Annotated in this window: 107 protein-coding genes and 2 riboswitches (2 of these 109 cut by a window edge); of the genes, 80 read left to right on the top strand and 27 right to left on the bottom strand. The window is 65.8% G+C overall.

Features of this window, described 5'->3' with window-relative positions:
• Nucleotides 1-1,140, bottom strand: partial view of a DEDD exonuclease domain-containing protein gene (locus tag BH683_RS15220; RefSeq protein ID WP_281492319.1) — the 5' portion only. It extends 729 nt beyond the left edge of the window; the window shows 1,140 of its 1,869 coding nt (coding positions 1-1,140); it begins with the start codon at nucleotides 1,138-1,140; the stop codon falls past the left edge of the window.
• A 274-nt stretch (nucleotides 1,141-1,414) separates the two neighbouring features.
• On the opposite strand from BH683_RS15220, the gene BH683_RS15215 reads away from it, so the two are divergent.
• From BH683_RS15215 to BH683_RS15155, 13 genes are all read left to right on the top strand, one after another.
• Nucleotides 1,415-1,642 (top strand): hypothetical protein, encoded by a 228-nt coding sequence (locus tag BH683_RS15215; RefSeq protein ID WP_168187054.1) that lies wholly within the window; start codon nucleotides 1,415-1,417, stop codon nucleotides 1,640-1,642.
• Between the two features lie 109 nt (nucleotides 1,643-1,751).
• A riboswitch (cyclic di-AMP (ydaO/yuaA leader) is annotated at nucleotides 1,752-1,933 on the top strand.
• 15 nt (nucleotides 1,934-1,948) lie between these two features.
• On the top strand, nucleotides 1,949-2,527 hold the full coding sequence (locus tag BH683_RS15210; protein WP_084837094.1) for a C40 family peptidase: 579 nt from the start codon (nucleotides 1,949-1,951) through the stop codon (nucleotides 2,525-2,527).
• Between the two features lie 257 nt (nucleotides 2,528-2,784).
• On the top strand, nucleotides 2,785-3,774 hold the full coding sequence (locus BH683_RS15205; RefSeq protein ID WP_246833400.1) for a C40 family peptidase: 990 nt from the start codon (nucleotides 2,785-2,787) through the stop codon (nucleotides 3,772-3,774).
• Nucleotides 3,775-3,782: 8 nt separating this feature from the next.
• The gene (locus tag BH683_RS15200; protein WP_084837093.1) at nucleotides 3,783-5,186 is read left to right on the top strand and encodes a hypothetical protein; all 1,404 of its coding nucleotides are present in this window, start codon (nucleotides 3,783-3,785) and stop codon (nucleotides 5,184-5,186) included.
• An 18-nt stretch (nucleotides 5,187-5,204) separates the two neighbouring features.
• A complete protein-coding gene (locus tag BH683_RS15195) occupies nucleotides 5,205-6,329 on the top strand; it encodes a glycosyltransferase family 4 protein (protein ID WP_084837092.1) in 1,125 nt (374 codons plus the stop codon).
• 67 nt (nucleotides 6,330-6,396) lie between these two features.
• The gene (locus tag BH683_RS15190; protein WP_084837091.1) at nucleotides 6,397-6,825 is read left to right on the top strand and encodes an SRPBCC family protein; all 429 of its coding nucleotides are present in this window, start codon (nucleotides 6,397-6,399) and stop codon (nucleotides 6,823-6,825) included.
• A complete protein-coding gene (locus tag BH683_RS15185; RefSeq protein WP_084837090.1) occupies nucleotides 6,822-7,259 on the top strand; it encodes an SRPBCC family protein in 438 nt (145 codons plus the stop codon). The genes BH683_RS15190 and BH683_RS15185 overlap by 4 nt, the downstream gene beginning before the upstream one ends.
• Nucleotides 7,256-8,509, top strand: a complete 1,254-nt coding sequence (locus tag BH683_RS15180) for an ArsA-related P-loop ATPase (RefSeq protein WP_084837089.1) — start codon at nucleotides 7,256-7,258, stop codon at nucleotides 8,507-8,509. The genes BH683_RS15185 and BH683_RS15180 overlap by 4 nt, the downstream gene beginning before the upstream one ends.
• A gap of 74 nt (nucleotides 8,510-8,583) precedes the next feature.
• Nucleotides 8,584-9,024, top strand: coding sequence for a hypothetical protein (locus BH683_RS15175; protein WP_084837088.1), 441 nt, complete (start codon nucleotides 8,584-8,586; stop codon nucleotides 9,022-9,024).
• A gap of 35 nt (nucleotides 9,025-9,059) precedes the next feature.
• Nucleotides 9,060-10,028 (top strand): ROK family protein, encoded by a 969-nt coding sequence (locus tag BH683_RS15170; RefSeq protein WP_084837087.1) that lies wholly within the window; start codon nucleotides 9,060-9,062, stop codon nucleotides 10,026-10,028.
• A 68-nt stretch (nucleotides 10,029-10,096) separates the two neighbouring features.
• A complete protein-coding gene (locus BH683_RS15165; RefSeq protein WP_084837086.1) occupies nucleotides 10,097-10,807 on the top strand; it encodes a lysophospholipid acyltransferase family protein in 711 nt (236 codons plus the stop codon).
• 7 nt (nucleotides 10,808-10,814) lie between these two features.
• Nucleotides 10,815-11,306: a polyadenylate-specific 3'-exoribonuclease AS gene (locus BH683_RS15160; protein WP_084837085.1), complete on the top strand. Its 492-nt coding sequence runs from the start codon at nucleotides 10,815-10,817 to the stop codon at nucleotides 11,304-11,306.
• Nucleotides 11,307-11,355: 49 nt separating this feature from the next.
• Entirely contained in the window at nucleotides 11,356-12,759 is a 1,404-nt protein-coding gene (locus BH683_RS15155; RefSeq protein WP_084837084.1) for a 3-deoxy-7-phosphoheptulonate synthase class II, read from the top strand.
• Between the two features lie 188 nt (nucleotides 12,760-12,947).
• On the opposite strand, the gene BH683_RS15150 is transcribed toward BH683_RS15155, so the two are convergent.
• Nucleotides 12,948-13,730 carry a 3-oxoacyl-ACP reductase gene (locus BH683_RS15150; RefSeq protein ID WP_084837146.1) on the bottom strand — a complete coding sequence of 261 codons (783 nt, stop codon included), beginning with the start codon at nucleotides 13,728-13,730 and terminating at the stop codon, nucleotides 12,948-12,950.
• A riboswitch (TPP riboswitch) is annotated at nucleotides 13,722-13,816 on the bottom strand. It overlaps the preceding gene by 9 nt.
• A 77-nt stretch (nucleotides 13,817-13,893) precedes the next feature.
• Entirely contained in the window at nucleotides 13,894-16,122 is a 2,229-nt protein-coding gene (gene pknB / locus BH683_RS15145) for a Stk1 family PASTA domain-containing Ser/Thr kinase (protein WP_246833393.1), read from the bottom strand.
• A 187-nt stretch (nucleotides 16,123-16,309) separates the two neighbouring features.
• Between pknB and BH683_RS15140 the strand changes: the two genes are divergently transcribed.
• A complete protein-coding gene (locus BH683_RS15140; protein ID WP_084837082.1) occupies nucleotides 16,310-16,675 on the top strand; it encodes an Rv2175c family DNA-binding protein in 366 nt (121 codons plus the stop codon).
• On the opposite strand, the gene BH683_RS15135 is transcribed toward BH683_RS15140, so the two are convergent.
• The 4 genes from BH683_RS15135 to BH683_RS15120 are packed head-to-tail and all read right to left on the bottom strand — an operon-like array spanning nucleotide 16,672 to nucleotide 21,782.
• Entirely contained in the window at nucleotides 16,672-17,574 is a 903-nt protein-coding gene (locus BH683_RS15135) for a phytoene/squalene synthase family protein (RefSeq protein ID WP_084837081.1), read from the bottom strand. The two genes, BH683_RS15140 and BH683_RS15135, sit on opposite strands and share 4 nt — an antisense overlap.
• Nucleotides 17,571-19,166 (bottom strand): alpha-(1->6)-mannopyranosyltransferase A, encoded by a 1,596-nt coding sequence (locus BH683_RS15130; RefSeq protein ID WP_246833392.1) that lies wholly within the window; start codon nucleotides 19,164-19,166, stop codon nucleotides 17,571-17,573. Before BH683_RS15130 ends, BH683_RS15135 begins: the two co-directional genes overlap by 4 nt.
• Nucleotides 19,167-19,179: 13 nt before the next feature.
• The gene (gene crtI / locus BH683_RS15125; protein WP_094647515.1) at nucleotides 19,180-20,706 is read right to left on the bottom strand and encodes a phytoene desaturase family protein; all 1,527 of its coding nucleotides are present in this window, start codon (nucleotides 20,704-20,706) and stop codon (nucleotides 19,180-19,182) included.
• Nucleotides 20,706-21,782, bottom strand: a complete 1,077-nt coding sequence (locus tag BH683_RS15120) for a polyprenyl synthetase family protein (RefSeq protein ID WP_246833391.1) — start codon at nucleotides 21,780-21,782, stop codon at nucleotides 20,706-20,708. The genes crtI and BH683_RS15120 overlap by 1 nt, the downstream gene beginning before the upstream one ends.
• Before the next feature lie 86 nt (nucleotides 21,783-21,868).
• Here BH683_RS15120 and BH683_RS15115 point away from each other — a divergent pair, with 86 nt between their 5' ends.
• The gene (locus tag BH683_RS15115; RefSeq protein WP_094647513.1) at nucleotides 21,869-22,804 is read left to right on the top strand and encodes a methylenetetrahydrofolate reductase; all 936 of its coding nucleotides are present in this window, start codon (nucleotides 21,869-21,871) and stop codon (nucleotides 22,802-22,804) included.
• A 10-nt stretch (nucleotides 22,805-22,814) separates the two neighbouring features.
• Here the strand turns inward: BH683_RS15115 and BH683_RS15110 are convergent, their stop codons facing one another.
• The 5 genes from BH683_RS15110 to BH683_RS15095 form a co-directional block, all read right to left on the bottom strand.
• The gene (locus BH683_RS15110) at nucleotides 22,815-23,810 is read right to left on the bottom strand and encodes a glycosyltransferase family A protein (protein WP_246833390.1); all 996 of its coding nucleotides are present in this window, start codon (nucleotides 23,808-23,810) and stop codon (nucleotides 22,815-22,817) included.
• 113 nt (nucleotides 23,811-23,923) lie between these two features.
• Nucleotides 23,924-24,694: a DUF3153 domain-containing protein gene (locus BH683_RS28995; protein WP_246833389.1), complete on the bottom strand. Its 771-nt coding sequence runs from the start codon at nucleotides 24,692-24,694 to the stop codon at nucleotides 23,924-23,926.
• A gap of 56 nt (nucleotides 24,695-24,750) precedes the next feature.
• Nucleotides 24,751-25,554, bottom strand: coding sequence for a carotenoid biosynthesis protein (locus BH683_RS15105; RefSeq protein ID WP_084837077.1), 804 nt, complete (start codon nucleotides 25,552-25,554; stop codon nucleotides 24,751-24,753).
• Nucleotides 25,551-27,146 carry an NAD(P)/FAD-dependent oxidoreductase gene (locus BH683_RS15100; RefSeq protein WP_084837076.1) on the bottom strand — a complete coding sequence of 532 codons (1,596 nt, stop codon included), beginning with the start codon at nucleotides 27,144-27,146 and terminating at the stop codon, nucleotides 25,551-25,553. Before BH683_RS15100 ends, BH683_RS15105 begins: the two co-directional genes overlap by 4 nt.
• Nucleotides 27,147-27,154: 8 nt before the next feature.
• The gene (locus BH683_RS15095; protein WP_084837075.1) at nucleotides 27,155-27,733 is read right to left on the bottom strand and encodes an N-acetyltransferase; all 579 of its coding nucleotides are present in this window, start codon (nucleotides 27,731-27,733) and stop codon (nucleotides 27,155-27,157) included.
• Between the two features lie 205 nt (nucleotides 27,734-27,938).
• On the opposite strand from BH683_RS15095, the gene BH683_RS15090 reads away from it, so the two are divergent.
• The 22 genes from BH683_RS15090 (at nucleotide 27,939) to ileS (ending at nucleotide 53,240) form a co-directional block, all read left to right on the top strand.
• On the top strand, nucleotides 27,939-28,421 hold the full coding sequence (locus BH683_RS15090; protein ID WP_084837074.1) for an SAV_6107 family HEPN domain-containing protein: 483 nt from the start codon (nucleotides 27,939-27,941) through the stop codon (nucleotides 28,419-28,421).
• A 171-nt stretch (nucleotides 28,422-28,592) separates the two neighbouring features.
• Nucleotides 28,593-29,000, top strand: a complete 408-nt coding sequence (locus tag BH683_RS15085; RefSeq protein WP_084837073.1) for a DUF3040 domain-containing protein — start codon at nucleotides 28,593-28,595, stop codon at nucleotides 28,998-29,000.
• 377 nt (nucleotides 29,001-29,377) lie between these two features.
• Complete coding sequence (gene mraZ, locus BH683_RS15080) at nucleotides 29,378-29,815, top strand: division/cell wall cluster transcriptional repressor MraZ (RefSeq protein WP_084837072.1); 438 nt, start codon at nucleotides 29,378-29,380, stop codon at nucleotides 29,813-29,815.
• A 181-nt stretch (nucleotides 29,816-29,996) separates the two neighbouring features.
• Nucleotides 29,997-30,980, top strand: a complete 984-nt coding sequence (gene rsmH / locus BH683_RS15075) for a 16S rRNA (cytosine(1402)-N(4))-methyltransferase RsmH (RefSeq protein ID WP_281492318.1) — start codon at nucleotides 29,997-29,999, stop codon at nucleotides 30,978-30,980.
• Nucleotides 30,977-31,804, top strand: a complete 828-nt coding sequence (locus tag BH683_RS15070) for a hypothetical protein (RefSeq protein ID WP_084837071.1) — start codon at nucleotides 30,977-30,979, stop codon at nucleotides 31,802-31,804. Before rsmH ends, BH683_RS15070 begins: the two co-directional genes overlap by 4 nt.
• An 83-nt stretch (nucleotides 31,805-31,887) precedes the next feature.
• Complete coding sequence (locus BH683_RS15065; RefSeq protein ID WP_246833388.1) at nucleotides 31,888-33,900, top strand: penicillin-binding protein 2; 2,013 nt, start codon at nucleotides 31,888-31,890, stop codon at nucleotides 33,898-33,900.
• A gap of 23 nt (nucleotides 33,901-33,923) precedes the next feature.
• On the top strand, nucleotides 33,924-35,549 hold the full coding sequence (locus tag BH683_RS15060; RefSeq protein WP_084837070.1) for a UDP-N-acetylmuramoyl-L-alanyl-D-glutamate--2,6-diaminopimelate ligase: 1,626 nt from the start codon (nucleotides 33,924-33,926) through the stop codon (nucleotides 35,547-35,549).
• Nucleotides 35,546-36,049, top strand: a complete 504-nt coding sequence (locus BH683_RS15055) for a UDP-N-acetylmuramoyl-tripeptide--D-alanyl-D-alanine ligase (protein ID WP_143696062.1) — start codon at nucleotides 35,546-35,548, stop codon at nucleotides 36,047-36,049. The genes BH683_RS15060 and BH683_RS15055 overlap by 4 nt, the downstream gene beginning before the upstream one ends.
• Nucleotides 36,050-37,138: a phospho-N-acetylmuramoyl-pentapeptide-transferase gene (gene mraY / locus BH683_RS15050; RefSeq protein ID WP_084837069.1), complete on the top strand. Its 1,089-nt coding sequence runs from the start codon at nucleotides 36,050-36,052 to the stop codon at nucleotides 37,136-37,138.
• 2 nt (nucleotides 37,139-37,140) lie between these two features.
• The gene (gene murD, locus BH683_RS15045; RefSeq protein WP_084837068.1) at nucleotides 37,141-38,640 is read left to right on the top strand and encodes a UDP-N-acetylmuramoyl-L-alanine--D-glutamate ligase; all 1,500 of its coding nucleotides are present in this window, start codon (nucleotides 37,141-37,143) and stop codon (nucleotides 38,638-38,640) included.
• Nucleotides 38,640-40,415 (top strand): putative lipid II flippase FtsW, encoded by a 1,776-nt coding sequence (gene ftsW / locus BH683_RS15040; RefSeq protein WP_084837067.1) that lies wholly within the window; start codon nucleotides 38,640-38,642, stop codon nucleotides 40,413-40,415. The genes murD and ftsW overlap by 1 nt, the downstream gene beginning before the upstream one ends.
• A 39-nt stretch (nucleotides 40,416-40,454) precedes the next feature.
• Entirely contained in the window at nucleotides 40,455-41,582 is a 1,128-nt protein-coding gene (gene murG / locus BH683_RS15035) for an undecaprenyldiphospho-muramoylpentapeptide beta-N-acetylglucosaminyltransferase (RefSeq protein ID WP_084837066.1), read from the top strand.
• A complete protein-coding gene (gene murC / locus BH683_RS15030; protein ID WP_084837065.1) occupies nucleotides 41,582-43,117 on the top strand; it encodes a UDP-N-acetylmuramate--L-alanine ligase in 1,536 nt (511 codons plus the stop codon). The genes murG and murC overlap by 1 nt, the downstream gene beginning before the upstream one ends.
• Nucleotides 43,114-44,067: an FtsQ-type POTRA domain-containing protein gene (locus tag BH683_RS15025; protein WP_084837064.1), complete on the top strand. Its 954-nt coding sequence runs from the start codon at nucleotides 43,114-43,116 to the stop codon at nucleotides 44,065-44,067. Before murC ends, BH683_RS15025 begins: the two co-directional genes overlap by 4 nt.
• A gap of 203 nt (nucleotides 44,068-44,270) precedes the next feature.
• Nucleotides 44,271-45,470, top strand: coding sequence for a cell division protein FtsZ (gene ftsZ / locus BH683_RS15020; protein WP_084837063.1), 1,200 nt, complete (start codon nucleotides 44,271-44,273; stop codon nucleotides 45,468-45,470).
• A gap of 8 nt (nucleotides 45,471-45,478) precedes the next feature.
• Nucleotides 45,479-46,216, top strand: coding sequence for a peptidoglycan editing factor PgeF (gene pgeF, locus BH683_RS15015; RefSeq protein WP_084837062.1), 738 nt, complete (start codon nucleotides 45,479-45,481; stop codon nucleotides 46,214-46,216).
• Nucleotides 46,209-46,967, top strand: coding sequence for a YggS family pyridoxal phosphate-dependent enzyme (locus tag BH683_RS15010; protein ID WP_246833387.1), 759 nt, complete (start codon nucleotides 46,209-46,211; stop codon nucleotides 46,965-46,967). The genes pgeF and BH683_RS15010 overlap by 8 nt, the downstream gene beginning before the upstream one ends.
• An 80-nt stretch (nucleotides 46,968-47,047) precedes the next feature.
• On the top strand, nucleotides 47,048-47,800 hold the full coding sequence (sepF, locus tag BH683_RS15005) for a cell division protein SepF (RefSeq protein WP_084837060.1): 753 nt from the start codon (nucleotides 47,048-47,050) through the stop codon (nucleotides 47,798-47,800).
• Between the two features lie 66 nt (nucleotides 47,801-47,866).
• A complete protein-coding gene (locus BH683_RS15000; RefSeq protein WP_084837059.1) occupies nucleotides 47,867-48,148 on the top strand; it encodes a YggT family protein in 282 nt (93 codons plus the stop codon).
• Nucleotides 48,149-48,537: 389 nt separating this feature from the next.
• The gene (locus BH683_RS14995) at nucleotides 48,538-49,356 is read left to right on the top strand and encodes a DivIVA domain-containing protein (RefSeq protein WP_084837058.1); all 819 of its coding nucleotides are present in this window, start codon (nucleotides 48,538-48,540) and stop codon (nucleotides 49,354-49,356) included.
• Nucleotides 49,357-49,402: 46 nt separating this feature from the next.
• The gene (locus BH683_RS14990; RefSeq protein ID WP_084837057.1) at nucleotides 49,403-49,768 is read left to right on the top strand and encodes a hypothetical protein; all 366 of its coding nucleotides are present in this window, start codon (nucleotides 49,403-49,405) and stop codon (nucleotides 49,766-49,768) included.
• Nucleotides 49,769-50,003: 235 nt separating this feature from the next.
• Nucleotides 50,004-53,240, top strand: a complete 3,237-nt coding sequence (ileS, locus tag BH683_RS14985; protein WP_281492316.1) for an isoleucine--tRNA ligase — start codon at nucleotides 50,004-50,006, stop codon at nucleotides 53,238-53,240.
• 60 nt (nucleotides 53,241-53,300) lie between these two features.
• Here the strand turns inward: ileS and BH683_RS14980 are convergent, their stop codons facing one another.
• A complete protein-coding gene (locus tag BH683_RS14980) occupies nucleotides 53,301-54,008 on the bottom strand; it encodes a TetR/AcrR family transcriptional regulator (protein WP_084837056.1) in 708 nt (235 codons plus the stop codon).
• Nucleotides 54,009-54,124: 116 nt separating this feature from the next.
• Here BH683_RS14980 and BH683_RS14975 point away from each other — a divergent pair, with 116 nt between their 5' ends.
• Both BH683_RS14975 and BH683_RS14970 read left to right on the top strand, forming a co-directional pair.
• Nucleotides 54,125-54,586: a nitroreductase/quinone reductase family protein gene (locus BH683_RS14975; RefSeq protein WP_084837055.1), complete on the top strand. Its 462-nt coding sequence runs from the start codon at nucleotides 54,125-54,127 to the stop codon at nucleotides 54,584-54,586.
• Nucleotides 54,587-54,615: 29 nt separating this feature from the next.
• Entirely contained in the window at nucleotides 54,616-56,019 is a 1,404-nt protein-coding gene (locus BH683_RS14970; RefSeq protein WP_281492315.1) for a DNA polymerase IV, read from the top strand.
• A 17-nt stretch (nucleotides 56,020-56,036) separates the two neighbouring features.
• Here the strand turns inward: BH683_RS14970 and BH683_RS14965 are convergent, their stop codons facing one another.
• Nucleotides 56,037-56,969, bottom strand: coding sequence for an asparaginase (locus tag BH683_RS14965; protein ID WP_084837054.1), 933 nt, complete (start codon nucleotides 56,967-56,969; stop codon nucleotides 56,037-56,039).
• A 147-nt stretch (nucleotides 56,970-57,116) separates the two neighbouring features.
• On the opposite strand from BH683_RS14965, the gene BH683_RS14960 reads away from it, so the two are divergent.
• Complete coding sequence (locus tag BH683_RS14960; protein ID WP_168187052.1) at nucleotides 57,117-57,641, top strand: hypothetical protein; 525 nt, start codon at nucleotides 57,117-57,119, stop codon at nucleotides 57,639-57,641.
• A 79-nt stretch (nucleotides 57,642-57,720) separates the two neighbouring features.
• Here the strand turns inward: BH683_RS14960 and BH683_RS14955 are convergent, their stop codons facing one another.
• Nucleotides 57,721-58,707, bottom strand: coding sequence for a hypothetical protein (locus BH683_RS14955; protein WP_246833386.1), 987 nt, complete (start codon nucleotides 58,705-58,707; stop codon nucleotides 57,721-57,723).
• A gap of 111 nt (nucleotides 58,708-58,818) precedes the next feature.
• Here BH683_RS14955 and lspA point away from each other — a divergent pair, with 111 nt between their 5' ends.
• The 7 genes from lspA (at nucleotide 58,819) to ilvA (ending at nucleotide 68,152) form a co-directional block, all read left to right on the top strand.
• The gene (gene lspA, locus BH683_RS14950; RefSeq protein ID WP_246833396.1) at nucleotides 58,819-59,412 is read left to right on the top strand and encodes a signal peptidase II; all 594 of its coding nucleotides are present in this window, start codon (nucleotides 58,819-58,821) and stop codon (nucleotides 59,410-59,412) included.
• Nucleotides 59,412-60,338: an RluA family pseudouridine synthase gene (locus BH683_RS14945; RefSeq protein WP_084837052.1), complete on the top strand. Its 927-nt coding sequence runs from the start codon at nucleotides 59,412-59,414 to the stop codon at nucleotides 60,336-60,338. Before lspA ends, BH683_RS14945 begins: the two co-directional genes overlap by 1 nt.
• Before the next feature lie 5 nt (nucleotides 60,339-60,343).
• Nucleotides 60,344-61,027 carry a hypothetical protein gene (locus BH683_RS14940; RefSeq protein ID WP_084837051.1) on the top strand — a complete coding sequence of 228 codons (684 nt, stop codon included), beginning with the start codon at nucleotides 60,344-60,346 and terminating at the stop codon, nucleotides 61,025-61,027.
• 99 nt (nucleotides 61,028-61,126) lie between these two features.
• Nucleotides 61,127-62,413, top strand: a complete 1,287-nt coding sequence (locus BH683_RS14935; protein WP_094647501.1) for a serine/threonine-protein kinase — start codon at nucleotides 61,127-61,129, stop codon at nucleotides 62,411-62,413.
• A 206-nt stretch (nucleotides 62,414-62,619) separates the two neighbouring features.
• Nucleotides 62,620-66,165: a DNA polymerase III subunit alpha gene (gene dnaE, locus BH683_RS14930; protein ID WP_084837050.1), complete on the top strand. Its 3,546-nt coding sequence runs from the start codon at nucleotides 62,620-62,622 to the stop codon at nucleotides 66,163-66,165.
• Nucleotides 66,166-66,276: 111 nt separating this feature from the next.
• On the top strand, nucleotides 66,277-66,714 hold the full coding sequence (locus BH683_RS14925; protein WP_084837049.1) for a nitroreductase family deazaflavin-dependent oxidoreductase: 438 nt from the start codon (nucleotides 66,277-66,279) through the stop codon (nucleotides 66,712-66,714).
• A 112-nt stretch (nucleotides 66,715-66,826) separates the two neighbouring features.
• A complete protein-coding gene (gene ilvA, locus BH683_RS14920) occupies nucleotides 66,827-68,152 on the top strand; it encodes a threonine ammonia-lyase IlvA (RefSeq protein ID WP_210405223.1) in 1,326 nt (441 codons plus the stop codon).
• A gap of 71 nt (nucleotides 68,153-68,223) precedes the next feature.
• On the opposite strand, the gene treZ is transcribed toward ilvA, so the two are convergent.
• Nucleotides 68,224-69,939 (bottom strand): malto-oligosyltrehalose trehalohydrolase, encoded by a 1,716-nt coding sequence (treZ, locus tag BH683_RS14915; RefSeq protein WP_084837047.1) that lies wholly within the window; start codon nucleotides 69,937-69,939, stop codon nucleotides 68,224-68,226.
• A 431-nt stretch (nucleotides 69,940-70,370) separates the two neighbouring features.
• On the opposite strand from treZ, the gene BH683_RS14910 reads away from it, so the two are divergent.
• The 9 genes from BH683_RS14910 to BH683_RS14870 are packed head-to-tail and all read left to right on the top strand — an operon-like array spanning nucleotide 70,371 to nucleotide 79,497.
• Nucleotides 70,371-71,111: an ABC transporter permease gene (locus tag BH683_RS14910; protein WP_246833395.1), complete on the top strand. Its 741-nt coding sequence runs from the start codon at nucleotides 70,371-70,373 to the stop codon at nucleotides 71,109-71,111.
• The gene (locus BH683_RS14905) at nucleotides 71,112-71,978 is read left to right on the top strand and encodes an ABC transporter permease (protein WP_084837046.1); all 867 of its coding nucleotides are present in this window, start codon (nucleotides 71,112-71,114) and stop codon (nucleotides 71,976-71,978) included. It abuts the gene before it with no gap.
• Between the two features lie 4 nt (nucleotides 71,979-71,982).
• A complete protein-coding gene (locus BH683_RS14900) occupies nucleotides 71,983-73,278 on the top strand; it encodes an MCE family protein (RefSeq protein WP_084837045.1) in 1,296 nt (431 codons plus the stop codon).
• Nucleotides 73,278-74,297, top strand: coding sequence for an MCE family protein (locus tag BH683_RS14895; protein WP_084837044.1), 1,020 nt, complete (start codon nucleotides 73,278-73,280; stop codon nucleotides 74,295-74,297). The genes BH683_RS14900 and BH683_RS14895 overlap by 1 nt, the downstream gene beginning before the upstream one ends.
• The gene (locus tag BH683_RS14890; RefSeq protein WP_210405218.1) at nucleotides 74,294-75,292 is read left to right on the top strand and encodes an MCE family protein; all 999 of its coding nucleotides are present in this window, start codon (nucleotides 74,294-74,296) and stop codon (nucleotides 75,290-75,292) included. The genes BH683_RS14895 and BH683_RS14890 overlap by 4 nt, the downstream gene beginning before the upstream one ends.
• Nucleotides 75,286-76,395, top strand: coding sequence for an MCE family protein (locus BH683_RS14885; protein ID WP_084837043.1), 1,110 nt, complete (start codon nucleotides 75,286-75,288; stop codon nucleotides 76,393-76,395). Before BH683_RS14890 ends, BH683_RS14885 begins: the two co-directional genes overlap by 7 nt.
• On the top strand, nucleotides 76,392-77,510 hold the full coding sequence (locus BH683_RS14880) for an MlaD family protein (protein ID WP_084837042.1): 1,119 nt from the start codon (nucleotides 76,392-76,394) through the stop codon (nucleotides 77,508-77,510). The genes BH683_RS14885 and BH683_RS14880 overlap by 4 nt, the downstream gene beginning before the upstream one ends.
• Before the next feature lie 7 nt (nucleotides 77,511-77,517).
• Nucleotides 77,518-78,675 carry an MCE family protein gene (locus BH683_RS14875; protein ID WP_084837041.1) on the top strand — a complete coding sequence of 386 codons (1,158 nt, stop codon included), beginning with the start codon at nucleotides 77,518-77,520 and terminating at the stop codon, nucleotides 78,673-78,675.
• A 54-nt stretch (nucleotides 78,676-78,729) separates the two neighbouring features.
• A complete protein-coding gene (locus BH683_RS14870) occupies nucleotides 78,730-79,497 on the top strand; it encodes a hypothetical protein (RefSeq protein ID WP_084837040.1) in 768 nt (255 codons plus the stop codon).
• An 82-nt stretch (nucleotides 79,498-79,579) separates the two neighbouring features.
• Here the strand turns inward: BH683_RS14870 and ugpC are convergent, their stop codons facing one another.
• Genes ugpC through BH683_RS14845 form a run of 5 tightly spaced genes read right to left on the bottom strand, consistent with a single transcriptional unit; the run spans nucleotide 79,580 to nucleotide 84,947 of the window.
• On the bottom strand, nucleotides 79,580-80,689 hold the full coding sequence (gene ugpC / locus BH683_RS14865) for a sn-glycerol-3-phosphate ABC transporter ATP-binding protein UgpC (protein WP_084837039.1): 1,110 nt from the start codon (nucleotides 80,687-80,689) through the stop codon (nucleotides 79,580-79,582).
• A 17-nt stretch (nucleotides 80,690-80,706) separates the two neighbouring features.
• On the bottom strand, nucleotides 80,707-81,582 hold the full coding sequence (locus BH683_RS14860; protein WP_084837038.1) for a carbohydrate ABC transporter permease: 876 nt from the start codon (nucleotides 81,580-81,582) through the stop codon (nucleotides 80,707-80,709).
• Nucleotides 81,582-82,544: a sugar ABC transporter permease gene (locus BH683_RS14855; RefSeq protein WP_084837037.1), complete on the bottom strand. Its 963-nt coding sequence runs from the start codon at nucleotides 82,542-82,544 to the stop codon at nucleotides 81,582-81,584. Before BH683_RS14855 ends, BH683_RS14860 begins: the two co-directional genes overlap by 1 nt.
• A 4-nt stretch (nucleotides 82,545-82,548) precedes the next feature.
• The gene (locus BH683_RS14850; protein WP_084837036.1) at nucleotides 82,549-83,955 is read right to left on the bottom strand and encodes a sugar ABC transporter substrate-binding protein; all 1,407 of its coding nucleotides are present in this window, start codon (nucleotides 83,953-83,955) and stop codon (nucleotides 82,549-82,551) included.
• Complete coding sequence (locus tag BH683_RS14845) at nucleotides 83,952-84,947, bottom strand: sugar-binding domain-containing protein (protein ID WP_246833385.1); 996 nt, start codon at nucleotides 84,945-84,947, stop codon at nucleotides 83,952-83,954. The genes BH683_RS14850 and BH683_RS14845 overlap by 4 nt, the downstream gene beginning before the upstream one ends.
• A gap of 120 nt (nucleotides 84,948-85,067) precedes the next feature.
• Here BH683_RS14845 and BH683_RS14840 point away from each other — a divergent pair, with 120 nt between their 5' ends.
• Together BH683_RS14840 and BH683_RS14835 are read left to right on the top strand one after the other, a co-directional pair.
• Complete coding sequence (locus BH683_RS14840) at nucleotides 85,068-86,087, top strand: NAD(P)-dependent alcohol dehydrogenase (protein ID WP_084837134.1); 1,020 nt, start codon at nucleotides 85,068-85,070, stop codon at nucleotides 86,085-86,087.
• Nucleotides 86,088-86,101: 14 nt separating this feature from the next.
• Nucleotides 86,102-87,592: a mannitol dehydrogenase family protein gene (locus BH683_RS14835; protein ID WP_084837034.1), complete on the top strand. Its 1,491-nt coding sequence runs from the start codon at nucleotides 86,102-86,104 to the stop codon at nucleotides 87,590-87,592.
• A 3-nt stretch (nucleotides 87,593-87,595) separates the two neighbouring features.
• Here the strand turns inward: BH683_RS14835 and xylB are convergent, their stop codons facing one another.
• From xylB to BH683_RS14815, 4 genes are all read right to left on the bottom strand, one after another.
• Nucleotides 87,596-88,993, bottom strand: a complete 1,398-nt coding sequence (xylB, locus tag BH683_RS14830) for a xylulokinase (protein ID WP_084837133.1) — start codon at nucleotides 88,991-88,993, stop codon at nucleotides 87,596-87,598.
• A 2-nt stretch (nucleotides 88,994-88,995) separates the two neighbouring features.
• Entirely contained in the window at nucleotides 88,996-91,323 is a 2,328-nt protein-coding gene (treY, locus tag BH683_RS14825; RefSeq protein WP_084837033.1) for a malto-oligosyltrehalose synthase, read from the bottom strand.
• Nucleotides 91,324-91,355: 32 nt separating this feature from the next.
• Nucleotides 91,356-93,650, bottom strand: coding sequence for a glycogen debranching protein GlgX (gene glgX, locus BH683_RS14820; RefSeq protein WP_094647509.1), 2,295 nt, complete (start codon nucleotides 93,648-93,650; stop codon nucleotides 91,356-91,358).
• A 252-nt stretch (nucleotides 93,651-93,902) separates the two neighbouring features.
• Nucleotides 93,903-96,179 (bottom strand): acyltransferase family protein, encoded by a 2,277-nt coding sequence (locus tag BH683_RS14815; RefSeq protein ID WP_084837031.1) that lies wholly within the window; start codon nucleotides 96,177-96,179, stop codon nucleotides 93,903-93,905.
• Between the two features lie 127 nt (nucleotides 96,180-96,306).
• On the opposite strand from BH683_RS14815, the gene BH683_RS14810 reads away from it, so the two are divergent.
• The 8 genes from BH683_RS14810 to BH683_RS14775 all read left to right on the top strand — a co-directional run bounded on the left by BH683_RS14810 (nucleotide 96,307) and on the right by BH683_RS14775 (nucleotide 103,446).
• A complete protein-coding gene (locus tag BH683_RS14810; RefSeq protein WP_084837030.1) occupies nucleotides 96,307-97,596 on the top strand; it encodes an adenosylmethionine--8-amino-7-oxononanoate transaminase in 1,290 nt (429 codons plus the stop codon).
• A 69-nt stretch (nucleotides 97,597-97,665) separates the two neighbouring features.
• Nucleotides 97,666-98,808: an 8-amino-7-oxononanoate synthase gene (locus BH683_RS14805; RefSeq protein WP_084837132.1), complete on the top strand. Its 1,143-nt coding sequence runs from the start codon at nucleotides 97,666-97,668 to the stop codon at nucleotides 98,806-98,808.
• A gap of 69 nt (nucleotides 98,809-98,877) precedes the next feature.
• A complete protein-coding gene (gene bioD / locus BH683_RS14800; protein ID WP_084837029.1) occupies nucleotides 98,878-99,594 on the top strand; it encodes a dethiobiotin synthase in 717 nt (238 codons plus the stop codon).
• Between the two features lie 35 nt (nucleotides 99,595-99,629).
• Nucleotides 99,630-100,643, top strand: a complete 1,014-nt coding sequence (gene bioB, locus BH683_RS14795; RefSeq protein WP_084837028.1) for a biotin synthase BioB — start codon at nucleotides 99,630-99,632, stop codon at nucleotides 100,641-100,643.
• Between the two features lie 14 nt (nucleotides 100,644-100,657).
• Nucleotides 100,658-100,894 (top strand): hypothetical protein, encoded by a 237-nt coding sequence (locus BH683_RS14790; protein ID WP_210405217.1) that lies wholly within the window; start codon nucleotides 100,658-100,660, stop codon nucleotides 100,892-100,894.
• Nucleotides 100,894-101,481 (top strand): DUF2567 domain-containing protein, encoded by a 588-nt coding sequence (locus tag BH683_RS14785; RefSeq protein WP_168187051.1) that lies wholly within the window; start codon nucleotides 100,894-100,896, stop codon nucleotides 101,479-101,481. The genes BH683_RS14790 and BH683_RS14785 overlap by 1 nt, the downstream gene beginning before the upstream one ends.
• A gap of 41 nt (nucleotides 101,482-101,522) precedes the next feature.
• Nucleotides 101,523-103,016 (top strand): MFS transporter, encoded by a 1,494-nt coding sequence (locus BH683_RS14780; protein ID WP_084837025.1) that lies wholly within the window; start codon nucleotides 101,523-101,525, stop codon nucleotides 103,014-103,016.
• Nucleotides 103,009-103,446, top strand: a complete 438-nt coding sequence (locus BH683_RS14775) for a MarR family winged helix-turn-helix transcriptional regulator (protein ID WP_084837024.1) — start codon at nucleotides 103,009-103,011, stop codon at nucleotides 103,444-103,446. The genes BH683_RS14780 and BH683_RS14775 overlap by 8 nt, the downstream gene beginning before the upstream one ends.
• Before the next feature lie 239 nt (nucleotides 103,447-103,685).
• Here the strand turns inward: BH683_RS14775 and BH683_RS14770 are convergent, their stop codons facing one another.
• Entirely contained in the window at nucleotides 103,686-104,381 is a 696-nt protein-coding gene (locus BH683_RS14770) for an NUDIX domain-containing protein (RefSeq protein WP_084837131.1), read from the bottom strand.
• 189 nt (nucleotides 104,382-104,570) lie between these two features.
• On the opposite strand from BH683_RS14770, the gene nadA reads away from it, so the two are divergent.
• The 3 genes from nadA to BH683_RS14755 all read left to right on the top strand — a co-directional run bounded on the left by nadA (nucleotide 104,571) and on the right by BH683_RS14755 (nucleotide 107,616).
• Complete coding sequence (gene nadA / locus BH683_RS14765) at nucleotides 104,571-105,590, top strand: quinolinate synthase NadA (RefSeq protein WP_084837023.1); 1,020 nt, start codon at nucleotides 104,571-104,573, stop codon at nucleotides 105,588-105,590.
• Entirely contained in the window at nucleotides 105,587-106,453 is an 867-nt protein-coding gene (gene nadC, locus BH683_RS14760; RefSeq protein ID WP_084837022.1) for a carboxylating nicotinate-nucleotide diphosphorylase, read from the top strand. Before nadA ends, nadC begins: the two co-directional genes overlap by 4 nt.
• Nucleotides 106,454-106,575: 122 nt before the next feature.
• A complete protein-coding gene (locus BH683_RS14755; RefSeq protein ID WP_084837021.1) occupies nucleotides 106,576-107,616 on the top strand; it encodes an NAD(P)-dependent alcohol dehydrogenase in 1,041 nt (346 codons plus the stop codon).
• 60 nt (nucleotides 107,617-107,676) lie between these two features.
• Here BH683_RS14755 and BH683_RS14750 read toward each other — a convergent pair whose 3' ends face one another.
• Nucleotides 107,677-108,078, bottom strand: coding sequence for a phage holin family protein (locus BH683_RS14750; RefSeq protein ID WP_084837020.1), 402 nt, complete (start codon nucleotides 108,076-108,078; stop codon nucleotides 107,677-107,679).
• A gap of 116 nt (nucleotides 108,079-108,194) precedes the next feature.
• Between BH683_RS14750 and hisD the strand changes: the two genes are divergently transcribed.
• The 11 genes in view from hisD to BH683_RS14695 are tightly spaced (at most 43 nt apart) and all read left to right on the top strand, a layout consistent with a single transcriptional unit that may run on beyond the window.
• The gene (gene hisD / locus BH683_RS14745; protein WP_084837019.1) at nucleotides 108,195-109,520 is read left to right on the top strand and encodes a histidinol dehydrogenase; all 1,326 of its coding nucleotides are present in this window, start codon (nucleotides 108,195-108,197) and stop codon (nucleotides 109,518-109,520) included.
• Nucleotides 109,517-110,641, top strand: a complete 1,125-nt coding sequence (locus BH683_RS14740; protein ID WP_084837018.1) for a histidinol-phosphate transaminase — start codon at nucleotides 109,517-109,519, stop codon at nucleotides 110,639-110,641. The genes hisD and BH683_RS14740 overlap by 4 nt, the downstream gene beginning before the upstream one ends.
• Nucleotides 110,638-111,258 (top strand): imidazoleglycerol-phosphate dehydratase HisB, encoded by a 621-nt coding sequence (gene hisB, locus BH683_RS14735; RefSeq protein WP_084837017.1) that lies wholly within the window; start codon nucleotides 110,638-110,640, stop codon nucleotides 111,256-111,258. The genes BH683_RS14740 and hisB overlap by 4 nt, the downstream gene beginning before the upstream one ends.
• Nucleotides 111,255-111,899 carry an imidazole glycerol phosphate synthase subunit HisH gene (gene hisH, locus BH683_RS14730; protein WP_084837016.1) on the top strand — a complete coding sequence of 215 codons (645 nt, stop codon included), beginning with the start codon at nucleotides 111,255-111,257 and terminating at the stop codon, nucleotides 111,897-111,899. The genes hisB and hisH overlap by 4 nt, the downstream gene beginning before the upstream one ends.
• Before the next feature lie 31 nt (nucleotides 111,900-111,930).
• Nucleotides 111,931-112,188 (top strand): hypothetical protein, encoded by a 258-nt coding sequence (locus BH683_RS14725; RefSeq protein WP_084837015.1) that lies wholly within the window; start codon nucleotides 111,931-111,933, stop codon nucleotides 112,186-112,188.
• Nucleotides 112,189-112,194: 6 nt separating this feature from the next.
• Nucleotides 112,195-112,935: a bifunctional 1-(5-phosphoribosyl)-5-((5-phosphoribosylamino)methylideneamino)imidazole-4-carboxamide isomerase/phosphoribosylanthranilate isomerase PriA gene (gene priA / locus BH683_RS14720; RefSeq protein ID WP_084837014.1), complete on the top strand. Its 741-nt coding sequence runs from the start codon at nucleotides 112,195-112,197 to the stop codon at nucleotides 112,933-112,935.
• A 13-nt stretch (nucleotides 112,936-112,948) separates the two neighbouring features.
• Nucleotides 112,949-113,803, top strand: coding sequence for an inositol monophosphatase (locus BH683_RS14715; protein WP_246833384.1), 855 nt, complete (start codon nucleotides 112,949-112,951; stop codon nucleotides 113,801-113,803).
• On the top strand, nucleotides 113,800-114,573 hold the full coding sequence (gene hisF, locus BH683_RS14710; protein ID WP_084837013.1) for an imidazole glycerol phosphate synthase subunit HisF: 774 nt from the start codon (nucleotides 113,800-113,802) through the stop codon (nucleotides 114,571-114,573). Before BH683_RS14715 ends, hisF begins: the two co-directional genes overlap by 4 nt.
• A 43-nt stretch (nucleotides 114,574-114,616) precedes the next feature.
• Nucleotides 114,617-114,964 (top strand): phosphoribosyl-AMP cyclohydrolase, encoded by a 348-nt coding sequence (hisI, locus tag BH683_RS14705; protein WP_084837129.1) that lies wholly within the window; start codon nucleotides 114,617-114,619, stop codon nucleotides 114,962-114,964.
• Nucleotides 114,965-115,005: 41 nt separating this feature from the next.
• Nucleotides 115,006-115,188: a 4-oxalocrotonate tautomerase family protein gene (locus tag BH683_RS14700; protein WP_028462844.1), complete on the top strand. Its 183-nt coding sequence runs from the start codon at nucleotides 115,006-115,008 to the stop codon at nucleotides 115,186-115,188.
• Between the two features lie 25 nt (nucleotides 115,189-115,213).
• A protein-coding gene (locus tag BH683_RS14695) for an anthranilate synthase component I (protein ID WP_094647499.1) crosses the window boundary here: on the top strand, nucleotides 115,214-115,343 show its 5' portion. 1,430 nt of this gene lie beyond the right edge of the window; 130 of the gene's 1,560 nt are visible here — the first part of the coding sequence; the start codon lies at nucleotides 115,214-115,216; its stop codon lies beyond the right edge, outside the window.

Raw genomic sequence — 115,343 nt, 5'->3', positions numbered from 1 at the left:
CACCTCACACGTGTGACGACCCGTGGCCTTCAGGGCTGTACGGCAGGTCCGGAGGCCACAGGTCTCGGCGATGAGGTCGGCAACGTCGTAGGCGACGGCCCGTGAACGGAAAGGGCCCAGGGCGATTGCAGAGGCGCTACGGCTGACCTTGAGCCGGGGGAAGGCCTCCTCGGTGAGGCAGATCCACCACCCGCGGTGAGGAAACTTGGAGCGCCGGTTGTAGGGCGGCGCGTGAGCACCGAGCAGTCGCAGTTCGCGAACGCCGGCCTCGAGCCGGTGTGCACATTCGACGTGATCGACCCGGGTGGCCAGCGCGACCATCTCCTTGATGCGCGTGCGGCTCTCCGACCCGGTGAAGTAGCTACGCACGCGACGGCGCAGATCCACGGCCGTGCCCACATACAGCACCTCGTCCGAGGGGCCTCTGAACATGTAGATGCCGGGGCTGGAGGGCAGGTGCTCCGCCAGCACTCGTTTGTCACGGGTCGCCTTGGGTACCCCGGGCAGATATTCGAGGAGATCGCGAAACGATTCGACGCCGAGGTTCCCCACGCGTTCGAACAGGCGGTGCATCACTTCCACGGTGGCGCGGGCGTCATCGAGGGCGCGATGGGTCGGCCGGGTCTGGACCCGGAAGAGATAGGCCAGCGCAGACAACTTCACAGTGGGTGCTTCGTCCCTGGTCAGCACGCGGCGAGCCAGCTTCACGGTGCACAGCACCCTGCGAGATGGCCAGGGGTGGCCCATGGAGGTGGCGGCGGCCCTCAAGAATCCCGTGTCGAAGCCGGCGTTGTGAGCAACGATCACCGCATCCCTGGCGAACTCGAGGAACGCCGGGAGGACCTCGTCGATAGTGGGCGCCTGATACACCATGGCCTCGGTGATCCCGGTCAGCCGGACGATGTGCGGAGGTATCCCGCGCTGCGGGTCCACCAGGGTGGCGAACTCTCCGATCACCTCGCCGCCGCGCACCTTCACCGCTCCGATCTCCGTGATGCGGTCGTGGACCGAACTCCCGCCCGTGGTCTCCAGATCGACGACCACGAACGTGATCGAGCGCAGCGGCGCGTCATCCGGGTGGCCCAGAGCGGGGTCTTCGAACGAGAGCTGAGTCCCATTGGCCTCATCGGTAACACTCACCCCACGAACACTAGTTCGATGCTCTGACACGTTCGCGTGCACCGCGCCCCGCGCGGTGATCTGGGCCACTGTGGACGCCGCGGTGATCGTGACCGAAAAGGGTTGTCGGACGGTGTCGCTAGCGTCCGGGGCAATGGATCGAAAGTCGGCGATCCGGCCTCAGGGAAAACCCTGAGGGCCCCCTAAGAGGGGTCGACGACCGAATGAGACGGAGATCACAATGCTAGTGGACTGCAACACCTGCCCTGGGCGCAACATCGCCTGCGATGACTGCATGATGACCGTTTTTCTGGGGCCGGTGGGGGTCCCGAGCAGCAAGAACTCCGAAGTTCGCTGTGATGAATTCGTTATTGACGACGCGGCCAACATCGAGGCGGCCATCGCGCTGTTCAGCGCGGCCGGCATGTTGTCGAAGTCTGACACACACGATCACGTTCGTCGGGTCAACGCAGGTAAGGCCCCATTAGTTCCCGAAGAAGGGGTCCATTTGTGGGCCATGTGAGGCGACACGCCGCAGTCGCCTGTGTCGTCCTCCTAGTGGACACGGACCACCACCGTTTCGTAACCTTCCTGAGACCTTACGAAAGCGTCCGCTCCAACCGGAGAGGATCGTGAGGTCGCCGCTCAATCACCTACCAAGGTGAACCGGGGAACCACTGATGCCGACCACGAGTCGCATCCGGGGTGAATCCCACCGGACCCTGAGGCCGAGAGGTTTTCGGGGTTCAACGGGTAGGGCCATCTTCCGGCCCGAATCCGACAGCTAACCCGGTCGGCGGACAGGGAAGAAACAAGGAGACCTCGCTTCGTGGCGAAACATCGTTTGCAACAGCCGAACCGCGGCATGAAGAGTGCCCGTGGCGCCTTGATCGCCGGTTCCATCACACTCGGCGCAATGGGTATGGCAGCTGCACCGGCCATGGCCGCACCGATCACGGTCCCAGGCGTCGGAACATTCGACATCCCGGGCGTGACCGAGGGTCAGATCCCGAATGAACTCAAGCCCCAGAACTTCCTGCCGCAGGCCGCCGCTCCGCAGGCGAAGCCCGTCGGCCAGATCGCTGCCGACGCCGCCGTGAGCAAGATCGGCTCGCCGTACGTCTACGGCGCCGCAGGCCCGGACGCCTTCGACTGCTCCGGACTCGTCTACTGGTCGCACCAGCAGGCCGGCCAGAACATTCCGCGTGACAGCTACGGCCAGCTCGGTGGTGGCACCAGCGTGAGCGCTGCCGACGCCCAGCCCGGCGACGTCGTCATCTACAACGGTGGCGGACACGCCGGCATCTACATCGGCGGCGGCCAGGTCGTGCATTCCTCGACCGAGGGCGTGCCGGTGGCCAAGATGGGTCTGAACGACCAGTCGGTCCTCGACATTCGTCGCTACTGAGCGACAACAACTGAATACGGCCACTTGGGCGGGATCGCTGATCACAGCGGACCCGCCCAAGTGGCTTCCCGGCCGGATCTTTGCACCGTTGGCGGCGTCGCCGCCGTGGAGAGATGTGTAGCCTGGCCAGGTTGGGGTGGGAGTTCGAAGTGTCACGGGCCGCGAAAGCCGGCCCGCTGCCGGTATTGAGGAGTTACATCGTCGTGGTGCGTGAGCGATATGTCGCCGTGATGCGGACAATGATCGCCGCAGTCGTGATGGCGCTGGCCGTTGCCCTGGGAGCCGGCGTTCCGGCGGGAGCCGAGCCCGGTCCGCGGAGTCCGGACGACATGCTCACCGAGTACAAGTCGCTCGGTCGCGAGGCCGAGCAGGCCACCGAGGCCATCCACAGCACCACGATCGAACTGACCAAGCAGCGTGAGGCGGTCGCCGCGGCCACGACCGAGGCCACCGCCGCAGACCAGACCCTCGCGGATCTGAAGAAGCAGGCAGAGGGTTTGCAGGGCGCGGTCGACGCCCTGGTCAGCGCCAGTTACAAAGGCGCCCGGGTCAACCGGTTGTACGCCGTACTCGTCAGTGATTCACCACAATCTCTCCTCGATCAGATGTCCGGCCTGGAGATGGTGTCACGGCAGACCGTCGATGACGTCCGCAAGTTCACCGTCGCCAACGAGAAGGCGGAGGCCGCCAAGAAACTGGCCGACGACACCAAGGCGAAGGCGGAAGCGGCTGTCGCCACCGCAGAAAAGACCAGCGCCGACCTGCAGGCCAAACAGAGCGAGCGGGTGTTCAAGGCCACCGAGATCAGAGCGATGTACGAGGCTCTCACCGGTAAGCAACTCGCCGAGCTCGCAGGCCCCAAGATCGAGTTCAACGCCGCGATGCTTCCCAAGGGCACTGCGCCCGAGGTCATCGCAGTGCGGGCCGCTCTGACCCGGATCGGTGATCCGTACGTGTGGGGCGCCACCGGACCGGACCAGTTCGACTGCTCAGGTCTGATGGTGTGGGCGTACAAGCAGGCGGGCAAGACCCTGCCGCGGTCGAGTCAGGCCCAGCTGGCAGGCGGCACCGCCGTCGACAAGAACGACATGCGCCCCGGTGACCTGATCATCTACTACCCGGACGCGACCCATGTCGGAATGTACGTCGGCAACGGGTACGTCATCCACGCATCCACCTTCGGTGTCCCGGTGAAGGTCGAGTCGGTCGATGGTGCCGGTCCGTTCAACTCGGCCCGCCGGTACTGAAACCCACGGTGAGCGAACCTTCCACGCCAGAGGACGAGCAGGGCGGTGCCCGCCGTGGTCGCCGGGTGGCATGGGTCGTCGTGGTGATCGCCGCCATCGTGGCCTGCGCGGTCACGCTCACGGTGACGCTCACGGATTCCGGGACAGACGGCGATACGCAGACCCAAGAGAGCACGCAGCGTCCACAGAATCCATTTGAAGAGGCCCGAACTCTGGGGGTTTCGCAGGTTCTCGCGGACTACAGCGCCGCTCTTCGCAACGGTGATGCGGCCACAGCGGCGACAGCGCTGGACCAGTCTGCGACGGAGATCGTGCGGGATCGCACCCGGCGATCCGCCGAGGGGATCGGTCTTCTGCCGATCCCCACCTTCGAGTATCGCTTGTCCAGCACGCGTGGCCCCGAGCGGCTGGTGCCCGCCGAGTTGCAAGATCGACTCGACGCCCAGGGCAGCAGCGACTCCTGGGTGGCTCCCGTGCAGTTGCGATACGCATACGAGGGCATCGACAGCACTCCGGTGGTGCTCGAGGTGCCGATGGTGATGGCGAGATATCCCGACGGCTGGAAGATCGTTGCCGATGCCGGGCCGGTGTTCGGTGAGGCAGGTCCGGCAGGCCAGGTCTGGCAGTACGAGCGACCTGCGGCCAGTCCGGTGAGCACTCCACCGGGGGACTCGCTGGTCCTGACCAACGGCACCTCGCCCTTGACCGACGTGCTGGGGAGACTGCTGCCCGCAGCCACCGAGTCGGTGACCGGCTTCTGGGGTACGAGGTGGGCCCAGGGCGCCGGCGTCATCGTCGCGGGCTCCGACGACGAGTTCGCATCCATCACGGGATCGAGTCCGGCGGATGCCGATGCTGCTGCCGCCGTGACCGTCTTCAGCTCCGTCGATCCCGCGGGCCCGACCGCACTGGGTCAACGTGTGGTGTTCACTCCGCAATCGGCCGGGCTCGATCCGAACACCCTTGCCGTCGTACTGCGGCACGAACTGTTCCACGTCGCCGCACGAACCGCCACCGCAGAAGCAGCGCCGGTGTGGGTCACCGAGGGCGTCGCAGAGTACGTGGGCAGGAGGGGGACCTACACCCGACTCGAGCAGGCTGCCCCCGCGCTGGCCGCGGAGATCGCCGCGAACGGACCGCCCGCCGATCTCCCGGCCGATGCGAACTTCGCGCCGAGCAATCCCGATGCGGCGCTCGCGTACCAGTCCGCCTGGTCGGTCGCGGCGTTTATCGCCGACACCTACGGCGACGACAAACTGAAGCGTTTCTACGTCGCACTGGCCGGCGCCGACCAGCCGACCGACCCGGCTCTCGTGGTCACCGCGCAGAACACCGCGGCCCAGATCGTGCTCGGCATCTCCCGCGATGATCTGGTCAACCGGTGGCGCGCCTGGCTCGGTCAGCAGGTCTGACGCAGCTACGGTGGGCCAATGCATCGGACGCTGTTGGTCACCAACGACTTTCCGCCCCGGCAGGGCGGCATCCAGTCGTACCTGCAGAATTTGGTCGACCGTCTGCCTGCCGGCGAGATCATCGTCTACGCGCCGAGATGGCGGGGTGACAGCCATGTGCGTTTCGACAAAGAACAGCCCTACGAGGTCGTCCGGCACCCCACCACGCTGATGCTGCCGACACCGATCGTCGCCCACCGGGCAGCGGAACTCGTTCGCGCACACCAGGTCGACACTGTCTGGTTCGGTGCTGCAGCTCCGCTCGCGACCCTGGCCGGGACCGTGCGCCGGGCGGGTGCGAGCCGGGTCGTCGCGAGTACCCACGGACACGAGGTGGGCTGGTCGATGCTCCCGCTGGCCCGGCAGACACTGGGCACGATCGGCCGTGGCACCGACGTCCTCACGTACGTCAGCGCCTACACCCGTGGCCGGTTCGCTGCCGCTTTCGGCCCGCAGGCGGCATTGGAACACCTGCCGCCCGGCGTCGACGTCGACCGGTTCAGGCCTGATCCGGTTGCGCGCCAGCACTTTCGGGAGCGCCACGGACTGGGCTCGGCTCCGACTGTCCTGTGTTTGTCACGATTGGTTCCGCGCAAGGGCCAGGACATGCTGATCCGGGCACTGCCCGAGGTGCGTGCGCAGATCGACGGGGCAGTCCTGGTGATCGTCGGGGGCGGGCCCGACCAGCGTCGACTGCGTGAGCTCGCGGCCGCGGTCGGGGTGGCCGATCACGTGGTCTTCACCGGATCTGTACCCGCCGACGAACTCGCCGGGTACCACAACATCGCCGACGTGTTCGCCATGCCGGCCAGGACCCGCGGTCATGGACTCGACGTCGAGGGGCTCGGGATCGTGTACCTGGAGGCGTCATCGACGGGGATACCGGTGGTCGCGGGCGACTCGGGAGGGGCACCGGAGACCGTTCGACCGGGCGAGACCGGACTGGTGGTCGACGGTCGGTCGCTTCCCGAACTGGTCGAGGCGCTCACGACCATCCTCGGCGATCGTGAGCTGGCCGAATCGATGGGGCGGGCAGGACGCGAGTGGGTGCAGTCGCGGTGGCGGTGGGAGCACATGTCGTCGCGGCTCGCGCAGCTGCTGTGATCTCGGGATACCGGAACAAGTAAGGGTTTGTGATGGCCATGCCTGGTCGATATGTGAAGCTAATGCGGTGACCAGAATTCAGGTTGCCGACCAGACGTTCATCGCGGCGCCCGCAGAATCGGCGACGGAGCTGATCTCCGACCGCGCGAATTGGCGTCGCTGGTGGCCGGACCTGCAGTTGACCGTCGTCGAGGATCGAGCCGAGCAGGGGGTGCGCTGGAAGGTGAGTGGCCCGCTGAACGGAACCACCGAACTCTGGCTGGAACCGGCGCTCGATGGATTCGTGCTGCACTATTTCTTGCACGCCGATCCGACGTCCCGGTTGCCCACCGAGCCCCGCGCGCTGATGACCGAGGTCGGCAAGATCAATCATCGTCGCCGGGTTGCCGGGCGTGCGATGTCGTTCGAGGTGAAGGACCGACTGGAGGCCAGTCGTCACGTCGGGGGCCCGGCGGCAGGAGAGCGCGGAGTCGCGGCGTCCGGGGGTGGGAGATGACCGATCGTACCGAGCAGTCCATCGTCATCAACGCCGATGCCCAGGCCATCATGGCGGTCATCGCCGATTTCGAGCAGTATCCGAAGTGGGTGTCGGCCGCCCGCGAGGTCCAGGTGACGGTTCCCGGTACGTCAGGGCGGGCCAAGCAGGTCCGGTTCGTCCTCGATGCCGGTGTGCTCAAGGACAACTACGAGTTGAGCTATGAGTGGTCGCCCGACGGTAATTCGGTGACGTGGGATCTGGTCAGCAGTGATCTGCAGACAGCCCAGCACGGGCGCTACCTGCTGGTGCAGCAGGCGCCCGGATCGACGAAGGTCACCTATGAGCTCAGCGTCGGTCTTTCCATCCCGATGATCGGCCAGCTCAAGCGTCGCGCCGAGAAGGCGATCACCGACGCAGCGCTCAAAGAACTCAAGAAGAGGGTCGAAGGCTGATCGATCTAGCGCCCATCCACCTCGTACTCGGTGCGGGCGGGGCGGGAACCACGACCGTCGCGGCGGCCGGCGCCGCCGGTAACCGGGCAGACCGTCGCACCGGCCGCCGGGGCAAGACCTTGCTCGTCACGCTGGACAGGTTCCATTCGGCGGCGACCGTATTCGGTGTCTTTTCTGTTCCAGGAGAACCGATCCCGGCATCGCAGCAGGTCGACCTGCTCGAAATCGACACGATGGCCATGCTGGAGGAGACCTGGGGGACGGTGCGCTCGGCTCTGGCTGCCGGCGAATTGACGGGTACCGGCGTCCCAGGGGTGGGTGCTGTTCTCGCAGGACTCGATCCCGAGGAGGTGCTGGGGATGCCCGGGGTCGAATCGCTGCTGGCCCTGCGCCGGATCCGCGACGAGGCGGCGTCGGGGTCCTGGTCACGGGTCGTGGTGGACCTGTCAGGCGGAACGGACCCGTTCGAGTTGCTGCGCGTTCCGCAGATGGTCTCCGACACCATCGAGAGGTTGTGGCCGAGGCACCGGCGCCTGGCGGCGGCGGCGGACAATGCCCGTATCGCCAGGGTCGTCGCGATACTCGACACACTCGTCCGTGACTGCGCAGACGTCGATGAACTGCTCTTCGACACCAGCGCAGTCGACGTCCATCTCGTGGTCGGCGCCGATCGCCACGGAGTGGCGACAGCGGAGAGGGCACTCTCGGTGTTGCAGGTGATGGGACTCCCGCTCAGCACCGTGCTGGCCAATCGTGTTCTTCCTGAGGATGGTTCACCTCCGACGACGGGCGCCGGTGCGGCAGGGCCTGCGACGTGGTGGGATGAGCAGCTCGTTGTCCAGGCCGCTGCCGTCGAACGGCTCCGGGACATCACTGCGGGCGCTGAATTGATCAGCGTGCCATGGCTTTCGGAGCCGATCGACTCGGTGTTGACCTTGCGGCGACTCGGAGTGCGTCTCGACTCGCGGTCGATGGACACAGTGGGGCCCCAGGCGGCCAAGGTGGAGCGCGAATCGGGTTCAGGAGTCGATTCGATCTACCGGATGAGATGGAGACAAGCGCTCCCGGACCCCTCGGGGCTGCAGCTGGGTCGCAGCGGTGACGATCTGATGATCACCGTGAGTGGAGTGCGCAGACGGGTGCGACTACCGTCGGTTCTGCGACGATGTCTGGTCCTGGGGGCACAGTGGGACGGCGGGGTGCTGACAGTCCGCTTCCGCCCTGACCCAGGTCTCTGGCCCCAGCCATAGCAGATAGGTAACAATGGCGGACATCGCACAACCCACCCGAGCAGTGAAGGCAGCGTGAACGAGAGAAGGCCGGCTTGACCCATCAGCATGGCGGTGACGCAGACGGTGCTCGGTCAGGCTCGGACGCGGAAGCCTGGCGGGCACTCATCCTGGGCGTCCTCGACCGTTTCGACACGCTGGCGGCAGGTCTCCTCGGCGAGGGTGGCGCGCGAACCGGCGAGCCAGGTGGCCAGGCAGGCGCACGGGGTGGACCCGGGCGACCGACGGACTTCGCCGGACAGGCGCGGATCGCCTTGGACGGGATCATCGAAGAGGCGGGCGAACTGCTGTGGCAGATGCTGGGGCAACTCATCGCGATCCTGGAGGCGATCCAGGCTGCGCTGGAACAGGTGATCGGTGCCGGTGCGGCGGCACCCGCGCCCCGCTCGACGGGTGAGACCGGGCGCGATGCGGCGTACCAACCCATCACCGTTCGCTTCGAACCCGTAGGTGACGACAGCGTGGACAGAACGTGAGCGCCGTACCCCGGCACGGCGCGGGTAGAGGTGACATGGCCGTCGGTATCGACATCGGCGGGACGAGCATCCGCGCCGCCGTCGTCGACGAGAAGGGCCAGGTGCTCGACACCGTTCGGTCGCAGACCCCCACGACGGCGACCGCACTCGAGAGCTGTCTCGATTGGACCGTGGCCGAATTGGCAGAACGCTGGACGGTGACCGCGGTCGGGCTCGCAGTGGCCGGATTCCTCACCACCGACCGGCAGGTGATCCGGTTCTCTCCGCACCTGCCGTGGCGCGAGGCGAGGGTCGCCGAGGAGATGACGGCCCGGATCGGCCTGCCCGTGTTCTGCGAGCACGACGCGAACGCCGCCGCAGTGGCCGAATATCATTTCGGTGCCGCCGCCCGCGGTCACAACACCCTGGTCATCGCGATCGGCACCGGTATCGGTGCCGGGCTCCTCCTCGACGGTGAGATCTACCGCGGGAGCTTTGGGGTCGCCCCTGAACTCGGACACCTGCGCGTGATGCCCGACGGCAGGCCGTGCTCGTGCGGGAAGTTCGGGTGCTGGGAAAGGTATTGCAGCGGCACGGCATTGGTGGACACCGTTGTCGAGTTGATCGCGGACGGCGGTCTGTGGAACAGCCAGCTCGCCCGTGAGATCACCGACGATCCGGGTTCGTTGACCGGTCGCCGGATCGCGGCGGCCGCCCATGACGGCGATGCGCTCGCGCTGGCGGCATTTGCCGAGTTCGCCCGCTGGCTCGGGTTGGGGCTGGCGATGGTGTGCGACGTCTTCGATCCCGATCTGGTCGTCTTGGCCGGGGGCGTGGGTTCGTCGTCGGGGCTCTACCTCGATGAGGCCCGGGAGCACTACTCGGCGTTGCTGACCGGCGCAGGACACCGGCGGATGGCGCGAATCCGTGGGACCCAGCTCGGAGAGGCTGCAGGAATGATCGGCGCCGCTCAGATCGCCAGGATGGGGGCCAGGGCTGTGACGGACCAGCGCCCGGGTGGGTAAAGTTCTCGGCGTATGTGGTGTCGGCAACAGCGGCGGGGCGTTCGTGGCTCGTCAGAGAGTGAGAAGACATGTGGTACTGGGTCTTCAAATACATCCTGATGGGACCTGCGCTGCGGGCCCTGGGGCGGCCGAAAGTCGAAGGGCTGGAGAATATCCCGGCCAAGGGACCGGCAATTCTCGCCAGTAATCACCTTGCAGTCGTCGACAGTTTCTACCTTCCGCTGATGGTGCCGCGCCGGATGTACTTCCTCGCCAAGAGCGAGTACTTCACCGGCACCGGGGCCAAGGGCGCGTTTCAGCGGTGGTTCTTCAACGCCTCGAGTCAGATCCCGATCGACCGCACCGGCGCCGACGCCGCGGCCGGTGCGCTCGTGTCGGCTCGTCGCAAACTCGACGTCGGAGACCTGATGGCGATGTATCCCGAGGGCACCCGGTCTCCTGACGGCCGGCTGTACAAGGGCAAGACCGGACTGGCGCGGATCGCGATGGAATGCGGTGTCCCGGTGATCCCCGTCGCGATGATCGGGACCAGCGAACTGAATCCGCCCGGCACCACGATCCCGCGCCCCGGCCGCATCACCGTCAAGATCGGGAAGCCCCTGGACTTCAGCCGCTATGAGGGCATGGAAGGCAACAGGTTCATCGAACGCGCGGTCACCGACGAGATCATGTACGAGCTCATGAAGCTGAGCGGCCAGCAGTACGTCGACGTCTACGCCGCGACCCTCAAAGATCAGCCGGCCGCCGAGTCGGTCACCGAGACGCCCCCGGCGGCCTGATCCGCCGGTGCGCTACTTCTACGACTGCGAGTTCATCGAGGACGGCCTCACGATCGAGTTGGTCTCGATCGGGATGGTTGCCGAGGACGGTCGCGAGTTCTACGCCGTGTCAACCGAATTCAACCCTGACCGGGCCGGCCAGTGGGTTCGGGCGAACGTCCTGCCCAAGCTTCCGTCGCCGGCCTCGAAAGCCTGGCGTTCCCGCGCCCGGATCAAGGAAGACCTGCTCGAATTCGTGAACGCCGGACCCGGGACCATCGAGTTGTGGGCCTGGGTCGGTGCGTACGACCACGTGGTCCTGTGCCAACTGTGGGGACCGATGACGGCGTTGCCGAGAGAGCTGCCGCGCTACACCCGTGAGCTGCGCCAGCACTGGGAGTGCAGCGGGCGCCCCGAGCTGCCCGCCGCGCCCAAGGACGCGCACGACGCGCTGGCGGACGCGCGGCACAACCTCAACAAGTGGCTCGCCATCGAGAGTTCGGTGAACCGGCCGCAGTGATCCGGCCACGAATTGGTTTCGGATGTCGGCGGGGCATTAGGCTGGTCTGGTGGTGAACTGGACCGTAGACGTTCCGCTTGACGAACTCCCTGAGCTGCCGCCCCTGCCCGGCGACCTCGCAGCCCGATTTGCGGCGGCGCTGACGAAGCCCGCGTTGCAGCAGCCGAGCTGGCCGGAAGACAAGGCGCGGGCGATGCGCACCGTGCTCGAGAGTGTGCCGCCGATCTGCCTTCCCAACGAGGTGGAGCAGCTCAAGGCCCAACTCGCCGAGGTCGCGCTCGGTCGGGCTTTCCTGCTGCAGGGAGGTGACTGCGCAGAGACGTTCGCAGACAACACCGAACCCCACATCAAGGGCAACATCCGGACGCTGCTGCAAATGGCGGTGACGCTCACCTACGGTGCCAGCCTGCCCGTGGTGAAGGTGGCGCGCATCGCAGGTCAGTACGCCAAGCCGAGGTCGTCGGACACCGATGCGCTGGGCCTGCCGTCGTACCGTGGCGACATGGTCAACGGCTTCTTGCCCGAGTCGACCGTCCGCGAACACGATCCGTCCCGACTGGTGCGCGCCTACGCCAACGCCAGCGCTGCGATGAACCTGGTCCGCGCGCTCACCGGGGCGGGCCACGCCGATCTGCACCGGGTGCACGACTGGAACCGGGAGTTCGTCCGTACCTCGCCCGCCGGTGCCCGATACGAGGCATTGGCCTCCGAGATCGATCGCGGCCTCAAGTTCATGGACGCCTGCGGTGTACGGGACTCCAACCTCGAGTCGGCCGACATCTACGCCTCACACGAAGCCCTGGTCCTCGACTACGAGCGCGCGATGCTGCGACTGGCAGATGATCCGGCGGACCCGGACAGCGGCAAGAAGGTCCTCTACGACCTGTCGGCGCACTTCCTCTGGATCGGCGATCGCACCCGCCAGCTCGACGGCGCCCACATCGCGTTCGCGGAACTGATCGCCAACCCCATCGGACTCAAGATCGGGCCCAGCACCACCCCCGAACTCGCCGTCGAATACGTCGAACGGCTCGACCCGAACAACGAGCCCGGCCGGCTCACACTCGTCGCGCGAATGGGTAACGGCAAGGTCCGTGAGTTGCTGCCCCCGATCGTCGCGGCTGTCGAGGCCACCGGCCACAAGGTCATCTGGCAGTGCGACCCGATGCACGGCAACACCCACGAGGCCAGCACCGGATTCAAGACCCGCCACTTCGATCGCATCGTCGACGAGGTGCAGGGCTTCTTCGAGGTGCATCACGCTCTCGGTAGCCACCCAGGTGGCGTCCACATCGAACTGACCGGTGAAGACGTGACCGAATGCCTCGGTGGCGCACAAGACATCTCGGATCTCGATCTCGCAGGACGCTACGAGACCGCATGCGATCCGCGACTCAACACCCAGCAGTCGTTGGAGCTGTCGTTCTTGGTTGCGGAGATGTTGCGGGGTTGACCTGAGTTGGCCGTGCGAGTACGGCGAACTGACACCGCCCGGCGGGCGGCCGCGTGTTCTGGACGAGGGAGCGAGGGAGCGCAGCGACCGAGTCGACTGAGGAAGAACACGCGATAAAGGCCGCACGCCCCGCGAGCGCCAGCGAGCCAAAGACACAGCTGGTGAGCCGACGACGCGACTCTCTCCCGTCAGTCCTTCACGAGGCCACCGTCTACGACCAGGTTCTGGCCGGTGACGGCGCGCGACCACGGTGACGCGAAGAACAGGACAGCATCTGCGAACTCCTGCGGGGTGGTGACACGTCGTAGCGGGGTGCTCTCGGCGATCAGATCGAACACCGCTTCCGGAGTCGCGGAACTGGCATCGGTGGTGCGGAGCAACCCGCCGGACACCATGTTGACGGTGATGCCCTCCGGCCCGAGATCGGCGGACATGGTGCGCGTCAACGCCAACAGCGCAGCTTTCGCTGCGGTGTAGTCGTGGTACGGGACCACCGGGTTCTGGACCAGGTTGGTGCCGATGGTGACGATGCGACCGAAACCCGCTTCGCGCATCCCCGGCAACGCTGCCTGGGTGGTGTGCAATGCGGCGGCGACGCTGCCCTTCAGTTGCGCATCGAAGTCCGGCCACGTGATCGTGTCGGCTTTCGGGCGACCGTCGCCGTTGAACGAGAAATCGACGAGGGCGTTGTTGACGACGGTGGTGATCGGTGAGCCGAAATGCTCTCGCGCGGTGTCGAACAGGGCGGCCACCGCCGCGGGGTCGGTGACGTCTGCGCGGACGGCCAGTGCGCGATCGGGACCGAGCTCCTCGGCGAGTGCGTCCGCGGCGTCCTTGCTTCGCAGATAGTTGATGATCACCCTCGCGCCCTGGGTGGCAAACGCCCTGGTGATCGACTGACCGAGCCCACGGGCCCCGCCTGTGATCAGCACGATCTGCTGCTCGATGGATTGCGCGTTGTTCGACGGCATGATGGACATCCCTCCGCCAGTACTAACTGGTCAGGTTCAGCGGGTCTGATCTCAGCCGAGAGGATTCGGCACCCCGTGTCGCCCACAATCAGATCACAGGAGCGAGCGTTCATCGGCGCCGGGCACCACATGACGGACAATTCACCGCCTGGACGCCGAGAACCTACGGGATCGAGGTGATGTCGACTGTCGTGCCCTGTTTGATGCGGGTTCCGCCAGAAGGGTTCTGACTGACGACGATCGAGATGGCGGACCCTGTCAGGCCCCGACTGTTGACCTTCAGCCCGGCGTCGCCGAGCTTGCGTTTGGCAGTGCCGACGGTGTCCCCGGTGACGTCGGGGACGCTGACGGCATCAGAGACGAAGATGCGTACCACAGGATTCCGCGGGTCCACCCGGGCGCCGAAAGCCGGGCTCGCGGAGGTGATCTCGCCTGCCTTGGCAGTGCCATCCGTGGACGTACCGCCATCCTGGGCGATCAGTCCGGCGTCCTGCAAGGTCCGTCGTGCCTCATCGGGTGTCTTGCCCGACAGGTCGGGAACCGAAATGGCGTCCGAGACGATGAGGTCGACAGTGCTTCCGGGTTCGGCCATGGCTCCGGCACCGGGACTGGTGCCGATCACCTTGCCGCCGTCGATGTCCGGGCTGAACTCCTTGCGGACGTTTCCGGTCTTGAGTTTCGCGGCCCCCAGCAGCTTGGTGGCGTCGTCCTGGTCACGACCCGACACATCGGGGACCGAGATGGGTTCGGGGCCGCGACTGGTGGTGATCTGCACCTCACTGCCCACGGGTACCGTGCTCCCGGAGTTGGGCGTCAGCGAGACCACGGAGCCCTTGGGTGCGGTGTTGCTGTACTGCTGCCGGGCCACCTTGGGTACCAGAGTGCGGTCGCGCAGACGCTGCTCGACTTCGGGCAGGGGGTCGCCGGCGCTGAGGTCGGGGACCTTCGGTTGCCCCACCGAGTACGCCAGGGTCACGTCGGAGAACCGGCTGACGCGGGTTCCCGGCGCCGGTTGCGCCGACATCACCTGATCGACGGGAAGGTCGTTGTCGAAGGTGGGGTCGTCCACGACGTCGAGCCCGGCGTCTTCGATGGCTTCGGTCGCGGTGACGCGGTCCATCCCGGTCAGTTCCGGGACGGTGGTGAAGCGGCCCGACCCGAGCCACCAGCCGCCGACCCCGAGCAGCGTTGCCACGAGCATCACGACCAGCACCCAGATGAGCGCTGTGCGACGAGACTTGCGGCGTTGTTCGGCGTACGCCGAGGCCTGCGACATCATCGCCGCGGACGGGGGAGGAGGGCCAGGTGGGCCCTGCGGGCGGGAAGGGCCGGGCGGCGGCTGTTGATGGCGGGTGTCGGGCGGAAGGGTCTGGATCCGCGTCGGATTCCGGCCGCCCTGCTGCGGTGGCGCCGGCGAGGCGGCGATCGGGTCGGTGCCGTCCGGATCCCCGGGTGGGCCCGCCGGTGGCCGCAACTGGCGGTCGCGGAAGGCGACCATGGTCTCTCGTTCCGCCGAGCGGGTAGGGGCGGGCACCGTGAACGCGGGCAGATCGAGGTCGACTGCGATCTCGGTGAGCACTTCACGCATGTGGTATCCGTCGCGATACCGGTTCTCGGGGTTGCGGGCAGTCGATGTCAGGACGAACTCGTCGAACTCCGGCGGCACGCCCGGGATGAGTGAACTCGGTGCGGGTACGTCGTTGTTCAACCGTTGGTATGCCAGACCGAGGGCGGTGTCGCCGCTGAACGGGGTTCTGCCGGTGAGCATCTCGAAGACCAGGATGCCGGTGGAGTAGACATCCGAGCGAGCATCGGCCGACGCGGACTCCACCTGCTCGGGTGACAGATATGCGGCGGTGCCCAGGATCACGCTGTTCGATGTGATGCCGGCGGCCGCGATGGCTCGTACGAGCCCGAAGTCGACCACCTTGACTTCGCCCTCGTCCGAGATCAGGACGTTCTCGGGTTTGACGTCGCGGTGCACCAGCCCGGCGCGGTGGGCGGACCCGAGCGCTCCGAGGACCGGGGCCGTCACGGCGGTCACGGCGTGAGGTGGCATCGGGCCGCGTTCGCGCAGCAATTCGCGGAGGGTGCCGCCCTGCACCAACTCCATGACGAGGAACGCGTAGTCGCCGTCCGCGCCCTGGTCGTACACGGCCACGAGCCCGGGGTCCTTCAGCCTGGCGACCGACCGGGCCTCGAACTCGAGGCGGGCCAGGAACTGCGGGTCTGCCGAGAATCGCGGATCCATCACCTTGACGGCAACAGGCCGGTCGAGCCGCAGATCCATTCCGAGGTAGACGCTGGACATGCCGCCGCGGGCGATGAGCGCATCGATCCGGTAGCGGCGCTCCAGCAGCATGCCGATCAGCATGTCGGAGGGAGCGTTCACAGGCGTCAGATCCTTTCGCGGCCGGACAGGTGGGCAGATTTACGAGTCCACAGTAGCGACGCCGGGTCTAGAAACGATCACGAGCGCGGGTGTGTGCGGGCGAAGGGCAACGGAGTCCGACCTTTCACCGGGTCGGACAGGGGGAGCGACTCGACTACGCGCCTGCTCGCTCGGTAGTGTCACCCGCGTGGGTTCCGTACCGCTTTCAGAAGACACGCTGCCTGCTGACACAGAGGTGTTGTCCGTGTCCCAGGTTTCTTCCCGAATGGGCTATTCCAACAGCAAGGTCCTCAATCTGATCACCGACGAGCGCCTGCTCGCGGTGCGCCGTGACGGACAGGTCGCGATCCCGGCGCTGTTCTTCGACGGCCCAGAGATCACCAAGCACCTCGTCGGCCTGATCAAGGTGCTGTTCGACGGCGGATTCAGTCGCGACGAGGCCATGAAGTGGCTTTTCGAGATCCAGGACGATCTGGGCATCTGCCCGGCGGAGGCGCTGCACGGGCATCAGGCACGCGAGATGGTGCGCCGCGCCCAGGCCGAGGCCTTCTAAAGGCGTCCGCGGCGCGCCAGAGCCGCGGCGACGTGACCCATCCGGGCCGGTGTCGACACTTGGGCCCGCTGCGTCAGGACGCGGTAACCGTCCTGTTCGACCTGATCCAGGATGGCTCGGTACATCGTCAGGGCAGCCCTGATCCCGGGTCTGCTGGCGGGAGTCAACAGTGCGATCCCGGGCTCGGCAAGCCGATATTCGGCGCGGGTGATGGCGATCAGATGCGCCAGCGCGCGACGAAGCTGCGCAGGCACCTGGCCGTTGCGGCGGCACCGTCGGAGCATGGCTTCATCGACCCCGAACGTGGCGAGTTCGTCGGTGGGCAGATAAATGCGGCCACGGTCGAGGTCTTCGCCGGCATCGCGGATGAAGTTCGTGAGCTGAAAGGCGTCGCCCAGCGCCCGGGCTGCGGTGGTCGCATCCGCGACGTCCCCGACTGTTCCCAGGATGGGGAGCATCTGCAATCCGATGACGCTCGCCGACCCGTACATGTAATCGCGCAGCTGTGCGATCGAGCGGTACGTGGCCACGTGCAGATCGCTGTCGGGGAGATCCATCCGCATCGACCGCAGGAAGGCGTCGAAGTACTCGTGAGGGATCTCGAACGTGGCCGCGGTGTCGGCCACTGCGAGCACCTCGAGATGTCGGGGTCGGTGATCGGGATTCTCCAGCGCGGCGTGCAGGTCTGCCTCGATGTCGTCGAGTTGACCCAGCCGACCCGGCCCGGTCGTGGTGTCGACGATGTCGTCGACCATCCGCGCGAACCCGTAAAGCGCGTAGACGCCGCCGCGCCGAGCCGGAGAGAGCAACTGGGTTCCGCGATAGTAGGTCCGTCCGTGGGTCGCGGTGAGCTGTTCACAGTGCGCGTAGGCCGTCTCGAGTCGTGAACTATCCGTCATGAGTCGGGGCCTGCGCCGTCGGTACCCCTGCCGCGGGTCAACCAACGAATCCGCAGGGGATCGCGTCGCACCAGGGACCAGCCGGCCAGAGCCGAGAGAGCGATCGCGACGATCACATCGGTGATCTCGTACATGAAGATGTCGTCGCTGGGGCCGAACACCTGGAGCAGGAACACACTGAACGCCACGATGGCGACCAGACCCCGGCGATCGATGGTGAAGACCGCTGCGATCACCAGCGCCCAGGTGTAGTACCAGGGGAGCGTCGACGGCTCGAGTAACAGAACCGCCAGCATCGCCCAGGCCATCCCCTTGACCGCGTCGCGCTCAGTGCGCCGGAACCACACCCAGAGTCCGATCAGTGTCAGGGACAACACGATCGAACCGATGGACCGGGCGACCTCGAGAACGGGAAGCAGTGGCAGGCTCACGAACGGCGATGAGACGAGGGTCGTCAGATGTGCCATCGCGGTGGGAATCGTGAGCCAGTTGATGATCTTGGCGGCCCAGGTCAGTCCGAGCAGCCATCCGAATCCGTGGCCGACGAGCAGGGTCAGCGCACCGAAGATGAGGCCGCTGAGTCCGATGATCCACGCCAGCACACCTGCGACGTCGGCGGGTCGGATGCCGGTGGCACTCTCGTCGGACCGGGCTCGTGCGCGGCGGTCCTCCCGGATGTGCGCCAGCCAGATCCACAGGACGAAGGGGATCGCGACGCCGGCGGTGATCTTGATCGAGGCGGCCAGTGCCAGCACGCTCACCCCCGCAACGTGTCGGCGCTGGACCACCAACGTGATCCCCGCTATGAGCACGCCCATCATCAGCAGCTCGACGTGGGGGCCGCCGACGAGGTGGATCAACACCAGTGGATTGAGGGCGACCACCCAGATGGCCATCGCTGGATCGGTCCCGAAGTGGCGGGCGAGGCGCGGCAGCGCCCACAGGGTCAGCAGCAATCCGGGTATGAGGACGAGTCGCATCACCAATACCCCGACGATCGCCTGATCGCCGGTGACCGTGGTGACCGCACGGGTCAGCGACATGAACGCCGGGCCGTAGGGCGCGGTGGTGGTCGCCCACACCTGTGCCATCGAGTCCAGGAGCGGTCCGGGCCGGACCACCGGGCCGTCGGAGTACGGATTGAAGCCGTCTCGGAGCAGGGCGCCCTGGGCGAGGTAGGCGTACACGTCGCGGCTGTAGAGCGGCACCGCGATCATCAGCGGGGCGGACTGGGCCAGGGAGGCCCAGCCGAGAGCGCGAGTGGGTCGATCGGCGGATGGGTCGGCACGCAGGGTGCGCCCCACCTGGACCCACGAGATGACCATGAGCGCCACCCCCAGCCAGAATGCGAGGCCGCTCAGCGTTTTACCGTGCCCGAAGTACAGCCACGTCAGGTGCATCGTCTGCAACGTCGTCTCGTTGCGGGGGACGTCTCCGACGCCGAAGCTGCCCGCGGTGACGAGCAGAGAACCAGCACACCCGAGCAGCAGCTGACGCCCGAGGTCGGTGCGGCAGAAATCACCCACCGACACCCGGGCACGCGTCAGTCGGGCCCGGACACCGCGGGTCGCCATCGGAGTGGTCGTGGACATCGTCGTGGAGTGCCTATTCGCCCGTGATGCGCTGGGCGGCGAGTCGTCCGGACACCAGCACGGGCGGAATTCCCACACCCGGCACCGTGGAACTGCCCGCCAGGACGACATTGGCAGTGCCCGGTACTCGATTGCGCGTGCGCAGTGGACCGGTCTGCCGGACGGTGTGGGCTGCGGCGAACGGTGTCCCCGCCGCCATGCCCGCCGCCGCCCAGGTGGCCGGATCGTCGACGCGGGCGATCGTGAAGGTGTCCCGGATGCCCGTGTAGCCGCGGGTCTCCAGGAGGGCCAGGACTTCCTGTACGTAGGGTCCGGCGAGCTGCTGCCACGGCAGCGGTGCCGAATCGAGGTTCGGGCACGGTGCGAGCACCGTGACCGATTCGCCGGCGGCGCTGATCCCGTGCTCGGGGTCGGAGAGGCCGGGCCTGTTGATCAGCAGGGAGGGATCGCTCATCAGCCGGCCCCGGCCGTTGCGGGCGGTCAGCTCATGAAAGGTCTGGCACCAGGCGGCACCGAAGTCGAGGGTGTGGTGCCCGCCCGGCCACCCGGCGGTGACCTCGGTGGGTACCACGCCATGGGCCACGACGGCGCTCGGTGAGTAGACGATCCGGCGCGAGCGCCTGGCGCGCCGGTGCCCCAGGAGGCGCTCGGTGACGGGTGTGTCGGTGGTGAACACTGCTGCGTCGCAATCCCAGACGCGCCCGTCGGCACTCGTGACCGAAGTCACGCGGTCGCCGTTCCACTGCACGCTCGACGCGGGGGTGCCGAGTTCGACGCACCCTCCTGCGTCGCGCAGCGCCCCGGCCATCACCTCGGCGACGCGCCCCATCCCGCCGCGCGGGTAGTACACACCCATGCTGATGTCCATATGGGCGATCACTGCGTACACGGCCCGTGCGCGCTCAGGTGGTACGCCGGCGTACAGGGCCTGAAAGGTGAAGGCACGCAACAGGCGTTCGTCGGTGACGAACTTCCCCACGCGTGCGGACAACCGGCCCAGCGCGCCGAGCCGCAGCAATGCGGCAGCGCCGGTGCGCGTGGCCGGATCCCGGGCCAGTGAGAGCGCCGAGTCGAAGTTCCGGTTGATGAAGGTGTCCATCTCCACGTCGTAGAGCTGCCTGAGCCACTCGGTCAGTTCTCGGTAGCCACGGGCCTGCTGTGGCCCGAACACGTCGGTGATGGCCGCGGCGAACCGGTCCTGGTCGCGGTGGACGGCGAGTTGGGCGCCGTCTGCGTAGCGCATGTTGTACGTCGGATCGACGTCGATGAGATCGAGCCGGCGCGCGGCGTCCTCCCGCTCGACGCCTACCGCGGCGAGGGGGGCGTGCACCAGCTCGGGCATGGTGAGAATGGTTGCGCCGGTGTCGAAATGGTTGTCACCGATGGTTTCTGTGGCAACCCGGCCGCCAGAGTGAGCGGCGGCTTCGAGAACGGTGACCTCTCGCCCCGCGCCGCGCAGGTGGAGAGCCGCGGTCAGACCCGAGAGCCCGGCGCCGACCACCACGATCCGATCGGTGGGGCCGGAGACTGATGCGACCATCATGCCCGCCGCTGAGTCATGGAGGTCGCCAGCTCTGCGAGGTCCGCCTTCGCGTCGGCAGGGGCGCTGCTCGCGGACAGGGTGATCAGCGCCGATTCGACGAGCTCGCCGATCTGCGATTCGACCCTGGCAACCGCGCCGCTGTCGTGGATGATCTGGGTGGTCTCGGCCAGCTCCGCCGGGTCGAGGTCTTTACCGATGCGTCGGCGCAATACCTGTGCGGCGGCAGGGTTGTCGATATCGCTCAGATTCAATGCGGCAGCGAGCAGCGCCGTCCGTTTGCCTGCGATGATGTCGTCGCCCGCGGGTTTGCCGGTCACCTCGGGATCACCGAAGACGCCCAGCAGGTCGTCGCGGAGCTGAAACGCGACACCGACATCGGTTCCGAACGAGCGAAGGGCCTCGATCAGGTCTGCATCGGCGCCGCCGATCGCGGCGCCGAGCTGCAGCGGCCGCTCCACCGTGTAGGCGGCGGTCTTGAAGCGCATCACCCGATGGGCCGCCACGGGCGACTCGTCACCGGCGGCCTCCGCCGTGATGTCGAGGTATTGACCGGCGAGGACCTCGGTACGCATCCCAGCCCAGATGCTCGCGACCGCGGCGACCACATCCGGCGTCAGACCCGCTCCGAAGAAGAGGTCGTCGGCCCAGGCCAGAGCCAGGTCACCGAGCAGGATCGCGACACCCTCGCCGTACGACGCCGGGGAGCCGTGCCACCCCGCGTCGCGATGAAGTCCTTCGAACTCCCTGTGCAAGGTCGGATACCCGCGACGGGTGTCGGATCGATCGATGATGTCATCGTGGATCAACGCGCAGGCCTGCACGAACTCGAGGGCCGCGCACACGGTCAGCATCTCGTCGTCGAGAGGCCGGGCGGGGCCCGCGGCCTGGTATCCGGCCCAGGCAAAGGTGGGGCGCACCCGCTTGCCACCCCGCAACACGAACCCGCCCATCGACTCCACCGCCTCGGCGAACCCGGGGGCGATGTCTGAAGCTGCAGGTCGGCGCTCTGCAAAGATCTCTCGCAGTAGCTCGGAGGTCGCCGCTGGGACGTCGCGCAGGGACTCGATGGGCACCTGGTCACCTTAGCTGCGAGGTGTCGATCGGCTCTGCCGACCGGGCGACGTGGCCGGGCCCGCCTGGCCAATCGTATGATTGCCGGGTGAGTTCGCAGCTACCCCAGACATCGATCGTGCAGCGGCTGGCCGAGCCACATCCGGGGCCGGTTCCATTTTCCGTCGAGTTCTACCCGCCCCGCGATGAGCAGGCCGAGGCGCGGCTGTGGCGTGCGGTGCGCATCTTCGAGCGCATGGGTCCGGCATTCGTCTCCATGACCTACGGCGCCGGCGGATCAACCCGCGACCGCACCCTGCGGATCGTCGGGCAGCTGGCCCGCGAGACCACGTTGCTGCCGGTTGCTCATCTGACCGCGGTCGGGCACAGCGTGGAGGAGTTGCGGGCGATGGTCGGCGGCTTCGCCGATCAGGGGATCACCAACATCCTCGCGTTGCGCGGCGATCCGCCCGGTGACCCGCTGGGCGAGTGGGTCAAGCACCCCGAGGGGCTGGAGTACGCAGAGCAACTCGTCCGACTGGTGCAAGAGCTCGGCGATTTCAACGTCGGCGTCGCATCGTTCCCCGAAGGCCACCACAGAGCTCCCGATCTCGACCACGACACGAAGTATCTGGTCTCGAAACTCCGTGCCGGAGCCCAGTATTCGATCACCCAGATGTTCTTCGACGTCGATGACTTCCTGCGTTTGCGTGACCGGGTGGTAGCAGCCGATCCCGAGCAGGGCGCCAAACCGCTCATTCCGGGGATCATGCCGATCACGTCGCTGGCATCGGTCCGTCGCATGGTGGAACTGTCGGGCTCGGTGCTGCCCGCCGACATCGATCGGCGCCTGGCCGCGGCGGCCGGTGGCGGACCGGAAGAAGACCGGGAAGCCGTCCGGGCCGTCGGCATCGACCTCGCCACGCAGATGGCGCAGCGACTGATCGCCGAAGGCGTTCCGTGCCTGCACTTTTGCAGTCTGAACTTCGCCAAGGCAACCAGCGAGGTGCTCGAACGCCTCGGCATGAACGTGATGGCTGCCTGAACCACCGGCGTCAGGGCGTCAGCGCCCGGCCCTTCCAGATCAGCTTCCCGGTGAGGCGGGCCCGCAGTGAGTCTGCGACGGCCACCGCGCTGATGACCATCGACAGTGGATGTGCGATCGCGGAGAGCACATCGGGGCCACCCAGGGCTCCGGTCTCTGCACGACGGGCGATCAGGCGTGAGGCGATCCCACAGGCGAGTGCTGCCGCGGCCCGCCGGCGCCGGCGCCCGGTAGCCACGTCGACAAGTGGGATCAGGTTCGCGCAGCCGAACACCACCGCGACGGCCACGGCTCCGGCAGGACCACCGAATTCCGTTCCCAGCCAGCGGCGATAGCCCTGCCAGGTCTCGCTGGGACCGTCGTACATCCGGCACGACGCCACGTCTTTGCCACTGCGGACGGTCGAGCCGAGCCCGATGTCGCGGTACTCCCGTGCAAGCGCGAGGTCGTCCGTGATCTTTCCGCGCACCGAGGCATGGCCCCCGGACCGCCGGTAATCAGCACTCGAGGTGATCAGGAATTGCCCGTTCGCCACCGCCATCGATCGCCATTGCAGTCGCTCGGAGACGCCCAGGGGCACCGAGCCCAACCATGACCAACACAGCAAGGGCTGGACGAGGTGCTCGAAGACGGATCCGGCGCGCTGCGCGGGCCAGACCGACAGCAGGCCGCCTGCATTGCCGCAGGTGCGCACGCCCCGGACAAGGGCGGTCGGCGCCAGGCGTACGTCGGCGTCGACGAACGCGATCATCCCCTCGCCGACGCGATCGGCGAGCAGGGTCATGGCGTGGATCTTCCCGGTCCAGCCCGGTGGCGGGGGAATGTCGTTGCGGTACAACTCGAAGCGGGGATCGTCGGCGATCGCTGCGGTTACGACGTCGCCGGTGCCGTCGGACGAATCGTCGTCGCAGATCAGCACCCGCAGATCCGAGATCCCGGTCTGGGCCCTGAGGTCAGAGATCAGCGACGGGATCCGAGCTGCCTCGTCGCGAGCTGGGATGCACACCCAGACGGGTTCAGTGATCGGCCCGCCTGGCTCGGCCAACGATTCGACCCGCCGGACATTGGCAAGTGCGACAGCCAGATTGACTGCCGACAGTCCCAGCGGTAACCAGCCGATCAGCGGGTCGACCGGTCGTCGTCGCGAGGTCCGCCCGGCGTCGTGGCGTTCTGCCGGGTGTCCACAGGTCGTCGGGCCGGCGCGCCGGGCCGAGGTGACTGGTCGCGATTGACCCACGCCAGCGCGACGACGATCACCGTGACGGCCAGCGCGATTCCCGCCATCAGCCCGGTCCATCCGGTGAACGCAGCGGTTCCGGGTTCTTCGTAGTTCGCCTCGGCGGTCATGGGTGAGGCCTTGCCGATCTCAGGCTTCCACGAGACCGCGTCCTCGCCGTCCTGCTGCCCGTTGGTGGCGCTGACAGGGCCGGCGAACTGGACGGAGAACTCGACGTAGTCCCTGCCGGCCGCGAGGCCCTGCAGATCGGCGGTACCACGGAAAGCGACGACGTCGCCCCGACGCTGTGCGTTGAGGTCCATCGTCACCGACGTGTCCGGATAGGCGTCGTCGACCAGTTCTCCGAGTTGGGTGAACTGTCCGAGGGTCGCCTCGGTGAAGGTCGCGCGGGTGCCGATCAACCCGTCGCGTTTGAACTCGGTCGCGCTGACCACCGACTCCAACGACTGCGGGACGACGATTTGCGGCCCTTTCTCCTGGCCGACGTCCTTCTCGGCCAGCACCATGGCTCCCCAGAGGCGGTCGCCGAATTCGGTGGGCGAGTTCGAGCAGGCAGCGAGCGCGGGACCGCACACCAGGACCAGGAGGGCAAGAACCAGGCTCATGGTGCCGCGGCGCTGCCGGCCGCGGGGCTGTCGGGTGATCTGAGGCACGCAGCTATCGTGCCACTAGTGCTGGGCCCGCGCGGCAAGGGCGCGCCCTCGTGCGGTCAACGTGAGGTCGGGTGCCTGCTGCCGACCGTGCCGAACAGGCAGATCGCGGCCGGAACACCGATGATGCCCATTCCGATCAGGCCGTAGGGGACCGCGGCGGGCAACTCCGGATCGTCGAGGAATACGAGGAACGCCAACGCGGATCCGAGCCAGGTCCAGGTGAACCAGCCGATGGGGGTGATCGCCGAGCGCCAGGTGACGACGATCGGCTGCCGGTCGATGAGCGAGAGCAGCGTGAACATCACCGCGGCGACCCCGGCCCAGCCGAGGAAGTTCGTGAGGGGGATCTGTTCGATGCCCGGAAGGCCGGCGTCCCGGGTCTCCCAGGTCCACAATCCCGCGCTGACCATCTGCGGATCGAGATACAGGTCCCAGCCGACCATTCCTGCGGTTGCGAGCGGGATCCGGAACCACGGTGTCGTCGTGATGAACGAGCTGATCCACCAGATGCAATAGCCACCGGCCGTCCAGGCCAGGCCGATCACGATCGGTACGTCGGCGATCGAGGGGCCGATCCGGCCCATGGTGTACTCGTAGGCGCCGAACGGGAAAGACGTTGCGGTACCTATGATCTCAGCGCTCCAGCCGACACCGGCCGTTGCCGCGACCATCGCAACCGTCCGAAGCGTGCCGAGGCGAGCAGCCGAATGGAGCACCATCGCCGCCGCAGAGGCGAGCACCACGGTGACAGTCACCCGATCGCGGGTGGTGCCTTCCACCAGCGGGTAGGTGATCTGGGCTGCGATGGATACGGCGAGCAGTGCGGCCGACAGTGTGAATCGGGTGTCCGTGGACGTCATCCCCATCGACCGCGGGTGATCTTCGACAGTGTCGAACGCCGGCCTGCCAGCACGGCGGTGGCGGCGATCCGCCCACTCGCCCCGCAGACCCCGCCACCGGGGTGGGTGGAGGCCCCCGCCAGCACGAGACCGGGGGCGCCGGGGATGCTGTGTTGGGCCATTTCCGGATGGGGCCGCCAGATCATCATCTGATCGAGCGACATCTCGACGTGCATGATGTTGCCGCCGGTGAGCCCGAGTTCGGTCTCGAGATCGGCCGGCGTCTGGATCCGGGTGTGCTCGATGGACTCGGAGAACCCCGGGGCGTGCCGGTCGAGTTCGGCGACGATACCGGCCGCCGCCTCGGCGGCGAGGTCGCTCCAGCTGCGACCGCCGGACAAGCGGTACGGGTGCCACTGCGCCCACAGGCTCGTCGAGTGATGCCCGTCAGGTGTCAGTGTCGGGTCGATCGCGGAATAGCTCATCGCCACGAGGGCGGGTCGGCGCGGCAGATCGCCCGCGGAGGCGTCGGCGTACGCCCGGGCGAGCTGACCCCGGTCCGTCACGAGGAGCCCGAGGGCGGAGTGGACGCCGGCGTCGTCGCCGATACCGCGATAGCTGGGCAGGGCGGTCCCGCCGAGGCGTACCGCCATCCCGATCCCGTTCCCGACCCGGATCTGTGCTGCCCAGCGATCGGCGGTGGCGGAGTCGAAACCGCCGGCCCGCAGGAGTTTCAGGGTGGTGAGGATGTGGCAGGCACTGACGACCGAGCGGGCCCGCTGTTCGCTGCCGTCCTCACACCGCACCAGCCAGTCGTCGCCGCGCTTTTCCAGAGCCGTGGCGGCGGCGGACAGGCGTACCTCGCCGCCGTCCGACTCGAGCTTGCGGACGAGGGCTTCGGTCAGGGCGCCGCTCCCACCGATCGCCCGGCCGGGCGGGATGGTGTGCATCGCGGCGGCGAAACCGACCATCGGGGCAGTCCCCGGCTCGTTCATCGGCGGCCCGGACTGGGCGCCGAACCACGCGAGTGCGGCCTTGAGTTGTTCGGACTCGAACCAGTAGTCCAGCAGGGAGTCGCCCGACATCAGGAACTCCTGGGACAGTCCGAGGCCTGAGGACGCACCCTTGCCGGGTATGCGCCCCTGCAGGCCCCAGAAGGCTTTTCCGAGCGCGATGGGGGAGGGCGAGGAGGTGAATGCCGACATCATCGCGGCCGACCGTTCGGCCCAGACGACCACGAAAGCGCGGTAGGCCTCGGCGTCAGCTGCGCCGCAGGCGTTCTCGATGGACGCGCAGGTCCGATCGAGGTCTTTGTAGAAGATGATGGGTTCGTGGGTGTCGTCCGCAGGGCTGAATGCCCAGGGATCGCAATCGATGTAGCGGAGCCCGTGATCGGCGAGTGCCAGTTCTTCGAGGATCGGCGTGTGCCGGATCATCAGGTGCGCCGACGATCCACGATCAACCCGGTATCCGGGGAACCGCTCGACGGTCGATACTGCGCCACCGGGGATGCTGTCGCGCTCGACCACCACGACCCGTTGTCCTGCGGCGGCCAGATATGCGGCGGCGACAAGACCGTTGTGGCCCGCTCCGATGACGACGGTGTCGATCATTGATGCTCCTACTCCAGTGGCAGAGTTCGACCAAGTACAGCAAATGGCCGCGGGTCCCCCGAGAAAGTGAAGCGACGCAGCACGTCGGCGAACCCCAACCGACGATAGAGCCGCCACGCGCGGTTGTTCTCCTCGCTGACCTCTGGGGTCGAGAGGAGGACCTGCGGTTCGGTTCTGTCGGCGAGCAGGCGCACCAGCAGTGCCTCGCCGATCTGCCGGCCCTGGGCGGCGGGGTGAACGTGCAGTTCGGTCAGCTCGAAATACTCGTCGGTGATCGACCGGATCCGCTCGGGATCGGCCCCGGCGCGGGTCAGCCCGGAGCGAACCTGCTGGTTCCACCATTGGTCACCGGCACCGCGGTACCCGTACGCGATCCCGACGAGGGTTTGCTGCGAGGAGGCGGCGCCCGGTGACTCCACGGCTGCGACAGCCTGCCAGCCGGGACGGTGGACGTGCTCCTGCCACAGGGGAGCGCGTTGCACCTCGGTGCCCTCCGGATAGTTCATCGCGGTCACATAAACCGTCAAGGCATCGGGTAACCACGTCCGTGCGTCTTGGGCCGAAAGGTCCACGAGCCGGATCGGCACAGAAGTTTCCGCCTTCTTCGCTTGAGGGTTGTAGACGTCGTAGGTATATTGAATATGTCGAACGGGTGTTCGAGGCTTCAACCTCCGCAAAGGCCGAGCCGCATCGTTGCCCGCACGACGTGAGGGCGGTCCGGTGGTCGACGAGGGAAGCGTGGGCCACCGGATCGGACCCACACGGACAAGATCGACGGAAGGATCACAACAGATGTCGACGACAATCTCGCATCCGTCACGAGGGACCGCGGCTGCGCGCAGTCTGAAATCGGACCCGACTCCGGAGCCGGCCCAGATCATCTCGGCGCGGGACCTCCTGGTCCGAGCCGAGTCCCGGCTCCGCGAATCCGATGTTGTGACCGATCCCACCGAAGAGTTCAGTGCGCTCTATCAGTCCGCGCTCAGGGCGGCCGGTGCAGTGCTCGCCGTGGCCGAGCGGCCGACGCGTCGGCGCGGCTCCCGCAGCGCCTGGTCCCGGTTGCCGCAGGCGGTTCCGGAGATGACCGGCTGGGCCACCTACTTCGCAGGTCTGTCGCGCCTTCGTGCGGACGCCGAAGTCGGTCTCCGCGAGGTCTCGGAGGAGCAGATCGCATCATTACGCCCCCGCGTCGACGAGTTTCTGCATGCCGTCGAAACCGAAATCGTTCGACGCGAGCAGGGTAAGTCGTCGAAAATGCCCGCCGGAGCGGCTTGAACGCGGGAATTTCGCTCAGATGGACCAATCTTGACGAACTTGTGGCGGGGAATGGTGGTCGGGACTTCCAACACCTCGTATCATTTCAAGTGGGCCCACCACAGTGGGCCCGGGCAACCGGAATCGTCCCCCGCGAGCTCTACGGAAACCACGTGCTGAAGGAGGGGGCGGGTGCCACTCTCAGAGCACGAGCAGCGCATGCTCGAACAGATCGAAAACGCTCTGTACGCAGAAGACCCCAAGTTTGCGTCCAACGTCCGATCGCGTCGCTTCGGCGGCTCCACTGCTCGTCGCCGCCTGCAAGCGGCGGTTTTGTTCATTGTTGGTCTGGTCCTTCTCATCGGAGGATTGGTCGTAGACGTGATGATCGGCGGTTTCCCGATCATCAGTCTCGTCGGCTTCCTGGTGATGTTCGGAGCAGGTCTGATGGCGTTGTGGGGTTCACGGAGCGGTCCGACGAACGGTGCCGCCGCGGCGGGGTCGACCTCACGGAGATCCTCGGGTCGTGAGCCGCGTCAGGGCCGCAAGTTCTCCGAACGCATGGAAGAGCGGTTCAACCGCAGGTTCGAAGAGGAGTAACCCAGGCCTCCGAAAAGTTCTCAAAAACCGCGTATCGCCAGTGCGATACGCGGTTTTTTTGTGTTGAGACTTCGTAGCTTCCGCTCGCCCCCCGGATTCCCCACTCTCGCCCACATGTGGGCGGGAGTGCCCGTTCTGTGGTTGCAGTGACCCCTGATGCACCCTTCCTGACTACGGATCGGCCGAAAACGCGCTGACGCAGGATTGGCGCCCCACCAGGCAATGACCCGACTGCCTGCATAAATGCGGGGACTCGCCGAAAATCCGCGCCTACAGGGGTGGAAAGTGGAGAGTTGTGGGGTATGGTGGTGCTTGTTGGTGGGAGAGCCCGGAATCTTCCAATCAACTGGGTTGGAGGTGTCGACATGGCTGACGCTATGTTTTTCGGCACCTACACGCCCAAGCTCGATGACAAGGGGCGGCTGACGCTGCCCGCCAAGTTCCGAGATGCATTAGCGGGAGGCGTGATGATCACAAAAGGTCAAGACCGCAGCCTCGCGGTGTATCTGCGGGACGACTTCTACGAGTTGGCGCGAAAAGTGCTCAGTTCGCCGAAGAACGATCCGGCGGCCCGAGCGTTCCAGCGTCAGTTGAGTTCGGGCACGGACGAGCAGAGGCCCGATGGACAAGGCCGGATAAGTCTGGCGTTGGATCATCGACGCTATGCGGGTCTGGCCAAAGAGTGTGTGGTGATTGGCAACATGAGCCACCTGGAGATCTGGGACGCGCAGACCTGGCGCGACTACCAGGACGAGCACGAGGAGAACTTCTCGAGCGTGGGCTTCGACGCGCTGGATGCGGTCGAAGGACCGTAACGCCGGGCGGACTCACGTGGGTGAATCGAGGCCTCTGCCCGATCCGACCCTGACGCACTTCCCCAGCGCCAGGTTCGGTCGGGCAGGGACCAGGATTCATCCGCGGGTCACTGCGCCGGCGGTGTGAATGATGTTGCCGACCTCTTTTTGTACCCAGACACACGCGAAGGGGCTCAGCATCGTGGAACCCGCCGAGAACGTATTCGGACACGTCCCGGTGATGGCAGAGCGCATGACAGAGCTCCTGGCCCCCGCGATCACCCGACATGACGAGCACGGCAGTGGTGCGGTGTATGTGGACGGAACGCTCGGCGCCGGTGGCCACACAGAATTGGTGGCCCGGACCTTTCCCGAAGTGTCGATCATCGGGATCGATCGCGACGAGAACGCGCTCGCGCTAGCCCGAGAACGGCTTGCACCTTTCGGCACACGGATCACGTTCGTACACCTGCGATACGACGACATCGTCGAAGCGCTTCGGCTGGCGGGTGTCGCCGCCTATGACGCAGGGCTCTTCGACCTCGGCGTCTCGTCGATGCAACTCGATCAAGCCGACCGTGGATTCGCATACTCAGTCGATGCCCCGCTCGACATGAGGATGAACGCTGACGACCCGCTGACCGCCGCCGACGTGCTCAACACCTACTCGCACGGTGAACTGGCCCGTGTCCTCTCGGAATACGGCGATGAACGGTTCGCAGGGAAGATTGCGTCCGCCGTACTGCGCGAGCGTGAGGTCGAACCGTTCACGACCAGCGCCAGGCTGGTCGAACTGCTGTACCGGTCGATACCGGCCGCGACGCGGCGAACGGGGGGACACCCGGCCAAGCGCACGTTCCAGGCGTTGCGAATCGAGGTCAACGGCGAGCTGACGTCACTGCGTGCGGCGTTGCCCGCCGCGCTCGATTCACTGGCCGTCGGTGGCCGGCTCGCGATCATGTCGTACCAGTCGCTCGAAGACCGAATCGTCAAGCGCGAGTTCACAGCGCGTACGACATCGACCACACCACCGGGCCTGCCTGTCGATTTACCCGGTACCGCACCGGAGTTCACGCTCCTGACCCGTGGCGCCGAACGCGCACCCGAGACAGAAATCGAGCTCAACCCACGATCGGCGTCCGTCCGGGTGCGGGCTGTCGAACGGATCGCCAGGAGGAATCAGTGACCATCACCGACGATCAGGCGAGTACTCGGGAGCGCAGGGCGGCCCCGGCGCGACGACAGGCCGACGGCACCAGGGTGCGCTCTGCGGCGGCCCAGCGCGCTCTCGACAGGCGGCGCAAACGTCTTGGGGCAGAGACGATCTCCGAACGCTCGACACGTGGCACCCGGGTCCGTCCGGTCCCGGTCGAGAAGGACAAGACACATCGGCGCTCCCTCGCCGGTCTCACGTCTGCTCCGTTGCGCGCCGCACGACGGGTACCGTTCGCGGTCGTGGTCGTGGCGATGCTCCTCGCCGGTCTGGCGCTCACCCTGTGGCTTTCGACGAAGTCCGCCCAGGACTCCTATCAACTCGGTGTCGTGCGTGAGCAGAACGAGCAGTTGTCCGATCGTCGAGACGCACTGAAAAAGGCCTACGAATCCGGGGATTCGGCCCCAGAACTCTCCGACAAGGCGGGGGCGCTGGGGATGATCCCGGGAAATGACAAGGCCCGCCTGGTGGTGGGTCCCGATGGGAAATCGTTCGTGGTCGGCGAGATCAAGCCGGCCGACGGACCGAAGGCGCCGTCGATGAATGATGCACCTGCTGCGTCGCCGCGTACTCCGGCAACCCAGGCACGCCCGAGCACCACGCCTACGCCGGGTGGTCAGGGCACACCGATCGGAGCCGGCACCGCGCCGGAGGCCACGACGCCGAACCCCGCGACCCCGGTGCCGTCCGCTCCTGACGGACAGACTCCGGCAAATCCGGCAGCGCCACCGACCTTTTCGAATGTTCTGCCATCAACTGGCGGCGCGCCGGGCTCAAATTCGGGCCAAACACGTTAGCGCACCGGAGAATTGACAACCATGAAGTCCGAATGTGCGAGGAGCGCAGGTAGCCGGTGCGCCGAGCGCAAAGGGTGTGGCCGATGACCCGGCCGACCCGCGGCGAACGACGTACCGTCCGCCGGGCCGCCGGGCGCGAACGGATGGGACCATCGCGCAGGCCTCGAGGCAGGCAGGGAAATGGTGGCGCCTCGGCCCGCCCCACCGAAAATCCAGGTGGTGCACCGCGATCGAATGGTGTTCGCAGCGGCTTTCCGGTGGGCGGTTCGGTGCATGGCCGGGGAGAAGCGGTCAGGGCGGGGCGGCAGTTCCTGGTGCGGCACCGCTTCGCCACGGCACTGATCCTGCTCGTCGTGGCAGTGGTCGCCATCAAGATGGTGATGCTGCAGATCGTGGATGCGCCGGGTCTGTCGGCGGAGGCCGCGAGCCAACGGGCGGTGACCGAGGTCTTACCCGCCAAACGCGGCGCGATCGAAGATCGCAACGGTAAGGCGATCGCGTATACCGACGATGCGCGTGCGCTGACCTTCCAGCCGGTGAAGGTGCGCAAGGAGATCGAGGACGCCCACACAAAGAACTCTGCCCTACCGGACGTGTCCACCAGGATCAGTCAGATCGCGGCGGGGATCAGTGCCGAGCTCGGGGGTGAGTTCGAGGAGTCGTCCCTGCGGGAATTACTGCAGAGCAACGAGACCTTCGTGTATCTGGCTCGTGCCGTCAGTCCCGAGGCCGCGAACAAGATCATCGACGAGTTCCCGGAGGTCGGGTCCGAACGGCAGGACATCCGCCTCTATCCCGGTGGTCCGTTGGCCGCCAACATCGTCGGCGACGTCGACTTCGACGGCAACGGCCTGATCGGACTCGAATCGTCCATGGATTCGGTGCTTTCGGGTACCGATGGCTCGCGGACCTACGATCGCGGTTCGGACGGGGCGGTGATTCCGGGCAGTTCACGGAACCTGCATCCATCGGTCGACGGCGGCACGGTGGAACTCACCATCGATTCCGATGTCCAGTGGTACGTGCAGAACCAGGTGCAGCGTGCCAAGGAATTGTCCAAGGCGGAAAACGCCTCTGCGGTGGTGCTCGACGTGAAAACCGGCGAGGTTCTCGCCATGGCCAACGACGGCACCTTCAACCCCGCCAAACCCCTTGACGAGCAGGGTGATGCGCAACTGGGTGACCTGCCCGTCACGTCGCCGTTCGAGCCGGGCTCGGTGAACAAGATCATCACCGCGGCGGCCGCGATCGAGTACGGGGTCACCACAGCCGATCAGGTTCATCAGGTGCCGGGCAGCATCGACATGTCGGACGTCACGGTGAAAGATGCCTGGGCGCATGGTGTGGAGCCGTACACGACCACCGGCATCTTCGGTAAGTCGTCGAACGTTGGCACCCTGATGCTGGCGGACAAGGTCGGTGAAGACCGGTTCGCCGACATGGTCAAACGATTCGGACTCGGCCAGCGCGCCAACGTCGGACTACCGGCGGAGAGCGCCGGAGTGGTACCGGCCCGAAGTCAGTGGTCCGGCGGTACGTTCGCCAACCTGCCGATCGGGCAGGGCCTGACGATGACGTTGCTGCAGATGACCGCGATGTATCAGGCCATCGCCAACGACGGCGTTCGCATCGAACCGCGAATCATCAAGTCCATCAACGGCGACGGGCAAGAGGGCGAACTCGCACCGCCCGACGGGGTGCGCGTGGTCAGCCCGCAGACCGCCAAGACGGTGCGCGACATGTTCCGCGCGGTGATCCAGAACGACCCGATGGGTGTGCAGATGGGCACGGGGTCGAAGGCCGGGGTACCCGGGTACCAGATCAGCGGCAAGACCGGAACCGCACAGCAGGTCGATCCCGACTGCGGCTGCTACTCGCAATCGGCGTACAACATCACCTTCGCCGGCATCGCGCCCTCCGACAACCCGCGTTACGTCATCGGCATCATGCTCGACAATCCCTCGCGCAGCAGCGATGGCAGCGGTGGACAGAGCGCGGCGCCGCTGTTCCAGACCATCGCGTCGTGGATGCTGCAGCGCGAGCAGGTACCACTGTCGGCCGAGCCCACCCCACCACTGGTGTTGCAGGCGAACTGATCCGTCGGCGGTATGTTGTGGAAATGTCTGCTCCCGATAATTCGGTGCTGCGCCCAGCCGTGGTGACACCGACCGAAGTCGCGGTGCTGTCGGCGGCAAGTGGTGCGCGGATCGATCTGATCGGCGAAGTCACCGAGAAGACCGAGGTCACCGGCGTCAGCTTGCGCGCGCAGCACGTACGTACCGGCGATCTCTTCGCCGCGCTGCCCGGAAGCAAGGTGCACGGTGCTCAGTTCGCCGCCGATGCCCTGGCCGCCGGGGCCACCGCCGTTCTCACCGATCGGGCCGGCCGCGACATCGTGGAGGCGATCGCGGGGCCGATCGACTGCGCCGTCCTTGTGCATCCCCGGCCGCGGCAGGTGCTCGGGGAGCTGAGTTCGCGAATATACGGCCAACCGTCGCGCCGCATGGCGCTGGTCGGCATCACCGGAACCTCGGGTAAGACCACGACCAGCTACCTCACCGAGGCCGCCCTGATGGCGGCCGGTCACTCGGTCGGGCTGATCGGCACGGTCGAGACCCGGATCGCGGGTATCCGTCAGCCGAGCGCACTGACCACACCGGAGGCCCCGGAACTGCAGGGACTCCTCGCTGCGATGCTCGAGCAGGGCGTGGACGCGGTCGTCATGGAGGTCTCGAGCCATGCCCTCGAGCTCGGCCGGGTGGACGGCAGCGTCTTCGGGATCGGGGCATTCACCAATCTCTCTCAGGATCATCTCGACTTCCATCCCACGATGCGTGACTATTTCAACGCGAAATCGTTGCTTTTCCACCCTGATTCGACGGTGCACGCGCTACGCACCGTCATCTGCGTCGACGACGAATGGGGCCGGGAGATGGCCCGTATCGCGGGGGAGAATGCGGTCACCCTCTCGACGGGCGACACCGCGGCACACTGGCACGCCGGCCCATCGGACGTCGCGGTCGACGGGAGTCAGACGGTGACGCTGACCGATCCCGCCGGGGACACGTTCACGATGACCGTCCCCATGCCCGGACGATTCAACGTCGCCAACGCCTTGACCGCCGTCGCGATCGCCTCGGTGGCGGGTGTGGCGACCGCGGTCGCGATCGATTCGATCAGCGAGGTCGCGGTGCCCGGCCGGGTCGAACGGGTGAGCCGAGGGCAGGACTTCCTCGCTGTGGTCGACTACGCGCACAAGCCTGCCGCGCTGGAGGCGGTCATCGAGACGCTACGTGGTCAGACGAGCGGGCGGATCGCGGTCGTGGTGGGAGCCGGTGGCAACCGGGACACGGGTAAGCGGCCACTCATGGGTGAGGCTGCGGCGCGGGGAGCGGAGCTGGTGGTGATCACCGACGACAACCCGCGAACGGAGACGCCTTCCGAGATCCGGGCGCAGGTACTGTCCGGCGCGCACGCTGTGGCTGCCTCGGAGCGGCCCGACGGCGCAGAAGCCGTGCGGGAAATCGGTGACCGTGCCGAGGCCATCCGGAGCGCGGTGGCGTGGGCACAGCCCGGCGACGTGGTCTTGATCGCAGGTAAGGGCCATGAGGCCGGACAGGAGATCCACGGCGTCAAACATCCGTTCGACGACAGGATCGTCCTCGCCGAGGCGATCGAGGAGATTCTGACCGAACGCAGCGTTCCCTCCACGGATGGGCCCGCGCGATCACGGAGGCACGATTGACCCCGCAGACACGATTGACGTTGTCGGACGGACGCACGGCAGGTGATCTGCTGCCCCAGCCGCCCGGGCCCGTGACGGCGCGATCCGTGCGATCGGCGCTGCGTGAGCTCGCCGATGTGGTGCATGCCCAGCCGGAACGGCGCAGCTGGGCCATACTCGGTGAGCTCGACCCACCCGATGACCTCGACGTCCACGATGCGCTGGAGATGACGCGATGGGTGGTCTCACACGACGAACTCGGGCGGCTTGCGGTACGACTCGACATCGCTCAGGTGATCTGTGTCGGGACGTCGCGGGCGATGCACGGTCTCCATCAGGGGGCGGTCATGGAAGGGTCGTGGGGTTCGGAGGCGGTGCTGGTGTCGGGCCCGAAGGAGGCGCTGGACATACTGGACGCGCAACTCGGCCAGGATGACGTGGTGCTGGTCATGGGTGGACGTGAACTGAGACTGGCCGAATCGATCGTGGCCGGCGGGGTATCGAAAGGTGAGGACTTCTAGGTGAGACAGATCCTGATTGCGGGGGTGATCTCGCTGGCTGTCGCGATCCTGCTGACCCCGGTGCTGATCAAGGTCTTTTCACGACAGGGCTTCGGGCAAGAGATCCGGGTCGAAGGCCCCAAGAGTCATCAGACCAAGCGCGGCACCCCCTCGATGGGTGGCGTCGCCATCGTCGCGGCGTTGTGGGCCGGGTACTGGGGCGCGCATCTGGTCGGCCTCGCGACCGACGGAGGCGGCCCGACCGCATCCGGCATCCTGGTGCTCTCGCTGGCCACGACGCTGGCAGTGGTCGGTTTCCTCGACGACTTCATCAAGATCCGCAAGCAGCGCAACCTCGGTCTGAACAAGACCGCGAAGTCGGTGGGCCAGCTGATCGCCGCCCTCCTGTTCGGCGTCCTGGCCCTGCAGTTCCGGAACGACGCCGGGTACACACCGGCGAGCACGAACCTGTCGTACGTACGCGAGATCGACGCCATCACCATGGGCTCGGTCGCGTTCGTCGTGTTCGTCTGGCTGGTGGTCTCGGCCTGGTCCAACGCCGTCAACTTCACCGATGGACTCGACGGCCTCGCCGCCGGATCGATGGCGATGGTGCTGGGCTCCTACGTCCTGATCACGTTCTGGCAGTACCGGAATGCCTGCGTCGGTGGACCGAAGACCGCCGAACCCGGCTGTTACACCGTGCGCGATCCACTCGACCTCGCGCTCATCGCGGTGGCCGGCGGCGGCGCGTGTCTGGGATTCCTCTGGTGGAATGCCGCACCTGCCAAGATATTCATGGGCGACACCGGCTCACTCGCACTCGGCGGCATGCTGGCCGGCCTGTCCATCACGACCAGCACCGAACTGCTGATGGTGGTCGTGGGCGCACTGTTCGTCGCAGAGATCATCTCGGTGGTCATCCAGATCGCGGTGTTCCGGACCACGGGCCGCAGGGTCTTCCGAATGGCGCCGTTCCATCACCACTTCGAACTGTCCGGGTGGGCAGAGACCACGGTGATCATCAGGTTCTGGTTGCTCACGGCCATCGCCTGCGCGCTGGGACTGTCGCTGTTCTACAGCGAATTCCTCACCGCCAGCGGGGGATAGGGATGAGCGTAGCCCCCAGGAACTCCGAACCCGTCTCGGCAACTCCGGAACTGTGGTCGGGTCGGGTCCTGGTCGCCGGGGCCCGGGTTGCCGGTGCATCAGCGGCGCGATTCCTGCTCGACGCCGGCGCCGCGGTGACGGTCTGCGACAACAACACCGAGATCACCGCCCCGCTCGTGGACGCCGGGGCGACCGCGGTCTCGCCGGATGAGCTCCTCGATCGTCCCGACTGGGCCGCCGACTACGACCTGCTGGTCGTCTCGCCGGGCTTCCGGCCGGATGGTCCGCTCCCGACGGGCGCACTCGCGGCCGGACTACCGGTCTGGGGCGAGGTCGAATTGGCCTGGCATATCGACCGATCCGGACTGCTCGGCCCAGCGCGACAGTGGCTGGTGGTCACCGGCACCAACGGCAAGACGACGACGACCGGGATGATCGAGTCGATCGTCACCGCTGCCGGCGTGCCGGTGGCGGCGTGCGGCAACATCGGTCTGCCCGTTCTCGACGTCCTCGTCGCCGAGCCCCGGATCGAGGTGCTTGCGGTCGAACTGTCGTCCTTCCAGCTCTACTGGGCCCCGTCGGTCCGCCCTACCGCGGGCGTCGTCCTCAACATCGCCGAAGACCACCTCGACTGGCATGGATCGATGGCCGCCTACGTCGCGGCGAAATCGATCGCCTTGTCCGGGCCGATCGCCGTGGTCGGACTCGACGACCCGGTGGCAGGAAGACTCGCTGCCGGTACACCGGGCGCGCGCACGATCGGCTTCCGATTGGGGTCCCCACACGACGGGGAACTCGGCATCTCCAACGGCCAACTGGTCGACCACGTCGATTGGGACGGCAGTGGCGATCACTCGGTGGTGCCCCTGATCAGGGTCGAGAAAGTGCGCCCGACGGGCCCCTCGGGCCAGCTCGATGCGCTGGGCGCTGCCGCCTTGTGCCGGGCGATCGGGATCTCACCGCACGCCGTAGAGCGTGGTCTCGAGACCTTCACGGTCGGCGGGCATCGCAGTCAGCCGGTCGCCGTCATCGGCGCGACCACATTCATCGATGACTCCAAGGCCACCAACCCCCATGCAGCCCAGGCGTCGATCCTCGGACATCGCCGGGTGGTCTGGGTCGCCGGGGGACAACTCAAGGGTGCGGCGGTCGACGATCTCGTCGTCGCGGTTCGCGATCGGCTCGCCGGGGTGGTGATCATCGGAGTCGATCGTGATGTCATTGCCGACGCATTGGCACGACACGCCCCTTTGGTCCCAACAGTCACAGTAGTAACAGGGGAAGATGACGGGGTGAAGATAGCTGCCCCCACTGCGATCATGGCCGGCGCGGTGCGGGCCGCCTGGGACCTGTGCGCCGCCGACCCCGATACGCCGGACGCGGTTCTGCTCGCTCCCGCGGCCGCCTCGCTGGACATGTTCGCCGGTTACGGTGCTCGTGGCGACAGCTTCGCCGCCGCGGCCCGGGCGCTCCCGGGCGCTTCGACCGCAGGGGTCTCCTGATGCGGAAGGGTCCGGGCGTCGGTGACCCCGACGAGCTGGATCACATCGAGGCGCCGGACGAGGACACCGAGGCCGCCTCTGAACCGGGCGTCGAGTCAGCTGACGACATCGTCGAGGAGTCCGACGAAGCCGAATCATCCACGCGCCGGACAGCTCCCGCCCGTGACCGTAAGGTCGTCTCACTGGGCGAGGGAATCGGATCGGTCATCTCGGCGGTCGCGGGAGTACTCAGTCGTCCGCTGGCCTCGTTCCATCTCATCGTCACGCTCACCGTGTTGCTCACCACGTTCGGCCTGGTCATGGTGTTGTCGGCGTCGTCGGTGGAGGGTTATTCGAAGACCGGGTCGTCATACGGACTGTTCACCACACAGTTGGTGTTCGCCGCATTGGGGGTGGTGCTGTTCTACTTCGCGGTCAGGATGCCCGTCCGGTTGATGCGCAGACTCGCTGCGCCCGCGATCATCATCACGACGATCATGTTGATCCTGGTGCTGATCCCTGGCATCGGAACCCTCAGCCAAGGCGCGCGCCGCTGGTTTGTCGTGGGTGGTCTCTCGGTCCAGCCGTCGGAGTTGGTCAAGGTCGCGCTCTGCGTCTGGGGTGCGCACCTGCTGGCCTCCCGTCGCCGTGAGAACGCCTCGCTTCGTGAGCTGCTGATTCCCCTCATCCCCGTCACGTTCCTGATCTGTGTGCTGATCGTCCTCGAGCCGAACCTGAGCACCACGGTCACGATCGCGATCATCGTCGGTGCGTTGCTGTGGTTCGCGGGTCTGCCGATGAAGGTCTTCGGATTCTTCGCCGTGTCCGGCGTGCTGTTGGCGGGCGTGCTCGCGATGACCGCCGGTTACCGCAGCGAGCGGGTGCGGAGCTTTTTCGGACACATAGACGATCCCCAGGGCGCCGGATATCAGGCCCGTCAGGCGCGCTACGCGCTCGCGAACGGGGGGCCGTTCGGCGAGGGTCTCGGCCAGAGTCGCGCCAAGTGGAACTACCTGCCCAACGCCCACAACGACTTCATCTTCGCGATCATCGGCGAAGAGCTGGGCCTCATCGGTGGCCTCATCGTGCTGATGCTCTTCGGGTTGCTCGCCTTCGTCGGTCTGCGCATCGCGATGCGGTCGGTCGACCCGTTCCTGCGCCTGCTGACGGCAACGATCACAGTACTGGTGACCGCGCAGGCACTGATCAACATCGGCTATGTGGTCGGCCTGCTGCCCGTGACCGGTATCCAGCTCCCGCTGCTCTCGGCCGGCGGCACCTCGACCTTCACGACGCTGGTGATGTTCGGTCTGCTGGCCAACGCGGCGCGCCACGAACCGGAAGCGGTTGCAGCGCTCGCCTCGGGTGGAGACGGCAGATTCGGCCGCATCCTGAGACTGCCCAACCCCGTTCCGTACTCGCAGACCCGCGCAGAGGCGCTCCGCGATCGGCTCGACCGGCGACGCGGACAGCGTCCTGGCCCCGCTGTGCGGGCTCGCCGCGCAGTGGCCACCGAACCCACCCGTCGCGCCGCGCGCAGTCCACAGCCTGCGAGGAGTCACCCACCCCAGGACCGCGATCAGCGCGGTCGAGTGCGGCCGGTGCGGACTCAGGACTGGGGATATGGCAATACTGCTGGCCCACCCAGGACGAGACAGGGGGCGTTGCGCAACAATGACCCCTATGCCCGAGACCGTCAGCCACGTGAGAACCGACGAGGCCATGATCCCTATGCCCGAGGAGCTTCGCGCGAAGAGCCGCGAGGGAGATATCGCGATTCGGACAGGCGCCGGTGACGGATCTGTCCCGTCCGGCCGGAATCGGAGTTCGAGGATATGAGTGAGCCGACCGCGCCGCTGTCGATCGTGGTGGCCGGTGGGGGTACGGCAGGCCATATCGAGCCCGCGATGGCGGTGGCCGACGCCCTGACGGACATCGACCCGACGATTCGGGTGACAGCTCTGGGCACTGCTCGCGGACTCGAGACCACCCTGGTGCCCGAGCGTGGGTACCGCCTCGAACTGATCCCGCCGGTTCCGTTGCCCCGCAAGCCCAATGCCGATCTGGCAAAGCTGCCGCTGCGACTCCGCACGTCGGTTGCGGCCACCCGGCGGGTGCTCGCCGAGGTCGACGCCGACGTGGTGATCGGATTCGGTGGCTATGTGGCGCTGCCCGCGTATCTGGCCGCCCGTATGCATGTGCGCGCGGGGAACCGGGTGCCGGTGGTGATCCACGAGGCAAACGCCCGTGCGGGGATTGCCAACAAGGTGGGCGCCCGATTGGCCCAGCGGATTCTCGTCGCGGTTCCGGGTTCCGGGCTGGAGTCGGCCGATGTGGTGGGGATCCCGGTTCGCGCCGCGATCTCCGATCTCGATCGAGGCGCTCTGCGAGCGGAGGCCCGGGCGTACTTCGGTCTCGATCCGGATGCGCCCACCGTCCTGGTCTTCGGCGGCTCACAGGGTGCGCGAAGTCTGAACGATGCCGTGCGCGGCGCGGCGCAAGTGTTGGCGGACAACAAGATCGGTGTCCTACACGCATACGGCAAGAAGAACACCATCGAGCCCTTCGACGGGTCGCCGCCCTATGTCGGGGTGCCCTACGTCTCCAGGATGGATCTTGCCTACGCCGCCGCGGATCTTGCGATCTGCCGCGCGGGCGCCATGACGGTGGCCGAGGTGTCGGCCACCGGACTACCCGCGGTCTATGTGCCGTTGCCGCACGGAAACGGCGAGCAGCGACTCAACGCCGCACCACTGGTGGCCGCAGGTGGGGGACTGCTCGTCGACGATGCCGATCTCACGCCAGAGTATGTGGCGCAGACCATTCCGCCGCTGCTGACCGACCCCGCCAAGCTGTCGGCGATGTCGCGCGCGGCGGCCGGTGCCGGTGCCCGCGGTGCGGCCCACGCCGTTGCCGCGGCAGGCATCGAGTTGGCACGCGCGCGTCGCAGCAGGGGGCAGTGATGAACAATGTGACAGCTGAACAGGCCGATCAGTCTCTGCCGCAAGATCTTTCCCGGGTACACATGGTAGGAATCGGTGGCGCCGGGATGTCCGGGCTGGCCAGGATTCTCCTGGCCCGTGGCGGGCAGGTGTCCGGAAGTGACGCCAAGGAATCCCGCGGCGTCATCGATCTGCGGACCAGGGGCGCGAAGATCCACATTGGGCACGACCCGGCGGCACTCGAGTTGCTCGACGGCGGCCCGACCGTGGTGGTGACGACACTGGCGGCGATACCGAAGACGAACCCCGAACTGGTGGCGGCCCGGGAACGCGGTATCCCCGTCCTGCTCCGACCTGCGGTCCTCGCGACGTTGATGGAGGGATACACCAACCTCTTGATCGCGGGTACGCATGGGAAGACGTCGACGACCTCGATGACGGTGGTCGCATTGCAGCACTGCGGCTTCAACCCGTCGTTCGCGGTGGGCGGCGAGCTCAACGAATCCGGTACGAACGCCCATCACGGGTCGGGCGGGGTGTTCGTCGCGGAGGCCGATGAGAGTGACGGTTCGCTGCTGCAGTACTCGCCGACCGTCGCCGTGGTGACCAATGTCGAGTCCGACCATCTTGATTACTTCGGGACAACCGAAGCCTACGTCCAGGTCTTCGACGACTTTGCCGACCGTATCCGGCCGGGCGGCAGCCTGATCGTGTGTCTCGACGACCCGGGCTCGGCCGCGTTGGCGGGCAGGGTGGCGGTCCGACTGGCCGAACGCGGTGTCGCGGTCCTCGGTTACGGCGAAGGCGTGCACAGTGAGCTGGCCGGTGGACTCGAGCCCATCGCACGGTTGCTGAGCTGGCAGAGCAAGGACGGTGGCGGCCTCGCGCGCATCCGGTTCGCCGATCCGGCCGGTGATGGCATCGACTCCACCGAGCACACCATTGCCCTGACGGTGCCGGGAAAGCACATGGCGCTCAACGCTGTTGCGGCGTTGGTGGCAGGGGTCTGCGCCGGCGCGCCCGTAGCCGAGGTCATCGAAGGCCTCGAGGGTTTCGCCGGGGTGCACCGCAGATTTCAGTTGCGTGGCCGGATCGGCAGGATCCGGGTCTACGACGACTACGCCCATCACCCGACAGAGGTGCGAGCGGTGCTGACGGCCGCGCGCGACATGGTCGACGCCGACGGCGGGCGTGTGCTGGCGGTGTTCCAGCCCCACCTCTATTCACGCACCGAGACCTTCGCGACCGAGTTCGCCGCTGCGCTCGACCTCGCAGATCAGGTGATCGTGCTCGATGTCTACGGCGCCAGAGAGCAGCCCATCCCCGGGGTCAGCGGGTTCACCATCGCCGAGAAGGTGACAAAGCCGGTTGCCTACCAGCCGGATGTGTCCGCGCTACCTGATCAGGTGGCGCAGCTCGTCGAACCCGACGACGTCGTGCTGACCATCGGTGCGGGTGACGTGACGATGCAGGCCCCGGAGATCGTCGATGTCCTGCGCGCGGCGTCCCGTGCACCGCGAGGTGACACCGATCCGTCCTCCGGGGGACGCAGATGACGGATCGTCGCCGCCCTCGTGGTGGTGACGACGATCGTCGCGGTGATCGGGCACGGCGCGACCCCGAGCCAGAGGACTTCGAGCGGGCGGACCTCGAGGGCGACGACCTCACGGTGTTGGCGGATCTGACGATCCCCGCCCGGGGTGCCCATCCGTATGTCGAGGGCGCCCCAGCAGACGACGACAGTGACGAAGACGACCGTGAGGCGGACGAGGAGAGCGACGACACGGGGGCGGGGGATCGGACGCGTCGCCGGGGCCGGAGCCGTGCCGGCCGCAGGCCTGCTGTGAGTGGGATGCGATTGCTGGTGACGACGATCGTCGCGATCCTGGTGGTGATCGCCGCGTTCGTCGTCGCGTACTTCACGCCGCTGATGTCGGTGCGGACCATCGACGTCACGGGCAATTCGGTGGTGTCGTCGGAAGAAATCCTTGCTGCGGCAGCCCTTTCCGAAGGGCAGCCCCTTATGCAGGTCGATACCGCCGCCGCTGCTCGGCGGGTGTCGATGATCCCGCGTATCGCCACGGTCCGGGTCAAGCGCGAATACCCCTCGACGATCACGATCTCGGTGGTCGAAAGGGTCGCCGTGGTCTTCACCCAGCGCGACGGTCAGAAGTACCTGATGGACAAGTTGGGATTCGAGTTCGCTCAACAAGATCCGCCGCCCGGGCTCGCCGAACTCCGAACCGCCGATCCCGGATCGGGCGATCCGTCCACCCGGGCCGCATTGACGGTGATGGCTGAGGTGCCTCCTTACGTGCGAGATCAGATCGCCGCCATCGAGGTCGATTCCCCGGTCGATATCGTCTTGCGGCTCAAGGACAAACGCACCGTTGTCTGGGGCGACGATGAACGAAACGCCGAGAAGGCGGAAACCCTGCGGCACGTGCTGACGCAGGAGGGCACGGAGTACAACGTGTCCAGCCCGCAGAATCCGACCTTCAAATAGCGGTTTCGGACGCAATTCGCAGAGTTTGTGGCGACACGCCGTGGCGCTTGCTGGCTCCACCCACCAAAGATGCCTAGCGTTTCCATCAGCACGCGACTACTTGACATAACTCTAAGCCTGTGGTTTAGGTTGAGGGTTTTGTTCTCGGAAGCCGTGCGCAGAGCCACCTGGTTCGGAACTAGACCAAAAGGAAGGCGAGCGCTATGACGCCCCCGCACAACTACCTTGCTGTGATCAAGGTCGTCGGTATTGGCGGCGGCGGAGTCAATGCCGTCAACCGCATGATCGAACAAGGGCTCAAAGGTGTTGAGTTCATTGCCATCAACACCGATGCCCAGGCCCTGCTGATGAGCGATGCCGACGTCAAGCTCGACGTCGGTCGTGACTCCACCCGTGGACTCGGCGCGGGAGCCGACCCCGAGGTCGGTCGCCGCGCCGCCGAAGATGCCAAGGACGAGATCGAGGAGCTCATCAAGGGCGCCGACATGGTCTTCGTCACGGCGGGCGAGGGCGGCGGAACCGGCACCGGCGGCGCCCCTGTGGTCGCGAGCATCGCGCGCAAACTCGGTGCACTGACCGTTGGTGTGGTCACCAGGCCGTTCTCTTTCGAGGGTAAGCGGCGCGGGGGACAGGCCGAGGTCGGGATCACGTCGCTGCGCGAGTCATGCGACACGTTGATCGTGATCCCCAACGACCGTCTCCTGCAGATGGGCGACGCGGCCGTCAGTCTCATGGATGCCTTCCGCAGCGCGGATGAGGTCCTGCTCAACGGTGTCCAGGGCATCACAGACCTGATCACCACGCCCGGACTGATCAACGTCGACTTCGCGGACGTCAAGGGTGTGATGAGCAACGCCGGTAGTGCGCTGATGGGTATCGGCTCGTCGCGCGGCGAGAACCGGGCGACCAAAGCTGCGGAGTCGGCAATCAACTCACCGCTGCTCGAAGCCTCGATGGAGGGTGCCCACGGGGTCCTGATCTCCATCGCCGGTGGCAGCGATCTCGGCCTGTTCGAGATCAACGAGGCCGCCACGCTCGTTCAGGAAGCGGCGCATGTCGACGCCAACATCATCTTCGGAACGGTCATCGACGACAACCTCGGCGACGAGGTGCGGGTGACCGTGATCGCCGCCGGCTTCGACAGTGGTGCCCCGGCCCGCAAGCCGGTGGAGTCCGCTGCCACTGCAGCGGCCCGCACCAGTGCCGCCGCCGGGTCGGGCCGCGTCGCCAACGGCAGCGCGAACGGCAAGAGTGACGCCGATCGCCGCGACCCGCTGTTCGCGCAGGTCCCCGCCGGCGACCCGTTCGCCGACGATCGGGCGCCGCGCACGTCGTCGCGTCCCGCGCACGGGATGGACGAGGCCGATGACGAGGTGGACGTTCCGCCGTTCATGAAACGCTGAGCGATTCAGTGGGGTCCAGCGCCACCGAGGGGTTCCGGGTCAGGCGGGTGGTCACCGCGCGGGCGGGAGGCTTCTCGACCGGAGCGTTCGCATCGTTCAACCTCGGCGACCACGTCGGTGACGACCCGGAGGCGGTGCGCCAGAACCGGGTTCGACTCGCCGAGAAGATCGGCGTCGATCCCGCCCGTATGGTGTGGATGGAACAGATCCACAGTCGCAACGTCACCAGGGTTGACGGCCCGATCTCCGAGCCTGTTCCTGCCACAGACGCCCTGGTGACGACGACCAAGGATCTGGCGCTCGCAGTCCTGAGCGCCGACTGCGTCCCGTTGCTGCTGAGTGACGAGGAGGCGGGCGTGATCGCCGCCGTCCATGCGGGACGTGTCGGAGCCCGTATCGGGATCGTGCCCCGCGTACTCGAGGAGATGGAACGGGCCGGCGCCACGGTGAGCAGGATCGGAGGTTTCCTGGGCCCTGCCGCGAGCGGAGCCCAGTACGAGGTGCCTGCAGACATGCAGGCGGACGTCGAGCGACATCTGCCCGGTAGCGCCACCCGCACTGTCAAAGGCACCCCCGGACTCGACCTCCGTGCGGGGATCAGACGCCAACTCCTGGCCGCGGGCGTATCTGCAGTCGCGCAGGACCCACGGTGCACGATCACCGACGTCGCACTCTTCAGTCACCGACGCGATGCGCCGACCGGGCGTATCGCCTCCGTCATCTGGATGGATACGGGCAGTGCCTGATCCGGGCGGGAGTGATCCCGTCGGTCGCCGCACCGAACTCGCGTCCAGACTCGCCGCCGTACGTGGCCGGGTCGACGCGGCCTGCGCCGATGCGGGGCGCGAGCCGTCCGACGTGCAGCTGCTCCCGGTCACCAAGTTCTTCCCGGCATCGGATGTGGTGGCGCTCGTGGAGTCCGGAGCGTCCGAATTCGGTGAATCGCGGGAACCCGAGGCCGGCCGCAAGGCCGAGGAGGTCCGGGCCACCACCGGTCGCGACGATCTGCGGTTCCACATGATCGGGCAACTGCAGAGAAACAAGGCGAAAACCGTTGCCCGGTGGGCTGATCGCGTGCATTCGGTGGACAGCCTGAAGCTGGCGGACGCTCTCGACCGGGCTGTCGGCGTCGCCCGCGAGGGTGGTGACCGCGAGGGGGCGTTGGAGGTACTGATCCAGATCGGCCTCGACGACGACGAGGCCAAAGGTCGTGGTGGGGTTGTCGAAGAAGAACTACCTGCGTTGGCCGATCACATCGAGCAGACTGCCCACCTGCAACTGTGCGGATTGATGGTCATCACCCCGCTGCACGGATCGGCGGAGGCCTGGATGGCCAGGGCCGCCGGTATCCAACAGCGGTTTGTCGCCGAACATCCCGGTGCCGTCGAGTTGTCGGCGGGGATGTCGGGCGACTTGGAGATCGCTGTCGAGTACGGATCGACATGCGTGCGTGTCGGTACCGCGATCATGGGCGATCGACCAGTAATCTCGCCCTAACGGTTAGTCACATGAGTAACACGAGCACCACGACTAACAGGGATTGTCGAGTACCGGCCGCGGCTGAAAGAGGAAATGCGATGAGCACCATCCACAAGTTCAAGGCGTACTTCGGCATGGTCCCGCCCGGTGACTACGAAGACGACTACCTCGACGACCCCGCCCCCGCCCGGGCGCGTCGTTACGATCGCGACTACCGCGACGAGGCGGACTACCGGGAACCCGAATACCGGGAGTACGCCGACGAGCCCGCCGCCGCGCGGCCCTTCTATCGCGACGAGGTCGAGGATCGGGACTTCCGGGAGGCCGATTTCCGCGAAGGTGAGTACGAACGCGTTCCCGAGTACGCCTACGCAGGCGCTCGTCGGCCCCAGTTCGAGGCCATCGACCGTTACGCGGCAGCACCGGCCCGCGCATCCGGACGCCTCGAGCCGCTGTCATCGGCACGCCCCACCGCAACCCGACCCGGCCCGTCCGTCGGAGCGAGTACCCGCGGTGCCCTCGCGCTCGATTCGCGCGCCGAGATCGACCGGGTCTTCGAGGAAGGCAGCCCGCTGGGCAAGATCACCACCCTGCGGCCCAGCAGCTACGCCGAGGCACGCACGATCGGCGAGCGGTTCCGCGACGGCAGCCCGGTGATCATGGATCTCGTCGAGATGACGAACGCGGACGCCAAGCGGCTCGTCGACTTTGCTGCAGGTCTGGCCTTCGCGCTGCACGGTTCGTTCGACAAGGTCGCCACCAAGGTGTTCCTGCTCGCGCCGTCCGACATCGACGTCTCGCCCGAGGATCGCCGCAAGATCGCCGAAACCGGCTTCTACAACCATCAGTAGCTCGCTCGGGGGTCGGCGCGTCCTGCCGTTTTCCCATTTGCGTCCGATTTCAGGCAGAGTTGTGTCGTGACGATCGCCCGCGAAATCCTGTACTACATCCTCTTCATCTACTGGCTGCTGCTCCTGGGGCGCCTGGTGATCGAGTTGGTCCGCACCTTCGCCAGGGAATGGCGACCCACCGGTGCTTCGGTGGTGGTGATCGAGAGCGTGTTCACGACGACCGATCCGCCCATCAAGGCCCTGCGGAAGATCTTGCCGCCGATCCCACTCGGCCCGGTCCGGCTCGATCTGTCTCTGATGATCACGATGATCGTGGTCTTGATCGCGATGTCCTTGGTCGCACCCTGACGCTCGGTGAGAGGCATCGACCATCTCGCCGCGCCGGCTGACCGGGTGCGACTCGCCGAGACGCCGTCCCAGTCGCCGGCTCCGAGATCGGCACACTAGTATCGAGTGGGTTGATAACAAACGGGTCACAGATGTCCGGCGCGCCGCGGTAAATGGTTCGTTTCGGGGACTGTTTGATTTCGACATAGCAACCACAGGGTGCAACGAACGGTTCTAGTGTGACAGGATGGACGCCAGTTACAGCCTGGATGTTGATCGTGAATAATATGGCTGACCGACCCACACTTCGGGTCGATCGGAACAACGATTCATGGATCGGCGCGCAGCTGAGCCAGCACCTACACAAGTAGAAGACCAATGCTCGACACAAGGTATAAGGGGACCGACCAATGCGGCTGACACCAGCTGATGTGCACAACGTCGCGTTCAGCAAACCGCCGATCGGCAAACGCGGCTACAACGAGGACGAGGTAGACCAGTTCCTCGACTTCGTCGAGGCCGAGCTGGCGCGTTTGATCGAAGAGAACTCCGACCTGAAACAGCGGGTCGAGGAGCTCGAGGGTGAGGTCGATCAGGCCAAGAAGTCACCCGCACCGGCGGCAGAGCCTGCAACGCAGACATTCGCGCAACCCGCAGCACCGGCTCCGGAACCCGTTGCGCAGGCCGCGCCCCAGGGTGAGGACCACAGCATTCGGGCCGCCCGCGTGCTCGGGTTGGCTCAGGAGACCGCCGATCGCCTCACGAACAACGCACGTAGTGAGTCCGAGGCAATGGTCGCCGATGCCCGCGCTCGCGCTGATGCGCTCGTAGGCGATGCTCGCTCCAAGTCCGAGGCAATGCTGAGCGACGCCCGGCAGCGTTCCGAGGCGATCTTGGCCGACTCGCAGACCCGCGCCGAGACGCAGACGCGGCAGGCTCAGGAGAAGGCCGACGCCCTGCAGGCCGATGCCGAGCGTAAGCACACCGAGATCATGGGCACCATCAACCAGCAGCGGTCCGTGCTCGAAGGTCGAATCGAACAGCTCAAGACCTTCGAACGCGAGTACCGGACCCGCCTCAAGACGTACCTGGAGTCGCAGCTCGAAGAGCTGCAGCAACGGGGCAGTGCGGCACCGGTCGACAATGCACGCGGCGGCGACGCCTTCTCGTCCGATCCGGGTAATGGTGGATTCACCAACTCGGGCGGATTCAGCAAGCCTGGCAACTGATCGCCGGCTGATCTTCGCCGACGTTCTCGATTACTAGGACACTGCTGTGCTGGTGCTGGCGCTGGGGGCCACCCTGGTGGGATTCGTCCTGCTGGTGGGGGCCCTCTTCAGCGGTCTGTTGTGGCTTGCGATCGCCTGCATCGTCGTCTGTGTGATCGGCGTGGGTTTCTTGATCGCCGATCTGCTCGGGATCGGCCGCTCTGCCGGTGACCCGGCCGGCGACGGAACCGGTGATGATGATGCTCGTGCTGACGAGGTTCGGGATCGGTCCGCGGAATCGGACCTTGAGGAAGGTCCCGAATCGCGGCAGCCGGAAGGCGACAACGAGGTGACCGGGCGGATGCCGCGGATCTCGCCCGACGGCGACCAGGATCCGCCCACCGAAGAAATACGGTTCGACAGACCGAGTTAGACTTGAAACTGCGTTGATCCGGCCATCTCCGGGGAGCATCTGGAAGAACCGGGCTGTGAGGCCCTCAGTAGAACCAGGCGGGTGAGGCCCGTGAACGCCTCGGACGATCGCCGGCCAGCCGGTTGATCGAGTGAGTGGCGTCTTTTCAGACGCAAGCGGGGTGGTACCGCGGCCGATGGAGAAGTCGGTTCGTCCCCGTGCCCAGGCAGCAACGCCAGCGCACGAGGAGACGGCAGTGAACCCACAGAACCCGACGGTCAGCCCTGACAACGGCCCCGAGTCGGACACCGCATCGCAGACCGGCCGGGTCTACCCGATCGTCGATCTGACCGACGGATCGAAGTCGAGTGCCCCATCGTTCCCTGAAGTGGAGCAACGGGTCCTGGCTTACTGGCAGTCCGACGACACGTTCCGCGCATCGATCGAGAACCGTAGTGATGCCCCGGAGTTCGTGTTCTACGACGGCCCTCCCTTTGCGAATGGTCTGCCGCACTACGGGCATCTGCTGACCGGGTATGTCAAAGACCTGGTACCTCGTTTCCAGACCATGCGCGGCAAGAAGGTGGACCGGCGTTTCGGGTGGGACACGCACGGTCTGCCCGCCGAACTCGAGGCCGAACGGCAGCTGGGTATCACCGACAAGTCGCAGATCGAGACCATGGGTGTGGCCAAGTTCAACGACTACTGCCGCGCCTCGGTGATGCGGTACGCCGATGAATGGCGCGAGTACGTCACCCGTCAGGCGCGCTGGGTGGACTTCGACAACGACTACAAGACCCTCGACATCGACTTCATGGAGTCGGTGATGTGGGCGTTCAAGGCCCTCCACGACAAGGGACTGGTCTATCAGGGTTACCGCGTCCTGCCGTACTCTTGGTACGAGCAGACGCCCCTGTCGAACCAGGAGAGCAAGCTCGACGACGCCTACAAGATGCGGCAGGACCCGGCCGTCACCGTGCGGATGACGTTGGACACGAGCGACTCCGGTCCTGCGGAGCTGAACGGAGTCGACGCACTGATCTGGACGACGACGCCGTGGACGCTTCCGTCGAACCTGGCGATCGCCGTCAATCCCGTCACCGAGTACAGCCATGTCCGCGCCGAAGACGGCAAGCAGTATCTGCTCGCGGCCGCACTGGTCGGCGCTTACGCGCGCGAATTGGGTGAGGACCCCGAGGTTCTCGGGACCTACACCGGTGAGCAGCTCGAGAATCTGCACTACCGGCCACCGTTCGACTTCTTCCTCGGTCACGAGGGTGCGCATCGGGTGTTGCTCGGCGACTATGTGACCACCGAGAGTGGCACGGGAATCGTGCACCTGGCGCCGGCCTTCGGTGAAGAAGACATGGAGCTCGCGACGGCCTACGGCATCGAGGTGGTCCAACCACTCGATGCCGGCGGCAAGTTCACCGCGCTCGTGCCGCCATACGAGGGGCTGATGGTCTTCGACGCCAACCCGGTGATCATCAAAGACCTCAAGGCGGCGGCGAAGATCCTGCGCCACGAGACGATCGAGCACTCCTATCCGCACTCGTGGCGATCCGGGAAGCCCTTGATCTACATGGCTGTTCCGTCATGGTTCGTCGCCGTCACGACGTTCCGTGATCGGATGGTGGAGCTGAACAAGCAGATCGAATGGTCGCCCGAACACATCCGCGACGGCCAATTCGGCAAATGGCTCGAAGGTGCTCGCGACTGGAACATCAGCCGCAACCGCTATTGGGGTGCACCCATCCCGGTGTGGGTCTCCGACGATCCCGAGTACCCCCGCGTGGACGTGTACGGCAGCCTCGATGAACTCGAGCGCGACTTCGGGGTGCGTCCGGACAATCTGCACCGGCCGTACATCGACGAGCTCACGCGCGTCAATCCCGATGACCCCAGCGGCAAGTCGACCATGCGCCGGGTACCCGAGGTCCTCGACTGCTGGTTCGAATCGGGATCGATGCCCTTCGCCCAGGTGCACTATCCCTTCGAGAACACGGATTGGTTCGAGGGCACCGATACCGAACCCGGGCACAGTCCCGGCGATTTCATCGTCGAGTACAACGGGCAGACCCGCGGGTGGTTCTACAACCTGCACGTGCTGTCCACGGCGTTGTTCGACAGGCCTGCATTCCGAACGGTCGCCGCTCACGGCATCGTCCTGGGTGACGACGGTCAGAAGATGTCGAAGTCGAAGCGGAACTACCCTGACGTGAACGAGGTGTTCGACCGCCACGGCAGCGACGCCATGCGGTGGTTCTTGATGGCGTCGCCGATCCTGCGGGGCGGCAATCTCGTTGTCACAGAGCGCGGTATCCGTGAAGGTGTCCGGCAGGCCCTGCTGCCACTGTGGAACGCCTACAGCTTCTTGCAGTTGTATGCCGAGCGGCCCGCGCACTGGAGCACCGCGTCGACGAACGTCCTGGACCGGTACATCCTCGCCAAGGCCGCTGCGACCCGCGACGCCATGACCGGACAGCTGGAGACCTACGACGTCGCCGGTGCATGCGATGAGTTCCGGCATTTCTGTGACGCGCTCACCAATTGGTATGTGCGACGCTCACGTTCACGGTTCTGGGCGGGCCAGGACGAAGCCCCGGAAGCATTCGACACGCTGTACACGGTGCTGGAGGTGGCCTGCCGGCTCGCGGCTCCGCTACTGCCGTTGGCCACCGAGGCGATCTGGCGTGGGCTGACGGGGGAGCGCTCGGTGCATTTGACCGACTGGCCGACCGACGAGGAACTCCCGGCGGATCCGGAGTTGGTCGCCGCGATGGATGACGTACAGGCCGTGTGCTCGGTCGCGTCCAGCCTGCGTAAAGCGAACAAGCTCCGTGTGCGACTTCCGTTGCCATCGTTGACCATCGCGTCGGCGGACGCCGCGCGGCTGGCGCCGTACACCGACCTCATCGCCGACGAGATGAATGTGAAGTCGGTGCAGCTGACCGAGGACGCCGATCAGTACGGGCGGGTGGAGCTCGCGGTGAACGCGAGAGTCGCCGGGCCACGGTTGGGCAAGGACGTGCAGCGAGTCATCAAGGCGGTCAAGTCGGGCAACGTCAGCATCACCGAGCGCGATGGCGTCGAGGTGGTCAGTGCCGACGGAATCGAACTGCTCGACGGTGAGTTCACCCGCAAACTCGTTGCGGTGAAGCCGGAATCGACGGCCGAGCTCCCGGCCGCCGCGGGACTGGTCGTGCTCGACACCGCGGTCACCGAGGAACTCGAAGCCGAGGGCTGGGCAAAGGACAGGATCCGCGAACTGCAGGAGGCACGCCGATCGGCCGGTCTCGACGTGTCCGACCGCATCAGGGTGGTCCTGGCCGTCCCGGCCGATCACCAGGAATGGGCGCAGCGCCATCGCGACCTGATCGCCGGGGAGATCCTCGCGGTCGGTCTGGAGCTGGTCGACGGCCGTTCCGAGGATCCCACGGGTCCCTGGATCGCCCTCGGCGACGGAGTCCAGGCCACGATCGCCAAGGCCTGACCCCGATAATGTGCCCTTCTGGCGGACCTGACCTGGTCTTTTGTTCGCCAGAAGGCCCCATTATCGGAGACCGATCCGGTCGAGCAACCCGTCGATCTGCACGGTGAACAGTACCGACAGGTCGATGGGTGGCTCGGCGCCGAACTGACCGAAGACCTCGAGGCTGGTGAGCCCGACGGTGATGGCCCACAGCGCAAGTGCGGCGTGCATGGCGTCGTCGCTCATCTGCACATCGAACCCGCGGGTGACCGAGTCGAAGTCCAGCGTCGGCAGGGCGGCGGCCTCCGGCGAGGCGAACACGATGTGCTCGTCGGCCGCGGCGAACGTCCGCACGAGGAGTCCGACTACGCGGGTGCCGGGTTCGGTCGTCTGTTCTGCAGGCGCTTGGTATCCGGGAACTGGGCTGCCGTACAGCAGCGCGTACCGGGCCGGTTCGGCCACCGCCCAGTCCCGGAAGGCACGGCAGCTCAGTTTCAACTGCTCGCGGGCATCGTCGGCGGGCGCGGCGGCGTGCGCGGCGAGGACCTGATCGGCGAGTTCTGTGTAGGCGTCGACGACCAGCAGGGTCAGTAGGTCGTCCCGTGAGGCCACGTACCGGTACACCGCTGAGGACACCAGGTCGAGGTCCCGCGCTATGGCGCGCAGGGACAGCGCGGCCGCGCCGTAGGTGGCGAGGTGTTCACGACCTAGTTCGAGGATCCGTCGCTGCGTGCGGGCCCGGGCCTGTGCTCGTGGAGTCGGTTGTCCGGAGATCGGGGAGTCGGTCATCTGCCGATCGTGCCACAAACGAGAGCGGTGCTCTTGCTTTCTGTGGGTGGAGGGTGCACACTCGACGAATCAGAGAGCAGTGCTCTCTAAACTGATTTTCGATCGAGGAGACCACCATGACCGCAATGACCCACTACAACCGCCCCGGCAAGAGCGTGCACTTCTTCAATGGCATCGTCGCTTGGCTGGCCGACCGTGGCATCACGCTCGCCGGCGCCAGGACGCTCGAGGTCCGGGGACGCAAGTCCGGTAATCTGCAACGTATTCCGGTCAATCCGCTCCGGCTCGGTGGTCGTACCTACCTGATCGGCGCACGCGGCGACACCCAGTGGTCGCGCAACGTCCGTGCGGCAGGAAGCTGCGCCTTGCGTGGTGGCAGGAACGCAGTCACCTACCGTGCGCTCGAGGTCGCCCTCGAGGACAAGCCGGTTGTACTGCGGCCCTACCTCAAGCGGTGGGGCTGGGAGGTCGGGGCATTGATGCCGGTCAAGATCACGGCCAAGTCAACCGACGCTGAGTTGCTGTCCGCAGCTGGATCGATACCGGTCTTCGAACTGATCGCGCAGCCGCGCACCTGAGAGAGCCGAGGAGGCTTACCATCGATCTTGTGCGGCAGCAAGACGGGAACAGTAGTTCCCGATGGGTGATGCACATCGACATGGATGCGTTCTTCGCGTCCGTCGAGCAGCTCACGCGGCCGACACTGCGCGGCCGCCCAGTGCTGGTCGGGGGACTGGGCGGCCGCGGGGTCGTGGCCGGCTGCAGCTACGAGGCACGCGTCTTCGGTGCACATTCGGCGATGCCGATGCACCAGGCACGACGACTCGTCGGGTCCGGCGCCGTGGTGCTGCCACCGCGCGGATCGGTCTACCGGGCGGTGAGTGTCCGCGTGTTCGGCCTCATCCGTGAATTGGTGCCCGTGATCGAGATGCTCTCGTTCGACGAGGCGTTCGGTGAACCCGCGGAGTTGGCCGGTGCGGACGCCGACGATGCCCGGGAGTTCGCGGAGCGGGTGCGTAAACGGATCAGCGATGAAGTAGGTCTGGCCGCGTCGGTGGGCTTCGGGAGCGGCAAGCAGATCGCCAAGATCGCCTCCGGCATGGCCAAGCCGGATGGGGTTGTCGTCGTCACTCCCGCCGAGCAGCGGGAGTTCCTCGCGCGCTTGCCGGTGCGCAAGCTGTGGGGCATCGGCCCGGTTGCGGGAGAGCGGCTGCAGCGGTTGGGGATCGACACCATCGGTGATCTCGCCCGGATGTCGCCGGTGGAAGTGTCGTCGGTCTTGGGTGCCACGGTGGGCCCGGGGTTGCACCTGCTTGCGCAAGGCGTGGATGACCGGCCGGTCGCCGAGCGGGCGTCGGCCAAACAGATTAGCGCGGAATCGACCTTCGCCGAGGACATCACCGATCTGGTCCGGCTGCGCGCAGCGGTCGAGCGCGCCGCGGCCTCGGCTCACCGGCGGCTGCTCAGCGACGGGCGCGGGTCGCGGACGGTGGTCGTCAAGCTGAAGAAATCGGACATGTCGGTGTTGACGCGCTCGAGTACGTTGCCTGCGGCCACCACCGAGTTGCCGGTCCTCGCGGCGGCCGCGCAGCGATTGGCGATCGATCCCCAGGAGATCGGACCCATCAGGCTCGTCGGGGTCGGATACTCGGGATTGACCGCGGTGCAACAGTTCTCGATGTTTCCCGAGCTCGATGAGTTCGAGGGGACAGAATCCGCCGCCGACGAGTCGTCGACGGAACCAGCGTTCCATCCCGGGGGCCGCAACCCCGATGCGGACCGACTGCGGTGGTCAACGGGGAACGACGTGCGACATCCCGAACACGGGCTGGGCTGGGTGCAGGGCAGTGGCCACGGCCGGGTGACCGTTCGGTTCGAGACCCGCAGCAGCGGGCCCGGATTCGCGAAGACCTTCGCGCTGGAGGACCCGGCGCTGGAAGAAGCGGACTCGCTGCACACCCTGGATTGGCCGGACGAGTTCTTGAAAGCGGCGACGGCGGAGGAGGAGTGAGGTGGGAAGCGCAGGGGTCATTCGGTCGCGAAGAACTCGGCGACCTCGGGGCCGTGACCGCCGCCTGCGAGTATGGCCTGCAACGCGATCCGAGACTGGGATGCGCGTAACCACGGCGACATGATCGCCCCCGTGTTCACCAGGTCGACGGCACCGCCGCCACCTCCATAGTGCGCGATCACGTGGCCCTTCGGGACCCGTGAGCACACCACCACGACCACTCCACGGTCGATGACCCGCCCCACCGCGTCGACTATGTCGGCGTGGGTGTTGCCGGAACCCGTTGCTGCCAAAACGATTCCGGCTGCCCCGCGGTCTGCGCTCCAGTCGAGCAGGGCCGGGTCGACGCCGGGGTACAGGGCGAGCAGATCCACCCTCGTTCCGGCGATGGAAGTCGGCGGTAGTACCGGGCGGGGCAGATCCGGGCGCACAGCGGCGAACGGAGCGGGAGCCCCGCTGTCGAGTTTGGTCGCACCGCGTGCGGGCGTCAGCGTGTCACCCATGGCAATCAGCACTCCCCGGTGCCGGAGGTGGTCGTCCGTGGCCGCCGCGATGGCCGCCGAGAGATTCGCGGGGCCATCGGCGTCGGGGGAGTCGGCCGGTCGCTGCGCACCGGTCATGATCACCGGCCGGGGATCGGAATGCATGAGGTCGAGGAGCATCGCGGTCTCCTCCATGGTGTCGGTGCCATGGGTCACGACCACACCGCGGACGTTCGGATCGGCGAGTTCTGCGTCGACCGCGAGCCGGATCGCGTCCTGATCCGTCGGCAGGATGGCCGACGAGTCGACGTGCAAGATCTCGCGGACGCGGAGCGCGATGTCAGTTGGCGCGACGCCTGCGACGAGATCGCCGCCACTGACGTCGGGCCGGGCGCCATCGGCGAATCCACGACTGGCAATCGTTCCGCCGGTGGTGAGGACCGACACCACCGCACCCGTCTTGACCATGCTCGATAGCTTCTGCCGACGGTGGGCACGCGTCAAATCCATATGTTTTTGGCATAGTGGTGCAGGACCAATGGCCCCAGCGGCCTGACGACCAGATCTCACCTGCACACTTTCGAGGTGTTGAGGTGTCAATGAGAAGGACGGATTTTGAAGTTTCGCAAGTTCGTGACCGCCGGCGTTGCCGTGTGCGCCTTTCTGTCCATCGCTGCCTGTTCCGACGACGGCGGTAGCGACGACCCGACCACAACGACCAGCACGACCGCGTCCTCGGAGACGAGCACCGGCGGTGGTGACCTGACCAACGCCAAGAAGCCGCCGACGGCTGCCGCTCTCAACCAGATGTTGGAGAAGGCTCTCGATCCGAACGTCCCGGCGACGGAGAAGACCGAACTCGTCGAGGGTTCTGAGAAGGATCCGGCGCTCTTCGACAAGCTCGTCGCAGGTCGCGAAGCGAACCCAGACCTGACCTACGAAATCGTCGCACCGGTGCGTCCGGCCGGGACGAACCAGGCCAAGGCCAACGTCAAGGTCCAGTTGCCGGACGCTCCGCAGCAGCAGGTCGAAGCGCTCATCGTCTTCGACAACGGCACGTGGAAGCTCTCATCGACGACCGTGTGCTTGCTCCTGAGCGGCGCCAACGTCAAGAGCCCGATGTGCCCCGCGAGTAGCTAGCTTCTCGCCCGAGGATCTACAACGGCGGCCCCGCGATCTGATCGCGGGGCCGCCGCTTGTCTGTGTCCCGGGCGAGAAATCACTGTCCTGGCGACCAGGTCGATTCGAACCCGAGCAGCTGACTGAACGGCTGGCTCGCATCGGCCCCGATCAGTGTGCGCCCGCCCGAGATCTTCGACTGCCCGGACACAGGAACGCCGCGGGCCAGGTCGACGACCACGGTTCCGGTACCCGTCATCGAGTAGCTCTCGATGGTGAGCACACCCCCGTCGGGGAGACGGAACGTGGAGTCGACGGGCGACTCATCGACGCTGTAATCGACGGTCAGCACGTCACCCTCCCGTTTGGTGAGGGTTGCCGTGATCGTCTGCCGGACGGTTGCGCCGGCGTTGACCGTGCGGACCGCCTCCCAGCGCGCGCCGACGCCCACGGGTTCTGTGGGGAGTGTCACCGACCGCTGGAAGGTGGCGAACAACGACTCCTCCACGGCTTGCCTTGCGGTGTCGTCGGCGTCTTTGCCCGGGAGGATCCGCAGGGAGATCGGGACGACGCCGGGCCCGATGCTCATGCCGGCCCGTGACCCCTCCTGGGCCTTGAGGGCTTGGTTGAGGGCGGTGTCGGGTGACCCGGCAGCCCCGATTCGCAGATCGATATCGGTGGCGTCAGAGCAGTTCACCCGTGCGGTCAAGGGCAGATCCACGGTGGTCGCCGTTGTCGCCGGACCTCGGTCGGTGGTGGGTGACGAGGACGTGGATGTGGTCACCAGCTGCGCGGACTGCGCGTTTGCGCGGTCGAACCCGCTCGACGGCACGGACCGTGGCTCGAGGCCGGGATCGAGGACGGTGACCTTGGCCGGAGGAACCGGTAGGAGCGCCGCCGCGCTCTGCCCGGCCGTCGAGTCGGTGGCGCAACCGGTCGGTGCCGGTGGGGGCGGCTGATCGTCGTCCGAGCCGCAACCCGCCAGGCCGAGGGTCAGCAGGGACACCGCGGCGACCACGACGGGTGGGGAGAGAAGACGAGAGATCCGGAGGCGATGGGGGATGCGCGCAGGAGCTGGAGAGGACACGGCAGCCAGCGTATCGAGCCGATCGTGGATGATGGACAGGTGACGACCGACCCCACCCCAGCCGCCGCGGACGATTCCGTCGACCCGACCGGTGTCCGAACCCGGCCGAGAATGTGGCTGGTATTGCTCATCGTCGCCGCGGTCGTGTTGACCGCCGACCTCATCACCAAGATTCTCGCCGTCGCTCTCATCGAACCCGGCGACCCGGTCGAGATCATCGGCGACACCGTCACCTTCAGACTCGTCCGCAACAGCGGCGCCGCCTTCTCGATGGCCACCGGCTACACCTGGATCCTGACGATCGTCGCCCTCGCGGTGGTGGTGGGCATCATCCGGTACAGCAAACGACTCGGCTCGGTCTGGTGGGCGCTGGGCCTCGGATTGGTGCTCGGCGGTGCGCTGGGGAACCTGATCGACCGGATCTTTCGCGCGCCCGGTCCGCTGCGCGGGCACGTGGTGGACTTCATGTCCGTCGGATGGTGGCCGGTGTTCAACATCGCCGACTCGGCGGTCGTGTGCGGTGCGGTGCTGCTGGTCGGTCTGACGCTGTTCGGATTCGAGTTCGACGGCACCCGCACCGGTAAGAATGCGCCACCGGAGTCGGAGGCGAACGAGCCCGGGATTCAGGAGTCGAAAACTTCGTCGACTTCGTCGGCGAACGAACGGTCCGAGGCCTCGGACGATGGCAAGCGACAGGAACATTGATGCGCGAAGCACGATCCATGCCGATCCCCGAGGGGCTCGAGGGCATGCGTCTCGATGCCGGGGTGGCACGACTGCTCGGTCTCTCCCGAAATGTGGCGGCCACGCTGGCCGACGACGGGGACATCAGCGTCGACGGTGTCGCGGTCGGTAAGTCGCACAAGCTGGTCGGCGGTCAGTGGCTCGATGTCCTGTTGCCCGCACCCGCCCGAGTCCTCACCATCGAGGCCCAGCCGGTCGAGGGCATGGAGATCATCTACTCCGATGACGACATCGTGGTCGTGGACAAACCGGTCGGGGTGGCCGCCCACGCGTCGGTGGGCTGGACGGGACCGACCGTGATCGGCGGGCTCGTCGCCGCGGGTTTCCGGATCTCGACGTCGGGTTCCCAGGAGCGACAGGGCATCGTGCATCGCCTCGATGTGGGGACTTCCGGGGTCATGGTCGTGGCGGTCTCCGAGCGGGCCTACACCTTGCTCAAGCGGGCCTTCAAGCAGCGGACCGTCGACAAGCGGTACCACGCGATCGTGCAGGGGCATCCCGATCCTCCGAGTGGGACCATCGATGCACCCATCGGCCGCAGCCGCGGCAACGACTGGAAGTTCACGGTTTCCGCCACGGGAAAGCCGAGCATCACCCATTACGACACGGTCGAGATGTTCCGTTCCGCGAGCCTGCTCGACGTCCATCTCGAGACCGGCCGGACCCATCAGATCCGGGTGCATTTCTCTGCCCTGCATCACCCGTGCTGCGGTGACCTGACCTACGGTGCCGATCCGGTGCTCTCCAAGCGGTTGGGGCTGGAGCGCCAATGGCTGCACGCCCGCGCGCTGTCGTTCGCTCATCCGTCCGATGGTCGACTGGTGGAGTTCACCAGTCCGTACCCCGCCGATCTCCAGCACGCGCTGGACGAATTGCGGGCCGGTTAGCCTCGGTGAACTCAGCCACCCGGATCGCATCTGCCGCGGTAGTCGTCGTGGGTTTGCTGGTCGCAGGTCTCTACGTTGTCGGCCGGCTCAATCCGGTACCTGCTCCGGTGATCGCGGGCGATGTACTCGGTCCTGACAACGGCGAGGAGGTGTCGGCGTACCTTGCCCGCGCCGAGGCCTCGCTGAACGGCTCAGGCGATGCGCGGTGGGCGCTGGTCTCGTTGGTGGTCCCCATGCAGACCGTGGACGTCTGGTCTCTGACCCAGCACACACCGATGCAGAAGGCCGCCCCCTCGATGATGTCGCAGAGCATCTTCAACGTGCCGATCGACCGTGTGCAGACGCCCACCGTGGCGGTACCCAGTGGCAACACCGAATCGTCCTTCATCGCCTCGTCCCAGGTCGCCGCCGAATCGGTGCTCGCGCGGTCCACCGGCACCGAGCGCGCCCGTACGGTCGGGGAGGTCGCCGCCGGGCGGCTTCGCGCCGGCTGTGCGTGTGTGGTCGGCGTCGTGGTGCGGGCGCCACTCGATCGGCTGCGGACGCTGGCCGAGATGTCCCAGGTGCGGGCTGTGCAGGCGCTACCTGCAGACGCCTCCGCCGGGCTCTTCTCCGTGGTCCCGTTGCTGCCGGCGATGACCACCGTTGTCGCACCGACCCCTGACGATGGGCCCATTCCCGCAGCGTAGGTCGTTATAGGGTGTCCCCTAGAAATCGACGAGACGGATGGGCACAGACCATGCGGGGCGCGACTCGAGCACGATGCCCGCGGGCCGATAGGGGAGATCATGTTGCAGCCGGGATCCTGGATCGCCGGTTATCGGGTGGAGCGCGCGCTCGGTAGCGGCGGGATGGGCGCTGTTTACCTGGCGAAACACCCGGAACTGCCACGCAGTGACGCGATCAAGGTGCTGGGCGAGCAGGTGGGGGAGAACGAGCAGTTCCGCAAGCGCTTTCTGCGTGAGGCCGAGGTCGCCGCCGGGCTCGACCATCCGAATATCGTGACCATCTACAACCGCGGGCGTAACGACGGCATGCTGTGGATCTCGATGCAATACGTCGCTGGTACCGACTGTGCCCAGGAACTGCACCGGACACAGGAGAAGGCCGGTGCGCAGACTGGTCTCCCCCCGGAGCGGGTTGTCCGGATCGCGTCGGAGATCGCCCGGGGGCTGGACTACGCACATCGCAAGCAGCTGCTACACCGTGACATCAAGCCCGCCAACATCCTGCTCTCCGAGGTCGATGGAAGCCTCGATCCGAGCCTGGCCGACGAACAGCGCGTGCTGCTCACCGACTTCGGGGTGGCCAAGGCCGCGAACGAGACCGAGTCGCTGACGGTGGTCGGCACCGTACTGGCGACGTTGTCGTATGCGTCACCCGAACAACTCAAAGGTCAACAGGTCGATCCACGGACCGATCAATATTCGTTGGCGGCGACGACATTCCATCTCATCGCCGGTCGGGTGCCGTTCAAGGGTGAGAGCACCGCCGACGTCATCACCGGGCATCTGAGCAAACCGGTTCCCAAGTTGTCGGAGCTGGTGCCCGCGGTCCCGCCGGCCGTCGACTCGGTGATCGCCAAGGCCATGGCGAAGGAAGCCGATGATCGTTTCGCCAATTGCAGGCAGTTCACCGACGCCTTGCAGTCTGCATTCCGGCAGAGCGCCGGTCAGGGGTCGTACAAGGGCGCGCCCGACCGGTCGTCGAGTTCGTCGAGATCGGTTCAGCAGGGCGCGACGCGGTATTCGACACCTCCGGCAGGGCAGGCCGGTTCCAGACCGAACACGCCCGCTCCCAGCTCCCAGTACGGCCAGGGTGCCCAGTACGGCCAGAGCTCCCTCTACGGTCAGGGCCCCCAATACGGCCAAGCTTCTCGTCCCGCGCAGGGGGTCTCTCGTCATTCCGGTCCCCATCAGAATGCGGCCCAGATCTCACCGCAGCACCAGGTCGCGCCGCGTCAAGCCGGCGGGAAGGATGCCCAGTCGGGCTCGAACGCCGTCATGATTGCGCTGTTCATCGGGTTGGTGGTCATCGCCATCGCCATCTTGGTGGCGATCCTCCTCGTCGCCTGAGCCGCTCGTCTCCTGACCGTTCTGGGGCGACGACGAGCAGGCCTCGATCGCCAGTCACATCAGACCCACAGTCACCACTTCGGTACCGCTGCGCCGCGCCTGACGAACCGCGTCGGTGGCCCCGCCTAGACTGAGGGTTCTTGCGGCGTCGGAGTTGATCTCGGGTAGACCGCAGGCGTTCGTGGGTTCGAAATGAGAGGCGACGCGTGTCGGATTCGTTTGTCCATCTGCACAACCACACCGAGTATTCGATGCTCGACGGGGCGGCCAAGGTCAACCCGATGATTGCCGAGGCCAAGCGCCTCGAGATGACTTCGATCGGCATGACCGACCACGGAAACATGTTCGGCGGCAGCGAGTTCTACAACGTCGCCACCAAGATGGACATCAAGCCGATCATCGGTATCGAGGCGTACATCGCGCCCGAGTCGCGCTTCAACACCAAGCGGGTGTTGTGGGGTAACCGGGATCAAAAGGGTGATGACGTCTCCGGTAGCGGCGCGTACACCCACATGACGATGGTCGCCGAGAACGCAACCGGCCTCAAGAACTTGTTCAAACTGTCCTCGCTCGCCTCGATCGAGGGTCAGCTCGGTAAGTGGTCGCGTATGGACGCGGAGATCATCGCCACCCACGCCGAGGGCATCATCGCGACCACCGGGTGTCCCTCCGGCGAAGTGCAGACCCGCCTGCGCCTCGGCCACGACCAGGAGGCCCTCGAGGCCGCGGCCAAGTGGCAGGACATCTTCGGCAAGGAGAACTTCTTTCTCGAGCTGATGGAACACGGCCTCGAGATCGAGAGCCGGGTCCGGGACGGGCTGCTGGAGATCGGCCGCAAACTCGGTATCCCGCCTCTGGTGACCAATGACTGCCACTACGTCACCAAGGGCCATGCCGCGAGCCACGAGGCGTTGCTGTGTGTTCAGACCGGTAAGACGCTGTCCGACCCGACCCGCTTCAAGTTCGACGGCGACGGCTACTACCTCAAGTCGGCCGCCGAGATGCGCGAGCTGTGGGACAAAGAGGTCCCGGGTGGTTGCGACAACACCCTGCTCATCGGTGAGCGGGTGCAGAGCTACGCCGAGGTGTTCGAGCACCGCGACCGGATGCCGGTGTTCCCGGTGCCGGAAGGTCAGACACAACAGACCTGGCTGCGCAAAGAGGTCGCGGAAGGTCTCAAGAACCGGCGGTTCCCCGGTCGCGAGGTGCCGCAGGAATATCTCGAACGCGCCAACTACGAGCTCGACGTCATCATCCAGATGGGTTTTCCCGCTTACTTTCTCGTGGTCGGCGACCTGATCCGGCATGCGAACGAGGTCGGGATCCGGGTGGGTCCGGGCCGTGGTTCCGCCGCCGGATCGCTCGTGGCCTGGGCTCTGGGCATCACGAACATCGACCCCATCCCGTACGGACTTCTCTTCGAGCGATTCCTCAACCCCGAGCGTGTGTCGATGCCCGACATCGACATCGACTTCGATGATCGCCGCCGCGGCGACATGGTGCGGTATGCGACCGAGCGCTGGGGCAGCGACAAGGTCGCCCAGGTCATCACCTTCGGCACCATCAAGACCAAGGCCGCCATCAAGGACTCGGCCCGCGTCCAGTTCGGTCAGCCCGGGTACGCGATCGCCGACCGGATCGCGAAGGCGCTGCCGCCGCCGATCATGGCCAAGGACATCACGATCGCCGGCATCACCGACAGCTCGCACGAGCGGTACAAAGAAGCCAGCGAAGTCCGCCAGCTGATCGAGACCGACCCGGACGTCAAGAAGATCTATGACACCGCGCTGGGTCTGGAAGGCCTGATCCGCAACGCGGGTGTGCACGCCTGCGCCGTGATCATGTCGTCCGAGCCGCTGACCGAGGCGATTCCGGTCTGGAAGCGTGCGCAGGACGGCGCGATCATCACCGGCTGGGATTATCCGTCGTGTGAGGCCATCGGGCTGCTGAAGATGGACTTCCTGGGGCTTCGCAACCTCACGGTCATCGGCGATGCGATCGACAACCTCAAACTCAACCGCAACATGGATCTGGATCTGGATTCGTTGCCGCTGGACGATCCCAAGACGTACGAGCTGCTGGCCAGGGGCGACACGTTGGGTGTCTTCCAGCTCGACGGTGGCCCGATGCGCGAGCTCCTCAAGCGCATGCAGCCCACCGGGTTCGGGGACATCGTCGCAGTCCTCGCGCTGTACCGCCCCGGCCCGATGGGTATGAACGCCCACAACGACTATGCCGATCGCAAGAACAACCGGCAGCCCGTGTCGCCGATCCACCCTGAACTCGAGGAACCGCTCAAAGAGATCCTCGCCGATACCTACGGCCTGATCGTCTATCAAGAGCAGATCATGCAGATCGCCCAGAAGGTCGCCGGGTACTCGCTCGGACAGGCCGACCTCCTGCGTCGCGCCATGGGTAAGAAGAAGCTGTCCGAGCTCGAGAAAGCGTATGCCGGTTTCCGTCAGGGCATGCTGGACAACGGCTTCTCCGAGGCGGCCATCAAGGCGCTGTGGGACACCATTCTTCCGTTCGCCGGCTACGCCTTCAACAAGTCGCACGCCGCCGGCTACGGCCTGGTCTCGTTCTGGACGGCCTACCTCAAGGCAAACTATCCGGCCGAGTACATGGCCGGGCTACTCACCTCCGTGGCCGACGACAAGGACAAGGCCGCGATCTACCTGGCCGACTGCCGTCGTCTGGGCATCACTGTGCTGCCGCCGGACGTCAACGAGTCGCAGCAGAACTTCGCCGCGGTCGGCGGCGACATCCGCTTCGGTCTGGCGGCGGTGCGCAACGTGGGTACCGGGGTGGTGGCCTCGATCCTGGCTGCGCGGGAGGAGAAGTCGAACTTCACGAGTTTCTCCGATTACCTGGGCAAGATCAGTGTCACGGCCTGCAACAAGAAGGTCACCGAGTCCCTCATCAAGGCGGGGGCATTCGACTCCCTCGGCCATGCCCGCAAGGGCCTGTTCCTCGTTCATGCCGATGCCGTGGATGCGGTTCTGGGCACCAAGAAGGCCGAGGCGGTCGGTCAGTTCGACCTCTTCGGTGATGCCGGTGGCGGCGAAGGCGTGACGGACGACGCCTTCGCGGTCAAGGTGCCGGAAGAAGAGTGGGACACCAAACACAAACTCGCACTGGAGCGAGAGATGTTGGGTCTCTACGTGTCCGGGCATCCACTGAACGGTGTCGAGCACGTCATCTCTGCGCAGACCGACACCTCGATCAGCTCGTTGCTCGAAGGAAACGTCAAGGACGGCGCCCAGATCGTCATCGGCGGGATCATCTCGGCGGTCACCCGGCGGGTGAACAAAAAGGGAGAGTCCTATGCCGTGGTCCAGATCGAGGACATGGTCGGTGGGGTCGAGGTGTACTTCTTCCCGCGCGCCTATCAGGCCTACGGGATGGACATCGCCTCCGATGCCGTCGTGCTTGTCAAGGCTCGGGTGAACCTGCGCGACGACAGCATGATGATCTCCGCCAATGACCTTGCGGTGCCCGATCTTTCGCACGTGGGTGTGGACAAGCCGCTCTCGCTGATCATGCCGACCAGGCTGTGTACCGCGGACCGGGTCAGTGCGCTCAAACAGGTGCTGGTGCGTCATCCGGGGACAGCCGACGTGCACGTGCGACTGGTCAGCGGCAACAAACAGACCACCCTGAAACTCGACGATCAGCTTCGGGTGAACCCGACGTCGGCGCTGATGGGCGACCTGAAAGCGCTGCTCGGACCGGCCTGTATGGCCAGTTGATTCCGCCCACGGCCTGGAATACTGGGCTCGCGAGTGTGGTTGACGGAGAACGACGCTTCACGCGCCCCGGGGGAGCTCGGGAGCGTGTGAGAACAACATGGAGGTTGATCGATGCCACTTCAGGGTGAATACGAGCCGAGTACCAGCGATTGGGCGCGTGAGCAGGCCGAGAAGTACGAGAAGTCAGGCGGCACGGAGGGCACGGAGCTCAACGGCATGCCGGTCGTGGTCCTGACCACTGTCGGCAACAAGTCGGGCAAGCTTCGCAAGTCCCCGCTGATGCGTGTCGAGCACGACGGAAAGTACGCGGTGGTCGCCTCGCTCGGTGGTGCTCCGAAGAACCCGGTCTGGTACTACAACGTGGTCGCGCACCCGCAGGTCGAACTGCAGGACGGCCCGACTGTGCAGGACATGGTCGCTCGTGAGGTGACCGGCGACGAGAAGGCGATCTGGTGGGAGCGCGCAGTTGCGGCCTTCCCGCCGTACGCGGAGTACCAGGAGAAGACAGACCGGGAGATTCCGGTGTTCGTTCTCGAACCCGCGAAGTAATTTCTGTTGGGTGAGGTGAGACGTAGCCGGGGGCGGAGCTCGACCGTCGTCTGAGACGATTGATGGCGTGACTACAGGACAGCCGGTCGACTCCGCCACCACCACATCGCACGTGAGCGCTGCTTTGGACGCCGCCGCCATCGACGCGGCGGCCAAGCGGATTGGCGGTGTGGTGGTCGCGACTCCGCTCCAGATCTCGGAGCGTCTGTCCGCGGCGACGGGTGCTCAGGTGTATCTCAAGCGCGAGGATCTGCAGTCGGTGCGGTCGTACAAGATCCGCGGCGCCTACAACGTGATGTCCATGCTGACCGACGCCGAACGGGCGGCCGGGGTGGTGGCCGCGAGCGCCGGGAATCACGCTCAGGGTGTGGCTTACGCGGCCCGCACCATGAAGATCACAAGCCGGATCTACGTGCCCACCAGCACTCCGAAGCAAAAGCGTGACCGGATCCGTTGGCATGGCGGAGAGTTCGTCGAGTTGATCTCGGTGGGAGACACCTACGACGCGGCGGCGGCGGCCGCGCAGGCCGACGTCCTCGAGACCGGTGCGACGTGGATCCATGCCTTTGACGACACCCGCACCGCCGCAGGCCAGGGAACGATCTCGAAAGAGATCGTGGAGCAACTGGGTCAGCTGCCGGATCTGGTCATCGTCCCGGTGGGCGGTGGCGGCGCGATCGCAGGCATGACCACCTACCTCCGTTCGCTGAGCGATCAGGTTCGTATCGTCGGTGTGGAGCCGACCGGCGCGGTGTCGTTGTCTGCAGCGCTGGTCGACGGGGGACCGGTCACCCTGAGCGGCATCGATCCCTTCGTCGACGGAGCCGCGGTCAAACGGATCGGCGGACTCGGGCATCAGGTGATGTCGCAGGCCGGTGCCACGGTCGCTGCGCATCCGGACCTACCGCCGTCGGCCACTGTCCATCGTGGCCACGAGAAGCTGCCTGCCGGCTCCGTACACATCACTCACGTCGATGAGGGCGCGATCTGTTCGGCGATGCTCGAGCTGTATCAGAACGAGGGCATCATCGCCGAACCCGCGGGAGCGCTCGCTGTGACCGCCCTCGAGGATCTGCCCATCGAACCGGGGTGGACGGTCGTGTGCCTGCTGTCAGGTGGGAACAACGACGTGTCCCGTTACGGAGAGGTCATCGAACGGTCGCTGGTCCATCGTGGGCTCAAGCACTACTTCCTGGTGGACTTCCCCCAGGAGCCCGGCGCGTTGCGGGGGTTCCTCAACGAGGTGCTGGGTCCCGACGATGACATCACCTTGTTCGAGTACGTCAAGCGCAACAACCGCGAGACCGGCGCCGCCCTCGTCGGCGTCGAACTCGGTGCACCCGGTGGACTGAGTCCGCTCCTGGACCGGATGAACAGTTCACGGTTGATCTGCGAGCGGCTCGAACCGGGATCACCCGCGTACCGATACCTGACCTGACAAACGCTCCACAAATACAAGGACGCTCCACAAATATGTGGAGCGTGCTCGTATTTGTGGAGCGTTTGCGGTCAGCTGCGGCGGATGATCACCGCGTTGTGCCCACTCAGCGTGCCGTCGTCCGAGGGTGGTTCCCACGCCAGGAGCACCTCGCCTGGGAAGGGGTTCGGGACCGGCCTCTCGGTCAGTGTCACGACGGTGGTGAGCGCACCGCGGTGCATGGCGAACCACGTGCCGTCAGAGTCGAAATCGATGGCGACCGAGGCGAAGTCGTCGTCCGAGAATTCCGGTTCGCCCTTGCGTAAGCCGATCAGGGAGCGATAGAACTCGAGTATCCGGGCGTGCCCGGGTTCCTCGATCTCGTCCCAGAGGAGCTTTGATCGCTCGAAAGTCGCGGGGTCCTGTGGGTCGGGGACCTCGTCCGCATCCCACCCGTGCTCGGCGAACTCGGCTTTGCGCCCGTTGGCGGTGGCCTCGCCCAACTCGGGTTCGGGATGAGAGGTGAAGAACTGGAACGGTGAACTCGCTGCCCACTCCTCGCCCATGAACAGCATCGGAGTGTAGGGAGAGGTGAGGACCAGGGCTGCCTTCGCGGCCAGCTGTCCCGGCGTCAGATACGCGCTGGGGCGATCACCGATCGCGCGGTTGCCGATCTGGTCGTGATTGCACGTGTAGACGACGAGTGACGTGGTCGCGACATGCTGTGGGTCGATGGGGCGACCGTGCCGTCTGCGCCGGAACGACGAGTACGTGAGTGCGTGGAAAAACCCTTCGCGCAGCACCTTCGACAGGCACTCCAGACTGCCGAAGTCCGCATAGTAGCCCTGGCGCTCGCCCGAGATGGTGGTGTGGATGGCATGGTGACCGTCATCGCTCCATTGCGCGGCGAGGCCGTATCCACCCTCCGACCGAGCGGTGATCAGCTTCGGATCGTTGAGATCGCTCTCCGCGATCAGGGCGAGCGGCCTCCCGACGCGTCGGGAGAGTTCGTCGGTGCGAATCTGCAGTTCCTCGAGCAGGTGGAGCGCGGTCCGGTCGACGAGCGCGTGTACTGCGTCGAGCCGCAAGCCGTCGACGTGGAACACCTCGAGCCACCGTAGTGCGGAGCCCAGGATGTACTCGCGGACCTCGTCGGAGTCCGCCTCGTCCAAATTCACCGACTGTCCCCATGAGGTGGTTCCCGTGGTCAGGTATGGCCCGAATTCCGGCAGGTAGTTCCCTGATGGCCCGAGGTGGTTGTACACGGCGTCGACGATGACGCCGAGACCCCGCGTATGACACGCATTCACGAACCGCGCCAGTGCGTCGGGTCCGCCGTAGGTTTCCTGGACCGCGTACCAGCCGACTCCGTCGTACCCCCAGTTGTGGGTGCCGTTGAAGGCATTCACGGGCATCAGCTCGACGAAGTCGACTCCCAGCTCGACCAGATGATCGAGTCGATCGATCGCGCTGTCGAGGGTGCCGGCGGCAGTGAAGGTGCCGATGTGCAATTCGTAGATGACCGCGCCTGCCACAGAACGCCCCGTCCACGTGGAGTCGGTCCAGATCTCGGGGTCGACATCGTGAACCTGGGACAGCCCGTGCACCCCGTCCGGTTGACGGGGGGACCGGGGGTCGGGCCGCGGATCCGTCGCGTCGTCGATGAGGTAGCCGTACCTGGCGCCGGGTTCGGCCGAGACCGGGGATTCCCACCAGCCTCCGTCGGTCGGGCGCATCTCGTGGGTGCGGTCGTCGATCACTACGCGAAGTTGTCGGGCCAGAGGGGCCCATACCGGAAGAGAGGTCACCTCTGAACGGTAGTTGGTGTGTTACGTCGATGCCGGGTGGAGGGGGGCCTCGGGGGCTGGCGTCGATTTCGGTAAGTTAACCGGGAATCGCGGCATTGTTACGCTTTGCGGCGCTGATGAGTTAATGTGACAACGCCTGATTCAGATCCAGGTGAACAGAGTCTCCGCTGCACAGAGCATAACTTTCATTATGGTGACGAGTTCTTCGGATAAATAACGCGTTAGTCGGATGCTCCGATTAGCTATGTGGCACTATGAGCGAACTCATACGCACCGGGTGCGTGTGACGGGGACAACGAAGGCAGGGTGTGAGTACAGCAACCGTGGCGGCAGGTGCAGGGGGCACTTCGCGAACGCGTGATCGTTTCGGGCCGCTGCGTCGGTGGTTCCGCGAGCACGTGATCGCCTCGTTCGAGACGTTCGGGCGTCAGATGACGCTCTTCCTCGAGGTCTTCAAAGTGCTGTTCGTCGACATAGCCAAACGCCGATTCCCGTTCGGCGAGTTCATCCGGCAGTGCGCGTTCATGGCCAACACATCGGTGATGCCGACGCTGCTGGTGGCAATCCCGGTCGGGGTCATCGTGTCGATCCAGGTCGGCAACATCGCCAATCAGATCGGCGCGACCTCGTTCTCGGGTGCCGCCACCGGGCTCGGCGTGATCCGGCAGGGCGCGCCCCTGGTGACCTCGCTGCTGCTGGCGGGGGCAGTGGGCTCGGCCATCGCCGCCGATCTCGGATCGCGCACCATCCGCGACGAGATCGACGCGATGAAGGTGATGGGCGTCAATCCGGTCCAGCGGCTGATCTCCCCACGACTCCTGGCCACCATGGTGGTCAGCTTCCTGCTGTGCGGTTTCGTCTGCTTCATCGGCTTCGTCACCGGATATGTGTTCAACGTGTACTTCCAGGGCGGAACGCCGGGTAGTTACACCGGCACCTTTGCGTCCTTTGCGTCCCCGGCCGACCTTGCGTTCGCCATCACCAAGGCGGTGATCTTCGGCGCCATCGTGGCGGTGGTCGCCTGCGACCGTGGACTAACGACGAAGGGCGGACCCTCCGGAGTTGCCAACTCGGTCAACGCCGCGGTGGTGAACTCTGTGCTCCTGCTGTTCACCGTGAACGTGATCCTCACCCAGATCTTCGCCGTGGTAGTCCCGACGAGGGTGGTCTAGATGGTCGCGTCCAAGTACACGCCCCCGGCCCTGCGGCCGCTGGAGTGGAGTAAAAAGCTTTACCAAACGCCACGTGACCTGCTGGTCCTCATGGGACACCAGCTCACCTTTCTGGTGCGTTCGGTCGGTGCGGTACCCATCGCCTTCAAGCACTACAGCAAAGAGATCTGGCGGCTGCTGTCCGACGTGACGTGGGGCAACGGGGCGATCGTGGTCGGTGGCGGAACCATCGGCGTCATCATCCTGCTGGGGGTGATGGGCGGAGCCACAGTCGGAATCGAGGGCTACACCGCGCTGAACCTGCTCGGAATGTCACCGGTGACCGGCGCGATCTCCGCCTTTGCCACGACCCGCGAACTCGGCCCCCTGCTGGCTGCGGTCGCGTTCACCGCCCAATCGGGATGTCGGTTCACGGCACAACTCGGTTCGATGCGCATCAGTGAAGAGATCGACGCCCTCGAGTCCATCGCGATTCGTCCGATGCCGTATCTCGTCACGACCCGCATGATCGCGGCCGTCATCTCGATCATCCCGCTGTACACCGTCTCGCTGGCCGCGAACTACCTGGCGTGCCAGTTCATGTTCCAGATCCAGAGCGGTCAAGGGCGAGGTGCGTACCTGTCGTATTTCTACCAGTTCATCCTGTCGAAGGACATGGTGTATTCGGTCATCAAGGTGGTGGTGTTCGTCCTTCTCACGACGTTCATCCAGTGCTACTACGGCTTCTTCGCCTCTGGCGGACCCGAAGGTGTCGGGGTGGCTGCCGGCCACGCCATCCGGCTCGCGATCATCGTGCTGGTCTTCGCCAATTTGCTGCTGACCCTGGTGTTCTGGGGTCTGTCGCCAGGAATCAGGATTTCGGGGTGAACGCATGTTTGTAGACACAACCGGGCGAAACCCCTCCACCGCGCAGTACGCCCTGCGCGGAGTCGTGTTCCTCATCGTGGTCGCACTGATCCTGGTGGGATTGATGCTGCGGTATCAGGGCACCTTCGAGACCAAGGTCGAGGTCACAGCCACCCTCGACGACATCGGCGACGGCCTGGTCAGCCAGGCCGACGTGCGCTACAACGGTCTGATCGTGGGTTCGGTGACCTCCATCGACGCGACGGAGACCAACCTGTCCGATGTCAACATCGAGATCGTCCCGGACCAGGCCGAGGGCATTCCGGCGAATGTGACGGCCCGTACGGTGCCGAGCAACTTGTTCGGTGTCAACTCCATCGAACTCATCCCACCGGCCGATCCGAAGGGGCATCTGTCGAACGGCAGCAAGGTCGTCGCCGACGAATCGAAAGAGACCATCGCGCTGCAGACTGTCCAGAACGACCTGCGCGAACTGTTCACCGCCGTACCACCCGAGCAGATCGGACGGGTCCTGGGCACGATTGCCGATACCCTGCGCGGCGGCGGAAATGTGTTCAGCGCCTTCGTCGGAACGCTCAGTCAATACTGGGAGCAGATCAATGCGCAGTTCCCGGACGGTGCACCTCCGGGGTTCGACAACTTCAACGATTCCCTGCGCGGGATCGAGCAGTCGACCCCGCAACTCCTCGACGCGATGGGCCGCGCGGTGATCCCGTCGATCACGATCATCGAGCGCCAGCGTGAACTGGCAGGAACGTTGACCGCAGCCCAGGGCATGATCGACAGGATTCAAACCCTGTTCGCCCGCAACGGGGACTCCGGTATCCAGCTCGTGGAAAACCTCAACACCATGACAGGCGCGATCGCGGTCGATTCGGAAGCGTTGCCGGGAGCGCTTCGCGCCCTCAACAATCTTGCAGGCAAGGTGCTCACCGTGTTCACGGGCGTCAACGGCAAGCCCCAACTCAACATCGGGGTCAGCTTCAGCCCGTTCGTGATGTACAACAGGCAGAACTGCCCGGTGTACGACGGCGGAAAGTACGGGATGACCAGGGGGCCAGGGTGTTCGGGACCAGGCACGGGCACCGGCCCGACGAGTTCGGGGCCGCTCGTGGTCACCCCGAGCAGCGCCCAGGGTGACGTCGACGTGATCCCGGCGGACGCGCCCGTCGCGGTCACCACTGCCAGTGACAACAAGACCCTCAAAGCTGCGCTTGAGCGCGAACCCTCGGCCGCGGACACCCTGATGCTCGGCCCGCTCGTGCAGTCGGTTCGGGTGGCCGAAGGGGGTGAGGGCTGATGGGTTACAGCAAGCCGCTCATCGGATTCAGCCTGTTCGCGGTACTGGCGCTCGTGCTCACCTGGACGATCTGGTCGACCCTCGAACGGTCGGTTCCCGGCGAGACCAACGAGTTCACGACCTACTTCAACGATGCCTCCGGCCTGCACGAGGGCGATGACGTCCGGATGGCCGGTGTTCGCGTCGGCCGGGTGGCGGCGATCGAACTCGACACCGATCGCGCCAAGGTGACCTTCGAGGTGCAGAAGGATCAGTCGATCTTCTCCAACACCAGGGCGTCCATCAAGTACCAAAACTTGATCGGGCAGCGGTACGTCGGACTCGACCTGGTCGAGGATTCCGAGCAGATGCGGCTGTCGCCGGGATCGACCCTGAAGGAACCCTCGCAGGACTCGTTCGACGTCTCCGCGTTGCTCGCCGGATTTCAGCCCGTCTTCGACACCCTTGATCCGGATCAGGTGAATGCGTTGTCGGAGAGCCTCGTTCAAACGTTCCAGGGCAACGAGGTCTCGCTGAGCTACACCATCGAACAGGTCGGCAAGGTCGCCACCAATTTCGCCGACAACGACCAGGTGATCGGGGCCGTGATCACCAATCTCAGCGCGGTCATGGGGGATCTGAGCAAGCAGGGCGAGCAGATGCAAGAGCTGGTCGCCAACCTCGCCGGTCTGATCGAAGGCCTCAATGCCAACTCTTCGGCGCTCGGGTCATCGGTGCAGAGCATCGGCAGTGCGACCGATCGACTCGGCAACCTGCTCGGCACGATCCGTCCTGATGTCCAGGAGCTGGGTCAGGACCTGAAGAACACCACCGACCGCATGATCGACCTCGGTCCCAAGCTCGATCAGCTCGCAATCGATCTGCCACTGTTCCTGGTGCATTTCCCGATGGTCATGGGAGAAGGCGCCTACCTCAACATCTATGCGTGCGAGCTGGATGTGTCGATCGGAGGAGTTCTGTTCCCGCCCGGTTTGATCAGCCAGATCGGTGGCACCAACCACTCGGTGGTGTGTCGATGAGCCGGGCGGGGGCGTTGGGCCGGAGCTGGCGCAGCCATCGGTTCTTCTGGCTCGGTGCGATCGGGGCGGTGGTGCTCATCGTGATCGTGTTCGCGACGTTTGCCATCTCGGACTCGGGAATCGGCAAGCGCGAGTACACCGCCGACTTCTCTCAGGCCGGTGGCATCCGGCCGGGCGACAAAGTGCGGGTCGCGGGCATCGACGTCGGTGAGGTGTCGAAGACCGAGTTGGCGCGTGACCACGTCACGCTGACGATGGAGGTCGACAAGAAGGTCGAGGTGCGCGACGACGGGTCCGCCGAGATCAAGCTGTCGACGCTGCTCGGTCAGCGGTATGTCGACATCAGGATCGGTGACTCCACCGTGCCTCTCAAGGGATCACGGATCCCGTTGACCCAGGTTCCCTACGATCTGCAGGAAACGATCGAGCGCGGGACGCCCATCCTCGCCGGCGTCAACGCCGAAGAACTCAGTGACAGCGTCAGCGCCCTGAACAGTCAGCTCAAGGATGCGCCCGGGGTCACCCGGACGACGTTGGACGCGCTCACCGAGATGTCGAAGGTGATCAGCAACCGCAGCGACCAGATCAACCTCCTCATCAAAGACACCGAGACCGTGACCGATGTGATCAACAGCAGCCAATACCAGCTGTCCGTCATCGTCGGCCAGGGGCAGCTGCTCGCGCAGAAGATCGTCACACGCCAGCAATTGGTGGTTCAGCTACTCGATGGCGTCGCGAATCTCGCCCAGCAGATGGAAGCGATGGGCGCAGAGAACAACAATCAGTTCGCGCCGTTGATCGGGAACCTCAACACGGTCTCCGAAGGACTCGAGAAGAACCGGGACAATCTGCGGCACATGCTCGAGGTGTTACCGCTGACGGTGCGGTCGATCGCCAACACCACCGGATCGGGACCGTACGCGATGGGATATCTGCCGTGGGGCATCTTCCCCGACAATTGGCTCTGCGCAGCCCGGGTGGTGAACGGATGCTGACTCGCTCCGTCGGGCGACTACGCCGGACCATCGCTCTCGTCACGGTGCTGGTGAGCACCGCACTGATCGCCGCGGGATGCACCCTGATCCCGGCAGATCTGAAACACGCGGTGGGGCAATCGATCAAGGTGACCGCCTACTTCGAGAGCGTGGCCGGCCTCTACGCCGACAACGACATCGACGTGCTGGGGATGCCGGTCGGTCGGGTGCTGTCGATCACCCCGCAGGGTGGCCGCGTCAAGGTCGAGTTCACTGTCGACAAAGACATTCCGATCCCCGCCGACGCCACGGCCGCGATCATCAACACCTCGTTGGTGACCACCCGTCACATCGAGCTCTCACCGCCGTACTCCGAAGGACCCAAACTGCAAGACGGTGACGTCATCGCCGACGCGAAGAGCCCGGTGGAGATCGGCACCCTGTTCGACACCGTCGACAACCTGGTCGAGCAGTTCGAGGCCGATCCGGACGGAAACGGTCCACTCAGCGACATGCTGTCGATCAGCTCCGGGATCTTCGGTGGCAACGGAGCCCGCATGAAGGCCGCGATCGACGAACTGAGCAAAGCGGCCCAGGTCGGCGTCGACAACGGCGACGCACTGGTCGAGGTCATCAAGAACATGGATCAGCTGACCTCGGTACTCGTCGAGAACTACCCGAAGATGACGGCGTTCTCCTCCTCGATCACCCAGGTGTCGCAGATGCTCGGTGACCAGGCGCCCGGACTGCAGGCGACCATGGAAGGCCTCAACCAGACCTTGAACAACACCGCGACCTTTCTCGAAGGCAACACCACCACACTCGGTAGCTCGATGGGACGGCTGGCTGCCGTGATCAGCAATCTCAGTGACTACTCTCGGCAACTCGTCGACACGATCGACGTAGCGCCCCTGGCATTCGAGAACCTCGCCAACTCGGTCTCCGTCGAGCAGCGCGCCTGGCGAGCCCAGGTGCTGATCGACAAGTCGTTGTTCGACAACGAGTTGCTCTCGACGTTCTGTGAGGCCATCAACCTGCAGCAGGACGGCTGCCGGACCGGAAAGCTGACCGGCTTCGGCCCCGATCTCGGCGTGTTCTCGGCTCTCGTGGAGATGACCAAATGAGCGCATTCTCCGGTGGCACCCACAGAGCGAAGGCTGCCGTCGTCACCGGTCTGGCCGGAATGATGCTGTTGTCGGGCTGCGGTGTGATCCCCGGCCTGACGATCGACCAGATACCCCTACCCGCGCCCGGTGGTGTCGGCGGTGGGTACGAGATCAAGGGTTCGTTCGGGAACGCACTGAACCTGCCATCGCGGGCGAAAGTGAAGCTGAACGGCAACGACGTCGGTCTCGTGGAGTCGATCTCGGCGAACAACTACGCCGCCGACATAACGATGCTGGTTCGCAAAGACATCGAGTTGCCGGTGGGGACCGGCGCCGAACTGCGTCAGGGCACACCGCTCGGCGACGTGTTCGTTGCGCTGTTACCCCCCGAGGGTGGTGATTCCGCCGGAATCATGAAGCCCGGCGATTCACTGAGCGGCGAGACCTCCGAGGCCGCAACCGTCGAAGACCTCCTCGTCACCGCCACGGCGTTCGTCGACGGCGGGGCCATCAAGAACCTCACCGAGATCATCAACGAGCTGTCGAACGCCGTGGGGGGCAAGGCGCCCGAGCTGACCGGCCTGCTCACGGGGATGACGACGGCGATCAGCAGGCTCGCGCAGAACACGACCGAGATCGACACCGCGCTGGCGTCGCTGGACGGGCTGTCCACCGACCTCGCGAACGGCCGCCAGCAACTCGTCGCCTCCATCAACACCGTCGGGCCTGCGCTGAGTGTCGTCGACGCGCAGATCCCTTCGATCGTGACAACTCTCGACAAGACAAAGGTCGTCACAGATGCACTCAACGACTTCCTCGATTCCCAGACCGGGAACACGGTGGAGCTGACCAACAACCTGCTCGTCGACGTCGAGGCGCTCGGGCGTGCCATCGGCGAGCTCGGCCCGGTCTCCGACAAGTTGAAGGTGCTGACACCCAAGTGGGTCAACGCGACCCCGGGCAGCGCCGCGACCGTCGCAGCCAGGGTGTGGTTCCTCTCGCCGGGCTTCGGATTCGACGCTGCCAGCCGCCTACCGGAGGTCGGAGACATCGACCAGGGTGTCAACTCACTGCACCAGACCCTGGTGCGAGTGTTGGCCCGGCTCACCGGTACCCAGGGATGTTGCGGGTGATGCGACGATGACTGCCTGGTTGCTTCGAAACAAGATCCTGCTCTCCAACCTCGCGTTGGTACTGGTGATGCTGGTCGGCGTCGCGTACCTGAGTCTCGGCGTGCTGCGGTGGCGACCCCTCGCGGACTCGTATTCGTTGACGGTGGAGTTCGCCAACTCCGGTGGCGTGCAGACGACCTCCGACGTCACGCTGCGTGGCGCCCGGGTCGGTGAGGTCGACACCATCCTCACGACACCGACCGCCGTCGAGGTCAAGGTGACCATCGACAGCAAGTACAAGATCAACAAGGATGCGGCCGTCGAGGCCCTCGGTCTGTCCGCTGTCGGTGAGCAGTACGTCGATTTCCAGCCGTCGACCGACGCAGGGCCGTACTTCTCCGATGGCGACAAGATCAGCACGCGGCAGACCTCGTCGACCGTGGCGTTCCCGAAACTCCTCGAGTCCACCGTCAATGTCGTCAACCAGATCGACCCCGATGAGCTCAAGGTGACGATCGACGAACTCGACGTCGCGCTCGACAGTGGTGGCAAGAATCAGCTGCGGGCCCTGTTCAACAGCGGCGGAGTCATCTTTGCCGATCTGTACCGGGTGTTGCCCGAGACCGTGTCGCTGATCCAGAACACCGGCACGATTCTCGAGACCACCTCAGACGTTCAACCCGACCTGGGGACGTTGACCGGTGGCATCAGCAGTCTGATCGAGTCGCTGGTGGCGTCGGATCAAGAACTGCGGACCTTTCTGGGCAGCGCACCCGCTCAGTTGACGACGCTCGGTGGGTCACTGAACACCCTCACCGATCCGCTGACCGACGTGCTCAAGCAATTCCTCGACATCGCTCAGCAGGGTGCGCTCCGCGCTCCCGCTCTCGTCAACCTGCTGCCCTCGATCCGAGATGGGGCGATCACGTCACTCTCGATGTTCCACGACGGTGCTTGGTGGGCCTACGGCTCGATTTATCCGCGACCGTACTGCGACTATCCGGTGTTGCCGCAGCCGCCCACCGAGATCCTGCAGAGTTCGGTTCCGGTCAACATGTATTGCGTCACCGAAGATCCGACGCAGCAGATCAGAGGCGCGGCCAACGCGCCGCGGCCGCCGGGCGACGACACGGCAGGACCGCCGCCGAACTTCGATCCGAACGCGCGCACCGCCCCGTTGGGCTGAGCTCTTCGAGCGCTGCCCGACAAATCCCGAGAGTTTATGAGGTAGAAACGCCGTATGGCCGACAACAGTGTGCCCGAAAACCCTGACGCCGGAGCTGAGCCCACCGAGGGTGTCTCGGTGAGCAAAAGGCCGACGGGAAAGTCGCGGAAGAAGCCCGCGGAATCCGCCTCGAATGCTCCGACCGCCGAGGCCGCCGTCCCCGCGTCGACTGGCTCAACGGCAGCGAAGCCCGGCAAACAGATCACGATCAACGTGTCCTCCGTCGGCAAGATCGTCGCGGGCGCGCTGGTGGTGGCGTTGATCGCGGTCGCGATCTTCTTCGGCGTCAAGTGGAAGTCGGATGCCGATGAGCTGGCAGCGGCGTCCGACGCGAAGCAGGCGTCCGACTACTTCGTGACGCAGTTGCTGAACTCCATGAACACCGCTACGGCGAGCGAGTACGTCGACACGATGTCGCCGCTGACGACCGGTCAGTTCCGGGACAACCTGACCAAGGAACGCGACAAGACGCAGGCCGACATCACACAGATGCAGCTGAAGATCACTCCGGACATCTGGTCGTCTGGTGTCGTCTCGGTGAGCGGCGACTCGGCGACCACCTTGGTTGTCGCCGAGATCAGCGGCACGAGCAGTGTGGCCACCCAGCCGGTCACCAACGTCGGTATGTTCCGGTTGACGCTGGAGAAGCACGACGGTAAATGGCTTGTCTCGCAGATGGATCCAGGGCCGTCGAGCACCGGGGTCGGATCGGATCCCGCCGCGCCCGGTGGCGAGGCCCCCGCTCCGACCGAACCGACGCCTGCGCCTGCACCCGCAGGCTGACCTCGGCAAACCCAGCCAGAGCAGGCAAAACCAGGTGCTGCAGCACCCGGTTGTGCCCTGCTCTGGCTGGGTTTGTCTTCGATCAGAGGCTGATGCGCTCTCCGGTCTCGGGGTGGAAGAGGTGCACTTTGCCGCTGTTCTGCCTGAGCCTGATGGCCTCTCCGATTTTGGCGGGCGAACGCTGCCCTGAGCGCGCGACCAGGGTCAGTGGCCCGCCCTCCAGGCTGCGGACATTCTGGTCCTCGAGGGTGGCGTAGACGTAGGTCTCGCTGCCGAGTTCTTCCATCAGCGCGACCGTGACACCGAGGCCTTCGCCGCCGTCACCGAGGGAGAGTTCCTCGGGACGGATGCCGACGGTGACCTCGTGCAGCCCGGACTTCTCGAGCAGGGTTGCCGAGTCGGCGTCGAGATCGATGGTGGCGCCGGCGACCGAGACTCTGCCGTCGCGAACCGGCGCGGTGAACAGGTTCATCGCGGGGGAGCCGATGAAGCCTGCGACGAAGGCGTTCTTCGGGCGGTCGTAGAGCTCGGTGGGTGTGCTGAACTGCTGCAGGACACCCTTTTTCAGAACCGCGACCCGGTCGCCCATGGTCATGGCCTCGACTTGGTCGTGGGTGACGTAGACGGTGGTGGTGCCGAGGCGCCGCTGCAATGCCGCGATCTGGGTGCGGGTCTGCACGCGCAGTTTGGCGTCGAGGTTCGAGAGCGGTTCGTCCATGCAGAAGACCTGCGGCTCGCGGACGATCGCGCGTCCCATCGCCACGCGCTGTCGCTGACCACCGGAGAGCTTGCCGGGCTTGCGGTCGAGGTACTCGGTGAGGTCGAGGACCTTGGCGGCCTCGGCGACCTTGCGCTTGCGTTCTTCGAGGCCGACGCCACGCATCTTGAGTGCGAATCCCATGTTCTCGCCGACGGTCTTGTTGGGGTAGAGGGCGTAGTTCTGGAAGACCATCGCGATGTCGCGGTCTTTGGGTGGCACGCCGACCATGTTGTCGCCGCCGATCTTGATGGCGCCGCTGTCGATCTCCTCGAGGCCGGCGAGCATGCGTAGGGCGGTGGATTTACCCGAACCCGACGGTCCGACGAGGACCACGAACTCGCCGTCTTCGATGTCGAGGTTGAGTGAGTCGACGGCCAGTGAGTCGGCGCCGGGGTAGACGCAGCAGGCGTTTTCGTAACTGATGGTTGCCATGATTGTGTGCTCCTGAGTTATTTGATGGCGCCGAAGGAGAGGCCGCGGACGAGTTTGTTTTGGGCGATCCAGCCGCAGATGACCACCGGCAGGGCGGCGATCACGGAAGCGGCGGAGAGTTGAGCCCAGAACAGGCCCTGTCCGGACATGAAGCCGGTCAGTGCCACCGGCATGGTCTGTGCGTTGACGGCCGTCATGTTCACCGCGAAGAAGAACTCGTTCCACGAGAAGATGACGCAGATCAGTGCGGTGGCGGCGATTCCGGGGGAGATCAGCGGGAGGATGACCTCGCGTACCGAGGTCCACAGGCTGGCGCCGTCGATCTCGGCGGCCTCCAGTAGTTCGCTGGGGACCTCCAGGAAGAACGAGCGCATCATCCACACCGCGATGGGGAGGTTCATCGAGGTGTAGAGCACGATGAGCGTCCACACGTTGTCGAGCATGCCGATCTGCCCGACGATCACGTAGAGCGGGATGATCACCGCGACCACCGGCAGCATCTTGGTACTGATGAAGAAGAACAGCGCGTCGCTGGTCTTCTTCACCGGTCGCAGCGACAGCGCGAACGCGGCCGGAACACCCAGGAGCAGAACGAAGATCGTGGACACGGTGGTCACGAAGAGCGAGTTCAGCAGTGCGGTACCGACCCCGGCGTCGAAGACCGCCTTGAACTGGTCCAGGGTCGGCGTGAAGAAGAACGTCGGGGGATTGGTCGCGGCGTCGCTCTCTTGTTTGAATGCCGTGAGCACCATCCACGCGACCGGGAAGAAGAACCCGATGGCGATGAGCCAGGTGAATACGGTCAGCAGGCTTCCGCCGGTGTTACGCCTCTTCTTGATGTCCTTGATATCGGTATGTGTTCGTGCGGGTGGCTTGTTCAGTGTCGTGGACATCAGGCCGCCTCCTCTTTTCCGCTGAAGCTCTTGAAGATCAGGCGCAAGGCCAGGCTCGACAAGATGATGGTTGCGACGACCGTCACGACGCCCATGGCCGCGGCCTGCCCGACGTCGAAGCCGAGAAATGCGCGCTGATAGATGTAGAAGGGCAGGTTCGAACTCGCGACTCCGGGTCCGCCCGCGGTCATCATGTAGACCGCGTCGAAGGTGTTGACCAGGTAGATGGCCCCGAGCACCGAACCGAGTTCGATGAACCGTCGCAGATGCGGCAGCGTCAGTTCCCGGAACAGGCGGAGGCTGGTGGCGCCGTCGACGCGGGCCGCCTCCTGGATGTCCTTGGGCATCGACTGCAGTCCGGCCAGGATCAGCAGCATCATGAACGGTGTCCACTGCCAGACCAGTTCGGCCATGACGCTCGCGAGGGGGAACTCGCTGAGCCAGTCGACGTCGCCGAGTCCGAAGGGACTCAACGCCCAGTTGACGAGGCCGTTGGTGGGGGAGAGCAAGCTGGTCTTCCACAACAGGGCCGCGGCGACCGGCGTCACCAGGAACGGCGTGATCAGCAGGGTCCGGACGATGCTGCGGCCGATGAACTTGCGGTCCAGCAGGATTGCGAAGAAGAGTCCGAGCACCACCGAGATGACCACGGTCCCGACGATCAAGATGACCGTGTTCAGGGCGACGGTACGAAACTGGCTGTCGGTGAAGACGTCGACGTAGTTGTTGAGCCAGTTGAACTCTCGTGAGCCCGGACGGACCAGGTTCCATGACTGGGTCGAGTAGTAGAGCGTCACGATGAACGGGATCTGCGTGACGATGATCATGAAGATCAGCGCAGGCAGCAGTGGTCCCCGTCGGCGCCACCCTTCGGCGCGCGAGATCTGATCGCGTTTGGATCTTATCGGTGGCGCGGACCCGGGATCGGGCTCGGTGTCGCGCTCGGCGAGTGCGGTGGCCATGTCCTCACTGCTCCTTCTGGTAGGACTCGCCGACTACCTCGGCGTACTTCTGGGACTGCTCGAGCGCCTCGTCGACGGAGATCTGTCCGGCGATCGCCGCACTGATCTGCTGACTGACCCGGGTACCGAAGTCCTGGAACTCCGGAATCGCCAGGAACTGAACGCCGGTGTAGGGCACCGGATCCACGGTGGGCTTGTTCTGATCTGCGCCCTGCATCGACTTCAGCGTCGGCTCCGCGAAAGCGCCGGAGATCTCCTTGTAGGCCGGGAGTTCGTAGGTGGACAACCGGCTCCCCGGTGGGACGCTGGCAGCACCGAGCTGGTCCGCCACCATCTTGATGTAGTCCTTGCTGGTCATCCACTCGATGAACTTCCAGGCGTCGTCCTTCTTCTTGCTGCTCTCCGGGATGCCGAGTGACCAGGCGTAGAGCCAGCCGTTGTCACCCTTGGCCATGCTCGGCGCCAATGCGTAGCCGACGTTGCCCGCGATGTTGCTGTCGTCGGGGCTCTCGAGCACCGACACTGCCGATGTCGCGTCGTACCACATGGCGACCTGTCCCTGCGACATCAGGTTGGCGCATTCCTGGAAACCTGTTGACGCTGCGCCGGGTTCGCCGTATTGGCGCACCGTGTCGACGTAGAAGTTGACGGCTTCCTTCACCTCCGGACTGTCGAGCTGGGCGTTCCAGTTCTCGTCGAACCATCGGCCGCCGAATGCGTTGATCACGGTGTCGAGTGGCGCGAGGGTCTCACCCCAACCGGGCTTGCCACGCAAGCAGATCCCGGAGACGTCACCGGTGTTCAGCTTCTTGGCCGCGTCTTGGACCTCGGGCCACGTCGGCTCGGCCGGCATCGTGATGCCCGCGTCGGCGAGCATCTTCTTGTTGTACATCAGGAACGACGACTCGCCGTAGAACGGTGCCGAGTACATGTTGCCCTCGTACGACAGCGCCTCGCGAAGGGTGGGGATGAAGTCTTCTTGGTCGTACCCCGGGCTGGACACCATGTACGGGTTCAGGTTGACCAGCCACCCGTTCTCGGCCCAGGTCGCGGTCTCGTAATTGCTGATCATCACGACGTCGAACTCGCCGCCGCCGGTGGCAACCGAGGCGGTGATCTTTGCGCGGGCCTCGTTCTCGGAGAGGGTCACGAACTTGAGCTTGATCCCCGGGTTCTCCTTCTCGAACTGGGGAGACAACGCGATGGCATCCTGCATCTGGGAGTTCGACACCAGTGCGATGGTGACGGCTTCACTACCGCCGTCCGTGAAGGATCCGGCGCCGGCGCAGGCGGTTGCGGCCAATGTGACCGCGGATGCGAGCGCTACGGGAGCGAGGAGTCGTCGCCATCGGCGTCGTCGTGGGGGTGCGGAGCCGGCGCTCGCTGCGTCGGGCTCGGGTGAACCAGTCATCGTTGACCTTTCTGTTGCGAGATGAGCCAGTGCGCGCAGGTCAGGTCGGTCACCAGGGTGGTGGCCAATCCGCCCCGCACGGCGCCCAGAATCGACTCTTGGCGGTGGGCTCCACCGGATACGAGAATGGTTGTGCGGCAGTCGCGAACGGCGTCCAGGGAGACCGACACCGTGCGGTCGACGAGTGAGGACTCGACGGCGGTGCCGTGTACGTCGTAGAACCGGCCGCCGATTTCACCGACCGCGTCCAGGCCGGCTAGTTCGTCGAGGATCGCCGCATCGAGGTAGGCCCCTTCGAAAAGAGTCGTCGACGTGGAGACCGATCCGACGCCGAACACCATGACGTCGGCTTCGTTTGCGGCACCCAGGGATTGGGAGAGGATCGAGTCCCGGCGCATCGCGGTGACGGTCTCGGCGTCGGCGTAGAGCGGTGCCATCAGACGAAGTGGCTGGGCCCCGAGGCGCTCGGCGAAACGCGACAGCGCGTGGTCGACGCCGGTGTGATATTCGACCGAGGTCATCGAACCGTCCATCTGGACCACGCGCCGGCAGTTCGCGGCCCGTGATCCGAGAGAATCCGCGACGGCGACGGTTTCAGGACCCCACGTGAATCCCAGTGTGTCGGAGGGAAGCAGTCGCCGGGTCAGCACCGAGGCGCCGGCTCTTCCGAGCGCGGCGTTGCCGGTGTGTGTTCCGTCGGCGGACTGATCGATGATCAGGACTTCGTCGAGCCCGAACAATGACTCGATCTCGCGTTCTTCGTCCGTATGGATGGATCCGGCGAGGTGCGGGGGTGCATCGATGACCACACGCACCAGGCCCTGAGCGCGGGCCCGAGCGATGAGACGTCCGGCCGTCGGACGCGAGAGTCCGAGACGGCCGGCCACCTCGGCCTGTGTGAGCCCCTCGAGGTGGTACATGGTGGCCGCACGGACCAGCAGGCGCAGGTCTTGACCTGTGTCGACGGATGGCTCAAGTGGCGACGCGTTCACGCGCCCTCCTCGCTGGATCGTGAGCATATGCTCACTAGTCGTGGATATGCTCAGTAAGCTAACATCTTCGCTGTGACGCACGCAACACCTTTGGAGGAAAGTGACATGCTGCCGACGACGATGAGCACCAGCGTGCTCAAGGCTTCTGGCGAGTTGATCCTCGAACGGCGAGATGTCCCGACACCGGCGTCGGGGCAGGTGTTGGTGCAGGTCAGCGCGGTCGGAGTGTGTGGATCCGACGCCCACTATTACCGGCACGGGCGCATCGGCGACTACGTCGTGGAGGATCCGCTGGTGTTGGGCCATGAGGCCGCCGGACGGATCGTCGCGGTGGGGCCAGGGGTATCGCCCGATCGGATCGGCGAGCGCGTCTCGATCGAACCGCAGCAACCGGATCCTGACAGTGCGCCGAGCCGCCGTGGCGAATACAACCTGTGCCCGCACATGCGCTTCTACGCGACCCCGCCGGTGGATGGCGCGCTGGCGGAGTACGTGACGATCGGTTCGTCGTTCGCCCATTCCGTGCCGGACTCGGTGAGCGACGAGGCCGCCGCGCTGTTCGAGCCGTTGTCGGTGGCGATTGCAGCAAGTCGTAAGGCATCGATCGGAGTGGGTGACCGGGTCCTGATCGCCGGCGCCGGGCCGGTCGGATTGTTGTGCGCGCAGGTTGCGGCGGCGGCCGGGGCGACAGAGGTGGTGATCACCGACATCAACCCCGACCGGTGCGTGGCAGCACTGGGATTCGGGGCCACCACGGCGGTCGGGCCGGGCGAGGTGCCAAGCGATCTCGATGCGGACTCTTTCATCGACGCGTCCGGCGCGGAGGCGGCCATCCTCGCCGGCATCGCATCGGTGCGTCCGGGTGGGCGGGTTGTGCTGGTGGGTATGGGATCGTCGCCGACCATGACCTTTCCCGTGGCGTTGATCCAGAATCGGGAGTTGGTCGTCACCGGGGTGTTCCGATACGCGAACACGTGGCCGGCCGCAAGGGCTCTGGTGACGTCGGGCAAAGTGGACCTCGATGCGATGGTCACCGGCCGGTTCGGACTCGACGAGGTCGCCGAGGCCCTGGACGCCGATCGCGCGCCGGGCAGTATCAAAGCAGTTGTGTACCCAGGTCGAACCGGGACCCCGTCGTAAGGAGTTGGTAGGCAATGGCGCTGGACAACAAGCAGCTGCCCGACATCACGTCGATCGCGGTGCCCGACTATCCGCGAGGTGAGCTCACCTGCGGCATCGTGCATTTCGGTGTCGGCGGGTTTCACCGTGCCCACGAGGCGATGTACCTCGACCGGCTGATCAGCGCGGACCCGGGGTCCCGCACGTGGGCGATCTGCGGGGTCGGGGTGTTGCCGAGCGACGCCCGGATGCGGGACGCGCTGGTACCCCAGGACGGTCTGTACACCCTGACGCTCAAACATCCCGACGGCACCGTCGAGACGTCGGTGATCGGATCGATCGCTCAATACCTTTATGCCCCGGACGATCCTGAGGCCGTGATCGCGAAGATGGCGGCGCCGGAGACGCACATCGTGTCGCTGACCGTCACCGAGGGTGGCTACAACTTCTCGCCGACGACCGGTGCGTTCGACACGAGCAATCCGGCTGTGGTCGCGGACCTCGAACCGGATGCGGTGCCGGCGACCACGTTCGGTCTGGTGACCGCGGCGCTGGAGCGGCGTCGAGCGCAGGGGTTGCCTTCCTTCACGGTGATGTCCTGCGACAACATCCAGGGCAACGGAGACATCGCCCGTGCGACGTTCACGGCGTTCGCCGAACTCAAAGACCCCGAACTGGCATCGTGGATGAGCGAGAACACCTGTTTTCCGAACTCGATGGTCGACCGGATCACGCCGGCCACCGCGCCGGAGTTGTTGGTCGAGGTCGAAGACCGCACGGGTGTCGCAGACCGCTGGCCGGTGGTCGCGGAACCGTTCACCCAGTGGGTCCTCGAGGATTCGTTCTCCGATGGCCGTCCGGCGCTGGAAACCGTTGGTGTCCAGGTGGTATCCGATGTCGGACCCTACGAGTTGATGAAGCTCCGCCTGCTCAACGCGAGCCATCAGGGCCTCTGCTACTTCGGATACCTGATGGGCTACCGGTACGTCCATGACGCCGCACAGGATCCGCTACTGCGGGCACTACTCCGCGGCTACATGAACAACGAGGCCCGGCCCACTCTGTTGCCCGCGCCGGGGGTCGACGTGGAGGAGTACATGGAGACCCTGATCGAGCGGTTCTCGAACCCGGCCATCGGCGACACCATCGCGCGGCTCTGCCAGGACTCGTCGGACCGCATCCCGAAGTGGCTGGTTCCGGTGATCAAGAGTCAGCTGGCCACCGGTGGTGACGTCGAATTGGCGGCCGCCGTGGTGGCGAGCTGGACCCGCTATGCCGAGGGCGAGGACGAAAACGGAGACCCCATCGACGTCGTCGACCCGTTGGCTGATGTCCTGGTCCCGCTGGCGAAGAAGAGCCGCGACGATCCACTGGCCTTCGTCGGTAACACAGACCTGTTCGGTGATCTCGCCGAGGACGACCGGTTCACCCGACCGTACCTCTCGGCCCTGGAGTCGTTGCGCGGCAGGGGTGCTCGTGAGACGCTGAGCCGGCTCACGGCCGCTGGACAAGGCACGCTCGAGTAACCGTCAACGGCCGACGGTCAGTGCGGATGCCTCCTGATACTGCTCGTATACACCCGGAACGGGATCGGCCTCGTAGATGCTCTCGGCGGCTGCGGTCCAGGCGGGCGGCTCGTCGGAGTTCGTCAGGGTCCACGCCGCCTGACGGGCGGCCCCGAGTGCGACGTACTCGCCGGGCTCCGGCACGACGACGGGGCAGCCGAAGATGGATGGTGCGATCTCACGTACGGCCGCGGATCTGGCGCCTCCACCGACGAGGATGATCCGGTTGATCTCGATGCCCTGCGCCACGATGCGCTCGGCGCAGTACTGCAGTGAGCACAGCAGACCTTCGATTCCTGCGCGAGCGATGTTGGCGTTGCTGAGGTTTCGGCCGGTCATCCCGTGGAGAGCGCCACGGGTGTGCGGCAGGTTGGGCGATCGTTCTCCCTCGAAGTAGGGGACCAACGACAGACCCTCGGCTCCCGGTGACGCTGACAACGCGAGGTCCGAGAACGTCTCGAAATCGACACCGAGCATATCCGCGACTGCTGCGAGGACCGGCGCGCCGTTGAGCGTGCAGACAAGTGGCAGTTGTCTGCCGGTGGCATCGGCGAATCCGGCGACAAGCCCGTCGTAGTCGGCAGGGGATCGGTCGCCGACGGCGCTGACCACTCCCGAGGTGCCCAGCGACACAACACAATCACCGGGTCCGGCACCCAAGGCCAGCGCGGCGGCGGCATTGTCGCCTGCCCCGGCCCCGAGGCCTGCGCCGCCGGCGGTGTGGGCAGCGGTCTCGGACGGTGCGGCGATGCGAGGAAGCAGTGGCCGTCGTCCGCGGAGCGCCAACCGCAAGAGATTGTCGTGGTATTCGCCGGTGCCGGCGTTGAAGTAACCGGTTCCGCTGGCGTCGCTGCGGTCGGTCCAGAGGTCAGCTATGTCCGGCGACCCCGACAGACGCCAACTGAGCCAGTCGTGGGGAAGGCACACCGCTGCGGTGCGATCGGCGTTCTCGGGCTCGTGGTCGGCAAGCCATCTCAGTTTCGACACGGTGAAGGACGCGACGGGAAGAAGGCCGGTTTCGTCCACCCACGGTTTCGGTCCGCCGAGGTCGTCGATCAACTCGGTCGCTGCGCTGTCGGAGCGGGTGTCGTTCCACAACAGGGCGTCTCGGACCACGGCGCCGCTCCCGTCGAGACAGATCATGCCGTGTTGCTGGGCTCCCACCGACACCGCGGCAACATCGTCGATGCCGCCGGCATCATCGATCGCGCGCTGCAGGGCGTCCCACCACTTGTCGGGGTGGATCTCTGTGCCGGGCGGATGCGGTGCGCTGCCGGAGCGTACGACCCGGCCGTCTTCGGTGTCGCACACCACCACCTTGCTGGACTGGGTCGACGAGTCGATTCCGGCGACCAGCGTCATCATCACTCCTCAGCACGCTCGAGAATCGCGACCGAGGTTCCGAGCCGCGCCGTCGCCACGCTACCGGTGAAATCGGTTCCGGTCAGCAATTCTCGCCACGTCCCGGGCGGGAGCTCCAGTGTCGTCTGCTCCCAGGCGCTCTCGTCCAGTCGCGCGGTCCAGCGGCAACCGGCCACGATCACCGAGGCGTCCGCTCCTGGTTCACCCCGCCCGAAGGCCACGACGTGGGCTGCGGCAGGACCGGTGGCCGAGATGGCGTGATAGTCGCCGGTCACGAACACCTCTGGTCGCCGGCGCCGCAGGTGCAGTGCGGTGCGCACGACCGCCACCTTGGGGTGGTCGACGGACTGCGCGTAATCCACCGGACGTCGATTGTCCGGGTCGACCAGCGAATCGTCGAACCACTCCGTGCCCTGATACACGTCGGGGATACCGGGGCCCAGCAGAGCGAGCGCCTTTTGCACTACGGCATCGGACTCGAGGTGGCGGCGGGTGTGGTGGACGAGTTCGGTGAGGTCGTCGGCGCACGGGCCGTCGAAGATCTGATCCAGCCAGGCGTGAACGGCGGATTCGAAGGCCTCGTCGACGTCGGTCCACGTGGTCCCGACCCCGCCTTCGCGAATCGCCTTCGTCGCGTAATCGTGTATGCGGGTGCGTAGCTGACCCTCGACCACGCCGTCCACCGGCCATACGCCGAACAGGTTCTGGCGCAGGAACAATCCCGTGACGCCGGCCGGCGCGGGGTTGCGGGCCTGGGAGCGGTCGACCAGTTCCGACCAACGTTCCGGAATCTGCGACAGGAACCCGATCCGAGCCCGGACGTCTTCGCTGCGCTTGGTGTCGTGCGTCGACAAAGAGGTCAGCGCGCGTGGCCAGGCCGTCGCCCGGTCGGCGTTGAAGTGATGGAAGTCGTCGAGGGAGTCCGCGAAAACCCCCGGGCTACCACCGACCTCTTGCAGGCTGACCAGTCGTGCGGTGCGGTAGAAGAGGCAGTCCTCGACGCTCTTCGCCGTCACCGCACCGCAGACCTGCGCCAGGCGGGCCCGCGACTCGGCATCGGACGTGCCGGCCGTACCGATCAGATCGAAAGATGGCGACAGTGCGGGGAGCCGCTTCCGCTCGGTGTCGAGAAGCGACTCGAGCGTGCCCGACAGAACGGGATAGTCGCTGCGGTACACGCCGAGGCCGGCCACCACCGCGCCGATCGCGGCGTCGAGATCCTCGTTCGCGGGCACGTCGGCGCCGTGGGCGGTAGCCGCAAGCGTTCGTCGAAGCCGTGCCCTCTCGGCGGGAAACGTCTCGTCGAGGATCGAGAGTTTGAGGTGTCGTTCGGTGGCTTCCAACCACAGGTTGTCGCCGCGGTCACCGCTGTAGCGCTGGTGCAGATCGCCCATCGGGCCTTCCCCCTCGGGGTCGACCAGTACTGCGCCGACGGCGCGCAACGCCTCGTAGCCCGTGGTGCCATCGACTGGTAACGACGGATCCAGGGGTTCGGAGCGGGACAGGATCTTCTCGATCAGCAGTACGCGATCCGGGCCGATGTCGGCCCGCAGGTTTTCGAGGTAGCCGACGGGGTCGGCGAGGCCGTCCGGATGATCGACCCGGATCCCGTCCGTGAGATCCTCGGCGACCAGTTGCCGGACGAGGGTGTGGGTGGCGGCGTACACGGCAGGATCTTCCTGTCGCAGACCCGCGAGACCGTTGACGGAGAAGAACCGCCGGTAGCCGATGACACCCACGTTCCAGGGCACCAGCCGATACGCCTGCTCCCGGTGCACGGTCGTGGCCGGCGCCGGGTTCGCCGGGTCGTAGGTGCCCGGCGCCAGGGGGAATCGGTGTTCGTAGAAGGCGAGCTCAGCTTCAGTGCCGCTGGTGTCGATCTCGAGGGCCTCGAGATCGTCGGCGGAGCCGAGGACGGGTAGAGCGATCTTGCCTTCGGCGCCATTGTCTTTCGACCAGTCGATGTCGAAGTAGCTGAAGTACTCCGACGAGCTGCCGAGCCGCAGGACATCCCACCACCACGGATTCTGCCTCGGATCCTCCACCCCGGTGTGGTTGGGGACGATGTCGACGATGAGACCGATGTCGCGCGCCGCCGCTGCCGCCCTCAGCGCGCGGAGTCCCTCGATTCCACCGAGCACCGGGGACACCTCGGGCGGCGGCACCCAGTCGTAGCCGTGGTTCGACCCGGCCTGAGCGGTCTGGATCGGCGAGAGATACAGGTGGCTCACCCCGAGAGCCGCATAGTGATCGAGGTGCTCGATCGCGTCGGCGAACGTGAACTCGGCGTGTAGCTGAAGCCGATAGGTTGCCGTGAGCGGCAGGATCATGGGAGCTCCGGTGCTTGTTCGAGTACGGGTGGTCAATTCACCTTGCGGAGTACCAACAACGACCGTTCTCTAACCAGAAGGCCGGTCTCGGCCCGTGCGCTCACGGAACTGTCACCCACAGGGTTGGCGGTGTCGAGGACACCGGCCCACTCCTCGGCGTAGAAGGCCGTCGGCACCCGGAAGTTGATCGGCTCGTAGTGCGCGTTGAAGCACATCAAGAAGTCGTCGTCCCGTACGACCCGGCCTCGCACATCCTTCTCGCCGATCGCGGATCCGTTCAGGAACACCGCGAGGGACTTGCCGAAACCGCTGTCCCAGTCGGCTTCGGTCATCTCCTCGCCGCCCGGGGTCAACCAGGCGATGTCGCGCGGCTGGTCACCCGAGCGGATCGGACGGCCCGCGAAGAACCGGCGGCGACGGAACACCGGATGTGCGGTCCGCAGAGCGATGACTTTCGAGGTAAAGGCGAGCAGGTCCGAGTTCTCCTCTGCCAGTGTCCAGTCCATCCAGGCGATCGGGCTGTCCTGGCAGTAAACGTTGTTGTTGCCGTTCTGGGTGCGGCCGATCTCGTCTCCGTGGGCGATCATCGGGGTGCCCTGGCTGAGCATGAGGGTCGCCAGGATGTTGCGTTGCTGGCGGGCCCGTAGACGCTCGATCTCCGGATCGTCGGTCGGTCCCTCGACACCACAGTTCCACGACCTGTTGTGGCTTTCCCCGTCGCGATTGTCCTCGCCGTTCGCGGCGTTGTGCTTTTCGTTGTACGACACCAGGTCCCGCAACGTGAACCCGTCGTGCGCGGTCACGAAGTTGATGCTCGCACTGGGGCGGCGCCCGGTCGCCTCGTACAAGTCGGAGGATCCGGTGAGCCGGGATGCGAACTCGCCCAACGTTGCCGGCTCACCGCGCCAGTAATCGCGGACGGTGTCGCGGTACTGCCCGTTCCACTCGGTCCACAGTCCGGGGAAGTTTCCCACCTGGTAGCCGCCCTCACCCACGTCCCACGGCTCGGCGATCAGCTTGACCTGACTCACCACCGGATCTTGTTGCACGAGATCGAAGAACGCGGACAGTTTGTCCACGTCGTGTAGCTCGCGCGCGAGGGTGGAGGCGAGGTCGAATCGGAAACCGTCGACGTGCATCTCGAGAACCCAGTACCGCAGCGAGTCCATGATCAGCTGGAGCGTGTGCGGATGCCGGACATTGAGGCTGTTGCCGGTGCCGGTGTAATCCATGTAGTGCCACGGCTCGCCGTCGAGGAGTCGGTAGTAGGCGGCGTTGTCGATCCCGCGGAACGCGATACTCGGACCGCGGTGGTTCCCCTCGGCGGTGTGGTTGTAGACCACGTCGAGGATCACCTCGATCCCTGCCTCGTGGAACGCGCGCACCATCGCCTTGAACTCCGGGACGGCACTGCCTGCCTTCTTGTTCGACGCGTAATCGGCATGCGGCGCCATGAACCCGAAACTGTTGTAGCCCCAGTAGTTCTTGAGCCCCTGATCCAACAGGGTCTGATCCTGGAGGAATTGGTGGACCGGCATGAGTTCGATCGCGGTCACACCCAGAGCGGTCAGGTGGTCGATGATCGCCGGATGTGCCAGCCCCGCGTAGGTGCCGCGGAGTTGTTCCGGGACCTCGGGATGCGTCGCGGTCATGCCCTTGACGTGGGCCTCGTAGATGACCGTCTCGTAATACGGCCGGTTCGGTGCCCGGTCGTGCTGCCAGTCGAAGAACGGATTGATCACGACCGAGGTCATGGTGTGCCCCAACGAATCCAGCCGCGGCGGCTCGCCGAATAGGGGGTCGGGCGGATCAGGTGTCGGTTCGGGCTCGGCGACGGCTTCCTCCCGGGCGGATTCGCCGGCGGCCCCGGTCGCGGCGGCGATGGGGTCGTCGGCGTCGGCGGTGACCGTCTGCTGGTCCACATCGGAAGGGAGAGAGGAAGTCTCGGGCTTCGTCGGCTCGGTGTCGGCCGCGGGGGGCTCGAGCACGATCGGATATGAATACAGGGAGGCGTCGCCGTCGAATTCGCCGTGAAACGCCTTACCGTAGGGATCTACGAGCAGTTTCGAGGGGTCGCATCGCAAACCCTGGCGCGGGTCGTAGGGACCGTGCACCCGGTAGCCGTACATCTGGCCCGGTGAGATCGAGGGCAGGTACGCGTGCCAGACGTACCCATCGACCTCCTCGAGCGAGATACGGGTCTCGGAGTTGTCCTTGCCGATCAAGCACAACTCGACCTTGGTGGCGACCTCGGAGAACAGGGAGAAGTTGGTGCCGGCGCCATCGAACGTGGCGCCCAATGGATAAGCGGTTCCTGGCCACACCATCAGCTCGGCCGCCACGGCGTGGCTCGCCCCGTTGCTGGAGCCGTGGGCGGAGTCGGCCGAAGCGGACGAGGCCGCCGGATCGGCCAGATCGGTGTGCGCTGCAGTGCGGGTGGCCCCGGCGTGCGCACCATCCTCGGGCGGCGTCATCTGCACCCTCGTTTTTTCATGGCTTGACCCTACTTGTCGGTGGAGCGGGTGGCATGTCCAGCGCGGGCGGGTGCATCAGCGCGGAACGGCCGGTGAATGTGGTGGTCAGGTCCAGGGCAGCGCGGCCTGCATCTGGCGCTGCAATTCGGGGATCAGGCTACGGACGAACGTGGCGCTGAGATGGTGGAGGTCGTGGTAGACGATGATGTTCCCCACAACTGCGGGGCACTGTGTTTCGGTGCACATGCCGTCGGTCAGGTCGAGCGGAAGCACATTCGGGTGCTCCTGCACGATGTCCAGCGTCGGGTTCGTGGCGGCGAATGATGACGCGCGCGACGTGGAGCACTCGTCGACATCGTTGTTGGAAAGACAATCCGGGGTGTTGATCGACCCGGCGCCGTTGTGCGGCCAGGACGTGTCACGGATGCCGAGCACCGGGATGTCTGCCTCGCCGAACTGGTCGAAGATCGGCAGGTAGTCGTCGGGAACCCAGTCGCCCGGCTCATAGTCCCGAGGTCGCGTGGTGTTGGTGAACACCGCGTCGGGTTTGTCGGCGATGATCTGGGGCACCACCTTCTCGACCCAATCGTGACATTGCGGGTACGGCACACCGGCCTGTTTCGGGACCAGTTCTGTCGACAGCGGACAGCCCATCTTCAGGTAGGTCTTGATCTTGAAGTGGTTCTGTTTGCCGATCGCGTCGAGCGCGGTGATCCACATCTCGGCATGTGACCCTCCGGCAAGAGCAATCGTCTTGGTGGCCAACGGATCCCCGTAGACACCGACGTGCACACCGTCGTCCTTGAAGTCGCTGATGTGGCCGTTGAACGACGTCGCGGGCAGATCCTTGACGACCTGTAGCGGCGACGGCTGCGGGTCGACGTGGGGGACCGGAGCGTTCTCGAGCAGGGCGCGGGCTCCCGGATACACCCGTGGGTCGAGATTCGTCGTGTCCACGGTCATGTGTTCGACGTGGTAGTCCCAGGCCTTGAAGCCTGCGGTCATCAGAATGGCGCCGACCACCAGCATCGTCGTGACCACGGTGGTGTAGTTCAGCATCCGCTCGCGCCACGGGCTGACGGGTGCGGCGTGGGCCGCATGGTGGTGCCGAGTCGGACTGCCCTTGTGCGGTGGTGACTCTTTGTGGATGGACACCGACCGCGGAGCCCGGAGCGGCTCCTCGATGTATCGCTTGGTCAGCCACGCCATCGCGATCGACACCGCGATCAGTACGGTGCCTTCGACGATCGAGGCGTGGTTCTTGTCCCGCCAGGTCAGATAGAAGATCAGCAGCGGCCAGTGCCAGAGGTACAACGCGTAGGAGATCGAACCGAGCCACACCATCTGCCGCGTCGAGAGCCCCTGGTTGACCAACGGTTGATCCGTTTTCGGGCCGTGCTGCAGGCCTGTCGCGCCGGCCCAGATGATGGCGAGGGTCGACAACACGGGGACCAGCGCCCATGGTCCCGGGTACTGCTCGACCCCGACGATCCACCACCCGCAGGTGATGATCATGCCCAGGGCGACGATGGCCACCAGACTGCGGATGACGTTGGGCACCCGCCACTTCGGCATCCAGATCGCGAGGAGTCCGCCGGCGAGCGGTTCCCACGCGCGGGAGATCGTGTCGTAGTAGTTGAACTGCTGGTTGACCTCCATGCGCATGTGAGCCCAGTAGAAGGACACCGCGGCGACACCGAGGATGGCGAGGAACACCACCACCCGGATCACGGTCGGATCGGCCAGCTTTGTCACGCCGGCCCGCACCAGCAGCTTGATCGCACCCGCGAACACCAGCGCGGTGAGCATCGTGATGACGAAGAACTGGCCCTGCACCGACATCGACCACAGGTGCTGGAGGGGGCTGTTGGCCGAGCTGGCCGCGGTGTAGTCCTGCGAATTGAAGGCCAGATGCCAGTTCTGGTAGTAGAAGAGGCTTGCGATGACCTCTTTGCCGGTCGACACCCATCTCGTCTGGGGAAAGATCAGCAACGTGCCCAGGCTGATCACGATGAGGATTGCCACCAGCGCAGGCAACAGTCGCCTCGCGAGCCGGGTGAGCCGCTTCGTCGGATCGACGGTGTGCCAGAGCGTCGCGCGATCGTCCTGGCTGACGATCACATGGCGGAGCAGCGATCCGACGAAGAAGTAGCCGGAGAGGGTGAGGAATACGTCGACGCCGCCGGAGACCCGTCCGAACCAGATGTGAAAGCACGCCACCAGCACGATGGCGAGGCCGCGAAGGCCGTCGAGATCAGTGCGATACGAGGGCACGGTGTCGGCTGGAACCGACGGCGGCCGACTTTCCACACTGGGCGAGGCTGTCAACTGGTTGTGTCTCACTTGTCCGGTTGCGCTGAAATATGTGTTGCTTCCCAGCATCGGGTTGGCTGTTCCGGCACGTAATGTACCTGCTCTTGCTTAGAATCCCCGGCCGGGAACGCCGTACGGGGCTCACTAGGGTGGAGCAGTGCCCCCATTGCCCGAGTTCGAGAACCCCCGAGCACCGATGTCGGCGCAGGAGATAGTGCGCCTCGATTCCGAGTTGATCTGGCATCCGTACGGGACCCTGCCGCACCCCGCACCGGCGCCACGGGTCGTGCGGTCGGCAGCCGGCGTCCGGCTGACGTTCGACGACGGGACCACCGTCGTCGACGGGATGAGTTCGTGGTGGGCCGCTATTCACGGCTATGCCCATCCGGTTCTCGACGAGGCTGCGCGCCGCCAGCTCGACGCGATGGCACACGTCATGTTCGGTGGCCTGACCCACGAACCGGCAGCTCGCCTGGCCGAACTGCTCGTCGAGATCACGCCCGAGCCATTGCGCACCGTCTTCTTCTGTGACTCGGGATCTGTCTCGGTAGAGGTGGCGGTGAAGATGGCGTTGCAGTTTTGGCGGGCGCGCGGCGAGTCGCGGCGAACCCGACTGCTGACCTGGCGCGGCGGATATCACGGTGACACGTTCACCCCGATGAGCGTCTGCGATCCCGAAGGTGGCATGCACACCCTGTGGACCGACGTGTTGACGCCGCAGGTGTTCGCCGACGCACCCCCTGCGGAGTTCTCGGCCGATTACGTCACACATCTGGAGAATGTGGTCGCCGTACACGCGGGTGAACTCGCCGCGGTCATCGTGGAACCGGTCGTGCAAGGTGCCGGTGGAATGAGATTCCATGACGCGCGTTACCTGACCGAGCTGCGCCGGATCTGCGACGAGCACGGCCTGCTGCTCATCTTCGATGAGATCGCCACCGGGTTCGGCCGTACCGGCGCGCTGTTCGCCGCAGACCATGCAGGGGTGTCGCCCGACATCATGTGCCTGGGCAAAGCGCTCACCGGTGGCTACCTGTCGATGGCCGCGACCCTGTGTACCCGCACCATCGCCGAGACCATCTCCCGCTCGGAGGTCGGGGTGCTGGCGCACGGTCCGACCTTCATGGCCAATCCGCTGACGTGTGCGGTGGCCCTGGCATCGACCGAACTGTTGCTGGCCTCGCCGTGGCAAACGCGGGTGGCGCACATCGAAGAACGTCTGATCACCGGACTGGTCCCGTTGGCCTCGCTGCCGGGTGTGCGGGAGGTCCGGGTCAAAGGCGCGATCGGCGTCGTGCAGCTGGAGCAGCCGGTTGACATGGGCCCGGCGACCGATGCCGCGGTCGACGCGGGCGTCTGGTTGCGGCCTTTCCGCGACCTCGTCTACACGATGCCGCCGTTCATCTGCTCCGATGACGACCTCGAGGCCATCATCGGTGGTATCGGCGCAGCAGTCGCGGCGGTGACCGGGCCGGTGCGGCACTGAGTGTCCGGCAGCCGTAGTGGGTGAGAGGCGACAACGTGGCCTGTGAGACGCTCTTTGGCAGTGAATCCGATGACATCTTCCGACACGGCGACCGCGCTCAGCTGGCTTGACGAGGCCGCGGATGTGCGCGCGGCCGCGGGCCTGCATCGCACGTTGGTGCCGCGTGCCGCCGAGAGCGACCTGCTGAACCTGGCGTCCAACGACTATCTCGGGCTGTCCCGCGAACCGTCGGTGATCGCGGGCGCCCGGGACGCTCTGGAGCGCTGGGGCGGCGGCGCCACGTCGTCGCGGCTCGTGACGGGTACCACCACGTTGCACGCCGAACTCGAGGCCGACCTCGCGGCTTTTCTGGAGTACGAGGCTGCGCTCGTGTTCTCGTCCGGGTATCTGGGGAACGTGGGGGCCGTCTCGGCGCTCATGGGACGTGGTGACCTGATAGTCAGCGACGGTGGCGCGCACGCGTCGTTGATCGACGGATGTCGCCTGTCGCGCGCACGTGTCGTGGTGGTCGATCGCGGTGACCACGACGCAGTGCGGCGCGAGCTCGGCGAGCGGACCGAAGAGCGCGCCATGGTGGTCACCGACTCCGTGTACTCCATCGACGGTGCCATCGCCCCGGTGACGCGCCTGTATGCCGCCGCCCGCGACCACAACGCCGTCCTGCTCGTGGACGAGGCGCACGCGCTGGGTATCCGCGGTGCCGGTGGGCGCGGCGTCCTGCACGAGGCGGGACTGTCCGGAGCCCCTGACCTCGTTGCGACCGCGGTGCTGTCGAAGTCGCTGGGCTCTCAGGGGGGAGTGGTGCTCGGCTCGGCAGCAGTCCGCGATCACCTCATCGACCGGGCCCGGAGTTTCATCTTCGACACCGGGCTCGCGCCGGCGGCTGTCGGCGCCGCGCAGGCGGCGTTGACCCTGTTGCGGCATCGCCCCGAACTCGCGGTCCGTGTGCGGTCGAATGCCGCGCGCCTCGCTCAACTGTGTGGCGGAGAAGTTCCGGAGGCCGCTGTGGTGTCGATCGTCCTCGGCGATCCGGCCCGCGCTCTCGACGCGGCCCAGCGTTGCCGGGACCGTGGAGTCCTCGTCGGCTGTTTCCGGCCGCCCTCGGTCCCGCCGGGCACGTCACGACTGCGGCTCACGGTTCGCGCCGACCTCACAGACGACGACATCACGAACGTGGCCGAGGTGGTCAACTCCGTGCTCGCCGAGATCTGACATGGCTCCCGCCGACCGTGCCGAAACTCCCGCCGACCGTGCCGAAACAGGCGTGAGCGCGGCCACGTCATGAGGATCGTGGTCACCGGCACCTCTACGGACGTCGGCAAAACGGTCGCCACCGCGGCACTCGCGGCCGCGGCGATCGGCCGCGGAGCCTCGGTTGCCGTCTGCAAACCGGCGCAGACCGGGGTGGGGCCGGGCGAGCCCGGGGACATCGCCGACGTGCGTCGGCTGGCCGGGGTTGAAGCGACCGCCGAGAGTTTTCGCTACCGGGACCCATTGGCGCCGGACCGCGCCGCCCGTCGGGAGGGCGCACCCTTCGTCGACCTCGCGACAGTCCTGTCCGCGACGGCAGAGTTCGATGATCACGACCTGACATTGGTCGAAGGTGCAGGCGGAGCACTGGTGCGGCTGGCTCCCGACCTCACGATCCTCGATGTGGCGGCGGGCCTGGACGCCCCGTTGCTGGTGGTCGCCGCCGCAGGGCTCGGCACCTTGAACCACACCGAGCTGACCGTTCGCGCCATCGGCGCTGCCGGCCTCGACTGTGCCGGCATCGTCATCGGTTCCTGGCCCGACGAACCCGATCTCGCGCAGCGCTGCAATCTGGAGGACCTACCGCTGGTCACCGGTGTGCCGATCGTCGGCCGGATCCCGGCAGGCGCGGGCGGTTTCGATCGGCAGCGCTTCGGTGCGCAGGCACAGCGATGGTTCGACGCCGATTGGTTGTCGCGGCTTGTGGTGCACCCCAAGTCCGCCGACCCAGGTGATAGGGCACACTAGGACCGCAAAGTGTCATGACGAGAGGGAGGCCCAACGTGACCCAGGCGCCAGTACGCACGGACATTCTCGATGTTGCGCGTGAGCAGGTGTTGGAACGCGGTGAGGGTTTGAGCCAGGATCAGGTGCTGCAGATCTTGCAGTTGTCCGATGACCGGTTGACGGACCTGCTGCAGCTCGCGCACGACGTGCGGATGAAGCACTGCGGGCCTGAGGTCGAGGTGGAAGGCATCATCTCCCTCAAGACCGGTGGTTGTCCCGAGGATTGCCATTTCTGCTCGCAGTCAGGGCTGTTCGCCTCGCCGGTGCGCAGCGCGTGGATCGATATCCCGGCGTTGGTGGAGGCGGCCAAGCAGACTGCGAAGTCGGGTGCGACGGAGTTTTGCATCGTGGCGGCGGTGCGTGGGCCGGACAAGCGTCTGATGGCTCAGGTTGCGGCCGGTATCGAGGCGATTCGTGCTGAGGTCGACATCCAGATCGCGTGCAGTTTGGGGATGTTGACGCAGGAGCAGGTCGACGAGCTCAAGGCGATGGGGGTGCATCGCTACAACCACAACCTGGAGACCGCACGCTCACATTTCCCGAACGTTGTCACCACGCACAGCTGGGAAGAGCGTTTCGGCACGCTGAAGATGATCCGCGAAGCCGGCATGGAGGTCTGCTGTGGCGGCATCCTGGGCATGGGGGAAAGCCTGGAGCAGCGCGCGGAGTTCGCCGCGGATCTGGCAGCACTCGATCCCGATGAGGTGCCACTGAACTTTTTGAACCCGCGCCCGGGCACCCCGTTCGGGGACCTCGAGGTCTTGCCGGCCGCAGAGGCACTCAAGGCGGTGGCCGCGTTCCGATTGGCGTTGCCGCGCACCATCTTGCGTTTCGCCGGTGGCCGGGAGATCACCTTGGGTGACCTCGGCGCCAAGCAGGGCATCCTCGGTGGCATCAACGCGGTCATCGTCGGTAACTACCTGACCACCCTCGGTCGTCCGGCCGAGACGGATCTGGATCTGCTCGAAGAGTTGCAGATGCCGATCAAGGCACTCAACGACTCGATCTGAGCGTGAGCCCACTCGTGAGTGACATCCCGACACCGCTGGCTACACCGTTGGTGTTCGGGGTGTACACCGGGGTGAAACTCGATGTCGAAGACCCGCAGTCCATACCGCGCGCAGCGCAATTGGGGTTGGAGCCGCCGCGCTATTGCGGTCAATGCGGACGGCGGATGGTGGTACAGGTGCGCCCCGACGGCTGGTCCGCCCGCTGTACGCGGCACGGTACCGTCGATTCCGTGGAGCTGACACAACGTTGATGAGCAGTGGCCGGTCCGGGCTGTTCGCCGTCGTGGGCGTGGCGGCGACCGGGATCATCTGGGGCATTGTCTGGGCCCTGCTCACACCGGGCATCGAAGGGCGGGTCGTCGAGGGCGGCCGGGCGGTCGCCATCGGCGATGCGACGGCCGAGTTCGGCGCGATCGCGCGATTCTTCTGCCTTGCCCTTGCTGCGGGTGTCGTCCTGGCCATCGTGTTCTGGTACCCGCCCGCGCTGCGCGGCCCCCTCGGAGTGGTCGGGTTGTCGGCCGGCGCAGTTGCGGCGGGAATTGTCGCGGTATGGGTGGGCGACGCTGTTGCGCGGCAACGTTTTCCAGGTCGGGATGGCGTTCCGGTAGGGGGTGAGTTCACCCAACCGCCCACTCTTCGGATCGATGGCGCACATCTCGACACATTGGGCGGGCTGAGCATGTCGTGGGTGTTGCTGGTGGTCGCGCCCCTCACCGCATTGGTGACGTACTTTCTGCTCGTGGTGATGAATCGAGAGGCCGATCTCGGCCACCCGACCTCGCTCACCGATGGTTCGACGGCCCTCGCTTCGACTCCCAGTGAGCCATCGCACAGCTGAGTGCCTTGCCGCGGCGATAGTTGTAGTTTCACAATAGTTAGGTGAACTCAACTACAGGCACGCTCAGTCCGCGCCGTAAGGTCGCGATCCTGGCGACCTGTTGCCTCAGTCTGCTGATCGTGTCGATGGACGCCACCATCGTCAACGTCGCCATCCCGTCCATCCGTAGCGATTTCGACGCAACCCCGTCCCAGCTGCAATGGGTCATCGATGTGTACACCCTGGTACTGGCGAGCCTGCTGTTGCTGTCGGGGACGATGGCGGATCGCTTCGGCCGACGTCGGATCTTCCAGATCGGGTTGGGTACCTTCGCGCTCGGATCGCTGTTGTGCAGTCTGGCGCCCGACGTCAAAGTGCTCATCGCCGCCCGGTTACTCCAGGCGGTCGGTGGGTCCATGCTCAATCCGGTCGCGATGTCGATCATCACGCAGACATTTCCCGGCCGCGTGGAGCGAGCGAGGGCAGTGGGTGTCTGGGGAGCGGTCGTCGGGATCTCGATGGCCCTCGGTCCGATCGTGGGTGGCCTGCTCATCGACTCCTTCAGCTGGGAGTCGGTGTTCTGGATCAACCTGCCGATCTGTCTGGTCGCCCTCGTCGCGACGGCGCTCGTCGTGCCCGAATCGAAGTCGGCGACGGTCCGGGGGCTCGATCCCATCGGGCAGGGACTGGCGATCGTCTTCATGGTCGGCATGATCGTTGGCTTGATCGAGGGGCCGGGATTGGGCTGGACCGATCCGCGCACCATCGCGATCTTCGCCGTCGCGATCGTGGCGTTCGCGGCCTTCTGCCGCTATGAATTACGCCGCGACGAACCGTTCATCGAGCTCCGGTTCTTCCGGAGTGTTCCGTTCGCGGCGGCGACGATCACCGGCGTGTTCGCCTTTGCCGCCTACGGCGCCTTCCTGTTCATGATGTCCATCTACCTGCAGAGCGTTCGCGACTACTCGCCGGTGCAGACCGGGCTGATGTTCCTTCCCATTGCTGCCGGGACCCTGGTGTTCTCACCACTGTCGGGGCGTCTGGTCGGCAAGTACGGGACGCGACCCTCGCTGGTGATCGCCGGATTGCTGCTGGCGGTGGCGTCGGCCACCCTGACCCGACTAGACCAATACACCCCCAACTGGCAACTGCTGGTGGTGTTCGGCGTGTTCGGTATCGGTTTCGGCATGGTCAATGCACCGATCACGACGGCCGCGGTCAGTGGGATGCCGCGAGATCGAGCCGGTGCCGCCTCGGCCATCGCGTCGACCAGCCGCCAGGTCGGGATCAGCCTGGGCGTCGCGTTGTCGGGAACGCTTGCCGGATCGGTGATCGCCGCAGATGCGAACTCAGCAGGCTCGGTGGGGGACATGGCTCCGCTGTGGTGGGTTGCGGTGGGGTTGGCCCTCGGCATCGCCGCACTCGGCTTCTACTCGACGACTGCGGCGTCGGCGCGCACCACGCGGCGGGTTGCCACGTTGTTCGCCGAATCGGACGAGGAGCCGATCATTCAACCCACCCTGACAGGGCGCGCTCGCGGGAGCACACATGAGTGACCGCCGAGACGAGGTCTGGCACGTGATGGCGTCGCTCGTGCACAGTAATCGCGATACCTGGCGCCGAGCAGTGATCGAACGAAGTGGACTGCCTTTCAGCAGGTTTCGGGTCCTGAGTAGGCTCGACGACGGCCCGCGCTCGGTCAAGGCGTTGGCGGCCGCGGCAACGCTCGACGCTCCTGCTGCCACCGTCGCCGTCAACGATCTCGCCGAGCGTGGACTGGTGGACAGAAAGGTCGACCCCGGCAATCGCCGGACGAAGATCGTGTCGCTGACCGGGTCCGGGCGTGAACTCCTCGATTCCGTCCGATCGATCGGTGACCCCGCGCCGTCGGCTTTCGAAGTTCTTACAGAGGAAGAACTCTCGACTCTGGCCGAACTGCTGGACAAGGTGACACAGGGGTCCAGTCGACGAGGAACGGTCGAGTGACGTAACCCCCTTCTGCTGTCGAGCGTGCCCTTCTGGACATCGACCGGGCCGTTACGTGCGTCGACCGGGCCGTTACGTGCGTCGACCGGGCTCTTGTGGACGTCGAGTGGGCCCCCGTCCGTTGCCGACAACGGCCGGGCTCGTGCTTGGTGCTCTCAACGGCACGTTCGGCGTCGGCAACGGCACGCTCGACGGCGGGAACGGCACGGTCGGCGCCTGGAAGGGCACGATCGGGATGGTCAGGGAGGCGGACGTAGCGTCGCGAACTCGTCGGTGATGCGTAGTCGATTGTCGGCGAACCGATACAACGCTGGGGGCCGTCCGCCGCTCGGTCCCGTTCGGCCAACCGTCCCGGTCGCGGTGATCACGCCGCGGCGCGACAGGATGCGCAACAGGTTCGTCGAATCGACCGGGTAACCCAGTGCAGCGCAATAGATATCGGACAAGGCCGACATCGAGAACTCGGGTGGCGCGAGCGCAAACGCGATGTTCGTATAGGACAGCTTCGCGGCGAGTCGTGATCGCGCCCGCTCGATGATCGTGCTGTGGTCAAAGCTGATCTGAGGCAGCAGTGACACCGGGTGCCAGCGTGTGTCGGGTGGCAGGTTCGGTCGCGAATCCGAGGGCACCATGCCGAGGTACGACGATGCGATCACCCGCGGACCGGGGACACGATCGGGCGCAGAGAACACGGTCAGCTGTTCGAGGTGGGCGACCTCTCGGACGTCGACCTTGTCTGCGAGTTGACGAAGCGCTGACGTTCTGAGGTCTTCGTCGGCACGAAGGTGTCCACCTGGCAGCGACCACGAACCGGCCTGCGGGTCATACGCGCGCTGCCACAGGAGCACCGAGAGTTGGGGGGCTTGGCCGAGGTGGTGTTCACGAACCTGGAACACGGCGCAGAGGACCTCGTGAAGGACACTCTGAGCGGGCATGGCTGCGAGTGTAGTGGCATAGTCGGCCCGCGCCTGACCAGCCGAGTTCCTGCCGGCGCGCTGTCGGGTGATCGCCCCCACACCGTCCAGTGCTACGATCGTGGCAGGTTTTCGATCTACAGTCGAAAACCCAGCCCAATCCCAGGCCGGCCGACGATTGACCGGCGCCACGAACAGGAGGTGGTTGTCATGACCACCACGTCACTCACGCTCGGGTCAACCGAACCCGCCTACACCGGGGTCGAGCCGACACCCGAATGGTTTGCCGAGATCAAAAGCCTCGCCAAGAAGCGCAACGCCACTCTGCTGGCCCACAACTATCAGTTGCCCGCCATTCAGGACGTCGCCGATCATGTGGGCGATTCCCTCGCCTTGTCGCGTATCGCGGCAGAGGCCGAGACCGACGAGATCATCTTCTGCGGCGTTCACTTCATGGCGGAGACCGCCAAGATCCTGAGCCCGGACAAGCGCGTCCTGATCCCGGACGAGCGGGCAGGCTGCTCACTCGCCGACTCGATCACCGCCGACGACCTGCGAGCGTGGAAAGCGGAGTACCCCGATGCGGTGGTCGTCTCGTACGTCAACACGACGGCCGAGGTGAAGGGTCTGACCGACATCTGCTGCACCTCGTCGAACGCAGTCGACGTCGTCAACTCGATCGATCCCGACAAAGAGGTGCTGTTCCTGCCGGACCAGTTCCTCGGTGCCCACGTCAAGCGCGTCACAGGTCGGCAGAACATGCAGATCTGGGCAGGCGAGTGCCACGTTCACGCCGGGATCAACGGCGACGAACTCACTGCCAAGTCGCAATCGCATCCCGACGCCGAACTGTATGTCCACCCCGAATGTGGTTGCGCCACGTCGGCTCTCTACCTCGCCGGTGAGGGTTTCGTTCCTGCCGACAAGGTGAAGATCCTCTCGACCGGAGGCATGCTCGACGCCGCGCGGGAGACAGGTGCGACACAGGTTCTCGTTGCGACCGAGGTCGGGATGCTGCATCAATTGCGCAAGGCTGCGCCGAACGTCGATTTCCAGGCCGTCAACGATCGCGCCTCGTGCCCCTACATGAAGATGATCACCCCGGCCGCACTGCTGCGCTGCCTGCGTGAGGGCAAAGACGAGGTCCACGTGGCACCCGATGTTGCTGCGCGGGCAAAGCTGAGTGTGCAGCGGATGATCGAGATCGGCACCCCCGGGACGGGGGAGTGACGGGCAACCCGGCCGGCTCTGCAGAGGTTGCGACCCTGATCGCGACCGCCCTCGACGAGGACCTGCGTTACGGACCCGACGTCACCACGGCCGCAACGGTTCCCGCCGGAGCGGTGGCGACTGCGGTGCTGTCGAGTCGTCAGCACGGTGTGCTGGCGGGCCTCGACGTGGCGCTCGAGGTCTTCGACGCCGTCGTCGGTTCTGGCGAGTACGAGGTACTCGACCGACTCGAGGACGGTGCCGAACTCGAACCCGGCACGGCGGTGGCCACTGTGCGCGGCCCGGTTGCCGGTTTACTCGTGGCCGAGCGCACGGCACTGAACCTGCTGTGCCACCTGTCCGGTATCGCGAGCGCCACGGCCCTCTGGGTCGCGGAGGTCTCCGATACGAAGGCGCAGATCCGGGACTCGCGAAAGACGTTGCCAGGCATGCGTTCACTGCAGAAGTACGCGGTGCGGTGCGGGGGCGGTCACAACCATCGCATGGGTCTCGGCGACGCCGCGCTGATCAAGGACAACCACGTCGCAGCGGCAGGATCGGTCACGGCGGCGCTGAACGCGGTGCGAGCGGCGGCACCCGACATCGCGTGTGAGGTCGAGGTCGACAGTCTCGAGCAACTCGACGAAGCCCTGGCGTTGGGCGCCGAACTCGTTCTGCTGGACAACTTTCCACTCTGGCAGACGCAGATGGCAGTGCAGCGCCGAAATGCGAAGTCTCCGTCGACGAAACTGGAGAGCTCCGGTGGGCTCACCATCGACGTCGCGCAGGATTACGCCAGGACCGGCGTCGAGTACCTGGCGGTCGGGGGTCTCACCCACTCGGTGACCGCCCTGGACGTCGGGTTCGACTGGGTCGGCGAGTAGCAGCAGACCGCGTTATTCCGCGTTGTGGCACATCTCGCAATCATTAGCCATGCTCATATGCGTATGTAGGCTTGACTTCGGCGGTTCCGCCCACCCCACCCGATTTTCGGAGGTAAGAACACGTGCCGACCATCAATGCCTACGCCGCGCCGTCTGCGAGCGAAGCTCTGGTTCCGACCACCATCGAGACGCGCGACGTGGGCCCGGCCGACGTACGCATCGCCATTGCGTATGCGGGCATCTGTCACAGCGACATCCACACAGCGCGCGACGAGTGGGGTGGCACCCGTTACCCCGTCGTACCTGGTCATGAGATCGCCGGCACCGTCTCCGAGATCGGTTCCGAGGTCACCAAGTACCAGGTCGGGGACCGGGTAGGCGTGGGATGTTTCGTCGACTCCTGCCGCGAATGTGAACCCTGCCTGCTGGGCCAGGAGCAGTACTGCGAGAAGGGGAATGTCGGCACCTACAACGCAATCGGTGCCGACGGAAAACCGACCACCGGAGGCTACGCCCAGGAAGTGGTGGTCGACGCCAACTACGTCCTGCGGATCCCTGACTCGCTGTCCCTCGACGTGGCGGCCCCACTGCTGTGCGCCGGCATCACCACCTACTCTCCTCTGCGCCATTGGGGTGCGGGCCCGGGTAAGCGCGTTGCCATCATCGGGCTCGGAGGTCTGGGACACTTGGGAGTCAAGATCGCCCATGCGATGGGTGCCGAGGTCAGTGTGATCTCGCAGTCGTTGAAAAAGATGGAAGACGGGCTCCGTCTCGGTGCGAGCAACTACTACGCCACCGACGATCCCGACACCTTCAAAGCACTTCGCGGCAAGTTCGACCTCATCCTCAACACCGTCTCGGCGAACTTCGACATCAACAAGTACATGTCGATGCTGGCCATCAACGGGACTCTCGTTGAACTCGGTCTGCCCGAGAAGCCAATCTCGGTACGGGCTTTCTCTCTGGTCGCGAACCGCCGCTCCCTCGCCGGTTCGATGATCGGCGGGATTGCCGAGACGCAGGAGATGCTCGACTTCTGCGCAGAACACAACATCGGTGCGGAGATCGAGGTCATCGCGGCCGATCAGATCAACGAAGCCTACGAGCGCGTCGTCGCCTCCGACGTCCGCTACCGCTTCGTCATCGACAACTCGACCTTGTAACCCCGATAGTGGGTCCTTGTGGCGAACAAAACCGCAGGTCGATTCCGCCACAACGACCCATCATCGGGATCGGCGGTCGTCGCGATCCCGGTCGGGAACCAGCGCGCCGAGCAGGAAGTTCACGATCGAGATGATGATCGAACCCCAGATCGCGGTCCAGAAGCCGTCGACGCTGAGTCCGAAGTCGGTGGTTTCGGTGACCCACGCCGTCAAGAGCAGCATCAGCGCATTGATGACCAGGGTGAACAGGCCGAGGGTCAGGATCAGCAGCGGCAGCGAGAGCAGCTGGACGATCGGTTTGATCGCGGTGTTCACGATGGTGAAGACCAGGGCGATGAACAGCACCACCAGGATCTGGGCAGCGGTGTCGCGACCGTCGGTGGCGATCGAGATGCCACCGACGAGCGCGGCGGCGATCCAGATGGCGACGGCATTGATGAGGAGTCGGGCAGCGAAGACCATGCGGAGAATCGTAGTGCCGTGGACCGCCGGTGAAAACGGCTGGCCGGACCGCATATCCTAGAGGTCAGTCCATGGCGAACTGTGGATCGTTCACCAATTGTCAGGAGTCAGTGTCCATGCTTGCCCGCACCGACCTACGCGGCGGCAATGCCACCACCGCGCAGCTGCGCCGGGCGTTGCCGCGCGGCGCCACCGATGTCGACACCGTCCTGGAGCAGGTCAGGCCGGTCATCGACGCGATCCGTGAGCGCGGTGCAGCCGCAGCCCTGGAGTACGGCCAGAAGTTCGACGGCGTCGCCCCTGACACGGTGCGGGTGCCGGCCGACCACATAGACCGGGCTCTCGCCGATGTCGCCCCCGACGTCCGTGCCGCGTTGACCGAGTCGATCGACCGGGCGCGGCGCGTGCATGCCGCCCAACGCCGCACCGACGTCACCACCGAGGTCAGTCCCGGTGGCACCGTCACCGAGCGGTGGATCCCGGTCAGCCGGGTCGGTCTCTACGTTCCCGGCGGCAACGCGGTCTACCCCTCGAGCGTGATCATGAATGTGGTGCCGGCGCAGGAGGCGGGCGTCGAGACCCTCGTCGTGTCCTCGCCGCCGCAGGCCCAGTTCGGCGGCTTGCCCCACCCGACGATCCTGGCGGCGTGTGCGCTCCTCGGGGTGACCGAGGTCTGGGCGGTTGGAGGCGCGCAGGCCGTGGCTTTGCTGACCTACGGCGGTACCGACACCGATGGCGCCGACCTCGAGCCGGTCGACCTCATCACCGGGCCCGGCAACATCTACGTCACCGCAGCAAAACGGCTGTGCCGCAGCGTGGTCGGTATCGATTCGGAGGCAGGTCCGACCGAGATCGCGATTCTGGCCGACGACTCCGCCAACCCGGTCAATGTCGCCGCCGACATGATCAGCCAGGCCGAACACGATGTGATGGCCGCGTCGGTCCTCGTCACCGACAGCGCGGCGCTGGCGGACGCAGTCGACGCCGAGATCGAGATCCAGGTGCAGCGGACCAAACACAGCGAGCGCGTCCGCGAGGCCCTCGGCGGTACGCAGTCCGGAATCATTTTGGTGGACAACGTCGATCAGGGTTTGCGGGTGGTGAACGCGTACGCTGCCGAGCACTTGGAGATCCAGACGAGAAACGCACCTGCCGTCGCCGCGCGGGTACACAGTGCGGGCGCCATCTTCGTGGGCGACTACTCGCCGGTCAGCCTCGGCGACTACTGCGCCGGTTCCAACCACGTTCTTCCCACCTCGGGTTCGGCGCGGCACAGTTCGGGCCTGTCGGTTCAGACGTTCCTCAAGGGTGTTCACATCATCGACTACGACGAGGCCGCTCTCAAAGAGGTCTCGGGTCACGTGCTGACCCTGGCCAGTGCCGAGGACCTGCCGGCTCACGGTGACGCGGTGCGGGTGCGCTTCGCAGGAGGCGCCGAGTGACGCCGGCCACGAGCCGGATCTCACTGGACGATCTCCCGCTGCGCGATTCGCTGAAGGGTCAATCACCCTACGGCGCACCGCAGCTCGACGTCCCGTTCCGGCTGAACACGAACGAGAACCCGCACCCGCCCTCGCAGGCGTTGATCGACGATGTCGCGGTGTCGGTGCGCGAGGCCGCCGCCCAGTTGCACCGATACCCGGACCGTGACGCCGTGGCACTGCGGACGGATCTGGCGAGGTATCTCACCGCGCGGACCGGCGTCGAATTGGGCGTCGAAAACCTGTGGGCTGCAAATGGATCCAACGAGATCCTGCAGCAGCTGCTGCAGGCGTTCGGCGGGCCGGGTCGCAGCGCGCTCGGGTTCGTCCCTTCCTACTCCATGCACCCGATCATCTCGACCGGTACCGATACCACCTGGATCGACGGTAAACGCAGCGCCGATTTCTCGTTCGATCTCGCAGGTGCGCTGTCCGCGATCGAAGAGCTGGCCCCCGACGTCGTGTTCCTCACCTCGCCGAACAACCCGACCGGCGGTTCGATCGCGCTCGACGACATGAGGGCGGTGGCCGCGGCGGCGCCGGGGATCGTGATCATCGACGAGGCCTACGGAGAGTTCTCCGCGGCGCCGAGTGCGGTCGAACTGATCGACGAGTTCCCCGCGACTGTCGTGGTGAGCCGGACGATGAGCAAGGCATTCGCTTTTGCCGGCGGCCGCCTCGGGTATCTCGCCGCGGACCCCGCGGTCATCGACGCCTTACTCCTGGTCCGTTTGCCGTATCACCTGTCGGTGGTCACCCAGGCTGCTGCCAGGGCCGCGTTGCGCCACGCCGACGACACCCTGGCCGGGGTCGCCGCCATCGTTGCCGAACGCGAGCGGGTCGTTGCCGCGCTGACCGGATACGGCTACGACGTCACCCCGTCCGACGCCAACTTCATCTTGTTCGGCCGGTTCGCCGACGCCACCGCGAGCTGGCAGCACTACCTCGACGGCGGGGTGTTGATCCGCGACATGCATATCGACGGACATCTGCGTGCGACGATCGGTTTGCCCGCCGAAAACGATGCCCTCCTCACGCGGAGCGCCGAACTCGCACGTACCGACCTGGTAGGAGAACTATGAGCAACTCGCCACGGGTGGCCCGGATCGAGCGGACCACGCGCGAATCCGCGATCACCGTCGAGATCAACCTCGATGGCACGGGCACCACCGACATCTCCACCGGCGTAGCGTTTTACGACCACATGCTGACCGCGTTCGGTGCGCACGGCAGCTTCGACCTCACCGTGGCGGCCAAGGGCGATGTCGAGATCGAGGCCCACCACACCGTCGAGGACACCGCGATCGTGCTCGGCCAGGCGATCCGGCAGGCCCTCGGCGACAAGAAGGGCATCCGGCGCTTCGGTGACGCCTGGATCCCGATGGACGAGACCCTGGCCCAGGCGATCGTGGACGTCTCCGGGCGCCCCTACTGCGTGTTCACCGGCGAGCCCGAGCACCTGCTGACCACCACCATCGGCGGCAACCCCGGGGTGCCGTACCACACGGTCATCAACAAACACGTCTTCGAGAGTCTTGCGATGAACGCGCAGATCGCGCTGCACGTGCGCACCCTGTACGGCCGCGATCCACACCACATCACCGAAGCGCAGTTCAAGGCCGTGGCCAGGGCGCTGCGCGCGGCAGTCGAACCCGACGCCAGGGTCTCCGGCGTGCCGTCGACAAAGGGGACGTTGTGAGCGCGGGCGACCGCACGGTCGCGATCCTCGACTACGGGTCCGGCAACCTGCGTTCCGCGCAGCGGGCGCTGGAGCGTACCGGCGCACAGGTGACGGTCACCTCGGAACCGAAGGTCGCGCTCGAGGCGGACGGGCTCGTCGTTCCCGGTGTCGGCGCCTACGCCACCTGCATGGCCGGCCTGCTCGAGGTCAAGGGCGACCGGATCATCGACGAGCGACTCGCCGGTGGTCGGCCGGTTCTCGGGATTTGCGTGGGCATGCAGATCCTGTTCGAGCGGGGCGTCGAGTTTGGGGTCGAGGCGGACGGCTGCGGCCAGTGGCCGGGTACGGTCACCGCACTACCTGCCCCGGTGCTGCCCCATATGGGCTGGAACACCGTCGAGAGTGAACCGGATTCGATCCTTTTCGAGGGAATGCCCGAGGATGAGCGGTTCTATTTTGTGCACTCCTACGCGGCGCAGAGCTGGGAGCTGGCCGCGGACGGACCTCTCAAGCCGGCGAAGCTGACCTGGTCGGAACACGGTGGCCGCTTCCTCGCGGCTGTCGAGAACGGTCCGCTGTCCGCGACCCAGTTCCATCCCGAGAAATCCGGCGACGCCGGCGCGCGGCTCTTGAGCAATTGGGTCCGGTCACTCGAATGAGCGCGATCGAGCCCACCTCGTCCGACGTCCGATGACACCGCAGCGGCGTTTCTCCTTCGCGCGGCTCGCACTGTTCTCACTCGGAGCCGGCGCATTGGTACTCGCCATCTCGGTACCCGTGGTGATCGGGTTGGCGCAGCTCTCACCCGTGGCAGCACTGATCGTGGCGGTGTTGGCGCTGATACTCGCCGTCGCAGCGATGGGTATTGTTGCCAACCGGATGGTCGACCGCGCGGCCGATGCGATGCGCGCGGAATCCGACCCGACAGCTACAACCGAGGGAGATTGACACACCATGAACGCCCGACTTGAACTGCTTCCGGCGGTCGATGTGGCCGACGGCCAGGCGGTACGCCTGGTGCAGGGCGCGGCAGGCAGTGAAACCTCCTACGGTTCACCGCGTGACGCTGCCCTGACCTGGCAGCGCGACGGTGCCGAGTGGGTGCATCTGGTGGATCTCGACGCCGCATTCGGGCGGGGTAGCAACCGCGACCTGCTCGCCGGTGTCATCGACGAACTCGACGTGAAGGTGGAGCTGTCCGGGGGTATCCGCGACGACGAGTCGCTCAAGGCCGCACTGGCCACCGGTTGTGCACGAGTGAATCTCGGCACCGCCGCCCTGGAGAACCCGGAGTGGTGCTCGCGGTCGATCGGCGAATACGGCGACCGCATCGCAGTGGGCCTCGACGTCCAGTTCGTCGAGGGCTCCTACCGCCTGCGCGGGCGCGGCTGGGTGTCCGATGGTGGCGAGCTGTGGGACGTCCTGGAGCGACTCGAGCGGGACGGCTGCAGTCGTTACGTGGTCACCGACGTCACCAAAGACGGCACCCTGACCGGACCCAACCTCGAGTTGCTGCGTGAGGTCACTGCCAAGACCGATGCGCCGGTGGTGGCCTCTGGTGGGGTTTCGACGCTCGATGACCTCGTCGCGATTGCCGGGCTCGTCGGCGTGGGCGTGGAAGGCGCGATCGTCGGAAAAGCGCTCTACGCGGGACGTTTCACCCTGGTGGAGGCGTTGGCGGCGGTCTCTTCATGACCCCGGCTTCTTCGTGACGTCCCCCGGCGGACTGCCCGCGGGCCTCGATCCGGAGCGGCTACTGGCCACGGCGGTCGACGTCCTCGACTCTGTGGTCGACCGTTTCCTGTCCGGCGTCGGCGCTCCCAGTGCGGTGATGAAGGGACACAACGACTTTGCCACCGAACTGGACCTCGAACTCGAGCGGGTGATCACCGCCGAGCTCTCCGAGCGCACCGGTATCGGAGTGCACGGTGAGGAGTTCGGCGGCCCGGAACTGGACACGGGGACCGTCTGGATCGTCGACCCGATCGACGGAACCTACAACTACTCCGCCGGATTGCCCATCGCGGGCATCCTGCTCGCCCTCGTCCACGACGGCCAACCGGTTCTCGGACTGACGTGGTTGCCGATGTCCGGGCTCAATTACGCAGGCTTCGTCGGCGGCGGGCTCACATGCAACGGCAAGCCCGTGGCCCCGATGCCGGAGCTGGCCCTGAGCGAGGCGATGCTCGCGTTCGGCGCCTTCAACATCGCGAGCCGTGGCAGGTACCCCGGCGCATTCCGACTCGAACTGCTCGGCGAGCTCAGCCGCCGGGCCGCCCGCCTGCGGCTGTTCGGCAGCACCGGCTTCGACCTCGCGCTCACCGCCGGCGGATCACTGGGTGGTGCAGTGAGTTTCGGGCATCACGCCTGGGACAACGCCGCCGGCGCCGCTCTGGTGCTCTCGGCCGGCGGCCAGATCAGCGACATCGAGGGTCGACCGTGGTCGGTCACCTCGCCATCGATCATCGCCGCGAGCCCCGGTGTCCACGCAGAGCTACGCCAACTGATCGGACGGCTCGGCGAGCCCGGCGATTTCGAACCACCCGAGGAGAGGTACCGATGACCGTCGCTGTGCGGGTGATCCCGTGTCTGGACGTCGACGACGGCCGCGTGGTCAAGGGGGTCAACTTCCAGAACCTCCGCGATGCGGGCGACCCGGTGGAACTCGCCGCGGCATATGACGCGGCGGGCGCCGATGAACTGACCTTTCTCGACGTCACGGCGTCGAGTGGCAATCGCGGCACCATGCTCGACGTCGTCCGTCGTACCGCGGATCAGGTCTTCATCCCGTTGACCGTCGGTGGCGGCGTGCGGACGGTCGCCGACGTCGACATCCTCCTGCGTGCGGGTGCCGACAAGGTGGGTGTGAACACGGCCGCCATCGCAAACCCCGACGTACTCGGGGAGATGAGCAGGCATTTCGGCTCGCAGTGCATCGTTCTGTCCGTCGATGCACGCACCGTGCCCGCCGGAGACGCGCCCACTGCCTCGGGCTGGGAGGTCACCACCCACGGTGGGCGCAAGGGCACCGGTATCGATGCCGTCGAGTGGGCCCGGCGCGGTCAGGACCTCGGTGTCGGCGAGATCCTGCTGAACTCCATGGACGCAGACGGGACCAAGAACGGTTTCGACCTGAGGATGATCACCGCGGTGCGCGCAGCCGTCGGGGTACCCGTGATCGCCAGCGGCGGCGCCGGTGCGGTGGAACATTTCCCGCCGGCTGTTCGTTGCGGAGCAGACGCGGTGCTGGCCGCCTCGGTCTTCCACTTCGGTGAACTCACCATCGGTCAGGTCAAAGACGCGATGCGCGCCGAACACATCCCGGTGCGCTGAACGCCGCACTGCGCCAGATCTTTACGCACGAGGAGTGGATGACATGTCGCTGGACGCCCAGATAGCAGGACAGCTCAAACGCAACGCCGACGGGCTGGTCTGCGCCGTGGTGCAGGAAGCGGGCACCGGTCAGGTGCTCATGGTCGCCTGGATGGACGACGACGCGCTCGCCCGCACCCTGGACACCGGTGAGGCCACCTATTTCTCGCGCTCGCGCGGCAAGCAGTGGATCAAGGGGGAGACCAGTGGTCACACCCAGAAGGTCACCGAGGTCCGCCTGGACTGCGACGGCGACACGGTGCTCCTGACCGTCGAACAGACCGGCGGCGCCTGCCACACCGGTGATCACACCTGCTTCGACGCGAACGTTCTGTTCACCACGATTTCCTGACCACCGACTTTCCGAGCGCCAACAGTGAGGGGCACCCACCGATGCCATTGATCCAGATCTCTCAGACCCCCGGACTCAGTGACCGTGTGAAGCGCGAGACCATCGCCGCCGTGACCGAGGCCTATGCTCGCGCCACCGGCAAGAACCCCGATTCGGTGTGGGTAACGATCACCGAGGTCCCGCGCTCGCACTGGGGCGTGGGTGGGGAGCCGCTCGGGCAGTAGCGGCGAGCTGGGACACTAGGTGACGATGCCGAACAAGACCACCGCCTCAACTGCAGGCGGCTTCCCAGACACCACCACGCTGGCACAGTTCCTCGAACTGGCCGCCGATCACCGGGTGGTGCCGGTGACCCGCAAGGTGCTCGCCGACTCGGAGA

Origin of the sequence: Williamsia sp. 1138, assembly GCF_002095435.2 — a bacterium.
GTDB lineage: Bacteria > Actinomycetota > Actinomycetes > Mycobacteriales > Mycobacteriaceae > Williamsia.
Note: the sequence above shows the minus strand (reverse complement) of the source record. Positions and strands in the feature narration are given on the sequence as shown.

Excerpts from the sequence above, each read along its gene's own strand:
- BH683_RS15215 (WP_168187054.1), top strand. The coding sequence starts at position 1,415 with ATGATGACCGTTTTTCTGGGGCCGGTGGGGGTCCCGAGCAGCAAGAAC.
- BH683_RS15205 (WP_246833400.1), top strand. The coding sequence starts at position 2,785 with ATGGCGCTGGCCGTTGCCCTGGGAGCCGGCGTTCCGGCGGGAGCCGAG.
- BH683_RS15195 (WP_084837092.1), top strand. The coding sequence starts at position 5,205 with ATGCATCGGACGCTGTTGGTCACCAACGACTTTCCGCCCCGGCAGGGC.
- BH683_RS15185 (WP_084837090.1), top strand. The coding sequence starts at position 6,822 with ATGACCGATCGTACCGAGCAGTCCATCGTCATCAACGCCGATGCCCAG.
- BH683_RS15170 (WP_084837087.1), top strand. The coding sequence starts at position 9,060 with ATGGCCGTCGGTATCGACATCGGCGGGACGAGCATCCGCGCCGCCGTC.
- BH683_RS15165 (WP_084837086.1), top strand. The coding sequence starts at position 10,097 with ATGTGGTACTGGGTCTTCAAATACATCCTGATGGGACCTGCGCTGCGG.
- BH683_RS15150 (WP_084837146.1), bottom strand. The coding sequence starts at position 13,730 with ATGCCGTCGAACAACGCGCAATCCATCGAGCAGCAGATCGTGCTGATC.
- BH683_RS15135 (WP_084837081.1), bottom strand. The coding sequence starts at position 17,574 with ATGACGGATAGTTCACGACTCGAGACGGCCTACGCGCACTGTGAACAG.
- BH683_RS15130 (WP_246833392.1), bottom strand. The coding sequence starts at position 19,166 with ATGTCCACGACCACTCCGATGGCGACCCGCGGTGTCCGGGCCCGACTG.
- crtI (WP_094647515.1), bottom strand. The coding sequence starts at position 20,706 with ATGGTCGCATCAGTCTCCGGCCCCACCGATCGGATCGTGGTGGTCGGC.
- BH683_RS15105 (WP_084837077.1), bottom strand. The coding sequence starts at position 25,554 with ATGACGTCCACGGACACCCGATTCACACTGTCGGCCGCACTGCTCGCC.
- BH683_RS15100 (WP_084837076.1), bottom strand. The coding sequence starts at position 27,146 with ATGATCGACACCGTCGTCATCGGAGCGGGCCACAACGGTCTTGTCGCC.
- BH683_RS15090 (WP_084837074.1), top strand. The coding sequence starts at position 27,939 with ATGTCGACGACAATCTCGCATCCGTCACGAGGGACCGCGGCTGCGCGC.
- mraZ (WP_084837072.1), top strand. The coding sequence starts at position 29,378 with ATGTTTTTCGGCACCTACACGCCCAAGCTCGATGACAAGGGGCGGCTG.
- BH683_RS15065 (WP_246833388.1), top strand. The coding sequence starts at position 31,888 with ATGACCCGGCCGACCCGCGGCGAACGACGTACCGTCCGCCGGGCCGCC.
- BH683_RS15060 (WP_084837070.1), top strand. The coding sequence starts at position 33,924 with ATGTCTGCTCCCGATAATTCGGTGCTGCGCCCAGCCGTGGTGACACCG.
- murD (WP_084837068.1), top strand. The coding sequence starts at position 37,141 with ATGAGCGTAGCCCCCAGGAACTCCGAACCCGTCTCGGCAACTCCGGAA.
- ftsW (WP_084837067.1), top strand. The coding sequence starts at position 38,640 with ATGCGGAAGGGTCCGGGCGTCGGTGACCCCGACGAGCTGGATCACATC.
- murG (WP_084837066.1), top strand. The coding sequence starts at position 40,455 with ATGAGTGAGCCGACCGCGCCGCTGTCGATCGTGGTGGCCGGTGGGGGT.
- murC (WP_084837065.1), top strand. The coding sequence starts at position 41,582 with ATGAACAATGTGACAGCTGAACAGGCCGATCAGTCTCTGCCGCAAGAT.
- BH683_RS15025 (WP_084837064.1), top strand. The coding sequence starts at position 43,114 with ATGACGGATCGTCGCCGCCCTCGTGGTGGTGACGACGATCGTCGCGGT.
- ftsZ (WP_084837063.1), top strand. The coding sequence starts at position 44,271 with ATGACGCCCCCGCACAACTACCTTGCTGTGATCAAGGTCGTCGGTATT.
- sepF (WP_084837060.1), top strand. The coding sequence starts at position 47,048 with ATGAGCACCATCCACAAGTTCAAGGCGTACTTCGGCATGGTCCCGCCC.
- BH683_RS14995 (WP_084837058.1), top strand. The coding sequence starts at position 48,538 with ATGCGGCTGACACCAGCTGATGTGCACAACGTCGCGTTCAGCAAACCG.
- BH683_RS14980 (WP_084837056.1), bottom strand. The coding sequence starts at position 54,008 with ATGACCGACTCCCCGATCTCCGGACAACCGACTCCACGAGCACAGGCC.
- BH683_RS14975 (WP_084837055.1), top strand. The coding sequence starts at position 54,125 with ATGACCGCAATGACCCACTACAACCGCCCCGGCAAGAGCGTGCACTTC.
- BH683_RS14965 (WP_084837054.1), bottom strand. The coding sequence starts at position 56,969 with ATGGTCAAGACGGGTGCGGTGGTGTCGGTCCTCACCACCGGCGGAACG.
- lspA (WP_246833396.1), top strand. The coding sequence starts at position 58,819 with ATGTGGCTGGTATTGCTCATCGTCGCCGCGGTCGTGTTGACCGCCGAC.
- BH683_RS14945 (WP_084837052.1), top strand. The coding sequence starts at position 59,412 with ATGCGCGAAGCACGATCCATGCCGATCCCCGAGGGGCTCGAGGGCATG.
- BH683_RS14935 (WP_094647501.1), top strand. The coding sequence starts at position 61,127 with ATGTTGCAGCCGGGATCCTGGATCGCCGGTTATCGGGTGGAGCGCGCG.
- BH683_RS14925 (WP_084837049.1), top strand. The coding sequence starts at position 66,277 with ATGCCACTTCAGGGTGAATACGAGCCGAGTACCAGCGATTGGGCGCGT.
- BH683_RS14910 (WP_246833395.1), top strand. The coding sequence starts at position 70,371 with ATGACGCTCTTCCTCGAGGTCTTCAAAGTGCTGTTCGTCGACATAGCC.
- BH683_RS14905 (WP_084837046.1), top strand. The coding sequence starts at position 71,112 with ATGGTCGCGTCCAAGTACACGCCCCCGGCCCTGCGGCCGCTGGAGTGG.
- BH683_RS14900 (WP_084837045.1), top strand. The coding sequence starts at position 71,983 with ATGTTTGTAGACACAACCGGGCGAAACCCCTCCACCGCGCAGTACGCC.
- BH683_RS14895 (WP_084837044.1), top strand. The coding sequence starts at position 73,278 with ATGGGTTACAGCAAGCCGCTCATCGGATTCAGCCTGTTCGCGGTACTG.
- BH683_RS14890 (WP_210405218.1), top strand. The coding sequence starts at position 74,294 with ATGAGCCGGGCGGGGGCGTTGGGCCGGAGCTGGCGCAGCCATCGGTTC.
- BH683_RS14885 (WP_084837043.1), top strand. The coding sequence starts at position 75,286 with ATGCTGACTCGCTCCGTCGGGCGACTACGCCGGACCATCGCTCTCGTC.
- BH683_RS14880 (WP_084837042.1), top strand. The coding sequence starts at position 76,392 with ATGAGCGCATTCTCCGGTGGCACCCACAGAGCGAAGGCTGCCGTCGTC.
- BH683_RS14875 (WP_084837041.1), top strand. The coding sequence starts at position 77,518 with ATGACTGCCTGGTTGCTTCGAAACAAGATCCTGCTCTCCAACCTCGCG.
- BH683_RS14870 (WP_084837040.1), top strand. The coding sequence starts at position 78,730 with ATGGCCGACAACAGTGTGCCCGAAAACCCTGACGCCGGAGCTGAGCCC.
- ugpC (WP_084837039.1), bottom strand. The coding sequence starts at position 80,689 with ATGGCAACCATCAGTTACGAAAACGCCTGCTGCGTCTACCCCGGCGCC.
- BH683_RS14860 (WP_084837038.1), bottom strand. The coding sequence starts at position 81,582 with ATGTCCACGACACTGAACAAGCCACCCGCACGAACACATACCGATATC.
- BH683_RS14855 (WP_084837037.1), bottom strand. The coding sequence starts at position 82,544 with ATGGCCACCGCACTCGCCGAGCGCGACACCGAGCCCGATCCCGGGTCC.
- BH683_RS14850 (WP_084837036.1), bottom strand. The coding sequence starts at position 83,955 with ATGACTGGTTCACCCGAGCCCGACGCAGCGAGCGCCGGCTCCGCACCC.
- BH683_RS14840 (WP_084837134.1), top strand. The coding sequence starts at position 85,068 with ATGAGCACCAGCGTGCTCAAGGCTTCTGGCGAGTTGATCCTCGAACGG.
- BH683_RS14835 (WP_084837034.1), top strand. The coding sequence starts at position 86,102 with ATGGCGCTGGACAACAAGCAGCTGCCCGACATCACGTCGATCGCGGTG.
- xylB (WP_084837133.1), bottom strand. The coding sequence starts at position 88,993 with ATGACGCTGGTCGCCGGAATCGACTCGTCGACCCAGTCCAGCAAGGTG.
- treY (WP_084837033.1), bottom strand. The coding sequence starts at position 91,323 with ATGATCCTGCCGCTCACGGCAACCTATCGGCTTCAGCTACACGCCGAG.
- glgX (WP_094647509.1), bottom strand. The coding sequence starts at position 93,650 with ATGGTGTGGCCAGGAACCGCTTATCCATTGGGCGCCACGTTCGATGGC.
- BH683_RS14815 (WP_084837031.1), bottom strand. The coding sequence starts at position 96,179 with ATGCTGGGAAGCAACACATATTTCAGCGCAACCGGACAAGTGAGACAC.
- BH683_RS14810 (WP_084837030.1), top strand. The coding sequence starts at position 96,307 with ATGTCGGCGCAGGAGATAGTGCGCCTCGATTCCGAGTTGATCTGGCAT.
- BH683_RS14805 (WP_084837132.1), top strand. The coding sequence starts at position 97,666 with ATGACATCTTCCGACACGGCGACCGCGCTCAGCTGGCTTGACGAGGCC.
- bioD (WP_084837029.1), top strand. The coding sequence starts at position 98,878 with ATGAGGATCGTGGTCACCGGCACCTCTACGGACGTCGGCAAAACGGTC.
- BH683_RS14785 (WP_168187051.1), top strand. The coding sequence starts at position 100,894 with ATGAGCAGTGGCCGGTCCGGGCTGTTCGCCGTCGTGGGCGTGGCGGCG.
- BH683_RS14775 (WP_084837024.1), top strand. The coding sequence starts at position 103,009 with ATGAGTGACCGCCGAGACGAGGTCTGGCACGTGATGGCGTCGCTCGTG.
- BH683_RS14770 (WP_084837131.1), bottom strand. The coding sequence starts at position 104,381 with ATGCCCGCTCAGAGTGTCCTTCACGAGGTCCTCTGCGCCGTGTTCCAG.
- nadA (WP_084837023.1), top strand. The coding sequence starts at position 104,571 with ATGACCACCACGTCACTCACGCTCGGGTCAACCGAACCCGCCTACACC.
- BH683_RS14750 (WP_084837020.1), bottom strand. The coding sequence starts at position 108,078 with ATGGTCTTCGCTGCCCGACTCCTCATCAATGCCGTCGCCATCTGGATC.
- hisD (WP_084837019.1), top strand. The coding sequence starts at position 108,195 with ATGCTTGCCCGCACCGACCTACGCGGCGGCAATGCCACCACCGCGCAG.
- hisB (WP_084837017.1), top strand. The coding sequence starts at position 110,638 with ATGAGCAACTCGCCACGGGTGGCCCGGATCGAGCGGACCACGCGCGAA.
- BH683_RS14725 (WP_084837015.1), top strand. The coding sequence starts at position 111,931 with ATGACACCGCAGCGGCGTTTCTCCTTCGCGCGGCTCGCACTGTTCTCA.
- priA (WP_084837014.1), top strand. The coding sequence starts at position 112,195 with ATGAACGCCCGACTTGAACTGCTTCCGGCGGTCGATGTGGCCGACGGC.
- hisF (WP_084837013.1), top strand. The coding sequence starts at position 113,800 with ATGACCGTCGCTGTGCGGGTGATCCCGTGTCTGGACGTCGACGACGGC.
- hisI (WP_084837129.1), top strand. The coding sequence starts at position 114,617 with ATGTCGCTGGACGCCCAGATAGCAGGACAGCTCAAACGCAACGCCGAC.
- BH683_RS14700 (WP_028462844.1), top strand. The coding sequence starts at position 115,006 with ATGCCATTGATCCAGATCTCTCAGACCCCCGGACTCAGTGACCGTGTG.